This window comes from Nocardia violaceofusca NBRC 14427, from assembly GCF_963869435.1.
In the GTDB taxonomy this organism is placed as follows: domain Bacteria; phylum Actinomycetota; class Actinomycetes; order Mycobacteriales; family Mycobacteriaceae; genus Nocardia; species Nocardia aobensis.
Genome location: NZ_CAWMPM010000030.1, coordinates 56,184 through 158,300, shown reverse-complemented (window position 1 = coordinate 158,300; position 102,117 = coordinate 56,184). Strand labels below are relative to the sequence as shown.

The following is a 102,117-nucleotide window of genomic DNA, read 5'->3' as shown; positions in this document are numbered from 1 at the left end:
CACCGAGCTGCCCGCCGACGGCCGGGTCGGCGACCCGATTCTCGCGGGGGCGCTGCGGGTCGGGCAGGCCCTCGACGGTGACGCGCTGCGCAATCTGGTCGGTGTGTGGCAGCGGGCGCCCCTGCAGGCGCTGGCTCGTCTGCATCTGCTCGCCGCGGCCGATCTGGTCGACGACGAAATCGGTCTCGGCCGCCCGCGACCCGAACCGGGTGTCGCCGAACGGCTCGATCTGCTGGCTCAGACCGTGCTGACCTCGAATGCGCCGGCCCCCGTGCTGGCCGCGGTGGTGCACGGCGAGTTGATGTCGTTGCGCCCCTTCGGTTCCGCCGACGGCGTCGTGGCGCGGGCGGCGTCCCGGCTGGTCGCCGTCGCGAGCGGCCTGGATCCGCACAGCCTCGGCGTGCCCGAGGTCTTCTGGTTGCGGCGCCGTCAGGCTTACGTCGACGCCGCGGCGGGCTTCGCCGAGGGGACGGCCGAGGGTGTGGGCGGTTGGGTGGTGTTCTGCTGCGGCGCGCTGGAGGACGGTGCTCGCGAGGCGCGATCGATCGCCGACGCGGCGGGATGAGCGCGGGGGATGAACGTGGCGGGATGAGTGCTGATCGCAGCGAGGGCGAAAAGGGTCCGCACATCGAAGCGGGCGGCGTAGCCGTCGTCGGCCTCACCGCCCGCTAGCACGGACTACCCGGTTACCAAGCGTGCTTGTCGGGTTGTGTTCTGCGGCCTCGGCGATCATCCGGACTCCGCCGGTTCATCCCCGCAACTTGTGCGAGGCCATTGCCGACGTGAATTCGAATTTCGCAGGCCCACAACGCTTCTGCCCTTGTCGCGGCGCGCTCCGCGTGGGTGCCTGGCGTCCGTGCTGGGAAGTGCGGATGGGAGATCGAACCTTCTCTTCCGTTTCGATCTTGGCCTTCCGCCCCTCCGTGCGTCCATTGTTACTCTGTGAGCCCCCTCACATCAAGGGTCGAGAGGACATTACTCATAATCGGCGTGTGGCCCCCCGAATCGTGGTTACATCGATGGGTTGCGCGTCGTTGACCAGCCTCGATGTGCCAGGAATGCCGCCCTCAGCGGCGCCGGCGCAGCAGCCGGTAACTGAGGGCGCCGGCCAGTACCGCGCTCACCCCGACCACCGCCGTGGCGGCCACCGTCGTGGTCGACGGCGCGGGAATGCGCGACCACAGTGACACCGGATTCGAGAAGGTCAGGATCGGCCATTCCCGGGCTATCGCCTCGCGTCGCAGATTCCGGTCGGGATTGACCGCGGTGGGATGTCCGACCGCCGACAGCATCGGCAGATCGGTGATCGAATCGGAGTAGGCGTAGCAGCGCGAGAGGTCGTAGCGTTCGGTCGCGGCCAGTTTCTCGATCGCCTCGACCTTGCCCTCGCCGTAGCAGTAGAACTCGACTTCGCCTGTGTACTTACCGTTTTCGACCACCATGCGAGTGGCCGCGGTATGGGTGGCGCCCAGCGCGGCGGCGATCGGGGCGACGATCTCCTCGCCCGACGCCGAGACGATCACGACGTCGTGGCCGCGGATCTTGTGGTCGGCGATCAGATCCGAGGCCTCGGCATAGATCAGCGGATCCACCAGTTCGTGCAGTGTTTCGGCGACGATCGAGCGCACCTGCGACACATCCCAGCCGGCCGTCATCTTCGTCAGGTGTTCGCGCATCCGCTCCATCTGGTCGTGGTCGGCGCCGGAGAGCAGGAACAGGAAGTGCGCGTAACTGGACTCCAGCACGGTGCGCCGATCGATCAGCCCCTGGGCGAAGAACGGCCGGCTGAAGACGAACGCACTCGACTTCGCGATGACCGTCTTGTCCAGATCGAAGAAGGCGGCGATCCGGGGTGCGGACGGCGCATCCCTCGTCTCCTGCGCGCGGTTCGCTGCTGCGTCGTTGCGGTGTCGCGGGTGCCCGGTATCCCCGGCGGCCCGATCGTTCGTAGCTGTTTGGTCGCCCTCGGCCGTCACGGCTCCAGGATAGGGAGCTTCCCCGTCGACGGGGCGTTCAGCCCGGCCACACGCCCCGCTCGACGCCCTGGGAGCCGCCCCGCTCCGGGCGAAACTTCGTCATGCGATGGACTTGCATTGCGGCCGGTTTCTGGGTGTAGTATTGCTGGCACCTGGACATGGTCCAGGCGCGTTCAGCCCGACCCCCCGGGGCTGAACCCCGACGGCCCCAGCCTCCTCCCCCCCCGGCTGGGGCCGTCCTCTATTTCCGGACCGTTCAGCTGTTACTCGGCGTGCAGTGTTTATCCACAGCCCGCGAGTTGTCCACATTCGGCGTTCGGACCCTGGTTCGCCGGGCCGAACCGGGTGAGGCTGGCGGACATGAATTCCGTTGCAGCAGTTCCTCCTCCGGCGCTGATGTTGGTGGGCGACCTCCGGTTGCGCGACGAAGTGCGGCGCATCGCGGCCGCTGCCGACCGTGGCCTGGACGAACGCTCGATGCCCGTCGGCAGGCATGCCTGGGCCGCGGCAGCGCTGGTGATCATCGACCTCGCGGCGGCGCGTACCTGCTCCGAGGCCGGATATCCGCGCCGCTCGGGCGTGGTGCTGGTCGGCGCCGGTGAACCGGATCTCGACCATTGGCAGGCCGCCGCGGCGGTCGGCGCCGAGCAGGTCATCGCGCTGCCGGGCAACACCGAGACGCTGATCGAGGCCTTCGCCGCCTATGCCTGGCGCGATCCCGGCGACGGACTCGTCCTGGCCGTCGTCGGCGCAGGGGGTGGTGCCGGGGCCTCGGTCTTCGCCGCGGCACTGGCCTTGACGGCTGCGGCCCGGCGGTTCCGGCCGCAGATCCTGCTCGTCGACGGCGACCCGCTCGGCGGCGGCATCGATCTGCTGCTGGGTATCGAGTCGGTGCCGGGACTGCGCTGGCCCGACCTCTCCGTCGAGGACGGCCGAGTGGCCGCGCAAGCCCTGCACGACGCACTACCCGCCGCCGCACCGGGACTCGGTGTCCTGGCGTGCAGCAGACCGGCCGGTTCCGGACCGGACGACATCGGCACCGGTGCGGCCCGCGCCGTCGTCGAGGCCGGCCGCGGCGCCGGCGATCTGGTGGTGTGCGATATCTCCGGCAGCAGGGGCCCGCATACCGCTCATCTCCTCGATGCCGCCGATCTCGTCATCTTCGTGGCGCCGGCCCGGTTGCGCGCGGTGGCTGCCGCCGGGGCCGTCGTCGCGGATGTTCGTCGTCGAAATCCCAACCAGGCCTTGGTCGTTCGAGGGCCCGCGCCCGGCGGGCTGCGCGGACGAGACATCGCGGAGGCGTTGGGGCTGCCGCTGCTGGCCGCCATGCGCGCTCAACCCGGGCTCGCGGGCACTCTGGAACGCGGCGGCCTGACGCTCGGCCGCGGCCCGCTGTTCGCCGGAGCGGAGTCGGTGCTGTCCGCACTGCCGGACGGTGCTCGATGAGCGGCGTGGTGAGCACCGAACTCCTCGACCGGGTGCGGGAGCGACTGGCCGCCCAGCCCGGTGAACACGATCCGGCACGCCTGGCCGCCGCCATCCGTGCCGAAGCCGGCCGCGTCCTCGGCGATACGGACCTGCTGCGCGCACTGCGTCTGCTGCAGACGGAGATGACCGGCGCCGGCGCGCTGGAACCGCTGCTGCACGATGCCCGGGTCTCCGATGTGCTGGTGACCGCACCCGATGCAGTGTGGATCGACCGCGGGAGCGGTCTGGAACGCACCTCGATCCGCTTCCCGGACGAAGCGGCGGTGCGGCGGCTGGCTCAGCGCCTGGCGCTCGCCGCCGGTCGCAGGCTCGACGATGCGCAGCCATGGGTCGACGGGCGGTTGCCGGAATACGAGCGAGCGCCCGGCGAGAGCTTCGGAGTCCGGTTGCACGCGGTCCTCGCGCCCATCGCACAGGGCGGAACGTGTATCTCGCTGCGCGTCCTGCGTCCGGTCGGGCACAGCCTGCGCGGGCTGACCACCTCCGGCACGCTCACGCCGGATTCGGAACTGCTGCTGGAGAAGATCATTCGCGCGCGGCTCGCGTTTCTGGTGGTCGGCGGCACCGGCGCCGGGAAGACCACGCTGCTGTCGGCTCTGCTGGCGCACGTCGACCCCTCCGAGCGGATCGTGTGCGTCGAGGATGCCGCCGAACTGTCGCCGCCGCATCCGCATGTCGTCCGGCTGGTCGCGCGCATCGCCAATGTGGAGGGCATAGGTGCCATCACGGTTCGGGACCTGGTCCGGCAGGCGTTGCGAATGCGGCCGGATCGGATCGTCATCGGGGAGGTGCGCGGGGCCGAGGTGGTGGACCTGCTCACCGCCCTGAACACCGGACACGACGGGGGCGCCGGAACGGTCCATGCGAACTCGCCCCGCGAGGTGCCCGCCCGGCTGGAAGCCCTTGCGGCACTGGGCGGAATGGGACGTGCGGGGCTGCACAGTCAGCTCGCCGCGGCGGTCCAGGTCGTGCTCGCCATGCGGCGCCGATCCGACGGCCGGCGAGTCCTGCAGGAAATCGGACTGGTGACCCGTGCCGGGGAGGCCGGTGTGCGCATCGAGACCGCCTGGTCGGCGGATGTCGTTGCAACACCGGCGAATACCGCCCTGCATCGGTTGCTGGACGAACGGTCGCGGCAATGACGGTGAGTCTGCTGTGCGGCGCGGGAGCCTTGCTGCTCCTGCCGACCCCGGCCCGGCGGCACCGGCTGGGCGCTCTGTGTGGACGGCCGACTGAGGAGCGAAATATGCGGAGCCGCTGGATCATTCGCGGCGTGACGGCTTCGGCGGTGGTGACGGCGGTCGTCCTCGGTCCCGGGGTCGCGGGTGCGGCCGCGGTGCTCGCCATCACGTTGACCGTGCGCGCGAAGAACCGCCGCGAGGAGCGCCGCCACGACGGCGAATGCCGGAAACTGCTGGACGGGCTGGAAGTGGTGATCGGTGAATTGCGCACAGGAGCGCATCCCAGCGCTGCCGCCGCGGTCGCGGCTGCGGAGATCGGCGGAGCCGTCGGAGCGGCCTTCGCGGTGAGCGCCGCCCGGGCCCGGCTCGGTGGTTCGGCCGCGGACGGATTGCGCGGCCGCCCCTGCGCCGTCACCAGCGAACTCGATCGTGTCGCGGACGCCTGGGAGGTGGCCGAGCGGCACGGCCTGGCATTGGCCGAACTGTTGAGCGCGGCCCGCGACGACCTCGCCGGGCGGATGCGATTCAGCGACCGCACGAACGCCGCGCTGGCGGGTGCGCGTGCCAGCGCCGCGGTGCTGGCCGGACTTCCGCTGCTGGGCATCGCGCTCGGACAGCTGATGGGCGCGCACCCGCTGCACGTGCTGATGAGCCGAGGGGTCGGAACGATCGTCTTTCCCTTGGGCGCCGGACTGATCGGCGTTGGATTGCTGTGGGCGGATGCCATCACGCGGCGGGTATCGGTATGAGCGGCCTTCCGATGGCACTGCTCTGTTCCGGTGCCGCGCTGCTGGCCCTTCCGGGCCGGATCACACCGGTCGCCCGCCTCCGCGCGGCCCGCGGCGCATCACCCACGCCGCGGCAGGACCTGCGCCCGGGCGCAGGTGACCCGCTGGCGGTGGCCTCGGCACTCGACCTGCTCGCCTCGTGTCTGCGGGCAGGTCTGCCGACCGCCACGGCGGCGCGCGCGGTGGCCCCGATCGCCCCGGAACCCTTCGCCTCGGCACTGCGCCGGGCGGCGGATCTGCTGGCGCTGGGCGCGGATCCGGTCACCGCATGGGAGCGAGCGGCCCGGGAAGCGCCCGGGGCGGAGATGTCCGCGCTCGCCCGGCTGGTGCGCCGTTCGGCCCGCTCCGGTGCGGCCCTGACCGGTGCGGTCTCCGAACTCGCCGAGAAGTGCCGCGCCGCGGTCGAGGATGCCGCCGCCGCGCGTGCGGAACGCGCGGGCGTACTCATCAGCGGCCCGCTCGGGCTGTGCTTCCTGCCGGCTTTCGTCTGTCTCGGCATCGTTCCGGTGGTCGCCGGACTGGCCGGTCGAGTACTCGGCGGTGGGTTGTGGTGACCACACGAGAGACTCGGTGCGGATCCGCCGCGCCGACCGTAGAGAAAGGGGAGACCGATGTTGACAGCAACGCAATCGGTTGTGCGAGAACTACGTTCGCGGCTGATCCAGGTAGCGGTCACCGACGACGGGATGAGTACCGCCGAATACGCCATCGGGACGATCGCCGCGGCGGCGTTCGGGGCGGTGCTCTACACCGTGGTGACCGGCGACTCCATCGTCAACGCGCTGACCAAGATCATCGACAGGGCACTGAACACCACCGTATGAGGTCGGCCCGCACGAGCGAGCGGGGTGCGGTCACGGTCGAGGCGGCGATCGCGCTGGCGGCGGTGGTCGTGGTCGTCGTGCTCTGCGTGGAAGCGTTGCTGGCGGCGTCGATGCAGATCCGCTGTATCGACGCCGCTCGGGAAGCGGCTCGTCTCACGGCGCGCGGCGCCGAGGCGGAAGCTCTGCCGGCGGCACAGCGGGTGGCACCGCCCGGCGCCGATATCGAGGTGCGTGCGGAGGGCGACCGGATCGTCGCCGTCGTCCGGGCGCGGGCGCCGCTGCTGCCCATGCTGCGGTTACGGGCCGAGGCGGTCGCCGTGCGTGAACCGGGAGAGCCGCGATGACAGCGGACGGACCGGCGCGGGCCGCGATGGCGCCGGCCGCGTGCCGCTGCCGCGGGTGCGACGGGGGCGCCACGGTCACCGCATGTCTGGCGCTCACCGCACTGTTGGTGGTGACGATCGTGATCGTGCAGTTCGCGGCGGTGGTGTGCGCACGCCACCTGGCGCAGAGTGCCGCCGATTCGGCGGCATTGGCCGCAGCGGGTGCACTGGATTCCGGCGCCGAGGCGGCCTGTGAACAAGCGGATTCGGTAGTGCGGCGAATGCGGATGCGGCTACGTGCGTGTGCGATCCGGGATTGGGATGTGACGGTAACCGTCGATGGTTCGGTGCCGCTCGCTCTTTTGGGCAAGCGATCAGTTGTGGCGGTCGCGCGAGCCGGTCCGGTGAGTGCGGAATAACGATCATGAATACCGGACGGTTGGTGTGAGAAAGAATGGGTGACCCGAGCCACAGTATGGAGCGGTAAGTGTCGTGGATTTCCCATTCGGCCGGCATTCAATTCGGCGGGCACAATTGTGCAAGCATTCGGCGCTGCGGGATTCCGATAAATGCACACATGTGAATGCGCACATGGCCGTTATTCGCTAGGGCAATGCGCCGGTTAACATGATCGACTTCCTCTTTATTCGGGCAGCGGGCAGTCGGCGCCGAATCCGGGGCGCGGCCCGTCGGTCTGGGAGGCGTCCACGTCTACCGGCGGTGTCCGCATCGTCACGAAACGGATTCGAGCAGGTCATGGCCTGCAATGTTGGGCCCCGCCGGTCAGTTCGGCGCCTCGTCGGGCAGATCGGAGAGGACGGCCGTCAGCAGGGCGGCCGCGCCTTGCTTGTCCAACGGGGAATTCCCGTTGCCGCATTTCGGGGATTGGACGCACGAGGGGCAGCCCTGTGGGCACGAACAGGAGGCGATGGCCGCCCGGGTGGCCGCCAACCAGGTCCGCAACCGGGCGAAGCCGCGCTCGGCGAATCCGGCTCCGCCGCGATGGCCGTCGTAGACGAAGACGGTCGGCAGCCCGGTATCGGGGTGCTCGGCGATGGACACGCCGCCCACATCCCACCGGTCACAGCTCGCGACCAGCGGCAACATCCCGATCGCGGCATGTTCGGCGGCGTGCAGGGCGCCGGCCACGCGGCGTGGCTCGATCCCCGCCGCGGCCAGCAGTCGCGGCGTGACGGTGTAGAACACGGCCTGGGTCGGCAGCGTCTGCTCGGGCATGTCGAGTTCGATGAGGTCGAGGACCTCTCCGCTGGGAAGGGTGCGCAGATAACCGACCACCTGGCGGGTTACCCGGACTCTGGCCAGTGCGGCGGTGACGCGGCCGTATACCTGCTCGTGCGTGCGCTCGTCGATCGCGACCGAGGTGACCATCCGGGCGCTGGTGGTCCAACCGGGCTGCTCGGCGTGGACGAACGCGACTCCGGCCTCGAGGTCCAGTTCGTCGACCACGTAGGTCTCGCCCTGATGCAGATGTACGGCACCGGCGTGCAGTGTCGCGGGCGCCCGCCCGGAATCCGCGCTGCCCAGCAGCCTGCCGCTGGTCGCGTCGACGATCGCGATCTGGGAGCCGATTCCGCCCCGGACATCGACGTCGTCGTGCGGATAGGCGCTCGAGGTGGGATACCAGCGGGCCGGTCCACCGCCGTTCTCCCGGCGCTTGATCAGCCCCTGCGCGGCGAGGTCGGCGGCCACGTCCCGGACGCCGAGGTCGTCCAGCTCGGCGTCGGTCAGGGGATGTTCGCAGGCCGCGCACAGCAGATGTGGTCCGGCGACGTAGGGATTGTGCGGATCGGTGATGGTCGCCTCGACCGGCTTGTCCAGCAGAGCGTGCGGGTGATGGACGAGATAGGTGTCGAGCGGATCGTCGCGGGCCACCAGCAGCACCAGCGAGCCCTGGGTACGACGTCCGGCCCGCCCTGCCTGCTGCCAGAACGAGGCGACGGTCCCCGGAAAACCCGCCATCACCACGGCATCCAGCCCGGCGATGTCGACGCCCAGTTCGAGTGCGGTCGTGGTGGCCGCGCCCAGCAGCGACCCGTCCGCCAGGCCGTTCTCCAGTTCGCGCCGGTCCTCGGCCAGGTATCCGGCCCGGTAGGCCGCCACGCGCCCGGCCAGCGACGGATCCACCTCGGCCAGCATGCGCTGTACGTCGATGGCGACTACCTCGGCGGCCCGGCGGGAGCGAACGAAGGTCAACGTCCGCGCACCCTCGACGACCAGGTCGGTCATGATCCGGGCCGCCTCCGTGGTGGCCGCCCGCCGCACCGGGGCGCCGTTCTCACCGCCGAGGTCGCCGAGCAGCGGAGGCTCCCACAGGGCGACCGTCCGCGCGCCCTGCGGCGAACCGTCGTCGGTCACCGCGGTCACCGGCGCACCGATCAGCCGTTCGGCGGCCGCGGCCGGATCCGCGCTGGTCGCCGAGCACAGGACGAAGGTCGGATTCGCGCCGTAATGCGCGGCCAGCCGTCGCAGCCGGCGCAGCACCATCGCGACCTGGGACCCGAATACACCCCGATAGGCGTGGCATTCGTCGACCACCACATAGCGCAGCCGCCGCAGCATCCGAGCCCAGCGCTGGTGGGCCGGCAGGATGCCGATGTGCAACATGTCGGGATTGGTGAACAGCCACCGCGCGTTCGCCCGCACCCACTGCCGGACCTCGGGCGGAGTATCGCCGTCGTAGGTGGCCGGATGGATATCGCGCAGGCTGCCCGCATGGGTGAGCCTCGCGGCCGCGCGGAATTGATCGGCCCCGAGCGCTTTGGTCGGCGATATATACAGAGCGGTCGCTCGCGGATCTCGCCGCAGGTCGGTCAATACCGGCAGCTGATACCCCAGGGATTTGCCCGAGGCCGTCCCGGTGCAGACGACGACGTGGGTGCCCTCCGCGGCCAGTTCCGCGGTGCGGATCTGATGTGCCCACGGTGCTTCGACACCGGATTCCCGCAGCGCGTCGACCACTTCCGGGGCGGCCCACGAAGGCCATCCGCTGGTGCGCGCCGCGCGGGCCGGAAGTTCGGTCACATGGGTGATACGACTTTCCGCATCCGGCACTCCGAAAAGGACACGATTCAGCAACGATCCCCCATAGCTGATCGTCTCGGCGCGGGCGGTGTCCGGTGTCGGGCCTTTCGGATTCATCGGACCGAGACCGTGTGCCGCGAAGAAAGTGTGAACCGTGTGTGCCGTGCTCGCCCGAGCTGCCAATTCACTACCGAGTAGCGACCTGCGTCACAGTCTGTTTGCCTGACGCTCGCTCGGTTATCGCTAAGCAAACCTACTTCAAGTTTGGATTTGGGCATTGTGCCCCTCACCTGCACATTCGCAAGATCATCTTTTTTGCAAATTGTCGGTAACTCGGCTGTCGAATTGCGCGCGGACATGGTTCACTAGTTCTCGGTCGCAAGCTTCTGTGTTCGAGGGAACGGATCAAAGGTCCAAACCATCAGCAGGATCGATGTTGCGAACGGTGTGCTTGAAGCTTCCTGCAGGGGGAACAGAGTACAGCGGTCGGAACGGACCCGGTGGACCAACCTAACTTGTCCGCCGTTCCGGTATGGAAAGAGAAGGAACAGAATGGCACAGGGAACTGTGAAGTGGTTCAACGCGGAGAAGGGGTTCGGCTTCATCGCGCCCGAGGACGGCTCCGCTGACGTCTTCGTCCACTACTCCGAGATTCAGGGTTCGGGCTTCCGCACCCTCGAGGAGAACCAGAAGGTCGAATTCGAGGTCGGCCAGGGCACCAAGGGCCCGCAGGCCACCGGAGTTCGCGCGCTCAGCTGAGCGAGTAACCCAACAAGGTCTGATCTCGTCCCTCACCGCGAGCACGCGGTGAGGGACGAGTCATATGCGGGGGAAGTAGACTCGATCGAAAACCGGGGCTTTTCGATCTGATCGAGTTGCCCACAAGGGGGTTTTTCTGCAGTTCGCAGCCATTTCGGTTCGGACGGTACCCACGGGGATGTGCCGCGCAGAACAGCCGAGACTCCTGGGTCGCGGGTCCGCAGTGCGGACTCCACGACAGCGAAACACGGTATAAACGTCTCTGGCGGGAGACATTCGTCTCTCCCTCTTGCCCCAGCCGCGCGCCGCGCGCCTGCGCCGCGCGGGTCGACAGGAAAGGTGTGTTCGCCGGTGGCAACACGAGACCGCGGTGCATCGCCGACTCCCGATGCGGCCTCCGCCGGGCCCGATGCGGCCGCAGCCGGCCGGGGGCGTCCCCTGCGTCGTCTCGTCATCGTCGAGTCGCCGACCAAGGCCCGCAAGATCGCGCCCTATCTGGGCCGCGGTTATACGGTCGAGGCGTCCGTCGGCCATATCCGCGATCTTCCGCGCGGTGCCGCGGATGTGCCGGCCAAATACAAAGGCCAGTCCTGGGCCCGGCTGGGTGTCGACGTCGACCACGATTTCGAGCCGATCTATGTCGTCAGTCCGGACAAGAAGGCCAAGGTCTCGGAGCTGAAGACGCTGCTGCGCGACGCCGACGAACTCTTTCTGGCCACCGACCCCGACCGCGAGGGCGAGGCCATCGCCTGGCACCTGCTCGAGACGCTGAAGCCCAAGATTCCGGTCCGGCGCATGGTGTTCCACGAAATCACCGAGCCGGCCATTCGCGCCGCCGCGGCCGATACCCGCGAACTCGACAACGACCTGGTCGACGCCCAGGAAACCCGGCGCATCCTCGACCGCCTCTACGGCTACGAGGTCAGCCCCGTGCTGTGGAAGAAGGTCATGCCGCGACTGTCGGCGGGCCGGGTGCAGTCGGTGGCGACCCGGATCGTCGTGCAGCGCGAGCGGGAGCGCATCGCGTTCCGCTCCGCGGAGTACTGGGACATCGCGGCGAAATTCGACGCCGGCGGCCGGGAGAGCGACGAGGCCAACCCGCGGATCTTCGGTGCGCGGCTGGTCACCGTCGACGGTTCCCGCGTCGCGGGCGGCCGGGATTTCGGATCCGACGGTCAGCTCAAGACTCGCAACGGTGTCACCGTCCTCGACGAAGCCGCGGCACGGCGGCTGGCCGCGGGGCTCGAGAATGCGGATTTCCAGGTCACCTCGGTCGAATCCAAGCCGTACACCCGGCGGCCCTATGCCCCCTTCATGACCTCGACGCTGCAGCAGGAGGCCGCGCGCAAACTCCGGTTCGGTTCCGAGCGCACGATGCGCGTGGCGCAGCGGCTGTACGAGAACGGCTACATCACCTATATGCGTACCGACTCCACGACGCTGTCGGAGTCGGCGATCAGCGCGGCGCGCGCGCAGGCGACCCAGCTGTACGGCCCGGAGTTCGTCCATCCGACGCCGCGGCAGTACACCCGCAAGGTCAAGAACGCGCAGGAGGCGCACGAGGCGATCCGGCCCGCCGGTGACACGTTCGCCACGCCGGGCCAGCTGCACGCCCGGCTGGATCAGGACGAATTCCGGCTCTACGAGCTGATCTGGCAGCGCACGGTCGCCTCGCAGATGGCCGACGCGCGCGGCACCACGCTGACGGTCCGGATCACCGGCCGCGCCGGCACCGGCGAGGAATGCGTGTTCTCCGCGTCCGGTCGCACGATCACCTTCGCGGGCTTCCTCAAGGCATATGTGGAAAGTGTCGACGAGGATGCGGGCGGCCAGTCCGACGATGCGGAATCGCGGCTGCCCGCGCTGACCGAGGGCCAGAACGTCAACGCCACCGAGCTGACGCCCGACGGGCACACCACCAATCCGCCCCCGCGCTACAACGAGGCCTCGTTGATCAAGGCGCTCGAGGAGCTGGGTATCGGGCGCCCGTCGACCTATGCCTCGATCATCAAGACCATCCTGGACCGCGGCTACGTCTACAAACGCGGTAGTGCGCTGGTGCCGTCCTGGGTGGCATTCGCGGTGGTCGGGCTGTTGGAGGAGTACTTCGGCCGCTTGGTCGACTTCGACTTCACCGCGGCGATGGAAGACGATCTCGACGCCATCGCCGGCGGTCGCGAGCAGCGCGGAAACTGGCTGACCAGCTTCTACTTCGGTGGTGACCACGGCGCCGAGGGGTCGGTGGCACGCTCCGGCGGTCTGAAGCGGATGGTCGGTGAGCGGCTCGACGATATCGATGCCCGCGAGGTCAACTCGATCAAGATGTTCACCGACGACCAGGACCGCGACATCGTGGTCCGGGTCGGGCGCTTCGGTCCGTATCTGGAGCGCATGGTTCAGAACCCGGACGATCCGGATGGCGATCCGGTTTCCCAGCGCGCGAATCTGCCCGATGATCTGCCGCCGGACGAGTTGACACCCGAGGTCGCGGAGAAGCTGTTCGCGACCCCGCAGGAGGGGCGCTCGCTCGGTGTGGACCCCGAAACCGGGCATCGGATCGTGGCGAAGGAGGGCCGCTTCGGGCCGTATGTCACCGAAATCCTGCCCGAGCCCGAGGCCGACCTCGACGCCAAGAAAGGCGCCAAGAAGGCAGCCGCACCCAAACCGCGGACCGGCTCGCTGCTCAAGTCGATGGATCTGTCGACCATCACCCTCGAGGACGCGCTGAAACTGCTGTCGCTGCCTCGGGTGGTCGGCAAGGATCCCGAATCGGGCGACGAGATCACCGCGCAGAACGGCCGCTACGGCCCGTATCTGAAGAAGGGCACGGACTCTCGCTCCCTGGCCACCGAGGACCAGATCTTCACCGTGACCTTGGACGAGGCATTGAAGATCTACGCCGAACCCAAGCGCCGCGGACGCCAGGCGGCGAGTGCGGCGCCGCTGCGGGAGATGGGCAACGATTCCGCCACCGGCAAGCCGATGGTGATCAAGGACGGGCGGTTCGGTCCGTACGTCACCGACGGCGAAACCAATGCCAGCCTGCGCAAGGGCGACGAGGTGGAGTCGATCACCGATGAGCGGGCCTCTGAACTGCTCGCCGATCGCCGGGCCAAGGGCCCGGTGAAGAAGGCGGCCAAGAAGACCGCGAAGAAGGCGCCCGCCAAGAAGACCGCCGCGAAGTCGACGGCCAAGAAGACCACCGCGGCCGCGAAGAAGACGACCGCGAAGAAGACCGCGGCCAAGAAGGCGCCCGCGAAGAAGGCCGCGGCGAAGTCGACGGCCGAGTCGTAGCGGGCGGCGTCGTAGCGGGCGGCGTCGTAGCGGGAGTGGCGTAGTAGGCGGCTGCTCGGTGCCGGTCGGCTTGTCGGTGCGGCCGATTAGGGTGTAGCGCGTGGCAGGTGTCTTCGATCGGCTCGTGGGCCAGGACTCGGTCGAGTCCGAGTTGACCGCTGCCGCCGTGGCGGCGCGCACCGGGATCGCGTCCTCGGCGATGACGCACTCCTGGCTGTTCACCGGGCCGCCCGGATCCGGCAGATCCGTTGCGGCACTGTGCTTCGCGGCCGCGCTGCAATGTACGGCCGAGGGCACGCCGGGCTGCGGTCACTGCCATGCGTGCACCACCACCATGGCCGGTACCCACGGCGATGTCCGGCGGGTGATTCCGGAGGGGCTGAGCATCGGCACCAAGGAAATGCGGGAGATCGTGCAGGTCGCGGCCCGGCGTCCCAGCACCGGGCGGTGGCAGGTGGTGGTGATCGAGGATGCCGACCGATTGACCGAGGCCGCGGGCAACGTGCTGTTGAAGGTGGTCGAGGAGCCGCCTGAGCGGACCGTATTCCTGCTGTGCGCACCGTCGGTGGACCCGGAGGACATCTCGGTCACGCTGCGATCCCGCTGCCGGCATGTCCACCTGGTGACGCCGTCCGTGGACGCCATCGCGCAGGTGCTGCGCGAGCGCGACGGGCTGAGCCCGGACCAGGCGACGTGGGCGGCCTCGGTGAGCGGCGGTCATGTGGGCCGCGCCCGTCGGCTCGCGACCGATGAGCAGGCCCGCACCCGCCGGACCCGCGCACTGTCGCTGGTCTCGGCGGTCACCCGGCCGGCCGCCGCCTATGCGGCCGGTGACGAACTGGTCAAATCCGCCGAGGAGGAGGCCAAACAGGTCAGCGCGGAACGGGACGAGCGCGAACGCGATGAGTTGGCGACCGCGTTGGGCGCCGGCGGCACCGGGAAGGGCGCCGCCTCGGCGACCCGCGGTTCCGCGGGCGTGCTGAAGGATCTCGAGCGCCGGCAGAAATCCCGCGCCACCCGCACCAGCCGCGACGCCCTCGACCGGGCGCTGATCGATGTCGCGGGCCTGTACCGCGACGCGCTGGCCCTGCGTTTCGGCACCTCCACCACGAATCCGTCCCCGGCGATCACCCTGACCCACCCCGACCTGTCGGATCAGATCCGCGATCTGGCCGACGAGGTGCGACCCGAGGGGCTGCTGCGTTCCATCGAGGCCGTCCTCGCCTGCCGCGAGGCCCTCGATCTGAACGTCAAGCCCCGCTTCGCCATCGCGGCGATGGTCGCGGGCCTCATCGCGGCCCGCTCCGCCTGATCGACCGGCGCGACCGACCTTCCGGCGACCTCATCGAGAAAAGTGCTCAAAAGATGAGCACTTCGACCGGCAGCATGGAGTTCGACGAAAGGACGAACCGTGGTGCGAAAACTCCCTGCCGCCAACCGCTTTCCCGATGCCGCCGCCTGGGCCGACTGGCTCGACGGTCACCACACCGACGACGGCGCCTGGCTGATGATCGCCCGCAAGGGTTCGTCCGAGTCTCTGATCACCATCGACGAGGCCGCCGAGGTGGCCCTGTGTTACGGCTGGATCGACGGTCACCGGCGCGCTCACGACGACCACTCGTTCCTCCAGCGCTACTCACCCCGGCGTCCCGGCAGCACCTGGTCCCAGGTGAACGTCGCGCGAGCCGAGGCCCTGATCGCCGCGGGCCGGATGCGCCCACCCGGCCTCCGCGCGGTCGAGGCCGCCCGCGCCGACGGTCGCTGGGCCGCCGCTTACGCGCCCCAGCGCTCGGCACCCGTTCCGCCCGAGCTTGCCGAGGCCCTGGCCGCCGATACCACGACGGCCGATCGCTTCGCCGCTCTGGACCGAACGGCCCGCTACCTACTCGTCCTACCTCTGCTGAAGGCCCGGACCCCGACCACCAAGGCCCGCCGCCTGGCCGAGATCATGGCGACGCTGCGGCGATGACCTGCCGTTTTCGTGTTCGGTCACCGAAGACGATAGACTCGCACCGCCGAAAGGCACGCCGCCTTAGCTCAGTCGGTAGAGCGCTTCACTCGTAATGAAAAGGTCGGGGGTTCGATTCCCCCAGGCGGCTCCATACTTCCCGGTAGAGCCGGTTTCCGGTTCCCGTGATTCGGACCCTGAGGCCCTGACTCACAAACTAATTCCCAATTCGGCTGACATCGCAGGTCAGCGCGTTCCACTGTGTGCACCGCCGGGGAACATCCGGGCGCGATAGTCGGTGGGGGACCAGGACCAGCGTGAGCCGCTGGTGCTGGGTCGGAAAGCAAGGAAGCCCGCACCATCGGTGCGGGCTTCACTCTCTGTCGGCTCTAGATGGCGCGGACGCTCTGGGCCTGCGGGCCCTTCTGGCCTTGGCCGACCTCGAACTCGACTCGCTGGCCCTCATCCAGGGACTTGAAGCCGGAGCCGGAAATCTCGGAATAGTGGACGAAAACGTCGGGGCCGCCCCCATCCTGGGCGATGAACCCGAAGCCCTTTTCGCCGTTGAACCACTTCACGGTGCCTTGTGACATGTACTTTTCGTAACTTCCTGTAGCGAGCCGGGCGATCACTGCAACAACCCGTACCCGCCTCCACCATGCCACACCTTGGGACCCGGTGTGATGACCCGCCGAGGCCGACCCAAAAAAGCTGTAGTGGCGACAGTAGACATCCATCGCGTGATGGGGGTAACTTCTGTCTCGTCGTAAGGAAAGAAAGTGTCGAGATGGCACGGGAGATGATGAACTGCCCGTGAGAGGGAAGACGGCGGGCGCGGCTGCGGGACCAGCAAGTACGACGGTCTCGCCGCCCGCCGGGCAAGAAATGAAGTGGAACGGAAAGTTGAAGTAACCCGTGAGAAGAAGGGAGGAGTTGCCCGTCGGGTCACTCGGAAGTACATCTGGTCCGTGTGATCGCCGACGCTTCGGTTACATGTCGGAAGACGCAAGTACATTCCCCCTTTCAGCGCCCCGGTGCCGTCTGGCATCGGGGCGCTCCGGCGTATGGAGGCCACAGGATTTCTGAATCACCCACCGCGAACGAGAAGTTCGACGACGACGACTACCCCGCCTACACGATGGGCCGGGCCGCGGACATGCTCGGCACCACCCAGGCGTTTCTGCGCACCCTGGACGAGGCGAAACTGATCACCCCGCAACGCTCGGCCGGCGGGCACCGCCGCTACTCGCGCTACCAGCTGCGTATCGCCGCCCGTGCCCGCGAACTCGTCGACCAGGGCACCCCCCTCGAGGCGGCCTGCCGGATCATCATCCTCGAAGACCAGCTCGCCGAAGCGCGTGAGCTCAACGCCAAACTCACCCAACAAAACTGACACCGGCCGACCCGACTGCATCGTCCAAGGCTGTGGCGGTACCCGAGTACAGCCCAGGCCGACAGCATGGGCTGGCATCCGGTGGAATAGTTCGCCGACCTTCCAAGTTGTATGCGCTGTCGGCGTCCGGACAGCCCCGGGCCGCACCCCATTCGTCGCTTCGAGCGACCACTCGCCGAGAGGCGCATGTTGGACGTCGGCTCACCAACACGAACGCCGCCAGGTATCACCTGGCGGCGTTTCGACTTGTCCCCGTAGGACAGGCGGGCAGGCCGCGGCCCGATCGTCCTCACCGCGTGGCGGGCTTCGGACCCGGTTGGGGGCCGGTGTTCAGCTGTTCGGGTAACACGGTGAAGTGGCGGACGAAACCGGACAGGACGGGCAGGTCCTTCGGTGTGGTCCACTCGCCGAGCAGGTCGTCGGTGACGGTGTCGCTGTACAGATAGTGACCGTGCGTGGGTTCGTCGAGGTCGTAGGCATCCAGGTAGATCCGCCATCGGCCGTCGGGGAGCGGGATCACGCACTGTCCCTCGCGCGGTTCTCCCGGGCCCGGTCCGCCCCAGCGCGCCCAGTTCCCGGTTCGCGCGAACGTGTACGGGCCGACCAGGCGGTCGGCCACCGCGACCTCGACGTTCTTGGTCGATTCGTTCTTGACGAAGGCGTAGTAGCGTCCCTGCGACAACTTGACCGTGGTGTCGATGTAGCCGAGGCCGCCCGGTGCGGGAATGACGCCTGCCAGCGGTATGGGCGTGGTCCAATGCAGCCGGCTCAGCGATGAGGTGGTCGCGGTCATGACGTAGGGCCGGAAGACCGTGCCGTCGTTGATGTTCACCAGGACGCTGACCGTGCCGTCACCGTCGACGAACCATTCCGGCGCCCAGGTATGGGTGACACCGCCGAACGGAATCGTGTACTCGTACAGGAACTCCCAGTGGATCCGGTCGCGGCTGCGAGCGAACCCGATGGTGTCGCCGTCCCATGCGGTCGTGTACGTCACGTAGTACTCGCCGTCGATGTGACGAAAGACGCTGGGGTCGCGGCACAAGCCCTTCTCGGTCGTGGCCGCCGCTGCCGGGGTGCCGGTGGGGTCGGCGTCCGGTGGACGGTAGGCGTCGGCCTGGACGAGCCGGAAATTCGTTGCGTCGGTGGATTCGTAGACCCACATATCGGTCTGGCTGTCGTTGGTGAACGCCGTCATCGTGTATCGGATCGGCGGGGCGGCGGCCCCTGCGCGCCGGGATGCCACAACGCTCAACGGTACGCACGCGGCTAGGGCGAGCATCGCTCTGCGGGGCAGCCCGATCGACGTCATATGCGGATTATTCAGCTCGTGAACGCTGAATGATTGCTGACACACCGCGCGTGGTGAGGAGGTCGATGCTGCTGTTGTGGTGGCAGCACAGGCGCCGACGCCGGCCGTCCCGGTTCCAGTGCCTTGTGGTCGACGTGGAAGACGCGTAGCGCGGTCACGGCTGTGGGAAAAATATGGGATGTATCGGAATTCCGGCGCGATGAATCAATGGGAATATTCAGCTTCGAGATTTTGTTCGGGTTCGATCGAATTGGTATTTCCGAGCTCGTCACGGTGATTTCCGCGGCTGGTTCGGTCGGGTATCGGTGCAGCGGCCGCACTGCCTCGTCAGTGGCTGCCGGGTGGTGGTGGCTCTCCACTCGCCGGTCGTTCTCGCTGGTCAGCGCGGTTCAGGGCCGCGCGAAAATGGAGCAGAGCGGACCCTGCCAGGGAAGTCCCGGTGGCCGGTTTTGCGGCGGCAGGGCGTTTCGAGTCGTATACTCCCGTTATGGCGGATGATCAGTCCTCCACAGAATTTCCCGAGGCGCCCGTTCTTGTGGTGCAGACGCGAGAGCGCGTTTATCGGCTGCACGCGGGAGGTTCATACAATGTCGGCCGAGATCTGGCGGCCGACATCGTGGTGACCGATCCGCGGGTATCTTCCGTGCACGCCGTCTTGGAGCGCGGGTCGGACGGTTGGGAAATCGAGGACGCGCACAGCCTCAACGGCACCTTTTTCGACGGTCAGCGCGTCGATCGGATGCTGATCGATCATGACGAGACGTTCCAGCTCGGTCACGCCGTGAACGGCGAGCAGTTGGCCTGTTCGGTGGAGGGGCGAGAAGGACAGCACGGCCGCGAGTCGTCCGGCGATACCGGCGGCGACACGATGCTCGTCCCCGATCCCGGCTACCAGCTCGACGATGAAGCCACCATGACGACGGTCCATCCGGGGGGCCGCCCCCGCCAGGTCGCGCGGTCGTCGCCTCCGGCGGCTCGCCCCAGCGCGGTCGTCCCGATCGTCTCGGACACACTCCGGATCGGGCGGGCCTCCGACAACGACATCGTCGTGCCCGACCTCATGGTCTCCCGTCATCACGCCGAACTGCGAGTGATCGGCGCAGGCCGGTATCGGGTCGTCGACCTCGACAGCCATAACGGCACCTACGTCAACGGCGCCCGCGTCGATTCGGCGGACCTGTCCGAATCCGACTTGATCGGCATGGGGCATACCACCTACCGGCTGGTCGGCGACGAACTGCGGGAGTACGTCGACACCGGTGACGTGTCGGTCTCGGTGCAGAACCTCATCGTGCGGACATCGGAAGGCAAGGTTCTCCTCGACGAGGTGAGCTTCCCGATTCCGCAGCGCTCGCTCGTCGGGGTCATCGGACCCAGTGGAGCGGGCAAATCGACGTTGCTCGGCGCGGTGACCGGGTTGCGTCCGGCGACAGAGGGGACGGTTCGTTACGACGGACGCGACCTCTACACCGACTACGACGAACTCCGCCACCGCATCGGACTGGTTCCGCAAGAAGACATCCTGCACAGCCAACTTCCGACGCGGCGCGCGCTACTGTACGCGGCCGAACTCCGCTTCCCCGGTGACACGCGCCCCGAGGAGCGCGGGCAGCGGGTCGACGAGGTCCTCGCCGAGCTCGGCTTGGCCCGGCATGCCGACACCCGCATCGATAGGCTCTCCGGTGGCCAGCGCAAACGGGTGAGCGTCGCACTGGAGTTGCTGACCAAACCGTCCCTGCTGTTCCTCGACGAGCCGACCTCCGGCCTCGATCCGGGTCTGGACAAGACGGTCATGGACATGCTGTCCGAACTGGCCCACGACGGGCGCACCGTGATCGTCGTCACCCATAGTGTCGCGAACCTCGATTCCTGCGACCGCCTCCTCGTGCTGGTACCCGGCGGTCGGCTGGCCTATTACGGACCGCCCGCGGAGGGGTTGCAGCAGTTCGGGCAGCGCAGTTGGGCCGAGGTGTTTCAGTCCTTCGACCGCGAGGAGGACCGCGACTGGGCTGCTGAATTCCGGGAATCGCCACGCTTCGAGCAGTACGTGGAGATCGGGCCGACCGACGATGTCGGCCCGGCGGACGTACACGCACCGGCACCCCCGCCCGCGTCGCAGTCCAAGCTCAGCCAGCTCAGTACGGTGTGCCGGCGATACCTGGCGGTCATCGCCTCGGACCGAAGTTACCTGGCGCTGCTCGGCGTGATGCCGCTGATTCTCGGTGGCTTGATCGCCGCGGTGCCGTCGGGCGAGGGTTTCGCCGGGGCGCCCGGAACCAACACCGATGCCCCCACCAAGCTCATGATCTTGATATTCGGTGCCTGTTTCATCGGCACCGGCAACTCGATTCGCGAGATCGTCAAGGAGCAGACGATCTACCGCAGAGAACGCGCGGCCGGACTGTCCGCAGGGGTCTACCTGATGTCGAAGCTCCTGGTCTTGGGCGTGATCACCATCCTGCAGGCGGCGGTGCTGTTCTTGATCGGCACCATCGGGGTGAGCATGCCGGCGAAAGGCGTATTCACCTCGGTCCCGCTGGAGTTGATCCTGGCGATGGCGATGCTCGGCATCGCCTCGCTGGCGTTGGGCTTGCTGGTCTCGGTGTCGGTCAACACCTCGGAGAAGACGCTGCCACTGCTGATTGTGCTGTCCATGGCGCAACTGGTGTTCACCGGCGGTTTGGTACGGCTGCCCGGCACCCCTGTTCTGGAACAGCTGTCCTACCTGTCGCCGTCCCGCTGGGGCTACGCTGCGGCAGCGTCCACCCTCGACCTGGACACCCTGTCGCCGCACAACGGCGCACCCGACCCGCTGTGGCGACATACCCTGGGCACGTGGCTGATCGACATGGGGGTCGTCGCCGGCCTGGGGGCCGTTTTCCTCGCGCTGGCCGGATACCGGCTGTATCAGCTGCGTCCACGGCGGCGCGGCGCCCGCCCCGCGCGGATTTGACGCCGGCAAACCGATTACGGCACGACCTCGAAGACGTCGCCCGGATCGACGTAGTCACAGCGGGCCTCGGCGCCCCGGGGGTCGACCGGATGCGGCCGTGCGATTTCTCCTCGATCGGACCGCCTCTCGGGGATGATGGTGTTGGGTGTGGCGGATCGCATCCATCGCTTCACCGACCGGCCAGTGTGCGGTTCGGATTCGACAGGAGCGGATATGACCGACGGCTCCGGCTCAGACAGCGACTTCGGACGATCAACGGCCGGACTCGAATCCGGCGCGGTGGCCGCCTTCGCAGCCGCGTGGGAATCGGACGCCCCGGCCCCGGCTATCAGCGATTACCTGCCCGACGCAGAGACCTTGCGCTTGGACGCGTTGATCGAACTGATCCGCGTCGACCTGCGCCAGCGCTGGCTGCGCCGGCCCGCGCTCACGCCGTCCGGCGGACCCGAGCCGCCGCCCCGCAAGCGGCTGCGGAACTACTGCGCGGAATTCGCCGAGCTGTCGCCGGACCGCGTTCCGGCCAGCCTGGTCTATGAGGAGTTCGTGATTCGCCGGCACAGCGGCGAGCGGGTCGATCCGAGCGAATATCTGCGCGAATATCCCGCGCAAGCGCCCGAGCTGAGCGAGTTGCTCAATGCCGACGACGAGGATCGGAGCACTCAACGCGCCGGTGCGGACCCGACTGCCATCGCCTCGACCATGGTCGCCCCCGAAGGCACCCGCACCACGGGCGACGTGTTCGCCGAACAGGAGACGACGGGATCGCAGGTCGCTCGGCTGGACAGCATCCAGGTAGGCGATTGCATCGATGATTTCGATCTGCTCACCGGGCTGGGTAGCGGAGCCTTCGCGCGGGTGTTCCTGGCCCGGCAGCGCTCGTTGCAGCGGCTGGTGGCGGTGAAGATCTCCGCCGACCGCGGCACCGAACCGCAGACGCTGGCCCAGCTCGACCACGACTACATCGTCCGGATCTTCGACCAGCGGCTGCTGGGCGAACCGGACCCGCACGGTGATTCCCGCAGCCGCCGACTGCGGCTGCTGTACATGCAGTTTCTGCCCGGTGGCACCCTGCTGGGTGTGTTGCGCCGGGTCCGGTCCACCCCTGCCGACCAGCGCAGCGGTCGGTTGCTGCTGGACGCGGTCGACGCCGCGATGGAGGAGAAGGGTGAGATCCGCCCGACCGATTCCAGCGTGCGCGCCGAGATCGCGGCGCTGTCGTGGCCGGAAACCGTGGCCTGGCTGGGCCGCCGGCTCGCGGAGGCGCTGGCCTACGCCGACGAGCACGGCGTGCTGCATCGCGACGTCAAACCGGCGAACGTGCTGCTCACCGCGGAAGCGGTGCCGAAACTCGCCGATTTCAACATCAGTTTCAGCCGCGAGGTGGCCGGCGCCAATCCGGTGGCGTACTTCGGTGGGTCGCTGTCGTACATGTCGCCGGAACAGTTGGAGGCCTGCCATCCCGGCTACCACCGTTCCGCCGACGATCTGGATACCCGTTCCGACATCTACTCGCTGGGTGTGGTGCTGTGGGAGCTGCTGACCGGTGCCAAGCCGTTCGACGACAGCACCGCGGGTGAGCGCAGCGACTCCACCGCGCTGGGGGCGATGCTCGCACGTCGCCGTGCCGGTGTGGATTCGGCTGCGCTGCAACGCATTCCGCCCGATTGTCCGGCGGCACTGTGCAGGGTGTTGCTGACCTGCCTGGCGCCCACGCGTGACAAGCGGTGGTCCAACGGCAACGAACTGGCCCAGCAGTTCGAACTGTGCCTGGACGCGCGGGCCCGCGAACTGGTGGATCCGGCACCCACCAGCTGGCGTTTCCGGGCGCGGAGGTGGCTGGTGCCGCTGGTGGTGCTGGCCTTCGGCGCCCCGAATGTGATTGCGGCCGTGTACAACACGCTGCACAATCGAACCCTGATCATCGACCGGATGAGTGTGTCCGCCCAGCAGACATGGTGGATTTTCACCAGCACGGTGAACGCGGTCTTCTTCCCGGTGGGCGTCGTGACCGTGCTGTACTTGTCGCGCTATCTACTCGCCGTTCCGCGCGGTATGCGGCGCGGACGCGAATACGACTCCCGGATACTCGCCCGCGCCAGATCCGATGCCCTGCTGTTCGGTGATCGGTGTGTGGTGGTGGCGTTCTCGCTCTGGAGCCTGTCGGCGATTCTGTTCCCGCTCGTGCTGCACTTCGCGACCCACGAGCTCACCGGACAGGAGATGGTGCACTTCGTGGGCGGGCTGCTGGTGTGCGGCGCGATGGCGGTGGCATATCCGTTCTTCCTGGTGACCTTCTACATGGTCCGCTGCGTCTACCCGCTGTTTCTCCGGCACGGCGACATCAGCCGCGAGGATGCGGTGCAGCTGCGCCGGCTCGATCGCCGCTGCAACGGATATCTCGCGGTGGCGGCGTCGGTGCCACTGCTGGCGGTGGCCGGGGTGACATTCCTGCCGCTGAGCGATACTCCGAAGATCATCGTCGCGGTGCGGGTGTTGTGCGTGGGCTCCATCGTCGCCTTCGTGGTCGCCTATGTCCTGTTCCGGGCGCTCGAGGCCGATCTGCGCGCACTGGAGCGAGTGGTGGATCCCGAACATCAGGAGGCTGCCGGTCGGCGGTGAGTTTCCGAAACTCGCCGACTTCTCGAGGCTCCGATCAGCGAATCGTCCCCGCAATGAAGAGAGTTCGTTTCACTCCCGGATATGCGGGTATCGGATGGTTCGAGCCACCGCTGATCGCAGCCGGTCGCCGGATCGGTGCGAGGTGAGCGAAAGTGAGGAGATTGCTGTGATCACTCTCGGGGTTGTCCTTCTGGTTCTCGGTTTCCTGCTCGGGATTCCGATCCTGTGGACGCTGGGCATCATCGCGCTGGTCGTGGGAGCTGCGCTGGCTCTGCTGGGAGCGCTGGGGCGCCCGGTGGCCGGCCGCGCGCACTACTACTGACGCGCGCGGCCGCCGCGGGCTGCGCGCGGCAGCGACGTGAACACGCGACCGCCCCGGAAGCCGATTTCCGGGGCGGTTTCGCATAAGTCGCGGACGTCAGCGCAGCAGGAATTCCATGGTGACCCGCTCGAACGCCTCCTTGGCCTCGATCATCACCCAGTGCCCGCAGTTCGGGAAGATGTGCAGTTCGGCGTCGGGAATCAGGCGCATCGGGATCATCGGCATATCGGGTGGGCACTGGCGGTCGTCGCGACCCCAGGTCAGCAGGGTGGGGCACTGCACCGTACCCAGCATGGACCAGTACGGCGGCACTCCGGAGGTGGCCATCATCTGCTGTTGCGCGGCGAACGCCCGGGAGCCGTACATCGCCGCGAGCGTCTTGTGCGAGTCCGGATCCTTCGCGGTTTCCCAGCGCTCCTCGATGCGTTCTTCGGTGATCAAGCTGCGGTCGTAGACCATGCATTCCAGCCAGCGCACCAGTTTCTCGCGACTCGGGGCGTCGGCGAAGTCCTGCAGCAGTCGCGTGCCCTCGCTCGGGTTCTGGCTGAAGATGTTGGGCCCCAGACCGCCGATGGTGACCAACTTGCGCACGCGCGCAGGGTGTTTCATCGCCACGTTGACGCCGACCACCCCGCCCATCGAGTTGCCGATCATCGCGGCGGACTCGATGCCCAGCGCATCCATGAATCGGACGACCGACGACCCCGCGGTCAGCACGGGATGCCCGTCGACGGGATCGCTCACCCCGAATCCCGGGAACTCCAGCACGTAGCAGTGGAACCGCTCCGCGAACGCGCCGAGGTTGCCCCGGTAGTTCCGCCACCCGCTGACGCCGATCCCGGAGCCGTGCAGCAGCAACAGCGGCGGACCGTTCCCGGCCTCGTGGTATCGCAGCACGCCCTTGTCCGTCGCGATCTCCCGCGCGGTCCCCTCGTAACTCACATCCATGCCGCCACACTAGAACACGTTTCAGTTCGGTGGCGGCGTCCGTCATGCCAGCAGGACGTGCTGGCGGACGTCGATGTAGCCGTCGCGGAAGAGGTCGGCGCAGCCGGTCAGGTAGCGGATGTAGCGGTCGTAGACGGCCGGGGAGGTCAGGGCGACGGCTTCGGGCCGGTGGTCGCGGAGGGCCTGTGCCCAGAGGTCGAGGGTGTGGGCGTAGTGCGGCTGCAGCGATTGGACGTCGTGCAGGGTGAAGCCGGCTTGTTCGGCGTATTCGCCGATCCACTGCGGCTGCGGAAGTTGACCGCCGGGGAAGATCTCGTCGAGGACGAACTTGCTGAACGCCAGATATTCGTGGGTGAGGGGGATGCCCATCTCGCGGAGCTGGTGGCGGTGGAAGCCGATGATGGTGTGCAGCATCATGCGGCCGTCCGGGGGCAGCAGGTGGTGGCAGCGGTCGAAGAACGCGTCGTAGCGTTCGCGCCGGAAATGTTCGAAGGCTCCGATCGAGACGATCCGGTCGACCGGATGGTCGAATTCCTCCCAGCCGCGCAGATGCACCTCCCCGGTGCCGGGCGGCAGCCGGTCCAGCAGCTCCCGCACGTGCTCGTACTGGTTGCGGCTCAGCGTCAGGCCGATCACGCGCACGTCGTATTTCTCGACGGCGCGCAGCATGGTCGAACCCCAGCCGCAGCCGATGTCGAGCAGGGTCATCCCCGGATGCAGATCGCATTTGCCGAGCGACAGGTCGATCTTGGCGAGCTGTGCCTGTTCCAGGGTGAGGTCCGGTTCACGGAAGTACGCGCAACTGTAGGTGCGCGTGGGATCCAGGAAGAGGGCGAAGAAATCGTCGGACAGGTCGTAGTGGGCCTGCACGTCGGCGTAGAACGGTGACAGATCGGTCATGGTGACCTCTGATGGTCGGTTTCGGGAACGTTCTGTCTCTGATACGAGGTACCCCGGCGGTGGGTTCGACCCCGGCCGCCGCACCATGCGCGCTCGATCAGTATGCGCCTCCCGCCACGGCGAAGGGACGCGATCGGCGGATCGGCCGAGGTCCGGGCAGGTGGCCGCCGAAACCGTCAGTTGCTCCCGTGCGTCGGCCCGCTTCCCCACGCGCTGCGCCGGAGCAGGCGCAGACCGTTGAGTCCGACGATGACCGTGGAACCCTCGTGTCCGGCGACGCCCAGCGGTAAGGGAAGGTGGCCGACGAGATCCCAGGTGATCAGGACGGCGATGAAGGTCGCGGCGATGATCAGATTGGCGATCACGGTGCGGCGCGCGCGGCGCGAGAGGGCGATGACCGCGGGCACGGTGGTCAGATCGTCGCGGATGACGACCGCGTCGGCGGTATGCAGGGTGAGGTCGGACCCGTTGCCGCCCATGGCGATTCCGGCGTGCGCGGCGGCGAGCGCGGGTGCGTCGTTGATGCCGTCGCCCACGGCGGTGACCCGGTCGCCCGCCGCTTCCAGTTCTTCGATCGCGGCGACCTTACCTTCCGGCAACAGCTCAGCCCGGACATCGGTGAGTCCGAGCCGGCCGGCGAGCTGCCGGGCGGCGGCGAGGTTGTCGCCGGTGAGCAGAACCGGTGCGGCTCCGGTGATTTCGGTGAGCGCGCCGACGGCATCGGCCGCTTCGGGGCGCGTCTGATCGGTGATGCCGAGAATCGCGAGCGACCGGTGCTCGCGCCGCACGATCACAGCGGTATGCCCCGCGCCCTGTATCTCCGCTACGACGGACGCAGCGTCCTTGTCGGTCGAATCCAGCAGTGCGGCAGGCGATCCCACCTCGATGAGGTGACCGTCCACGGTGGCGGTGACACCGCGCCCGGGTTGCGCGCTGAAATGGTCGACGGGCGGCAGGGCGAGTCCGCGTTCATGACAGGCGCGGACGACCGCGGTGGCCAGCGGGTGCTCGCTGGAGTATTCCGCGCCCGCGGCCCAGCGCAGGACTTCTTCGACCGTGCAGGGGCAATCGGGCAGCACCCGGACATCGGTGAGTTCCGGGACGCCGCGGGTGAGCGTGCCGGTCTTGTCGAAGGCCACCCGGGTGGTGCTGCCCAGCCGTTCCATCACGACCGCGGATTTCACCAGTACGCCGTGCCGGCCGGCGTTGGCGATCGCGGCGAGCAGGGGCGGCATGGTGGACAGCACCACCGCGCACGGTGAGGCGACGATCATGAACGTCATGGCCCGAAGTAGCGAATCGCGCAGCGCCGCACCGAAGATCAACGGCACGGCGAACACCGCGAGCGTCACCGCGACCGTGCCCACCGAATAGCGCTGCTCGATCTTCTCGATGAACAGCTGCGCCCGCGCCTTGGTCCGGCCGGCCTGTTCGACCAGGGCGGCGATCCGGGCCACCACCGAATCCTCGGCCCGGCGCCCGACCCGCACGCGCAGGACCCCGGTGCCGTTCGAGGTTCCGGCGAACACCTCGTCACCGGGTGTTTTGTCCACCGGCATGGGCTCGCCGGTGATGGTTGCCTGGTCGACCTCGCTCGCCCCCGCCACGACCGTGCCGTCGGCCGCGATGCGATCTCCGGGACGGACCAGGACCACATCGCCCACCTCCAGATCCGCTGCCCTGACGGTCGTTTCGACGCCGTCGTCGATCCGGGTGGCGGTATCGGGTGCCAGATCGAGCAGGCCGCGCACCGAATCCTCGGTGCGCGCGGTCGCGAACGCCTCCAGTGCGCCCGAGGTGGCGAAGATGACGATCAGCAGTGCGCCGTCGGTGATCTGCCCGATCGCGGCGGCGCCGATCGCGGCCACCACCATCAGCAGGTCGACATCCAGTGTCCTTTCGCGCAGGGCGCGCACGCCGGCCAGGGCGGGCTCCCAGCCGCCGGTGAGATAGCAGGCCAGATAGAGCGACCACCACACCTCGGGAGGTGTGTGCAGGAGCCGGGCCACCGAGCCGGCCGCGAAGAGCAGGAGAGCCGCTGCGGCCCAACGAATTTCGGGAAGTGCGAACAGCCGCGTCCGCCGCGCGGGTATCGCCGTGAGCGCGGCGGGGCGCGTGGCGGCCGGTGCGGACACGAAAACCTCCGAAGGTCGGGAGCGGACAACCCGAGAATAACAGAACACGTGAAGAGGTCTTCATGTATACCTGGTCGGCTAAACTCCACGGTTATGGGACATGGGGTCGAGGGCCGCGATCGGCCGGTTGCCCGGCTGGACAGTGAGTCCGCCGCGCATGTAGCGACCACCCTGCAGGCCCTGGCCACGCCGAGCCGGCTGCTGATCCTCAGTGAATTGCGCCAGGGGCCGCGGCCGGTCTCCGAACTCGCCGAGGCGGTGGGGATGGAGCAGTCCGCGGTCTCTCATCAGCTCCGTCTGCTGCGCAACCTCGGCCTCGTCATCGGAACTCGCGCCGGTCGCAGCATCGTCTACAGCCTCTACGACACCCATGTCGCGCAATTGCTGGACGAGGCGGTGTATCACAGCGAGCACCTGCGTCTCGGCCTGTCCGATCGACCGCGAACGGCCGGCTGAGGACGTTCCGGGACACTTCACGGGCCTTTCGGTCCTGTGGGGGGCCGGTGTCTCCGTTTTGTCCGCGCCGGCGGGAACCGGCCTGCGGAGGCGTTGACAACACCTCGTCCCTCGCGCACACTGCTCTTATTAGAGAGCGCTGCTCTCCAGAAAACGAGAGGGCAGTCATGCAGGAACTGTGGAAGTGGGCCAACCTGACCGTCGCGTTAGCCGTGGAGCTCGGCGCGCTGGTGGTGCTGGGACTGTGGGGGTGGCGCGCCGGTGACAGCACTGTGATGAAAGTGATTCTGGCGCTGGGCATCCCGCTGGCCGCCGCGGTGGCGTGGGGAATGTTCGCGGCGCCGAAGGCGAGTTTCGATATTCCGCTGCTCGCGGTGATCACCAAGGTCGTCGTGTTCGGTGGCGCCGCGGCCGCGCTGTGGGGACTGGGCCATCGGGTGGCGGCGGTCGTCTTCGCGGGCGTCGTGATCGCGAATCTGCTGGCGATCAAGCTGGGCCACCTGAATTCGTAGCCCTGAATTCGTAGCGCGCCGGCCCGGAGTCCGGGCCGGCGCCCACGCTCACGGCACGACTTCGAAGACGTCACCCGGATTGACGTAGTCGTAGAAGGCCTTGGCCCCCTCGGGGGTCATCCGGATGCAGCCGTGGGACTGCTCCTCGATGGGCCCGATATGGGTGGCGATATCGCCGTTGAAGAAGACCGCCCAACGCATTTCGGCGTTGTGCATGGTGCTCCAGTGGTACGGCTCCTTGAACGCGACGTGGAAGGTGCCGGGCGGTGTCTCGTACCCGGGCCGCCCGTGCGAGATGGGGGTCGGGCCGTAGACCACGCGGCCGTTGTCCATCAGCCAGCCCTCATTGGTCGACAGGCGCAGGCAGGCGCGTGCGGCGGCCGAACACGGAGCCGAGATCTGGCCGGGCGGGGAAGGAACGAGTTGCGGAACGCCGGGGATGTCGGGGCCGCCGGGCCACACCGGATCGGCGCCCGCGGGCACCGTGACGGCGAATCCGGCAGCCGCGATCGCGGTCGCGGCCGCCGCTCGGATCGTCCATCGGGTGATGCTCGTGCAGTTCATATGCGTCCGACCTCTCTACCCGGCCCGCTGTCCGGCCGAGCCGGGCGGCGGGCACATTCGTCGACAAGCTGGGACGGCACCGTCAGCGATCGATGTGTGCTCGATCACGATGCATAGTTGATCATTGTGACCCGCCGCGGGCCCCGATGGTGCGGAAGAATCCGCCTTGTTATCACAAATCGGGCAGGCCGAGTTCCAGGTTGGGCGCGGCGATACCGCCGTCGATCTCGAGAATCTTGCCGGTGAGATAACTGCCCGCGGGGGAGCACAGGTAGACGATGCCCGCCGCGATATCGGTCGGATCGCCCAGCCGATGCAGCGGCGTATCGGCCTCCATCTTCGCCTTGACCTCGGGATTCTGTGCCACGACCTCGAGTGCGGAGGTCAGCACCGAGCCGACCGCGATGCCGTTGACCCGGATCCGCGGCGACAGATCCGCGGCGGCCAGCCGGGTCCAGTGCGCGAGCGCCGCCTTGGCCGTGCCGTAGGCGAGGAAGCCGCGCCCGGGCGCCCGGCCCATCATCGAGGAGATGTTGACCACCGAGCCGCCCTCGCCGGCGAGCATGTGCGGGACCGCCGCGCGGGTGAGGGCGTGCGCGGTGGAGACGTTGAAGCGGAAGGCCTCCTCGAGGAATTCCGGCGAGGTGGTCAGGAAGGTGTTCGGCATGGTGCCGCCGACATTGTTGATCACGATGTCGATGCGGCCGAATTCGGTGGCGGCGGCGTCGGCCAGTGCCGTGACGGCATCGAGATCCGACAGATCGCAGGCCACGGGGAGGGCGCGCCGCCCCGTCGCCCGGATCTGCTCGGCGACCGCGTCCAGTTGCGACTGCGTGCGCGCGGCGATCGCCACATCGGCGCCCGCCTCGGCCAGGGCGAGGGCGGTGGCGGCGCCGATGCCGCGCCCCGCGCCGGTAACGACGGCGGCGCGCCCGTCGAGTCGGAATTTGTCCAGGATCATCGCTAGTCCTCTCGGTTGTTGTCCTCGCAGTGTTAAGAATTAGCTCTTAACTGTCAAGGACTAGTGCTCAATCCGCTGGTAGGACGTATCGTGCTCAGGGTGGAAGCAGTGAGTGCCCGGGAGCGGTTGATGGTGGCGGGGGAGCGGCTGATCGCCGAGCGGGGATATCTGGTGCCGCTGCGCGATATCGCCGCCGCGGCCGGGCAGCGCAACAACTCGGCGATCCCGTATCACTTCGGCTCACGCGACGGACTCGTCGAGGCGGTGGTCCAGCAGCGGCTGGCGACTTTGGAGGTGCGCCGGTTGGAGTTGCTGGCGCAGCGCCCGGCCGCGGCCGCCGACGATGTGCACACTCTGCTCGACGCACTGGTCATCCCCATGTTCGAACTGGGAGCGCGTGACGAAAGTTCCTATTACGCAAGGTTTCTCGAACAGATCCGCACCCATCCCGCAGTGTCGGACGCGGCCAATCTGGACAGCGCCGAACGGACCTCGGTGCGAGTGATCGTGGGCGGGCTCGACCGCGCTCTTTCGGACCTGCCGCCGCGCCTGCGGCATCGCCGGCTGCGCAGCCTCACCACGGTGCTGTTCGCGCTGCTGGCCGACCACGAACGCGCCGTCGAGGCAGGCCGGATCGCCGCCGACGACCGGGAGGCCTGGGACCAGGTGATCGACATGCTCGCCGGCACCCTCACCGCCCCGGTGACGACGCGTACCCGCTGACCGTGTGACCATCGGTTCGAACCGAATTTCCCTGGATGCCCAGGTTTCGCGCTCGGACGCACGACAGCATCCGAGTGAGCATCACGGCGACGGCACCCCCGGATCGGTGGTGTGGAGCCGAGGCTGGCGGCTCACCACGCCCGCCGATTACCGTGAACCCTGTGGATATCGCGCGCGAGCTGCCCGGCGAACGGTCGGTGCCGCGTACCGGATGGCGTAGTCAGGGCGGGCCGCTACTGGCGGCCGGTGCGGTGGTCGCCGCGGCCGCGGTGCTGCACTTCCACGATCCGCACAGCCAGGGGGCATACGGGATATGCCCGTTCTATGCGCTGACGGGATGGTGGTGTCCGGGCTGCGGTGGACTGCGGGCTGTGCACAATCTCACCGAAGGCCGGGTACTCGACGCACTGCACAGCAACGTATTCGTGCTTCCGCTGCTGCTCACCCTAATGCTGTGGTGGGGGCGGTGGGCTCTGAGCCGCTGGCGCGGCCGAGCCGACACCGCCTGCCCGTTCACCCTTCGTGGCCAGGCGCAATGGTGGCTGATCGGGCTGCTCGTGCTGTTCACCATGGTCCGCAATACCCCGTGGGGTACATGGTTGGCCCCGGTCTAGGCGGGCATGCTGGAAATATGACCCAGGAAATCGCTGATTCACTGAAGGCTCGGGTGCGCGAGAAGATGCTGCGCCAATTGAACGAGGACGGCGCGCCCGACGCCGAGCAGGACGATCCGCGCCAGATCGCCATCGAGAAGGATCTCGAGGCCATCGACTCCGTTCCCGACGGCGATCCGCTGATCGAAGAATTGGCCGCCCGCTACCTGGTGCCGTGAATCGGATCGTGCCGGATCAGATCGCGCAGGGTGCCGCGCCCTGCCCCGCCTCCGTCAAGCCGGGCCGGGTCTCCGGCAGCGGGGACCACTGGCCGCCGGCATACGTGTAATTCCACGAAGCGCCGTCTCGAACCAGTCGGCTCAGCGCCTCGAGCAGGCGATCCACATCCGCGACCGACGTGCCCAGACCGACGCTCGCGCGCACCGCGCCGTCGACACCGAGCCGCTGCAGCAGGGGATGTGCGCAGAAACGCCCGTCACGCACGCCGATACCGAATTCGGCCGACAGATACGCCGCGACCCGGCCGGGCTCGAACCCGTCGACGGTGAATGCCACGATGCCCACACTGTCGGCACTGTCGGAAAAGATGCGCAGTTGCCGAACGCCCGCAACGCTTTTCAGGCCGTCGCGCAGGCGGCGGATCAAGTGGTGTTCGTGCTCGACCACGGCCTGTTCGTCGAGGGCATACAACGTTTCGCAGGCCGCCGCGACGGCCGCCGCGCCCAACACGTTCGGTGATCCCGCCTCGTGCCGCTGCGGTGCGGGCGCCCAGTGCGCCTGCTCGGTGGTGACCGCGGTGACCGCCCCGCCGCCGGCCAGATACGGCGGCGCCGCGTCCAGCCAGTCGCGGCGGCCTACCAGCACACCGGCGCCGAAGGGCGCGTACAACTTGTGCCCGGAGAAGGCCAGGTAGTCGATGCCGGTTCCGCCGGATTCCGCGAACGACTGCAGGTCGATTCGGCGATGCGGGGCCAGTTGCGCGGCATCGACCAGGATGCGGGCGCCGTGGCGATGCGCGATCGCGGTCAGTTCCGCCAGCGGCAGCACCTCACCGGTCACATTCGACGCGCCCGTAACCGCAAGCAGTGCAGCGGGTTCGGCGCACAGTTCGGCCTCGAGCCGCCGCAGCGTCTCCGCGATCGTCGCGGCGGCGGGAACCACCCGGCGGCCGCGGCGCGTCCAGGGCAGGAAATTCGCGTGGTGTTCGATATCGAGCACCACGGTGTCGCCGGGAACGCAGCACGCCAGCAGATTCAGCGAGTCGGTGGTGTTGCGGGTGAACACCACCACCTGGTCGTCGGCGCAGTTCACCGCCCGTGCCACCGCGACACGCGCTGCCTCGTAGCGATCGGTGCTGATGCGGGAGGCGTATCCGGCGCCGCGGTGCACGCTGGCGTAGTAGGGGAGCAGTTCGTTCACGCGGTCGGTGACCTGGGCCAGGGCGGGGGCGCTGGCGGCGTAGTCGAAGTTGGCGTAGGTACGGAAACCGCCCTGTACCAACGGAACTCGCAGATCGCAGCCGGAGACGCGCGCGATCGGTTCACCGGTGCGGCAGGAACGGGTGGCATGGCCGGCGCAGTCCGGCGCCGAGCAGGTGCAGGAGGCGCCGGAGCGGGAGGCGTAGCCGCCGTGAGCGCAAACCTGTTCCGGGACAACGGTTTCGGCGGTAGCGGCGGCAATTGTCGAGACAGCAGTACGCATCGGGGCGATCCCTTTGTTCAGGGACTCCGGACGTGGAGGGTGATCGGAGTCCGCGCTTGCCGTGCTCGGTCGAGCATCGGCCAGGTCGTCACCCGGAGCACCCCACCGCGGAGGAGGGTTGCCGACCAGCTAGCCGGGGCTTGACGCTGGTACTCGTGACCTGAGCCGAGAGTGGCAGAACCGGCCCGGCGTTGTCAAGCACCCGACTCGAGCGAGCAGTGGCGCCGCGCCGCCCGCGAAATCGGCGACGCGTGAAAGGAATTGCGGCTCAGTCCAATCCGGCTGGGCGGTGATAGGTGCCGTTGTAGTACAGCAGCGGGTTGCGCATCGGCTCGCCACCGGTGTCGTCGTGCACCCGGGTGACCAATCCGACCACCAGGGTGTGGTCGCCGATGGGAATCAACCGATGCACGGTGGCCCGCACCCAGATCGGGGTGCCGTGCAGCACCGGCTCGCCCGTCTCCAGCGTCGACCACAACTCCGGGTCGGCGAAACGCTCTTCGGCGGCGCGCGAAAACCGTTGTGCCAGATGCTGTTGATGTTCACCGAGGAAGTGCACGACGACCGAATCGGCCTCGCTCATCGCGTCGATGGACGAGGAGGTGTGCGCGATGTTGAACGAGATCAGTGGCGGATCCAGCGACAGCGAGGCGAAGGAGGTGGCGGTGAAGCCCACCGGGCGTTCCGGCCGGCTCAGGGTGACGATCGTCACTCCCGCGGGGTAGTGGCGCATGGCTGCCCGGTACTGCGCTGCGGTGACGCCGTCGTGCTGAGATTCGAGATGCTGAGGGTCGAGATCGGCCAGCTCGGCGTCGGGTCGCTGGGAACTGCTCACGCCTCCAACCTACGTCGTGCCCGCCCTCCCGCAATCCCGACGCCGTCCCGGCGCCGCCGAACTGCCCCGATACGCTGGACGAATGAGTGATTGGAAGGCCTTCGACGTCGAGCGCACCGGTCACGTCGCGCGAGTGACGCTGACCGGACCCGGCAAGGGCAATGCCATGGGCCCGGATTTCTGGAGTGAACTGCCACTGATCTTCGGCGAGCTGGACGCCGACCCGGAGATCCGCGCGATCGTGCTCACCGGCTCCGGTAAGCACTTCTCCTACGGCCTCGATCTGCCCGCGATGAGCCCGACCTTCGGTCCGCTGCTGGGCGAGAAGGCCCTGGCCGCACCGCGCACCGATTTCCTCTACGAGATCCGCCGCATGCAGGCCTCGGTGACCGCGGTCGCCGACTGCCGCAAACCCGTGATCGCCGCGATCTCCGGCTGGTGCGTGGGTGGCGGACTCGATCTCATTGCCGCCGCGGATATCCGCCTGGCCAGCGCGGAGGCCAGCTTCAGCCTGCGCGAGGCCAAGGTCGCCATCGTCGCCGACATCGGATCGTTGCACCGGCTGCCGGGCATCATCGGCGAGGGCCATGTGCGCGAGCTCGCCTATACCGGCAAGGACATCGACGCCGCGCGGGCGGAGAAGATCGGCCTGATCAACGACGTCTATCCGGACCAGGAAGCGGTTCTGGCCGCCGCGTACACGCTGGCGGAGGAGATCGCCGCGAATCCGCCGCTGGTCGTGCAGGGCATCAAGGACGTGCTGGACCAGCCCAAGGCCGGCAAGGTGGCCGACGGGCTGCGGTACGTCTCGGCGTGGAACGCGGCCTTCCTGCCCTCGGAGGATCTGACCGAGGCGATTCAGGCCGTCTTCGAGAAGCGCAAGCCGAACTTCCAGGGCAAGTAGCGCACGTGACTTCCAGGGCAAGTAGCGCACGTGCGACGGCGCTCGGCGGGACGCATACGCCCGCGAGCGCCGTCGACCGGCACTCAGTGCCCGCCCTGCTCCTGCAGCCGCTCGAACGCCTCGGTGGTGAGAGTCTCGGCCTTGGCCCGGCCGTCCCAGCCCTCGACCTTGACCCACTTGCCGGGCTCGAGGTCCTTGTAGTGCTCGAAGAAGTGCTCGATGGCCTTGCGCTCGAATTCCGGGATGTCGTTGACGTCCTGGATGTGATCCCAGCGCTTGTCGCCGGCCGGCACCGCAACGACCTTCTCGTCGCCGCCCGCCTCGTCGCTCATCAGCAACACGCCGACCGGGCGGGCCTCGACGATCACGCCGGGGAACACCGACTCCGGCAACAGCACCAGGCAGTCCAGCGGGTCGCCGTCGGAGCCGAGGGTGTTCTCGATGTAGCCGTAGTCGGCCGGGTAGACCATCGGGGTGTAGAGGTAGCGGTCCAGCCGCACCCGACCCGTCTCGTGGTCGACCTCGTACTTGTTGCGCTGCCCCTTGGGGATCTCGATGGTGACGTCGAACTCCACGTCATCTCCTTCGTCCGATGCGTATGCGTTGATGCGGTACGGCTGCTCGCCGGCGTGTGCCGCGGCCGACTCGCCGACCGGTCCGGTGGGCTGCCGACGCGCCAGCTCGTTCGGTGGAACGCCGGCGAGGTGAGGATAGTGTGGTCGATGCGCGCATGGGTGCGGCAGGGAGCGTCCGCCTCACACGGGTGAATAGGGAGACAGCTGTCACGTGGTAGGTCGAGGTAGGAAGAACATCGGTGGGCTGGCCGCTCGCCGACGCCGCAATATGTGGGTCGCGGTGCTGGTCGCAACCGTTGTCGCCGTCGTCGTGGCCACGGTGGCTCTGGTGACGGTGCGGCCGTGGACCGAGGAGTTCCGGCACGGGGGTCTGACGATAGCCGCACCCCCGGCCCCCGTGAAGCCCTTTCCCCAGCTGAATCCCGCCTCGGCGAGTGCGCCCGAACCCAGCCGCCAGGGTCTGGCCGCTGCCCTGGCCCAGGTGGCTACGAGTCCGGACCTGGGCAATTTCGCCGGATCGATCTCCGATCCCGACACCCGCGCCACGCTCTGGAGCGCCGATCCGGACAAGCCGATGATCCCGGCGTCGACCCTGAAGGTCATGACCGCGGCGGCCGCGCTGCTGGTGTTGCCGCCGGATCGTCGGCTCACCACGCGGGTGGTGGCCGGTTCGGCGCCCGGTGAGGTGGTGCTGGTCGGCGCCGGCGATCCGACTCTGACCGCGCAGGCCGACGGCAAGGGCTACTACCCGAACGGGCCGAAGTTGTCGGATCTGGTGGCTCAGATCCGTGCCGCCGGGCATCCGGTCGACACGGTCGTGGTCGACACCTCGCTGTATTCGGGTCCGACTTCGCCGGCCGGCTGGGATCCGGCCGATATCGCGGGCGGTTCGTGGGCGCCGATCGAACCGGTGATGATCGACGGCGGCCGCCTCGACCCGCTGGTCGAATATTCGCCGCGTTCGGCCACGCCCGCCCTGGACGCGGGTCGCCGGCTGGCGCTGGAACTGGGCGCCGACCCGGCGAAGGTACGGCTGGGCAAGGCCGCCCACGGCGCCGCCGAATTGGCCCACGTGGATTCCGCGGAACTGCGGGACCGCTTGCGGGACATGATGATTCACTCCGACGACGTGCTCGCCGAGACGATCGGCCGGGAGATCGCGGCGGCGACCGGTGGCGAGCAGTCGTTCGCCGGTGCCGCCTCCGCCACCCTGACGGCGTTGAAGGCGGCGGGTTTCGACACCGCGGGCGTCACCCAGATCGACAACAGCGGACTGTCCACCGACGACCGGGTTCCGGCGCGACTGCTCGACCGGATCATCGCCGAATCGGCCGCGTCCGCGCAGCCGGGCGGTGCGGATCCGGGCGGCACCACACCGCCCTCGGTCGTCAACACCGGCGACGCCGCCGCGGTCGCCTCGCCGCTGGCGCCGCTGCTGGACTATCTGCCGGTCGCCGGTGGCACCGGATCGCTGGCGGTGCGGTTCGTCGACGGCGGCCCCGAGCGCGCGGGAGCGGGCTGGGTGCGTGCCAAGACCGGAACTCTGTCGGTGTCGAGCGCGTTGGCTGGATATGTGTTGGATCGCGACGGCCGCGTCATGACCTTCGCGCTGATGTCGAACGACCGGCCCCCTGAGGCCAGCCGCCCGGCATTGGACGCCGTCGCCACCACGCTTCGCAACTGTGGATGCTCCTGACGGGTGGAAATGCGATGACCGGATCCGGTGACCCCGCCGATGGCCGTACCGCCGACGATGCCGTGGTCGCCGGTCGCGAAGCCACGGACGTGGCGAAGAACGCGTCCGCGAAACGCTCGGTGCTGGCCGGCTCGGTCGATTGGCAGCTGGCCGCACGAGCCGGTAGCGCCGTGGTGCCGTCCGGTCCGCGCACCACGCGGTATTCCGCCGAACAGGTCGTCGAGGAACTGTCCGAGGCGTCCGTGCGGGCCGAGGGCCCGGTGCGCGAGGTGAGTCTGCTTCTCGACGACCAGCCCGTTCCGCAGGCCACGATCGTCGATCGCCGCGGCTGGATCCGCGCGGCCGCCGAATCCATGTCCGAACTCACCGGATCCGCCGACGACGGCCGCGGCCGCTTCGCCGGGAAACCGGCCGGCGTCCAGGCCGGGGCGATGCTGGCCTTCCTGTCCACCGCGATCCTCGGCCAATACGATCCGTTCAGCGGGCCGGACGGCACCCTGCTGCTGGTCGCGCCCAACATCATGGCCGTGGAACGCGCACTCGGCGTCTCGCCCAGCGATTTCCGGCTGTGGGTGTGCCTGCACGAGGTGACGCACCGGGTGCAGTTCTCCTCCGCGCCCTGGCTGGCCGACTATATGAAGCAGAACGTCGACACCCTCGGCGCCGTCGGCGACGAATCGGTGAACGAGGTGCTCACCCGGCTGCTGGAGGAAATGCGTCGCCGCCGCGACAACGGGGTGAGCGACGATCCCGCCGATCGCGGCATCCTCGGCCTGCTGCGCGCCACCCAGCCGCCGCCGCAGCGCGACGCGCTGGACCGGTTGCTGATGCTCGGCACGCTGCTGGAGGGCCATGCCGACCACGTGATGGACGCCGTCGGCCCGGCCGTGATCCCCACCGTCGCGCAGATCCGCGAGGCATTCGATCAGCGTCGCCGGCGCCCGGCCAATCCGGTCCAGCGGCTGTTGCGCGCCCTGCTCGGGGTGGACGCGAAGGTCGCGCAGTACGTGCGCGGCAAGGCGTTCGTCGACGAGGTCGTCGGCAAGGTCGGCATGCAGCGGTTCAACACCGTGTGGACCGACGCCGACACCCTGCCCCGGCCCGACGAGATCAGCACCCCGCAACGATGGATCGACCGAGTCCTGGGGTGACCCCGGCGGGCGCCGCCGGGGTCGCGCGCGCCCGGCTTCCGGAGACGGCGGCGGTGCTGGGGATGCGGCACGCCGTACGCGAGTGGCTGCTGCGGTATCGGCCGGAGGGCGCGGTGGCCGTCGCCCTGTCCGGTGGGGCGGATTCGCTGGCCCTCACGGCGGCGGCGCTCGCCGAGGCCGACCAGGTCGACGCGTTGATCATCGATCATGGATTGCAGGACGGCTCGGCGGCGGTCGCGGCGGAGGCCGCCGAGATCGCCCGGCGGCTGGGATGCCGGGCGGTGCGGATGCGCCGCGTGTCGGTGACCGGACCGGGCGGGCCGGAGGCCGCGGCGCGGCAAGCGCGCTACGCGGCACTGGACGAGCTGCGCGACGGCCTGCCGGTGCTGGTCGGGCACACCCTCGACGATCAGGCCGAAACCGTGCTGCTCGGATTGGCGCGCGGTTCGGGCCAGCGCTCGATCCAGGGCATGGCCGACTACGACGAGCCCTGGGGCAGGCCGCTGCTGGGCGTGCGGCGCGCGGTCACTCGGGAGATGTGCCGGGATCTGGGTCTCGACCCGCACGAGGACCCGCACAACGCCGCCCCGGAATTCGCCCGCGTCCGGTTGCGGACCGAGGTGCTGCCGCTGCTGGAGGAGGTCCTCGGCGGGGGTGTGGCACCGGCGCTGGCTCGCACGGCCGCGCAACTGCGTGAGGACGGCGAGGCGCTCGATGCGATTGCCGATCGATTGCTGATCGATGCGCGTGATGGTTCGTCGCTGTCGGTCGAGACACTCGCCACGGTTCCGCCCGCGATCCGTCGGCGTGTCATCCGGGCCTGGCTCCTCGGTGGCGGCGCAAAGGCCTTGACGGACAAGCATTTACGCGCGGTGGAGTCCTTGATCACCGATTGGCACGGGCAGGGCGGCGTCGCGGTCGGCGGAGGAATGCCGGGGATCAGGTTGGTTGCCAGGCGCGAACGTGGCAGGCTGACGTTGGCGTTCGCACGATAACGACCCGAAGGGAACCCAGCACACGTGTACGGGGACGACATAGCGTCGGTGCTGATCACCGAGGAGCAGATCCGAGCCAAGGTCGACGAGTTGGCCGAACTCATCGCGAAGCGATATCCCCCGGACGCGCCCGAAGGTGATCTGCTGCTGGTCGGCGTGCTCAAGGGTGCGATCTTCTTCATGACCGAGCTGGCGCAGGCGCTGCCGATCCCGACGCAGATGGAGTTCATGGCCGTCTCGTCCTACGGGTCGTCCACCTCCTCCTCGGGCGTGGTCCGGATTCTGAAGGATCTGGACAAGGACATCGCCGGGCGCAACGTGCTGATCGTCGAGGACATCATCGACTCCGGTCTCACGCTGTCGTGGCTGATGCGCAACCTCTCCAGCCGCAACCCCGCCTCGCTGGAGGTGGTGACGCTGCTGCGCAAGCCCGATGCGCTGCGCACCCACATCGAGGTCGCGCACGTAGGTTTCGACATCCCGAACGAATTCGTCGTCGGGTACGGACTGGACTACGCCGAGCGTTACCGCGATCTGCCCTACATCGGCACCCTGAACCCGCGGGTCTACAGCGCCTGAACTGGGCACATGACCGAATTGGTGACCGAATTCCGCCGGAGTGTGGCGAAAATCACCGTTTGACGATGTTCCCTGCGCAATCGCTATCGATGGAAGTTGCTGATCGCCCGGGATGACGGGCCGGATCGGCGGCGGAACTCTCCGCTCCGCGCTGAACGTGACATCACCGCTGGTCGACGCCTGCGGTGATGTCGTTTCATCGGCTTCTCGCGACGGCTGTCGCGTTCGCTGAGAATTGACCGAGGCGATTGTGCTGGAGTTATGGCGGAGCCCTATGCTGTCAGTAACAAACCGTTTGGCTGTTTATGACCCTCTATTCAGACTTGAAGGTCTAAAGCGGCTAGATTTCCCTGACCGATTCTGATAGCAAGGTGCTATGGACCCGCATTTGCGCGACCTGCGGTACTTCGTCGCCGTCGCTGAGGAACTGCACTTCACCAATGCCGCGCAGCGGCTGCACATCGCTCAACCCACCCTCTCGCGGCAGATCCGCCAGCTCGAGCGTCAGCTCGACGTGGTCCTGTTCGATCGCAACCAGCGCAGCGTCGCGCTGACCGTCGCCGGTAAAGAACTGCTCGAGGGAGCCCGTCGCATCCTGGAGCTGTGGGAGGTCACCAACGTGGCCCTCCAGGAAGCCGGTGAGGTGTTGCGGGTCGGTATCCAGAGCTCGATCGGACGCGGTCTGATCGCCGAACTGGAAAGCGCCAGCGGACATCGGCTGGCCCTGCATTCGGCATCGTGGACCGATCCCTCCAGCGGCCTCGCGGGCCGGCAGGCCGATCTGGCGTTGATGTGGTTGCCGGTGCCCGATTCCGGGCGCTACCGCTGGCAGGTGCTGCGCACCGAAGCGAGGTGGGTGCTTCTCCCCGAGAACCACCGGCTGGCCGATCACGAGGCCATCGAATTCGCCGATCTGATCGACGAGCCGTTCATCGCGATGCCCGCCGAAGCCGGTGCGGCACGCGACTTCTGGCTCGGCGGCGACGCCCGCGGTGGGCGGCAGGCCAAGATCGGCGGCGAGGCCGCCACCGCAGAGGAGCGGCTCGAGGCCGTCAGCCTCGGACTCGGCGTCTGCCTGCTGGCCGAGAACAACGTGCCGATGTATCGGTGGCCCGGGCTCACCGCCCGCCCGGTCGCCGGCCTCGCGCCGTGTGAACTCGCGATGGTGTGGCGCGCGGACGACGACCGGCCGACCATTCTCGATTTCGCCAATCGCGTTGTCGCCGGAGGGTTTTCCGTCGTCGAAGACGACCGGTGAGCGCTGTCGAAGACGACCGGTGAGCGCCGTCGAAGACGAGCGGTAGCGCTCAGGCGGTGCGCTGCCAGGGCTGAGCGGTCTCCAACTGGGCGGCCAGGCGTAGCAGCGTCGATTCGCTGCCGGGCGGCCCGGCCAGCTGCGCGGCCACCGGCGTTCCGGTGCGCGGGTGCAACCCCATCGGGACGCTCACCGCGGGCCAGCCGACCAGATTCCACAGCGGCGTGAACGGCGAGAAGCGAACGTTGGCAACGACATTGGCCAGCCAGCCCCGGGCGTGCCAATTGCGCGCCGCGAGGGCGGGCGTGGCCAGCGTCGGGGTGATCACCACATCGTGCTGCTCGAAGAAGTCGAGCAGCCGCGCCTCGATCCGGTCGACCTGATTCGGCCGGACCAGACCGGCCTTCAGCACCGCCCGGCCCAGCGCGATATGCACGCGGCTACGGCGTTGCAGCAGTTCCGGATTCGCGACCGCACCCGCCTCGCGCGCCGCATTGGCCAGCCAGCGCCACGCCAGCGCGGTGGTCGCGCCCTGATACGGCAGTGCGGCGGGCACGACGCCGTGACCGGCCTCCTCGGCGAGCCGGGCGGCGGTCTGCGCGGCCGCGGCCCAGTGCTTGTCCACCCGGACCAGCGGGGACGGCGATCCGGGCGCGATCGCGATGCGCAGCGGCGTCGGCGGTTCCAGATCGGCCAGGGCCGGGCGGTCGGCCAGCACCGACAGCATGAGTGCCGCATCGGCGACCGTGGTCGCGAGCACCCCGTTCTCGGTCATGCCGCTCCAGGAGTCGACCCCCACCTGGGCCGGGACCACGCCGCGTCCCGGTTTGATGCCTAAGACGCCGCAGCAGGCGGCGGGTATGCGCACCGACCCGAGCCCGTCGTTACCGTGGGCCACCGGCACGAGTCCGGCACCGACCGCGGCGCCCGATCCACCCGAGGAGCCACCGGCGCTGTAGCGAATATTCCACGGGGAACGAGCAATTCGCTCGGGCGTGTCGGAGGTGCCCCACAGTGCGCCCTCCGGCATCTCGGTCAGGCCGACCACGACCGCGCCCGCGGCCCGCAACCGCCGCACCACCGGGTGATCCGTGGCGGCGGGGACGCCCGACCCCGCGCGCGAACCCGCGTCGGTGATCTCACCGGCCACATCGATGTTGTTCTTCACCGCGACGGGGACGCCGGCCAAGGGGAGGATGTCGAGGTCGGCGCGGTCGGCCAGGGCGCGGCTCTCGGCCCGTGCCCGCTCCGCGCGGACGGTGTGGAAGGCGCCTACCCGCGTATCGCCCCCGGCGATGCGATCCAGCGCGGCGTCGACCACCTGCCCGGCCGTGACCAGACCGTCGCGCACCGCGGTGGCGATCGCGACGGCGGTCGTCAGCTTCGCCGGATCGGGGGCCTTCTCGGCGTCCGCGGCACCGCCGCCGGTGACCGGCTCACTGCTCGCGGCGGGGGGTTGCGGCCGGTCGCCCGGCGGGGTGCTCGACCCGGAACCGGTGCTGGAAACGTGCTGCGGTTCAGCGTTTTCCGCCGGCGGCCCGGAGGTCTGATCCGCTGGTCCCGAACCGGTGGTTTCGTCTGCGTCCACTGCTACCTCCCGGGTGGCGCGCGAGACGGCGTTCGATGTCGCGTCGGCCAGTGCGGTGCCCTCGTTGTGCATATGTCGAAGCCCCCGTCGCGTTGTGGTCGATATGGGCTGTTTTCGATGTTGTCGCGCAAGTTATCACTTTCGGCGACGCACACCGTTGATGATCACGGGGCGTGGCGGATGGTGCCGTGAAACCACGACCGCGATGCCCGAATGCACGGTGGCCGCGGCACCCACTGGACACCGCAGCCGGACAGCACATTTCGCTCCGCGCTATTCGGTGCCGTTGCGGACCCGTTCCTCGTAGGCCTTGCGGGCGGCCGAATCGACGTCGCCGAGGAAGGTCTGCTGCGCGCCCAGAGCACGTCCGATCGCATCGCCCACCGACTCCGGCAGCAATCCGACCACCTGCGAGATGGCGCCGGCCACCTTCGTCACGCGGACCTTCGACTTCGGTGCCACCAGGAGTTTCGCGATGGCCTCGGCAATCTCCTCCGGCTCGGCCGGGCGCATCAGCTTCGGCGCCGAAACACCCGATCCCAGTTCGGTATTGGTCAGCGTCGGCAGCACCGACGAGAACGACACGCCCGTATCGCGATACTCCTCCCGCAGCGTGTCGGTGAAGCCCAAAACCGCGTGCTTGGTGGCGTTGTAGGTCGCCAGACCGGGGATGTGGGTCTCGCCCGCGAGGGAGGCGATATTGATGATGTGGCCGCTGCGCCGCGGCAACATCCGGGCCAGCGCCAGTTTCGAGCCCAGGATGACGCCGTAGACATTGATATCGATGATGCGGCGGGTCAACGCATCCGGTTCGTCGACCACCCTGCCGGTGGGCATGATGCCGGCGTTGTTGATCAGCACATCGACGGGTCCCAGCGCCCGTTCCACCTCGTCGAGGAAACTGCTGAACGACTGCTGGTCGGTGACGTCCACCCGGCCGTAGTGATCGAAATCGTGGTCGGTGCCGGACTGTTTGACGGCCGTCTCGTCCACATCGCCGATGGCGATCTTCGCGCCGAGTTGCTGCAGCCGCGTCGCGGTCGCCAGGCCGATACCGCGGGCGCCGCCCGTGATGACGACGACCTTGCCGCTGATCTTGCCGAAGTCGGTCACTTCTTCCCTCCGACCGTGTCGAGCACGTCCTTGATGCCCAGCCGGCGCATGCCGCGCGCACCCGCGGCGCGCATCGCGGCCAGCGCGAAACCGAGTTTGGTGGTGTTGTACGGGAACCACATGAGTTCTTTTTCCTGCGTGGGCAGGATCGGCACGGTGATGGCCTGTTTGCGGCAGTACTTGCGCACGCCGTCGGCGCCGCCCCAGCGCGCGCCCACACCGGACTGCTGCCAGCCGCCCATCGGCAGCGCGAAACTGAACATGTTGGCGAAGACGTCGTTGATGTTCACCGCGCCCGCATTCAGCCGGCGCGCAACGCGTTCCCCGCGGGCCTTGTCGCCGGTCCACACCGACGCGGACAGGCCGTAGATCGAATCATTGGCCAGCCGAACGGCTTCGGCCTCGTCTGCGACCTTCATCACCGGGATGGTCGGGCCGAAGGTCTCCTCGGTCATACAGCTCATCGAGTGGTCGACGTCGGCCAGCACGGTGGGCTGGTAGAAGGTGCCCACACCGGTGGCCTTGCCGCCGGTCACCGCCCGCGCGCCCTTGGCGATCGCATCCTCGACGTGGTCGGAGACGATGGATTTCTGCGCGTCGTTGGCCAGCGCGCCGACATCGTATCTCGGCTCCCGCCCGTCGGCGCCCTGCCGCAGTTCGCGCACGTGCGCGGCCAGTTTCTCGACGAAGGTGTCGTAGACCGGAGCCTCGACGTAGACCCGCTCGACCGAGATGCACACCTGCCCGGCGTTGAACAGACCGCCGAAGGCGATGCCGTAGGCGGCGCGGTCGATATCGGCGTCGGCCAGCACGATCGCCGGATCCTTGCCGCCGAGTTCCAGGCTGTAGGGGATGAGCCGCTCCACGCAGGCCGCGGCGATCCGCTTACCGGTCTTGGTCGAACCCGTGAACTGCACGTAGTCGACGTTGTCGACGACCGCCGCGCCCGTCTCGCCGGCGCCGGTCACCACGGCCAGCACCGGCGGCGCACCGATTTCGGCCCAGCCGCGCGCCAATTCCAGCGCCGACAGCGGAGTCACCTCGGACGGCTTGAGAACGACGGCCGCACCGGCGGCCAGCGCCGGAATCACGTCGATCACCGGCATCGCCAGCGGGAAGTTCCACGGCGTGATCACGCCGACCACAGGATAGGGCCGGTAGGCGGTGGTCAGCTTCTTGACCCGGGCCAGCGGGCTGTGCGGCGAGGGATGTTCGTCGGAGAGGAACTTGCCGGCGCGCCGGGCGTAATAGCCGGTGAGATCGACCGAGAAGCTCGGATCGATCAGCGCGTCGACACGGGCCTTGCCGGTTTCGGACTGCAGCACATCGGCGAGATGATCGGTGTGATCGATGATCCAGTCCTGCAGCTTCAGCAGCCATTCCTTGCGGCCCTCCGGCCCGATGGCCTCCCATTCGGGCTGGTAGAGCCGCAATTCGCGGACCTTGGCGGCAACCGCGTCGGCCGATTCGGCGGGGACGGTGCCCACCAGCTCGCCGGTCGCCGGATTGCGCACCTCGATGTCGGTGACCAGCGCGGTCGCCGCTGTCGCCTGCCGCGCGGGTGCCGGATCCTTCTTCACGGTTGCCGCCGGAGCCGATTTCGTCGCCGCCGGCGTGCTCGACTTCGCGGCCGGGGCGGACTTCGCCGCCTTCGCGGGCGTCTTCTTGGCCGCGGTCCGGCCCGCGGTCTTACGGGCGGCCGGCTTGTTTGCGCCGGTCGATTTCCCGGCCGTGGATTCGCCGGGTGACGGTTCGGTATTCGGCACGATGCTGTCTCTCCCCACGTGCGCTGCGCTGCGAACGGTTGACATTGTGAATCACTTCACTGATCTATGATCGTGTCACAATGATTCGCGTGCTGCTTGGTCTTTGCGGTCAAGGACTCGGCTGTAATTTGGCACCGGAGCACAAAAACTTCGCGGCCGCCGGCGGGCTGCACAACGAGATCGGGTGAACGAGGGGATCGGTGATGGCGACAGCCCCGTCCGATGTGGCGGTCCGGCAGTGGATGGCCGATTTCGTCGCCGAGACACTGCGCGGCGAGACCCTCGAACAGATGGTGGCCCGGCTCGACGCGCAGATCATCGGCCGCGTGCCGGAACTGACCGATCGCGATCTGCGCCGCGATCTGGAATCCAGCACCCGGGCACACGCCCTGGCCGTCCTCAGCGGTCTCACCCAGGACGCGATGGAGTACGCGGTCCCCGAACAGGCGCACGCCTTCGCCCGCACGCTGGCCCGCCGTGGCTACGACCTGCGGCTCCTGCTCCGCGTTTACCACGCCGGCCAGGAGGCCGCGATCGACTACATGACCGAGGTGATCGATGAGCGCCGGCTGCCCGAGCAGTTCGAACGCTCGGCGCTGATCCGGCTGTTCGAACGCTCCACCCGCTGGGTGAACACCTCCGTCGAGGCGCTGACCGACACCTATATGCAGGAGCGGGAGCGCGGCCTGCGCGCGGCGCTCAACCAGCGCACCGAGATCGTGCGGACCTTGCTGTCGGGAGAGGATGTCGACGCGGACCACGCCTCGGCGCGGCTGGGATTCCGTCTCGGGCAACGCCAGGTCGCGATCGTGCTGTGGACCGATTCCGTTGCGCGCGGTGCCGGTGCGCTCCTGTCCGCCGCGGCGGACGGGTTCGCCCTCCCCGGCGCGGGCGACGGACGGCGGGAAGGCCCGGACGCCGTGACCGGCCCGCAGGGCGACGGCCTCGCCGGCAGCAGTGGCGCCGCGGGGGACATCGGCACGGACGACCGGCTGGCGGCCGGCAGTGATGAACTCGGACGGCTGGAACGAACGGCCACGCGGCTGGCCACCGCGCTCGGCGGGGTCGGCGTCCTCACCGTGCCGGCGGGTTCGGCGGCGCTGTGGGCGTGGCTCGCGGCCGATGCCGAGGCGGTCGCCGCCGTGGCCACCGATATCGTCGCCGCGCCGATACGCCTCACGCTGGGCTCGTCCGCGACGGGTGTGGCCGGATTCCGGCAGAGCCACCGCGATGCGATCGCGGCCAGGCAGGTGGCCGAGCGGGCGGCCGTCGATCTCGGCCGGGTGCTGCCGTACGCGCGGGTCGAACCCGCCTATCTGGCCGGTGCGGACGTCGCGGCGATGCGCGCGCTCATTCGGCGGGAACTCGGAGCGCTGGCCGCACCGGATGCGAATTCGGCGCGGCTGCGCGAGACCCTGCTCGCCTATCTGCGCTGTCACCGCAGCCCGGAGGGCGCGGCGGCGCGCCTGGGCGTGCACAAGAACACGGTCCGCTACCGCATTCAGCGCATCGAGGAAACGCTCGGGCGTCGCATCGAGGAATGCGGCCTACGGCTCGAGCTGGCGCTGGAATGCGTGGCGGTCTACGGGGTGTGAGCGCTCAGACGCGGTCGCCGGTCGCGCGCAGCGGCGGTTCCGCGGCCGCGGTCACCGGATGGTCGGGCAGTTCGGCCAGCAGCGTCGTCGTCGCCGCGGCCACCGCGGCCACCGCCTTGTCGAAGGCCGGTTTCGTGACATACGACAGACCGGTCAGGCCACCCACCTTCCGCACGTATTCCTGTGCGGCAGCGAAGATTTCCTGGTCGGTGGCGCGGGGTTCGAGCCCGCGCAGCACGGTGATGTTGCTACCCATGGCGCCGAGAGTAGCCCTAGGCAGGGCCTTACGGCGCCCGATGAAACGGCAAATGTGAAAAATGTGTGTATCGGACTGTGGCGGTATGTCCAGAAGCGCCGGAATCCGGCCTTCCGGGTCACAGTCGACACGGCATCGGGAGATAACCGAACCCCCGGATGGCCGATGCGACACAATCGGAACCATGGCTGCCCGCGACATGCCGACCCTGACCACATTCCCCTATCCGGAACTGGACGAGCGCGAGGACGACCACTGGTCCGGCGCTCAGGTTTCCGACGACGAATTGCGCGCGCTGTCCCTGGGGGCGTTCTATTCCGCCCGCTGGGACGCCTTCCACGATGCCCTGCTGCTCGGACCCGAACGAGAACATCCGCTCGGCGACCGCCGCGAACTGGCCATCGACACCCTGACCGGGGCCTGGGGCATCACCGACGGGACCGAGGCGATGGCGTCGATGGAACAGCTGCTCGACGGGATGCACGCACCGCTGTACGCGCTGGTCCATCCGCTGGTGAACGCGGCCCTCAATTCGCCCGAACGGGACCGCTTCGGTGAGCGCGCCGATCGGCATCGCGCCTTCCTGCGGCAGGTCGGGGCGTTTCGGGGGATGGACAACCCGGAGGCGCTGGTCCGCGACTACGACATCTGGTCCCAGGCGATCAAACTCGATCTGACCGGCCATCTGGTGCAGCCGCTGCCCGCCGATATCCAGGCCTGGGATCTCGCCCGGGTGGTCGCGGTGGCGCGGATGGCCTTCACCGCCGGCTACCTCGAGGCCGATACGGCCTGGGATTACGTGATGCGCGCGCTGCCGCCGGCGCAGAAGCGCTACCGCAATTGGCGGCAGTTCGGCGACGCCTATCTCACCGGCTGGACCTACTGGCAGGCCTGTGAGGACATGGCCGTGCTCAAGTCCGGCGGCACCGATCGGCGGCTCGAACTGGTCCGACTATGGATGCGGCCGACAAGTCCGTGGCGGCGCATCGCGCTCCAAGGCGAGTAGCGCCTCAGTCGGGGAGCGAGCGCAGGATCCCGCGGCCGTAACGCTGGAACTGCGCATCGTCCACCATCGCCAGCGAATGACGCTCGACCAGTAGTTCCCACTCCGAATACAGCTGGGCCACGCCCGGATCCGGCGGCGCCACGGCGCCGTCGGCGGATTCGCGCTGAATCGCGAAGTTCACCGCGCCGACGATCCGATCGGTATCGGCCCGGTCGGTCCCCAGAAAACTCAGCGTCGTATTGCCGTCGGTGAGGTCGATGCCGTAATCGCTACCCGGTTCGTCGCCCGAACCCTTACCGACCTCGGCCGAAATCAGCGCCGAGACGGGCATCTCGTGCGCATAGCGCGGGGTGGAACCGATCGAGAGCAACAGCACCCGCCCGGTGGTGACGGCCAGCAGCCCGCGCCCGCGTCCGGCCGGTGGGACCGCGGTGACCATCGCCGTCTCCAGCATGAACTCGTCGGCTGTGACCATCGTGTGCAGTGCTCCGGCGGCCGAGCGGGTCTCCCGCCGGGGTGCCATCCGCCGGATCGCGCGGTCGACGTCGGCCCGGGTCGGTCCGGTCTTACCCCAGACCGGTGCGGGAGGCACCAGATCGGGCGCCGACATATCGATGCGCTGGGTTGCCAGGATCTGGGAGTTGATCCGCTCCACGATCACGGTCGCGGCCGGCACGTCGTGTTCGGCGATCAGCACCGGGAGCGGGGTGCGGTCGGCCGGGACGCCGGTGAGGACCGGACTCGGATAACGCAGGTAGATCTCGATCACGACGGCGTCGTCGGCGCGCCGGTTCAGCCGGACCTTCAGCAGGTCCGACACCGGAACGTCGAGCACCCGCTCGCCATCGGTGCCCGGCCGCAGAACCTGGAGTCGCCCGCCGCCGTGGCGCAGTATCGCTGTGGGTGTCCGTAGCTCGACTATGTCCATACCCCCTGCGTTCGTCCTGTGTTGTCGCTCACAATAGGTCGTGCATGCCATGATTGGGACCACTTGGACGGACACCGCGAGGTGATCGCCCGATAGGCCGGGAACCACCAGCGTTCTCCGACCGTTTACCTGTTGAACTGCATCAGCTGCCGAACTGCGCGATGTATCGAGTAGACCGTACGCGGTAACGTGGCTTGTCCGCATCCGTTCTGCCCGACCCGGTCGGTGCCGGTATGGATACGGCCCCGCCCGACGCATAGTAGGCATACACCGGAAACACCGGAAAGGACTGGCCCGCCGGCCGACGCTCTATGAACCGCAAGACAGTGTTTCGCAACCTGGCCATAGTCGCGGGCATCCTGCTCGTGATCTATCTGGTCAGCTACTTCAGCAACGACACGCGCGGCTGGAAGAACGTCGATACCTCGGTGGCGCTCACCCAGCTTGCCGACAAGCAGAACGTCAAGCAGGTCCAGATCGATGACAAATCGCAGCAGCTGCGCATCACGCTGAAAAACGGCAACGACGCCACCGGCGGCCAGACCCAGATCATGGCCAAGTACCCCGGTGGCAGCGAGGTCTCGGCGCAGATCCTGCGGGATGTCCAGGCCTCGGGCGCGCCGTACAACACCGAGGTCAAACAGGACTCCTGGTTCACCCAGGTGCTGCTGTTCGTGCTGCCGATGGTGATTCTGCTGGGCCTGTTCGTCTTCGTGATGGCCCGTATGCAGGGCGGTGGCCGCGGCGGCATGATGGGCTTCGGTAAATCCAAGGCCAAACAGCTGTCGAAGGATATGCCGAAGACCACATTCGCCGATGTGGCCGGCGCCGACGAGGCCGTCGAAGAGCTGTACGAGATCAAGGACTTCCTGCAGAACCCGGCTCGCTATCAGGCGCTGGGCGCCAAGATTCCCAAGGGCGTGCTGCTCTACGGCCCGCCCGGAACCGGTAAGACGCTGCTGGCCCGCGCGGTCGCCGGTGAGGCCGGGGTGCCGTTCTTCACCATCTCCGGTTCCGACTTCGTCGAGATGTTCGTCGGTGTCGGCGCCTCGCGCGTGCGCGACCTGTTCGACCAGGCCAAGCAGAACAGCCCCTGCATCATCTTCGTCGACGAGATCGACGCGGTCGGCCGCCAGCGCGGCGCCGGTCTCGGCGGTGGTCACGACGAGCGCGAGCAGACGCTGAACCAGTTGCTGGTCGAGATGGACGGTTTCGGCGATCGCACCGGCGTCATCATCATCGCGGCCACCAACCGGCCCGACATCCTGGACCCGGCGCTGCTGCGCCCGGGCCGCTTCGACCGCCAGATCCCGGTCGGCAATCCGGACCTCGCCGGTCGGCGCGCGATTCTGCGGGTGCATTCGCAGGGCAAGCCGATCGCGCCCGATGCCGATCTGGACGGCCTCGCCAAACGCACCGTCGGCATGTCGGGTGCCGATCTGGCCAATGTGATCAACGAGGCGGCGCTGCTCACCGCGCGTGAGCACGGCAACGTCATCACCGGACCGGCCCTGGAGGAATCGGTCGACCGGGTGATCGGCGGTCCGCGTCGCAAGAGCCGGATCATCAGCGAACACGAGAAGAAGATCACCGCCTACCACGAGGGGGGTCACACCCTGGCCGCGTGGGCGATGCCCGATATCGAGCCCGTCTACAAGGTCACCATCCTGGCCCGCGGTCGCACCGGCGGCCATGCCATGACCGTGCCCGAGGACGACAAGGGCCTGATGACCCGGTCGGAGATGATCGCCCGCCTGGTGATGGCGATGGGTGGCCGCGCGGCCGAGGAACTGGTCTTCCACGAGCCGACCACCGGCGCCTCGTCCGATATCGACCAGGCGACCAAGATCGCGCGCGCGATGGTCACCGAATACGGCATGAGTGCCCGGTTGGGCGCGGTGCGCTACGGCCAGGAACAGGGCGACCCGTTCCTGGGCCGCACGATGGGCACCGGCTCGGACTACTCGCACGAGGTGGCCCGCGAGATCGACGAGGAGGTGCGCAACCTCATCGAGGCCGCGCACACCGAGGCCTGGGCGATCCTCAACGAATATCGCGACGAACTCGACGCGCTGGCCACCGCGCTGCTGGAGCGCGAGACCCTGCACCGCAAGGATCTCGAACAGGTCCTCGCCACCGTCGACAAGCGGCCGCGCATCACCGCCTTCAACGATTTCGGTGAACGTGTGCCCTCGGACCGGCCGCCGGTGAAGACCCCGCGCGAGCTCGCCGCCGAACGCGGCGAACCGTGGCCGGAGGAGGCCGAGACCCGCAAGCCGAGCCGGCCCGCTCCGCAGCCGGTGCCGGCCAACGGTTATCCGCAGGAGGGGCATCGCAACCCGGCCCCGGCTCCGACCCCCGGCTACGGCTATCCGGCCCCGCAGCCCGGTAACTACCCGCGGCCCGCGAATGGCCCGGGATATCCGCCGCGGCAGGGTACGCACGGCTCCCGCCCGGATTACGGCGCTCCCGCCGGCTGGTCGGCTCCGGGCTGGCCGCCGCAGGAGGATCCGTCCGCGGGCGGTGCGCCGCAGCAGCAGCCGGAGTACGACAGTGGCTACGGCGGATCCCAGGGATACGGCGAACCCCAGCGCTACAGCGGTGGTCATCGCCGGCCCGAGTGGTCCGGAGATCAGGAGGGTTCGACGCAGAACGGCACCCAGGATCACGGCGATTGGGACGGACCGAACAGCCGCCGCTGACCGGCTGCGATTAGGCTCGACGGTCGAACCGCGCTGTCGGCGCGTTGATTTACGTGATTGTGGAGGTGTCCTCGTATGTCGGCCAACAACAGCGCTCCCGCCGGCTCCGATTCGGCGTCGGGCGCGGGTGCCGCCGTGGTTGCGGAGGCACCGGCTCCGATCGCGCTGGGGACCGGTCGGACCTTCGATCAGAAGCGGGCCGAGGCGGCGGTACGGGAACTACTGGTCGCGGTCGGGGAGGATCCCGACCGGCCCGGGCTGATCGATACCCCGGCCCGGGTCGCGCGCGCCTATCTCGAAATGTTCGCGGGTCTGTACGTGGAACCGGATTCGGTGCTGAACACCACCTTCGACGAGGGGCATCAGGAATTGGTGCTGGTGCGCGACATCCCGATGTATTCGACCTGCGAACACCACCTGGTGTCCTTCCACGGGGTCGCGCACGTCGGCTACATCCCGGGTCCCCAGGGGCGGGTCACCGGTCTGTCCAAACTGGCCCGCCTCGTCGACCTGTACGCCAAGCGGCCGCAGGTTCAGGAGCGGCTGACCAGCCAGATCGCCGACGCGGTGATGCGGAAACTGGATCCGCGCGGCGCCATCGTGGTGGTCGAGGCCGAACACCTGTGCATGGCGATGCGCGGCATCCGCAAGCCGGGCGCCAGCACCACCACCTCCGCGGTGCGTGGCCTGCTGCAGACCAACGCCTCCTCGCGCGCCGAGGCCCTCGACCTGATCCTGCGCAAATGAGCGATCGCCCATGAGCGCAGTGATCACTCCCCGGGACGGGCGCTCGTGCGTGGTGATGGGCGTGGTGAACGTCACCAGCGACTCCTTCTCCGACGGTGGCCGCTATCTCGACCCGGCCGTCGCGGTCGCCCACGGGGTGCGGTTGTACGAGGCGGGCGCCGACATCATCGATGTGGGTGGTGAATCCACCCGCCCGGGTGCCGTTCGCATCGATCCCGAGACCGAGGCCCAGCGGGTGGTCCCGGTGATTCGCGGGCTGGTGGAGGCCGGTGTGCCGACCAGCGTGGACACCATGCGGGCGAGCGTCGCGGCCGCCGCGATCGACGCCGGAGTGAGCGTCGTCAACGACGTGTCCGGTGGTCGTGCGGATGCCGAGATGGTGAAAGTTGTCGCCGCCGCGGAGATCCCGTGGATTCTGATGCACTGGCGGGCGAATGCCGACCATCGCCACATCGGCCCGGCCGATCATTACGACGACGTCGTGCGCGAAGTGCTGGCCGAACTCTCGGCGCAGGTGGACCTGGCCATGGCTGCCGGCGTGCATCCGAGCCGGCTCGTCCTGGACCCGGGCCTCGGCTTCGCCAAGAACGCCGAGCACAACTGGGCCCTGCTGGGCGCACTGCCCGAACTGACGGCCCAGGGGTTGCCGATTCTGGTCGGCGCCTCCCGCAAGCGCTTCCTGGGTTCGCTGCTGGCCGACGAGTCCGGACCGCGCCCGCCCGACGGGCGCGAGGTCGCCACCGCCACCATCTCGGCCCTGGCCGCCCAGCACGGCGCGTGGGGCGTGCGAGTGCACGATGTGCGGTCGTCGCTCGACGCCATCGCCGTCGCGGATGCCTGGCGGCGAGCCGCCGAATCCGGGCAGCGGCGAGCCGCCGAATCCGGGCAGCGGCGAGCCGCCGAATCCGCTGGTTCACACCATCAGGGGAGCGAGTGAGTACCGATCGCATCGAGCTGCGCGGCCTGCGCGCCTACGGTCACCACGGCTGCTTCGATTTCGAGCGCCGCGACGGCCAGGAATTCCTGGTCGACATCACCCTGTGGCTGGATTTCGCGAAGGCGGCCGCGACCGATGAGCTGTCGGCCACCGTCGACTACGGCGAGCTGGCGCAGCACGCGGTCGCGATCGTCTCCGGCCCGCCGCGCAATCTGATCGAGACCGTCGCCGCCGAGATCGCCGACGATGTGATGCGCGATGAGCGCGTCGTCGCCGCGGAGGTGGTCGTGCACAAGCCCTCGGCGCCGATTCCGCATGCCTTCGCCGATGTTCGCGTGGTGGCCACCAGGCGGCGAGACGTACCGCCGACCCCGGAGGTGGCCGGATGAGCCGTGCGGTGCTGTCGATCGGGTCGAATCTGGGAGATCGGCTCGCCCATCTCCGCAGCGTGGTGGAGGCGCTGACGCCGCAGCTGGTCGCGGTGTCGCCGGTGTACTCGACCGCGCCGTGGGGTGGAGTGCCGCAGGAGGACTACCTCAATGCCGTTGTGGTGGTGGAGGATTCGGAGCTGGGCCCACGCGATTGGCTCGACCGCGGACAGCAGCTCGAGCAGCGGTCCGGGCGTGTCCGCGAGATCCGCTGGGGCGCACGAACTCTGGATGTCGACGTGATCTGGTGCGCCGAGGGGCTGCGGCCGGTGACCAGTGCGGATCCGGAACTGACACTGCCGCATCCGCAGGCGCACCACCGCGCATTCGTCCTGGTGCCCTGGGCCGAGATCGAACCCGATGCGACGCTGGAGGTCGACGGCCGGACCCGGCCGATCCGGGACCTGCTGTCCGAGCTCGACCCGGACGAGATCGACGGCGTCCGGCTCACCGACCTGTCGCTGTCCGCGGCGCAACGATGATCGGTGGCTGGTCATGAATGTCATGAGGCCGACCAAGATTCTGGATCTGCTCGCGAACGTCCTGATCGCCGCCGCGGTGGCGTGGGTGGCGACTCGCTGGGCCTATTCGAGCTTTCCGCCGATCACGGTGATCGCGGCCGCCTCGCTGTATCCGGTGGCCGCCGTGGAAGCGGTGCTGGCGTTCGTGATTCGCGCCCGCGTCGGCGATCACCGCATCGGTGACGGTCCGAAACAGTTGCATCCGATCACCGCGGCCCGCGCGGTGGCGCTGGCGAAGGCTTCGGCCCAGGTGGGTTCCCTGGCGGCCGGCGTGTGGCTGGGCTTCCTGATCTGGGTGCTGCCGCAGCGGTCGGATATGCGCGCGGCCGCGTCGGACACTCCCGGCGCCATCGTGGGTCTGATCGCCGGTGTGGTGTTGGTCGCCGCCGCGCTGTGGCTGGAGTATTGCTGCCGCGCGCCACATGAGCCACCAGACGAACCAGCTACCTCATAGCTAACACGGTTGAGTCGAGTTCCGGACCGGCTGCGCGCCGAAATCCGCTATTCGAGTTACCCTTGCGGACATGGTTTCACCCTCCCGTAGCAGTGCTTCCCCGCGACAGCGGGACAACGCGGGAAAAATCGTCGTCGGCGTATTAATTCTGCTCGGTCTGATTGCCAGCGTGTTTCTGATTTTCAGCAACAATGTGCAGTTGGTCCGGGTCGGTTTGGTCGCGGCTCTGTGGGCCGCCGCGGTGGCCGCGCTGGCGGCGACCCGCTATCGCCGGGATGCGGCGATCGATCAGGCCAAGGCTCGTGACCTGCAGAAGGTCTACGAGTTGCAGCTCGAACGCGAGATCACCGCCCGGCGTGAATACGAACTCGGCGTCGAATCGCGGGTGCGCCGGGAGATCGGCGCCGACGCCGCCGAACTGGCCGCGCTGCGGAGTGAGCTGACCGTGTTGCGCGAAAGCCTGCAGCGACTGTTCGACGGCGACCTACTGGTCGACCGACCGGCGCTGCGTGCCGAGGCTGTGCGCGTGCAGGAGCTCACCCGCGCCACCGTGGCGAACGGTAGCTCGCAGGAAACCGACACCTGGGACGCGTGGAGCGCGCCGGCCGTGCCGCTGCACGTGGTCTCGCCGGTCTTCGATCCCGACCATCCCGAACCTCCGGCCTTCGCCAGTCCGTACGACGATCCGGTGACGGCGGAGACCGCCGTGGTGTCGGTGGAGGCGTCGGATGAGGAAGGGGAGTCGTCCGTCCGATCGACGGATGATGAAGGGAACGGCGACCGCCGGGACGCGACCGCCGAGTCTGGGCAGCCGGATCCGTCGGGGTCCGGATCTTCGAAGGCCGAGGCTCCCGGATCCACATCCGACCGGACGGCCGCTGACGGGCAGGCCGGCCCCGCGTCGACCTCGGTGAAATCCGGCACCGCGTCGGCGAACGAGAATTCCGAGCCGGCGAAGGCGGGCGCTGCGGAATCCGGCGACTCGCGCCCGAATTCCTCGGTGCCGCGGCTGGCCCCCGTCCAACCGGCGACGACCATGGGTACCGCCGGTTCCCGCCGCCGTCGCCACGCCGATTCCGACGAGAATCAGCCGGGGCGCAAGCTCACCGTCGCGGAAATCATGGCGAATCTGCGATCGGAGCAGAACAGCTCTTCGTGATACCCGCGCCGGCTGCTGTGAAACAGGTTGCATGTGACGCGCAGTATCGGTAACTTTCGCGGGAGGAGTATGCGAAGGAGACACCGAAGATGCTGTCCGCTGCTGTAAAGAACACGTCGGCCGATCCGGATTATCACGAGATCCTGCGTGGTCTGTCCGAGGGGTCGGTCCACAAGAACTTCGACCCCTACGTCGACATCGATTGGGACTCACCGGAATTCGCGGTCGATCCGACCGACACCCGCTGGGTCCTGCCGGACGAGGACCCGCTGGGCCGCCACCCCTGGTACAAGGCGCAGCCGGTGGAACGCCAGATCGCGATGGGTATGTGGCGGCAGGCCGGCATCGCCAAGGTCGGCTTGGATTTCGAACAGCTGCTGATCCGCGGCCTGATGCAGTACCTGGTGTCGGTGCCCAACGGTGATCCGGAATTCCGCTACGTGACGCACGAGGCGGCCGAAGAGTGCAACCACACGATGATGTTCCAGGAGATGATCAACCGCATCGGCGAGGATGTGGTCGGCATGGGCACCATCGACCGCAAGCTCACCATGATCATCTGGCCCGCCGTCAAGTACTTCCCGGAGCTGTTCTTCACGATGATCCTCGGCGGTGAGGAACCGATCGACCACCTGCAGAAGTCGCTGCTGCGCGCCGGCACCGACCTGCATCCGATGGTGCAGCGGGTGATGCAGATCCACGTGGCCGAAGAGGCCCGCCACATCTCGTTCGCGCACGAATATCTGCGCCGCAACGTGCCGGGCATGCATCCGGCCACAAAGTTCGTGCTGTCGCTGCTCTTCCCGACCGCGATGCGGATCATGCTCGACATGATCATGACTCCGCCCAGGGAGTTCGTGGAGAAGTTCGACATCCCCGCGGAGGTGATGCGCGAGGCCTACTGGGGTAGCGCGGAGTCCCAGGTCACCATGCGCAACATCTTCGGTGACGTCCGAGCCCTGGCCACCACCAGCGGCCTGATGAACCCCGTGGCCAAGGTCGCCTGGCGCCTCCTGGGCATCCACGGCCCCACCTCCCGCTACCGGAGCGAACCCGCCCGCAAGGCCGCGTAGGGCCGGTCCCCGCCGCTTGGCAGGTCATCCGTCAGGGTGCACGTCGACATCGATGTGCACCCTGACGGTCTTTCAGCCGTACTGAGGGAAATATCACGCGCGGGTCCTCTGGCAGCGCCCCCGGTCACTACCTATTCTCGACTCGTAACGTCCGGTACCCGCCATGCGGGACTGGAACGCCTTCCGAGAGGACAACGGTGACCTCCGATTTTTCGCGGCCCGACGAGGCCGGTTCATCGCGCCCCGCCGCGCCCGCGGTATCGGGCTCATCCCCTGTTTCCGGCTCCGATCCGGCGCCTGCTCGGCTGACGGTCGGCATCGTGTCGGCGGGCCGGGTGGGCTCGGCGCTGGGTGTCGCGCTGGAGCGCGCCGGCCATGTGGTGTTCGGGGTGTCCGCGATTTCCGATGCGTCGCGGCATCGGGCGCGGACGCGGTTGCCGGAGTCGCAGATCTTGCCGGTGGAGCAGATCGCGGCGCGCAGCGAACTGCTGATTCTGGCCGTGCCGGACAGTGAACTGCCCGGTCTGGTGGCCGGTTTGGCGACCGCGCAGGTGGTCCGCCCGGGAACGATCGTCGCGCATACCTCGGGGGCGAACGGCGTGGCCGTATTGTCCCCGCTGACCGGTGTCCGCCCGCTGGCGATCCATCCGGCGATGACCTTCACCGGCCACGACGAGGACACCGCCCGCTTGGCGAATGCCTGTTTCGGCATCACCGCGGCCGACGAGATCGGTTATGCGATCGCGCAGTCGCTGGTGATCGAGATGGGCGGCGAACCGGTGCGGGTGCCGGAGGAGAACCGGCCGCTCTATCACGCGGCTCTCGCGCACGGCAGTAATCATCTGGTCACTCTGATCGTCGACGCGGTGGCGGCGTTGCGGGCGGCGCTGGACGGCCCGGGTCTGCTGGGGCAGCAGGTGGTCGACGAGCAGCCCAACGGTTTGGCGGAGCGGATGCTGGCCCCGCTGGCGTCGGCGGCGCTGGACAATGCGCTGCGTCGTGGTCTGCCCGCCTTGACCGGTCCGGTGGCGCGTGGTGACGCCCTCGCGGTGTCGGCGCACCTGGAGGCACTGGCCGCGGCCGATCCGGAGCTGGCCGCGGGCTATCGCGCGATGTCGCTGCGGACGGCGCAGCTGGCCCGCACGAGCCCGGATCTGATCGGTCTGCTGGAGGGACACTGATGTCGAATTCGCGAGCGAAGAAGCTGACCCCGGAGCAGTTGCGCACCCTGTATCGCCCGGGCGAGCTGACGGTGGTGCACGAGCCAGCCGGGCTCTCGGCGGTGACCTCCGCGTTGCGCGGGGTGGGTCGCACGGTCGCGCTGGTGCCGACGATGGGTGCCCTGCACGAGGGCCATCTGGAGTTGGTGCGCCGCGCCAAGCGCACGAATCAGGTTGTGGTGGTGTCGATCTTCGTCAATCCGCTGCAGTTCGGCGAGAACGAGGACTTCGACAAGTATCCGCGCACGCTCGACAGCGATGTGGCGCTGCTGCGCGAGGAGGGCGTGGCGCTGGTGTTCGCGCCGAGCGTGGCCCAGATGTATCCGGAAGGCCCGCGCACCTCGGTCCATCCGGGACCGCTCGGCGCCGAGTTGGAGGGCGCCAGCCGACCGACCCACTTCGCCGGAATGTTGACGGTGGTGGCGAAACTGCTGCAGATCGTCCGTCCGCACGAGGCGTTCTTCGGCGAGAAGGACTATCAGCAGCTGACTCTGATCCGGCAGATGGTCCGGGATCTGAACTTCGACGTCGAGATCGTCGCGGTGCCCACGGTGCGCGAATCCGACGGCCTGGCGCTGTCCTCGCGCAACCGCTATCTGGACGCGCAGCAGCGCGAATTGGCGATCACCTTGTCCGCCGCGCTGGCCGCGGGCCGGCATGCGGCGGGGCGGGGTCCCGACGCGGTGGTGGCCGCGGCCCGTTCGGTGCTCGACGGCGCGACCGGTGTCGATGTCGACTACCTGGAGTTGCGCGGCTCGGATCTGGGCCCCATTCCGGGCAGCGGGAACGCTCGTCTGCTGGTGGCCGCGCGAATCGGCGCCACCCGTTTGATCGACAACGTCCCCGTCACCGTCCCCGCCGCGGGCGGCCACAACGCTGTCCCCGATTTCCAGCCTGCCCAGGCCGACGCATAGGAAAGGCGACCACGATGTTGCGCACCATGATGAAGTCGAAGATCCACCGTGCCACGGTGACCCACGCCGATCTGCACTATGTGGGTTCGGTGACCGTGGACCCGGATCTGATGGATGCCGCCGATCTGCTCGAGGGCGAGCAGGTCTGCATCGTCGATATCGACAACGGCGCTCGCCTGGAAACCTATGTGATCGCCGGTGAGCGCGGTTCGGGTGTGATCGGAATCAATGGCGCCGCAGCGCATCTGGTGAATCCGGGTGATCTCGTCATCCTGATCGCCTACGGCATGATGGACGAGGCCGAGCTGCGCGAGTACCAGCCGCGGGTGGTGTTCGTCGACGACCGCAACCGTCCGGTGGAGCTGGGTTCGGACCCGGCGCACGCCCCGGAGGGTTCGGGGTTGACCTCGCCGCGCTCGCTGACCTTCGCCTGAGCCGCGGGCAGCGGGGCGAGGATGCTGCTGACGATCGACGTCCGCAACACCAGTATCGAGATCGGCCTGTTCTCGGGCAGTGGTGCGCATGCGGAACTGGTGCACACCTGGCGCGTGCACACCAATCCGTTGCTGACCGCCGACGAATTCGCCATGCAGGTACGGGGTTTGGTGGGCGAGCGGCTGGATCAGGTGGTCGGGGTGTCGGCCCTGTCGACGGTGCCGCCGGTGCTGCGGGAGCTGCGAACCATGTTGGGCCGCTACTGGTCGCACGTGCCGCACGTGCTGGTGGAACCTGGTGTGCGCACCGGAATTCCGCTGCTGGTCGACAATCCGAAAGAGGTCGGCGCCGACCGGATCGTGAATTGCCTTGCGGCATATCACCGTTTCGAATCGCCGGCGATCGTGGTCGATTTCGGCACCGCCATCTGTGTCGACCTGGTGTCGGCGAAGGGAGAGTTCCTCGGCGGGACCATCGCGCCCGGGGTGGAGATCTCCACCGAGGCGCTGGTGGCCCGCAGTGCGCTGCGACGTGCGGAGCTGACCCGCCCGCGGTCGGTGGTGGGTAAGAACAGCATGGAATGCATGCAGTCCGGTGCGGTGTTCGGCTTCGCCGGGCTGGTCGACGGTTTGATCGACCGGATCCGCGACGAGCTCGACGCCTTCGCCGGTGACGACGTGTCGGTGGTGGCGACGGGCCCGACCGCACCACTGATCGTCCCCGAATCCGAGACCATCGACCACCACGAGCCGCATCTGACCCTGGACGGGCTGCGTCTGGTCTACGAGCGCAACCAGCAGCGCCGCCGCCCGTGAGGGCGCTGCTGTGGGGTGGAACACACCGCTCTTGCACGCGCCGACCACCCTGCTAGACTTCGGCTCGTGACTTTCCGCGTGAGCACCCAGGAGTGTTGTCGAGGCTGATTCGCCTCGGCTGATTGTCGAGGCTGCGTATCCGCCCTCGGCCATCCACTACTCCTGGAGCTTCGCTCATGCGTTCCTCTGTAATCACCTCTGCTGTTACCTCCGCCGCGAGCGGTGACGCCGCGCGCCGCCGGACGGGGCAGTTGCCGCCCGCTCGCCCGGCCAACCGGCTCGCCGCGGAGATCACCGATCGTTCGGTCTCGTCCGCGTTGCCGACCCGGTTGCGGCCGGCGGACCTGTTGCGGCTGACGGACGAGGGTGCCGAGGACGTCCTGGCCGGCCGCTTCGATCATCTGCTGCCGTCGGCCGGCGTGTGGCCCACCGAAAACCGTTGGGCGGTACGCCTTCTCGCCGACGACGAGGTCGACGTCTGGTTGATCAGCTGGGTGCCGGACCGGTCGACGGAATTACACGACCATGCCGGCTCGCTCGGCGCGCTGACCGTGTTGAGCGGCGCGCTCTCGGAATTCCGATGGAACGGTAAGGAATTGCGTCAGCGCACCCTCGCCGCCGGCGATCAGGCCTCTTTCCCGCTCGGCTGGGTGCACGACGTGGTGCGTGCCCCGGACCACGTCGCGGGTGTGCCCGAACCGTCGAATCCGACGCTGTCGGTGCACGCGTATTCACCACCTCTGTCCGCCATGTCGTATTACGAAGTGACCGGCCACGGAACGCTGCGGCGCACCCGTACCGTGCTCACCGACCAGCCCGAAGGCGATGTGAAATGACGCACACGCATCTCACCATCAATGACATGCTGGAGGCGGCGCGTGCGCGATTGACGCGCATGTACGCATTCGAATTACCGGAGGCGATCGCGCGCGGCGCCCTGCTGGTCGATATTCGCCCGCAAGCCCAGCGCGTCAAGGAGGGCACCCTGCCGGGCGCCCTGGTGATCGAGCGCAACGTGCTGGAGTGGCGGCTGGACCCCACCAGCTCCGCGCGGCTCGCACTGGCCACCGATCACGACCGGGAATGGGTGATCGTCTGCTCGGAGGGCTACACGTCGAGTCTGGCGGCCGCGGCACTGCAGCAGTTGGGTCTGCACCGGGCCACCGATCTGGTCGGTGGCTATCAGGCGGTAAAGGCCGCGGGGCTGCTGTCTGTGGCCGCCGGCGCACCGCATCTGGCCGGTGAGATCAACGCACTCGTCTCGCTCTAATCGCCCGGGTGAGCGGGGGTCGGGCGCGCGCGAAACGATTTCCGGCGCACGATAGGGTGGTTCGCTGTGAGCACCCCGAACAGCCCTTCGTCCGGTGGCTCCGCGGGCCGGGTTCCTGCGGGGCAATCCCATCCTGCCGCAGCGGAAGTCGACGTTCCCGAGCAGATGCGGATCCGCCGGGAGAAGCGTGAGCGGCTGATCGACGCGGGCGTCGAGGCGTATCCGGTCGTGGTGCCGCGGACCCACAGCCTCGCCGAGATCCGCGCCGCCTATCCCGACCTCGAGCCCGACACCAGCACCGGAGTGCAGGCCGGTGTGGCCGGCCGCGTCATCTTCATGCGCAATACCGGCAAACTGTGCTTCGCCACGCTGCAGGAGGGTGACGGCACCAAGCTGCAGGCGATGATCAGCCTGAACGGTGTCGGCGCCGACGCGCTGGCGGCGTGGAAGGCCGATGTCGATCTGGGTGATTTCGTCTTCGTGCACGGTGAGGTCATCTCCTCCCGTACCGGGGAACTGAGCGTGATGGCCGATTCCTGGTCGATGGCGGCCAAATCGCTGCGTCCGCTGCCGGTGGCGCACAAGGAACTGAGCGAGGAGTCGCGGGTCCGGCAGCGCTATGTCGACCTCATCGTGCGGCCGGAGGCGCGGGAGAACGCCCGCACCCGGATCGCGGCGGTGCGCGCACTGCGAAATGCGTTGGAGCGCAGGGGTTTCCTCGAGGTCGAGACGCCGATGCTGCAGACCCTGCACGGGGGTGCGGCGGCGCGGCCGTTCGTCACCCATTCCAATGCGCTGGATATGGATCTGTATCTGCGCATCGCGCCGGAGTTGTTCCTGAAGCGCTGCGTGGTGGGCGGGATCGAGAAGGTCTTCGAGATCAACCGCAACTTCCGTAACGAGGGTGCCGACTCGACGCATTCGCCCGAGTTCGCGATGTTGGAAACTTATGAGGCCTACGGCACCTACGACGATTCCGCGCTGATGATGCGGGAATTGATCCAGGAAGTCGCGCAAGAGGTCTTCGGCACTCAGGTCGTCACGCTCGCCGACGGTACGGAATACGATCTGAGTGGTGAGTGGAACACCGTCGAGATGTATCCTTCGCTATCCGATTCGCTGGGTGTCGAGGTAACGCCGGAAACTACTGTTCCGGAATTGCTCGCACTGGCCGATCGGGTCGGTCTGGAAATTCCTCCGGACAAGGGTTACGGCCACGGCAAACTTGTCGAGGAACTGTGGGAACACAGCTATGGCGACAAGCTCTATGCCCCCACTTTCGTGCGTGACTTCCCGGTGGAGACGTCGCCGCTGACACGGCAGCACCGCAGTAAGCCGGGCGTCACCGAGAAGTGGGATCTGTATGTCCGCGGATTCGAGTTGGCCACCGGCTATTCGGAACTCGTGGATCCGGTCGTGCAGCGGGAACGTTTTGTCGACCAGGCCAGACTGGCCGCCGCTGGTGACGACGAGGCCATGCGGCTGGACGAGGACTTCCTCGCCGCCATGGAACACGGTATGCCGCCGACAACGGGTACCGGTATGGGAATCGACCGCTTGCTGATGGCACTGACCGGACTCGGAATCCGGGAAACCATACTCTTCCCAATTGTGCGTCCGTCCGGTCGCTGAGTACCGGGTTTGAATGCCGATTCCCCGTCTTGGAAATTTCGTATCTAGAGGTATTCTCGACTCGGGCATCGGCCTGGTATCCGGGTCGCACGATTTCGAGAGGACGTTCATCTCATGGCAAAGAAGGTCACCGTTAGCCTGATCGACGATGTCGATGGTGAGTCCATTGCGGACGAGACCATCGAGTTCGCGATCGACGGTGTTTCGTACGAGATCGACCTGTCCGCGGCGAATGCGGCGAAGCTGCGGGACGGGCTGGACGTGTGGGTCGCCAATGCCCGTCGGGTGAGCGGTCGCCGGCGCAGCAAGCCGGTCGGTGCGACCACCGGTGCGCCGAAGGGCCGAGTTTCCATGGATCGCGAACAGAGTGCGGCAATTCGGGAATGGGCGCGGCGTAAGGGCCACAAGGTTTCCGCGCGTGGTCGCATCTCCGCCGATGTCGTGGAGAGCTACCACAAGGAAGTCGGCCGCAACAACTAGTGCGGTCGAAAAGACCCGGCTGCGTCTGTGCCGCTGCCGCCCGGAGGAATCGTGCGACGTCCGGGCGGCAGCGGCATTTCGATGCGGCCCCCGGCGTGGTGATCTTGCTCGCCGCCGCGTCGGCGCGGCACCATGGGGCTTATGCAGACCACGTCACTGGCGGTACGAGGGTGGGGGTAGCAACGCGGTGACGGACATTCACGAATCGTTTCTCCGGTTCATCGACGACACCGGCAGCCGGCACGAATTGACGCTGACCCCGGATCATCAGCGCATCACCATCGGGCGTTCGCCGCAGGCGGATCTGTCGCTGGGCTGGGATGCCGAGGTATCGCGATTGCACGCGGCCGTGGAATATCTGGGCGCGCACTGGACCATCGTCGACGACGGACTGTCGCGCAACGGCACCTTCGTCAACGGGGAGCGACTGGCCGGCCGCCGCCGGCTCGAGGCCGGCGACCGCATCCGGGTCGGGACCTCGATGCTGTCGTTCCACGATTACACCGGCAGGGTCGACGATGCGACCCGGACCTCGGTCGGCTCGGTCCCGAGTCCGCGATCGCTCACCGATACCCAGCGCGCGGTACTGATCGCGCTGTGCCGCCCGTATCGCGGCAACACCGAATTCGCCACGCCCGCATCCAATCAGCAGATCGCCGACGAGTTGTACCTGAGCGTGGACGCGATCAAAACCCATCTGCGCGCGCTGTTTTCGAAGTTCGGCGTCGAGGACCTGCCGCAGAATCAGAAGCGGGTGCGACTGGCGGCGCTGGCCATCCAGAACGGCATCATCTCGCACCGCGACCTCTGATACCCGGCCGCCGGATGTGACCGGCGATTCCGGTTACCCGTCGGTATCGATCCGAATGGTCCCCTTTCCCGCTAGCGTGTTGAAACACGTTCTAGTTTTTTTTGGGAGGGGATCCCGATGCCGTCTCATATCGCGCATCTGCCGCGCCGGGCGCTCGGAGCCGCGCTCGTCCTGGCGATCTCGAGCATGCTGTGGGTGACCGCCGCCGCCGCGGCCCACGCCGAATATCCGGTGGACTACAACTTCTTCTCCGGCATTCCGTACGAGCTGCGAAATCCGGGTGGATCCCTGCCCGGCGCCGACGACTGGTCGTGCCGGCCCAGCGACGCCCATCCCGAACCCGTCGTGCTGGTGCACGGCACCGGCGGCGGGGCGCAGACGAACTGGGGCGTGTACGCGCCGCTGCTGGCCAACGAGGGATATTGCGTCTATTCGCTGACCTACGGCGCCTACGATCTGCCGTGGCCGCTCTCGGCGATCGGCGGGATGCGGCCGATCGAGGACAGTTCGGCGCAGCTCGCGGAGTTCGTGGACCGGGTGCTGGCGGCGACCGGCGCCGAGAAGGTCGATCTGATCGCGCACTCGCAGGGCAATCTGGTGGGCAACTACTTCGTGAAGCGACTGGGCGGTGCCGACAAGGTCGACAAGTTCGTGGCGATCGCGGCGCCGTGGCTGGGCACCTTCGGCCCGGTGATCGACCCGGCTCGCGATATCGCGGGGCGGCTGGGCGCGGGGCCGGCCTTCGACGCCGCCCTGGGGGCGAGCCCCTGTGCCGCTTGTGCGCAGATGACGGGTAGCACGGATTTCATCCGCTCCCTGAACGCCGACGGCGTGTACGACCCGGACGTCACCTACACCAATATCGAGACCCGCTACGACGAGCTGGTGGTGCCGTACACCGTCGCCCTGGTACCCGGCCCGAACACGACGAACGTCGTGGTCCAGGACGGCTGCGCGGCGGACTACTCGGAGCACGCGGGCATCGCGGGCAGCGACCGGGCGGCGGCGTTCGCGCTCAACGCCCTGGATCCGGACGATCCGCGGCCGGTGCCCTGCCACTTCATCCCGCCGATCACCGGATAGTTCCGTATCCGGGCCGCGAACCCCGCCGTCGCGAGGCGGAAGCGGAAAATTCAGCTGTGGGCGTAGTTGCTGGGGAAACGTTCCGGGTTGGTGCCGCGTTAGAACGGTATGACTCGCGTTGTCGCCCGTTCGCAATAGGGTGGACGGACGACGGCCGTGACCCCCGCCAACTACAGTAGAGGCGGGGGATGCAACCCCAGGGCTTCATGGCAGGCTGGCGCCACAGGTGTGAAGCACGAAGCACAACAGCAGCGCCGGATGCCGTGGATAGCGGAGCAGGAAGTGAGGGAGCGATGTTCGAGAGGTTCACCGACCGCGCGCGGCGGGTCGTTGTCCTGGCCCAAGAAGAGGCTCGGATGCTCAACCACAACTACATCGGCACCGAGCACATCCTGCTGGGCCTGATCCACGAGGGTGAGGGTGTCGCGGCGAAGTCCCTGGAGTCGCTGGGAATTTCGCTCGAGGGTGTGCGCAGCCAGGTGGAGGAGATCATCGGGCAGGGCCAGCAGGCGCCGTCCGGTCACATCCCCTTCACCCCCCGGGCCAAGAAGGTGCTGGAGCTGAGCCTGCGCGAAGCGCTGCAGCTCGGCCACAACTACATCGGCACCGAGCACATTCTGCTCGGCCTGATTCGTGAGGGCGAAGGCGTCGCGGCCCAGGTGCTGGTGAAGCTGGGCGCCGACCTCAACCGGGTGCGGCAGCAGGTCATCCAGCTGCTGTCCGGCTACCAGGGCGGTAAGGAGGCGGTGGAGTCCGGCGCTCGTGGCGAGTCCGGGACCCCGTCCACCTCGCTGGTCCTCGACCAGTTCGGGCGCAACCTGACCCAGGCCGCACTCGAAGGCAAACTCGACCCCGTCATCGGCCGCTCGAAGGAGATCGAGCGCGTCATGCAGGTGCTGAGCCGCCGCACCAAGAACAACCCGGTCCTGATCGGTGAGCCCGGCGTCGGTAAGACCGCCGTCGTCGAGGGTCTCGCCCAGGCCATCGTCAACGGCGAGGTGCCGGAGACGCTGAAGGACAAGCAGCTCTACACCCTCGACCTGGGTTCCCTGGTCGCGGGCAGCCGCTACCGCGGTGATTTCGAGGAGCGCCTGAAGAAGGTGCTCAAGGAGATCAACACCCGCGGCGACATCATCCTGTTCATCGACGAGCTGCACACGCTCGTGGGTGCGGGTGCCGCCGAGGGCGCCATCGACGCGGCCTCGATCCTGAAGCCGAAGCTGGCCCGCGGTGAGCTGCAGACCATCGGTGCCACCACCCTCGACGAGTACCGCAAGTACATCGAGAAGGACGCCGCCCTGGAGCGCCGGTTCCAGCCGGTCCAGGTGGGCGAGCCGACGGTCGAGCACACCATCAACATCCTCAAGGGTCTGCGCGACCGCTACGAGGCGCACCACCGGGTGTCCATCACCGACGGTGCGCTGGTGGCCGCGGCCACGCTGGCCGACCGGTACATCAACGATCGGTTCCTGCCGGACAAGGCGATCGACCTGATCGACGAGGCCGGTGCGCGGATGCGCATCCGCCGGATGACCGCTCCGCCGGACCTGCGCGAATTCGACGACAAGATCGCCGATGCGCGCCGGGAGAAGGAAAGCGCCATCGACGCGCAGGACTTCGAGAAGGCCGCGCGGTTGCGCGACAAGGAGAAGCAGCTCGTCGCCAAGCGCGCCGAGCGGGAGAAGCAGTGGCGTTCCGGTGATCTGGACGTCGTGGCCGAGGTCGACGACGAGCAGATCGCGGAGGTGCTGGCCAACTGGACCGGTATCCCGGTGTTCAAGCTCACCGAGGAGGAGACCACCCGTCTGCTCCGTATGGAGGACGAGCTGCACAAGCGGATCATCGGCCAGGAGGACGCGGTCAAGGCCGTGTCGAAGGCCATCCGCCGTACTCGCGCCGGCCTGAAGGATCCGAAGCGTCCGTCCGGTTCGTTCATCTTCGCCGGTCCGTCCGGTGTCGGTAAGACCGAGCTGTCCAAGGCGCTGGCGAACTTCCTGTTCGGCGACGACGACGCGCTCATCCAGATCGACATGGGCGAGTTCCACGACCGCTTCACCGCCTCGCGGCTGTTCGGTGCCCCTCCGGGCTACGTCGGCTACGAGGAGGGCGGCCAGCTCACCGAGAAGGTGCGCCGCAAGCCGTTCTCGGTCGTGCTGTTCGACGAGATCGAGAAGGCCCACCAGGAGATCTACAACACCCTGTTGCAGGTGCTGGAGGACGGTCGTCTCACCGACGGTCAGGGTCGTACGGTCGACTTCAAGAACACCGTGCTGATCTTCACCTCGAACCTGGGCACCTCCGACATCTCGAAGGCCGTGGGTCTGGGCTTCGCCCAGTCCAACAACGAGGGCTCGAACTACGAGCGGATGAAGCTGAAGGTCAACGACGAGCTGAAGAAGCACTTCCGTCCGGAGTTCCTCAACCGTATCGACGACGTCATCGTCTTCCACCAGCTCACCAACGAGCAGATCGTGGAGATGGTGGATCTGATGATCAACCGCGTCGCGACCCAGCTGCGGAACAAGGATATGGAGATCGACCTCACCGAGAAGGCCAAGAGCCTGCTCGCCAAGCGCGGATTCGACCCGGTGCTGGGCGCCCGCCCGCTGCGCCGGACCATCCAGCGCGAGATCGAGGATCAGCTCTCGGAGAAGATCCTGTTCGGCGAGATCGGCCCCGGCCAGATCGTCGAGGTCGACGTCGAGAACTGGGACGGCGAGGGTGCCGGCGAGGACGCCAAGTTCACCTTCGCGGGTAAGGCCAAGCCCGCGAAGGCGGAGGCCGAACCGGTCGCGGCGCTGGCCGGCGCCGGTGAGACCACTCCCGAGGCCTCGGCCGAGTAAGTAGTCCGCACAGATCGGTAGATGCCGGTCATCCCGCACGGCGGGGTGGCCGGCATCGTCGTATGCGCACAAAAGTCGTAGCGCACAAAATGAGTGGCGGCCGCGCGGGCGAATGTTCCATTCTGGCGATGTTCGCGAGCGGAAAGAGGGCTGTGTGCTGACCGATGCCGAGGTGGAGTGCTTCGTCGCCGAGGGTTTCGTCCGAGTGGAGGGTGCGTTCTCCGAGTCCACCGCGGCCGAGGCGAGGGAAATCCTGTGGCGCGCAACCGGATGCGATCCGGCGGATTCCGGAACGTGGACCCGGCCGGTGGTCCGCCTGCCCGGATTCGCCGACCCGCCGTTCGCCCGGGCCGCGCGCAGTCCGCTGCTGGCACAAGCGTGTGATCGGCTGGTCGGTGCGGGCCGATGGGTTCCGTACCAGGGGCTGGGGACCTTCCCGATTCGGTTCCCCAGCGAGCAGCCGCCGGGAGACGACGGATGGCATATCGACGCGAGTTTCCCGGGCGAGGATCCGCAGGACTATCTGCGGTGGCGCATCAACGTGCGGTCGAAGGGCCGGGGCCTGCTGATGCTGTTCCTGTTCTCCGACGTCGGCCCCGACGATGCGCCGACGCGGATCCGGGTGGGCTCACATCTGCGGATCGCGAAGGTGCTGGAACCGTACGGTGCGGCCGGGGTCGCGATGTCGGATCTGGTCGAGGACTTCGCCGCCACCGAGGGCCTTCCGGAAGTGGCGGCCACCGGCCGGGCCGGAGATGTGTATCTGTGCCACCCGTTCCTGGTGCATGCCGCCCAGGCGCATCGCGGACGCAACCCGAAATTCATGGCCCAGCCGCCGCTGCGGCTGCGCGAACCGTGCGTGCTGGACCGGCCCGACGGTGCGTATTCACCGGTGGAACAGGCGATTCGGCGGGGACTCGAGCCCGGCGCCACCCGCTGACTACGCGCGGGGACGTACCCGGGATGTGTTCTCCGGACGGATGATTCGCGCCGCCCGGAGGCAGAGGCTGAAGTCATGGACATCGGATTGCATCTCACGAACTTCGCGCTGGACACTCCCTCGAACCGGATCGGATCGGGTCTGGCCGAGGTGGTGCGCACGGCCGAGGACAGCGGGTTCTCGCTCATCGCCGTGGGTGATCACCTCTGGCAGAGCCCATGGCTCGGGCGTGTGGAACAGAATGTGCTGGAGGCGTATTCGGCGCTGTCGTTCATCGCGGCGCATACGTCGCGGGTGGAGCTGACCGCGGTGGTGTCGGGGGTGCACTATCGGCATCCGGCCATGCTCGGGAAGCTCGTCACCACCCTGGATGTGCTGTCCGGCGGCCGGGCCTGGCTGGGGATCGGTTCGGGCACATCCACCGGCGATGTGGAGGGATACGGCCTGCCGTTCCCGCCGCTGCGCGACCGCTACGAGATGTTGGAGGAGACGCTGCGGATCTGCCGGGCCATGTGGACCGGCGAGCGGGGCGGATCGGAACCCGTGCACGGCGAGCACTTTCACGTCGAGCGCCCGCTCAACGCCCCGCAGGCGGTGCGGACCTCGCTCTCGGGTGCGCATCGCCCGCATCCGCCCGTGCTCATCGGCGGGGACGGTGAGCGGCGCACGCTGCAGCTGGTGGCGCGGTACGCGGATGTGGCGAGCCTGCGGCCGGGTCCGGAGCTGGCGAACAAGATCGAACTGCTGGACCGGTTGTGCGTGGAGATCGGCCGCGATCCGCGCGAGATCCGCAAGAGCTGTGTCTTCGCCTTCGATCTCGGACCGGACGGGGGCGGCGTCGGTCAGGTGCTGGGGCAGCTGAAGCGGATGGCGGATGCGGGCATCGACCTGGTGATCGGCCGGGTGGCCGGCGTCGACGAACTGACGTCCCTGGAGGTGATGGGGCGCGAGGTGATTCCGGTGGCCGCGGAATTCGGTCGCTGACACCGGGCCGGCGGCCGGACTACTGCCAGCCGGGCCGGACCAGACCGGATTCGTAGGCCATCACCACGAGTTGCGTCCGGTCCCGAGCGCCGAGTTTCACCAGGATTCGACTCACGTGGGTGCGGGCGGTGGCGGGGCTCATGAAGAGGCGCCGGCCGATTTCGGCGTTGGTCAGCCCTTCGGCGACCAGCGCCATCACCTCGCGCTCGCGGTCGGTGAGTTCGGACAGGGCCGCGGTCGGCGCGGGTTTGGCGTGGGTGGCGAATTCGGCGACCAGGCGGCGGGTGACACTGGGCGAAAGCAGTGCGTCCCCGTCGGCGACCACCCGCACCGCCCGCACCAGATCCGCGGGTTCGGTGTGTTTGACCAGGAAACCCGTGGCGCCCGAACGCATGGCCTCGAAGACGTACTCGTCGAGTTCGAAGGTGGTGAGGACGACCACTCTCACGCCGGTGAGATCGGGATCGGCGGCGATCTCCCGGGTCGCGGCCAGGCCGTCGAGCAGCGGCATCCGGATATCCATCAGAACCACATCCGGGCGCAGTTCCCGGGTCAGCCGCAGCGCGTGCTCACCGTTGTCGGCCTCGCCCACGACCGCGATCCCGTCCTGAGCGTCCAGCAGCGCGGCGAATCCGGCGCGGACGAGGGCTTGGTCGTCGGCGACCAGGACGCGAATGTCGTTCACGAAACCTCCTGTAGCTCAGGGTATTCGGAGCCGATCACCGGGGTCCGGGTGGTTCGGCCGCTGGGGCGGGTGTTCCGGGATCGCCGGCGGCGGTCACCGGGATCGGTAGCCGAGCATCCACCCGGAACCCACCGTCGGCGCGCGGCGTCGCCGACACCTCCCCGCCCAGTGCGTGCGCGCGTTCGACCATGCCGGGAATCCCGTTCCCGCCACCGGTTGTGGACGACTGTGGAGAATTCGGAGGTCGCTCGTTGTCCACAGTGATGCACAGCTCGCTCGGTGAATAATCCACAACCACCGTCGTTTCCGCGCCGGGCGCGTGTCGCAGCACATTGGTCAGCGATTCCTGCACGATGCGGGCGGCGGCCACGTCGACCACCACGGGAAGCCGGCGCGGTGTGCCCGTAATCCGGGTGTGGACCGCCGTCCCGGCGGCGCGGGTCGGAGCCAGCAATGATTCCAGATCGCCGATGCCGACCGCCGGACCGGTCGGCGCCGCAACGGTTTCCGCGCCGGCACGGATCGAGCGCAGCAGACTGTGCACCTCACCGATCGCATCGCGGCTGACCTCTTTGATCGCCGACAGCGCGGTCGCGGCCTGTTCGGGTTTGCGGTCGAGCAGTTCCAGCGCCACCGACGACTGCACATTGATCAGCGACAGGCTGTGCGCGAGCACATCGTGCAGTTCGCGCGCGATGGCCAGCCGCTCCTGGGCCGCGCGCTGTTCGCGCTCGGCGAGTTCGCGGGCGCGTTCGGCCTCCCGGTTGCGCCGCGCCGCCTCGGCGCGCTGACGCCGCGCGATCAGCGCCGAACGCCGCTGCCGGACGCCCTCGGCGATCGCGATCAGCACCACCAGCCAGGCCAGGATCCCGGCGACCGGCCAGCCCCCGGGGCCGTCGCCGCGCAGGGCGGGCACCGGCCACACCATCAGCAGATATCCCAGCGGCACCAGCGGATAGGTGTACCAGCGGGAGCCGCGCGAGGCCGCGGTCAGGAAGGCGATGACCAGCGATACGAAGACCGGTCCGTAACCGTAGCCGACCAGCAGATAGGCGACGGTGACCGCGAGCACGCCCACGAACACCGCCCGGGGATACATCGAGCGCAGCGCCAACAGCAGCGGGCCGGCCACCAGCAACGCGTATCCCAGCGCATCCAGTGGTCGCACGCCGGACTGATGCGCATTCGCCGCATGTCCGACGCCCAGTTGGACAGCGGCCACGACGACGCTCAGCATCACATCCCGGGCACCGGGCCGCCTACTCGACTGCACAGTTCGAACGGTAACCCCGCCGCGCCGCGCCGCGAGCCCCCGCGCCGCGAATTACGTCCAGATACGTACGCCGAGGCGGGCACCGTGACGGATGTGTCGCCGCAGGTCGAAGCGGATGGTCGAGATATGAACAGATCGAATGCCGATCCGGGTGGCGCGCTCCCCGGTACGGCCACGCAGGCTCGGCCGACCGCGGCCGAGGTCGTGGTCACCGACGCGCTCACCAAGAAGTACGGCGACCATACGGCCGTGGACGCGGTGTCCATGTCGGTGCGGCGCGGCGAGATCTACGGATTTCTCGGTCCCAACGGCGCCGGTAAGACGACGACGCTGCGGATGCTCGTCGGGCTGATCGCACCGACCTCCGGTACCGCGACGGTGCTGGGCCGCAGTCCCGGCGAACCGGAGTCGTTGCGGCGCATCGGCGTTCTGATCGAAGGGCCCGGCTTCTATCCGTACCTGTCCGGCCGCGACAACCTGCGGGTACTGGCCCGCTACCACCGGACCGAGCGCACCGCCGGTATCCGGCGTCGCGACCGATTCGCCGAGGTGGACGAGATCCTGGCGCGGGTGGGTCTCGCCGATCGGGCCGACGACCGCTTCCGCACCTATTCGCTCGGCATGAAGCAGCGCCTCGGCGTCGGCGCCGCGCTGCTCGGCAATCCCGACCTGCTCATCCTCGACGAGCCGACCAACGGCCTGGACCCGGCGGGCATGGCCGAAATGCGGGAACTGGTCACCGGTTTGGCCGCCGACGGGCACACCGTCGTGCTCTCCTCGCATCTGCTCGGCGAGGTGCAGGAAATCTGCGATCGGGTCGGCGTGATCTCCGGCGGGACGCTGCTCACCGAATCGACGGTGAACGAATTACGGGGCGCGGCAACGCTTCTGGTGCGCGCCGAGCCGCTGGAGACGGCCTATCCGGCGGTGCGCCGGGTGGTGGGTGAACACCGCGCGCTGCTGGCCGCCGCCGGCATCAGGGTCGATGCCGGTAGGGCACTGGCGCCCGAGGTGGCGCGCGCGGTGATCGCATCCGGCGCGGATCTGCTGGAGCTGCGCACGGACGAGAAGTCGCTGGAGGAAGTGTTTTTCGAGATGACGAAACAGGAGCACCCGTGAACGACGTATTGGCTTGCACCCGAGCCGAATTCGCGCGGCTGCGGAAGTGGCCCGCGTTCTGGATCGTGCTCGGTACCTGGATCGCGCTGAATCTCGTCTTCGCCTATCTGTTCAACTATCTGGCCTACACCTCGGGCAGCAGTTCCCGGATGTCGAACGGGCAACCGCGCGAGGTGCTGTTGCAACTGATGCTGCCCGCGGCCGTGCCGGAGGTGTTCACCCAGGGCATGGCGATGTTCGGCGGTGCGCTCATGCTGGTACTCGGGGCGCTGGTGGTGGGCAGCGGATACGGCTGGGGCAGTTGGAAAACCGTCTTTACACAGGGGCCTTCGCGCCGCGCGGTGGTCGGCGGCACCGTGCTGGCCCTGACGAGCGTGGTGGTGGGCTTGGTCGGTGCGGCGTTCGTGGTGGATACCGGTGTGGCCGCGGTGATCGGGGTCGCCGAGCACCAGACGCTGACGCTGCCGACGGCCGCGCACACCCTGTTCGGCCTCGCGACCGGCGTGGTGATCCTCGGTATGTGGACGCTGGCCGGGGCGCTGATCGCGGCGATCGCGCGCGGTCCGGCGCTGGCGGTCGGGCTGGGGCTGGTGTGGGTGCTGGTGGTGGAGAATCTGCTGCGCGGCGTTGCCTCGATCTTCTCGCCGATCCGGGCCGTCACCGACCATCTGCCGGGGACCGCGGCGGGTTCGGCGGCCGGGGCCATGCGCAGTGTGGGCGGCGCCGCGACACCGGGCGTCGTGGACATCCTGTCGCGACCGGCGTCGTTCCTCGTCCTGGCGGCATATATCGCGCTATTCGCCTGCGGCACAGTGGTATTGATGGTGCGTCGCGATATGGCGTGACCGTCCGCGCGGTGTCGCGCGGGAATCGTGCCGGACAGCGGTGAGTCGAGCGTTCTCGGCGAGTAGGTTCGATCGCGACGGCTCATACAATACTCACTCGACGAAAGGACAGCGATGCCTACACGTAGCGCGCGTACCGCATGGACCGGTGGCTTGCAGGACGGATCCGGACAGGTCGACCTGGCCAGTTCCGGTGTCGGCAAATTCGACGTCTCGTTCCCGAAGCGGACCGCCGATACCGCCGAGGGCACCACCAGCCCCGAGGAATTGATCGCGGCCGCGCATTCGTCCTGCTACGCGATGGCGCTGTCCGGTCAGATCGGCGCCGCCGGCGGCACCATCGAAAGCCTGGACGTGAATGCCGACGTGACACTCGGCCCGGATCCCGCGGGCGGCTTCCGCATCTCGAAGATCGCGCTGACCGTGCGCGGCCGGGTCTCGGGTATCGACGCGAGCGGCTTCGAGCAGGCCGCCCAGACCGCCAAGGCCGGTTGCCCGGTCAGCAAGGCCCTCGCCGGCGTCGAGACGATCGAACTCGACGCCGCACTCGAAAACTGAGCCGGCGCTCGCCGAAGTAATCGCGGGCGTCGGGGACAGCCACCCGGTGGTCGGGCCGACCACCGGGTGCAGGGACCACTACTGGGCCGGTTTGCCCGCGACGTCGAGGACGACTTCGAATTCCAGCAGGGAGGCGCCCGTGGCGACCGGCTGGCGGGCCTGTCCGGCGTGCGCCTCCTTGGCCGGTCCGTCCCGCCACGCGGCGAACGATTCCTCCGAATCCCACTGCGTCACAACGAAATACCGGTTGTCACCGGCCACCGGGCGGAGCAACTGGAAGCCCAGGAAGCCGGGCGAGTTCTCCACCGCGTGCGCGCGATGCGCGAAGCGCTTCTCGAGTTCGGGTCCGGCTCCCTCGGGAACCTCGATCGCATTGATCTTCACAACAGCCATGAGCCCAGGCTAATCCTATGGTTCGCCACGTATCGTCGGTGCCGATGTTGTACGACGAGGGCGGCACCGGGGTGCCGATTCTGCTGCTGCACGGATTGATGGGCAGCGCGCGGACCTGGGCCGGCCAGGTGCCGTGGCTGCGCGAATTCGGTCATGTCCACTCCTTCGACGCCGCCGGCCACGGTCGCCCGGCGCCGCCGGAGCTCACCACGGAGGCGTTCGTCGCCGACCTGGCGGGCGCGACCGCCGCGATATCGGAGCCCATGGTGGTGATCGGGCATTCGATGGGAGGACTGCACGGATGGATGTTCGCGGCCGCGCATCCCGAGCGGGTGCGGGCGCTGGTGGTCGAGGATATGGCGCCCGATTTCCGGGGGCGCACCGCCCAGCACTGGGCGGAGATGATCGAGGCCTGGCCGCAGCCATTTGCCGATGCCGACGCGGTACTCGACTATTTCGGCCCGGTCGCCGGGCGCTACTTCCTCAACTCGTTCACGCCCGCGCCGGACGGCTACCGGTTGCACGGTTCCGTCGCGACCTTCCGCGACATCTCCGAGGAGTGGGGCACTCGCGACTTCTGGGCCGAATGGGCTGCGGTGCGCGTGCCGACACTGCTGATCGAGGGCGAATACACGATCACGCCGCCGGGTCAGATGCGGGAGATGGCGGCGGTGCGGCCGGGCGTGCGCCATGTGGTCGTCGGCGCCGCCGGACATCTCGTCCACGACGATCAACCCGCTGTCTATCGCGCCGAAGTCGAACGGTTTCTGCACGAAAACGTGGGTTGATCGGATCGCGCGCGGGCGGGAGCGGGCCGAAACAGCGGCCTTCGGGGGCTGCGGTCCGACAGCTGCGGGCAATCGCCTTCAGTCTCGGGCCGGAGCCGACGTATGCTCCTCTGAGGCCCCGACCAAAAGGTGAATCATGATTAACTTCTCGATCCCCGCCGACCTCGCCGCCGAACGTGACCGCATCCGCCGGTTCGTCATCGACAAGATCGTCCCGTTCGAGCGCGACCCCCGCCTGACCGCGCACGGGCCCAACGACGAGCTGCGGCAGGAATTGGTCGAAGTGGCGCGGGCCGAGAAGCTGCTCACCATTCAGGCGCCGGAGGCGCTCGGCGGTCGCGGGCTCACCCACGTCGAACAGGCCGTGCTGTACGAGGCGGCCGGATGGTCCACCCTGGGGCCGGTCGCGATGAACTGCGCCGCGCCCGACGAGGGCAATATGTTCCTGCTGTCCAAGGTCGCGAACCCGGAGCAGGTGGACCGCTACCTGATGCCGGTGATCGACGGCCACCAGCGATCGGTCTTCGCGATGACCGAACCCGGGGGCGCCGGATCGGATCCGGCCCAGCTCGCCACCACCGCCACCTTCGACGGCGAGAACTTCACGATCAACGGCCGCAAATGGCTGATCACCGGGGCCGACGGAGCGAAGACCTGGATCGTCATGGCCAAACTCGAGGACAACGACCACCTCCCCGCGGGCCCGACCCTGTTCCTCACCGAGGGAGATACGCCGGGAATCGTCATCGAGCGAACCATGAACACGATGGACCGCAACTACGTCGGCGGCCACGGCGTCGTGCGCTTCGAGAATCTGGTCCTGCCCAAGGAGGCGTTGCTGGGGGAGAGCGGCCAGGCCCTGCGCTACGCCCAGCTGCGACTGGCGCCCGCCCGCCTCACCCACTGCATGCGCTGGCTCGGCGCCGCCGAACGTGCCCAGAGCATCGCCGTCGAACACGCCAAGACCCGCACCGCCTTCGGCAAACCGATCGGCGAACACGAGGGCGTGTCGTTCATGCTGGCCGACAACGAGATCGCCCTGCACCAGTGCCGCCTGACCATCTGGCACGCCTGCTGGCTGATGGATCAGGGCCACAAGGCGCGGCACGAGAGCTCGATGGCGAAATCCTATGTATCCGAGGAACTGTTCAAGGTCGCCGACCGCTGTGTCCAGGTCCTCGGGGGCATCGGCATCAGCGACGAGACCGTGGTCGAGATGATCTTCCGCGACATGCGCGCCTTCCGCCTCTACGACGGCCCCACCGAAGTCCACAAATACGCGATCGGCCGCCAAGTGCTGCGCGGATAGAGGGCCTGCCCGCGCTGCCCCCGTCAAGGCGCACATCTACGAGCCGTTCACTCTGGTGGGTCTCGGCCCGCCTCGATTTTGCAGCGACGGAGCGATGGAGCGCAGCGACTGAGCGGAGGAGTGAAAAATCGAGGCCCAGGGGGCCGAGACCCCGCCGAAGCGAAGCGAAGGCCAATAACACAGCAAGTAAGGTGGGCGGGAAAGATCACCCAAACCTAGGATTGTGTCGCATGAGTTCGGAACTGCAGGTCGATGTGTCCGCCGGTGTCGCCGTACTCACGCTCAATCGTCCCGCGCAGCAGAACGCCATGACGCCCACGATGGCGGCGGAGCTCGGAACCGCGCTGCGGCGCTGCGATACCGAGGACGCTATCCGCGCGGTGGTGATCACCGGGACTCCGCCCGCGTTCTGCGCGGGCGCCGATCTGTCCGCCCGCGTCGGTGACGTGCGCGGCACGATCGATCCGCCGCCGTGGCAGATCCGCAAGCCGGTGATCGCGGCCGTGAACGGGCATGCCGTGGGCATCGGGCTGTCGCTGGCACTGCAGTGCGATCTGCGATACATGGCGACCGACGCCGTATACGGGCTGAACCAGGTGCGTCGCGGCGCGATGGCCGACGGTTACGCGCACTGGACACTGCCGCGTCTGGCGGGGATGGCCAATGCGGCCGACATCATGCTGACCGGTCGCACGTTCGACGGTGAGGAAGCGCGCCAGATGGGCGTGGCCAACAGCAGTCTGCAGGCCGGCGAGGTGTTGCCGACCGCCCTGGCCGTGGCCCACGACCTGGCGGCCGGTTCGGCGCCGCTGCCGACGGCACTGACCAAGCGGCTGCTGTGGGAGGGCCTCGGAATGAGCCCCGAGGCGGTCGGCCGGCTGGAATCCGAACTGCACGGCTTCGTCGGCAAGAGCGTGGACGCGGCCGAGGGGATGGCGGCGTTTCGCGACCGCCGCCAGCCGCAGTGGAAGGGCAGTATCAGCGCCGAATGGCCCGCGGGCGAGTTGTCGTCGCCGGGCGAACGTCCGGGGCTCGACGGCACCACCGAGGAACCGGCCTAGCGGACGGTCAGCGCCCGCCGATGAGCATCATCAGAAAGACGCACGCGTACAGCACCATCAGTACCGTGCCGACGATGCCGACCACATAGCCGACCACCACCTGCGAGCGGCCGCCGATGGTGCCGCCGGACATCTCGATCTGGTCGAGCGCCCGTTTGCCCATCACCCACGCCACCGGACCCAGTGCGCCGCAACACAATAGGCTCAGCACACCCAGGATCAGCACCGTCGTCGCATGGGGGTGTTCGACCGGGTTGCCGGTCGGCGGCTCAGGCAGCGATCCCCAGTAGTCGGGTTGATTCATGGCCACCGTGCGAGTTTACGGCGTGCCGACCCGAAAAGCTTGGTAGACGGGCATCTTGGGAGTTTCCGGCCCTGCTCAGCGACGTTGCCGGGCGATGTCGGAGAGCACGACGCCCGCCGCCACCGAGGCGTTGAGCGACTCCACCGGCCCGGCCATCGGGATGCTGATGATGGTGTCGCAGGTTTCGCGGACCAAGCGCGACAGGCCCTTACCTTCCGAGCCGACGACCACGACGGTCGGTGTGGTGCCGTCGAAGTCGTCGAGGACGGTGTCGCCGCCGGCGTCGAGGCCGACCACCTGCAGACCGGCCTTGGCCCAATCCTTCAGTGTGCGAGTCAGATTGGTCGCGCGCGCCACCGGCAGCCGGGCCGCGGCGCCGGCGCTGGTGCGCCAGGCGACCGCCGTGACACTCGCGCTGCGGCGCTGGGGAATCACCACGCCGTGGCCACCGAACGCGGCGACGGAACGGATCACCGCGCCCAGGTTGCGGGGGTCGGAGATGTTGTCCAGCGCCACCAGCAGCGGCGCGGTCCCGGACGCGCGCGCACTGTCCAGCAGATCCTCCGGATGGGCGTAGCGGTACGGCGGCACCTGCAGGGCCATGCCCTGATGTAAACCGTTGGCGCTCATCCGATCCAGATCGGTGCGCGACACCTCCAGGATGGAGATTCCGGCGTCGGCGGCGCGCTGCACGGATTCGGTCAGGCGGTCGTCGTTCTCGGTACCCAGCGCGACATACAGCGCGGTGGCCGGAACCTCCGCGCGCAGACACTCCACCACCGGGTTGCGGCCCAGCACCAACTCCGGTCCGTCGTCGCCCTTGCGGGTGCCGGGCCGGGCGCGGTTCTGGCCCTGCGTCGCCTTGGCCGCTTTCGCCGCCACCGCAGCGCGTTTCGAGGCCGGGTGGTTCTTGCGCATGGTGGCGGGCGGGGTGGCGCCGCGGCCCTCGAGCCCGCGGCGGCGCTTACCGCCGCTGCCGACGACCGCGCCCTTCTTGGTGCCGCCCTTGCGGATCGCACCTCGTCGCTGCGAATTTCCTGCCATCAGTATGCCTTTCGTGTCGGTCGCGACACCCGCACCCGATCAGCAGGCTTCGCCGGTTGAATCATTTGGCCAGCGACCAATCCGAGCCGCCGGCAGTGTCGACGACTTCGATTCCGGCCGCACCGAGCCGATCGCGCACGGCGTCGGCGGTGGCCCAATCCTTTTCGCTGCGGGCCCGCTGGCGGCGCTCGAGTTCGGCCCGCACCAGGATGTCGAGTGCGGATTCGGCCGCCGAGGTGTCCTTCGGGCCGGCCCAGTGCGGATCCAGCGGATCGACACCCAGGATTCCGAGCATCGCCCGCACCTGTCCGGCGGCCTCGCGCGCCGATTCGCCCGCGCCCGCTTCCAGCGCTCGATTGCCCTCGTGCACCACGCGATGAATTTCGGCCAGTGCCTTCGGGATCGCGAGATTGTCGTCGAGCGCCTCGGCGAAGGCATCGGTCCATTTCCCGACCGCGACCTCACCCACCCGCTCGACGGTGCGCTGTACGAATGCCTCGAGTCGCTGATAGGTCTGCGCGGCATCGCGCAGCGCCTGCTCGGAATATTCGAGCATCGACGCGTAATGCGCACTGCCCAAATAGAACCGCAATTCCACGGGCCGCACCTGGGTGAGAATATTCGGCACCGAGAGCGTGTTGCCGAGCGATTTCGACATCTTCTCGCCGCCGAGCGTCACCCAGCCGTTGTGCAGCCAATACTGTGCGAATCCGTCTCCGGCAGCACGGGATTGGGCGATTTCGTTCTCGTGGTGCGGGAAAACGAGGTCCATACCACCGCAGTGGATATCGAATTCGGGGCCGAGGTAGAACTCGGCCATCGCCGAGCATTCCAGATGCCAGCCCGGGCGCCCGGGACCCCACGGCGACGGCCAGGTCGGCTCGCCCGGTTTGGCGGCCTTCCACAGCGTGAAATCGCGCGGATCGCGTTTACCCTCGCCGGCGCTCTCGCCCTGCTGCACATCCTCGAGTTTGTGCCCGGAGAGCGCACCGTATTCCGGATAACTGCGCACATCGAAATACACGTTGCCGCTCGACGCGTAGGCGTGCCCGCGGTCGATGAGCCGCTGCATCATCTCGACCATCTGGGTGATGTGTCCGGTGGCCCGCGGTTCCACCGACGGCGGCAGTACCCCGAGCGCCTCGTAGGCGCGGTCGAAGGCGCGCTCGTGGGTCGCGGCCCATTCCCACCACGGGCGGCCCGCGGCGGCGGCCTTGGTGAGGATCTTGTCTTCGATGTCGGTGACATTTCGCACGAAGGCCACGTCGTAGCCGTTCGCGGTGAGCCAGCGGCGCAGCACGTCGAAGGCGACGCCGCTGCGGACGTGCCCGATATGAGGTTCGCCCTGCACGGTGGCGCCACACAGGTACACCGACGCACGTCCAGGGACCAGCGGGGTGAAATCCCGCAGGGTCCGCGTCGCGGTGTCGAACAGGCGCAGAGTCACGACCAGCCATCCTAAGGCTTGTTGAACAACGGTATGGGTGGGCCCCTCCTATGGTCCACGGTCCATCGAATGCGATGGCACCGCGGGTCCGGAAAGGATTCGCCGGGGCATGTTTCCGGAGCGAGTTTCGAGCCGAGCGGTGCGGCCGAAGGCGCGAGTGCGAATACGGCGGTCGGCGCCGAGTCCGCTGCGGTCGATCGACGCGAGCAGTAAATCCGCGATGGATCGCCGACTGCGGTTATGCGGTACTACATCGCCCGTCGTGCACGAGTAATGCGGTCGCCACCGCGGCGATGCCCTCACCGCGTCCGGTGAGTCCCAGACCGTCGGAAGTCGTACCCGATACCGAAACCGGTGCGTCGAGCAATTCGCCGAGTATTTTTTGCGCTTCGGCGCGTCGCGGCCCGATCTTGGGGCGATTACCGATGATCTGTACCGTCGCGTTGAGGATCCGATATCCGGATTCGCCGAGCAATCGCCGCACCTCGGTCAGCATCGCGGCGCCGGATACGCCTTCCCATTCGGGCCGTCCGGTGCCGAAGACCGCGCCGACGTCGCCCAGGCAGGCGGCCGAGAGCAGCGCGTCGCACAGAGCGTGGGCGGCCACATCGCCGTCGGAATGTCCGGAGCAGCCGTCGTCGCCCTCGAACAGCAGTCCGGCCATCCAGCAGGGCCGGCCGGGTTCGATGGGATGCACATCGCTGCCGATGCCGGTGCGCAGCGCGGTGAGATCGGTCATCCGGTCACCGCCGCTCCGGTCGTCGCGGGGAGCGCAGCGTCCGCTACCAGCGCGTTCGCGAGTTTCAGATCGAGTGGGCCGGTGATCTTGAAGGCCAGCGGATCGCCCGGGACCACCGAGACGGTCGCGCCCGAGGCCTCCACGAGGCCCGCGTCGTCGGTGGCGGGCAGGTCCAGCGCGTACGCCTCGCGCAGCAGCGCGGTATCGAAGCCCTGGGGAGTTTGAATGGCCCGCAGCCCCGAACGGTCGGGTGTACCGGTGACGTCGCCGACCGCATCGACGGTTTTGATGGTGTCGGCCACCGGTATGCCGGGAACGACGGCGCGGTGACCGGCGTCCAGCGCGTCCACGACCCGCGCGATCAGCGACGGCGGCGTCAGGGCGCGGGCCGCGTCGTGCACGAGGACATGGGTGGCTTCCGGTGCGGCGGCCAGGCCGGCACGGACCGAGTCGGTGCGTTCCACGCCGCCGGCCACCACGTCGACCGGTATCGGGCTGGCCGCGTGGGCACGGGCGGCGAGCAGTTCCCGGGCCGCATCGATCATCTCGATGGGCACCATGATCACGATGCGGTCGACGACCCCGGACGCGATCAGACCGTCTACTGCGTGTACGAGCATGGGACTGCCGCCGACCGGGACGAACGCCTTGGGTGTCGATTCACCCAGGCGAACGCCCCGGCCGGCGGCAGGAACCAATGCCACAACGCGGCGGGAGTTGAGCGTCAAGGCGATGCGGTCAGGAAGCCGCGGCGAGAACCTCGTCGAGCAGGGTCTCGGCCTTGACGTCGTCGGTGCCCTCGGCGAGCGCGAGCTCACCGACCAGGATCTGCCGGGCCTTGGCCAGCATCCGCTTCTCGCCGGCGGACAGGCCGCGGTCCTGCTCCCGACGCCACAGGTCGCGGACGACCTCGGCCACCTTGTTCACATCGCCGGAGGCGAGCTTCTCGAGGTTGGCCTTGTACCGCCGAGACCAGTTCGTCGGCTCCTCCGTGTGCGGAGCGCGTAGCACCTGGAAGACTCGGTCGAGACCTTCCTGGCCGACGACGTCGCGGACGCCGACGTACTCCGCGTTCTCTGCGGGAACCCGAACGGTGAGATCGCCTTGGGCGACCTTCAGGACCAGATACTCTTTCTGAACACCCTTGATGGTGCGAGTCTCGATTGCTTCGATCAGCGCCGCTCCGTGGTGGGGGTAAACGACGGTGTCTCCGACCTTAAAAATCATGTGTCCCGTGCCCCTTTCGATGTTCACAGTTTAACATGCGACTCGATAACGCCGCGATCAACGGCGCAGGTCAGGGGGCACAACAGGCGGACCTTGGGGCTTGACAGATCGCGATGCGTATGCATCTTGTTGCGGCAGAAGGGGATACGCGGCTCGCGGGTCGCCGCGGAACATTACACCGGACCGGTCCACACCGACCACCCCGCGAACTACTACGCTGCCTACTACTACTCTCCATCGTGGAGTGAGCCGGTCGACATGGAGGACAACCCGTGACTGCCCTGAAAGCCACCACAGCGTCGAATGTGACCAAGGTGTCGCGGCGCGCAATCGCTGTTGCCGCGCTGGCCACCGGTGCGGCGCTGGCGTTGTCCGGATGCGGTGCCGGTCAGATCTCGCAGACCGCGGGCCAGGTGCCCGCCGTCAACGGCGCCGCGGCCACCGTCGGCGATGTGGCGCTGCGTGACGTGCGCATCCTGCTGCCGCAGTCGGAGGAGTACACCAATGCCAAGGGCGGCAAGTCCGTCGTCGCGTTCAGTGCGATCAACGAGGGTTCGTCCAAGACCGACCAACTGGTCAGCATCACCACCGACCTCGGCCAGGTGAAGATCACCCCGGCCACGCCGGAGCTGGTCCCGGGGCAGACGGTCGTCGCCGCGAGCCCGGAAGCGGCCAAGGCGGCCCAGGCGGGCGAGAACTCGACGCCGACCTCCGCTCCCGCGCAGCCCACCAGCTCGGCCGCGACCCCCACGCCGGAGCACAGCGCGTCGCCGCGCCAGGAGGGTGCCGGAACGCCCGATCAGCCGGCCGACCCGAACGCGCATCCGATCCTGGTCGAGGTCACCGGGCTGTCCAAGGACATCGTGCCCGGCCTCACCTACGGCGTGACCTTCAACTTCAAGAACGCCGGCACCGTGCAGGTGCAGGTGCCCGTCGACGCCGGCCCGGACACCCCGCGGCACGAGGGCGCGACGGTCGCCGAGCACGGCGGCCACTGAGCCGCGCCTGCGCGCATCCCGCCCCGGTATACCGGCCCGTGTCGGCCCCTCTCTCTAGGCTGCGCACGTGGCCAAGGTGAAATCGGTGTACCGCTGCTCGGCATGCGGGAACGAGGTTGCCAAATGGGTGGGGCGCTGCCCGGGGTGCAACGAATGGGGGACCGTCGACGAGGTGGTGACGGCCGGCGCCGCTGCGGGAACGCATGCCGCCGGGCGCCGGGCGCTGCTGCCCTCGACGGCCGCGGCGCCCATCTCGACCATCGATTCGAAGGTCACCCGCGCCCGGCCCACCGGTGTCGCGGAACTGGACCGCGTCCTCGGCGGCGGGGTGGTGCCGGGATCGGTGGTGCTGCTCTCGGGTGAACCGGGCGTCGGCAAGTCGACGCTGTTGCTCGAGGTCGCCCACCGCTGGGCCCGGCAACGCGACGAGCGCGCGCTCTACGTCACCGCCGAGGAGTCCGCCGGACAGGTCCGGCTGCGCGCCGACCGGACCGGGGCCGTGCACGAAAGGGTCTATCTCGCAGCAGAATCCGATCTCGCCACGATTCTCGGCCATGTCGATCAGGTCCGGCCGACACTGCTGGTGGTCGATTCGGTGCAGACCATGCTGGCCGCCGACGCGGACGGGGTGATCGGCGGTGTCACCCAGGTACGGGCGGTGACCGCGGCCCTGACCTCCCTGGCCAAGGCGAGCGGGATCGCGGTGCTGCTGGTCGGCCACGTCACCAAGGACGGCAATGTCGCCGGGCCGCGCACCCTCGAACACCTGGTGGACGTGGTGTTGCAGTTCGAGGGCGACAAACACTCCACCCTGCGCATGGTGCGCGGTATCAAGAACCGCTTCGGCAGTGCCGACGAGGTGGGCTGTTTCGAACTGCACGACGACGGCATCGTCGGGGTGAGCGATCCGTCCGGGCTGTTCCTGCATCACCGCGCGGATCAGGTTCCCGGGACCGCGATCACCGTCGCGATGGACGGTAAGCGGCCGCTGCTCGGCGAGGTGCAGGGGTTGACCGTATCCACCCAGGTACCCGCGCCGCGGCGGGCGGTCAGCGGTCTGGACTACAACCGTGTGTCGATGGTGCTCGCGGTGCTGCAGAGCCGCTGCGGTGTGTATCTGGGCAAGCACGACGTGTATGCCGCCACGGTCGGCGGGATGCGATTGACCGAACCCGCCGCCGATCTGGCCGTCGCGGTCGCGATCACCGGCGCCGAACGCGATATCCCGCTGCGCGCGGGCATGGTGGTGCTGGGCGAGGTCGGTCTCGCCGGGGAGGTCCGGCGTGTCACGGGGGTCGGGCGCAGATTGCGCGAAGCCGAGCGGCTAGGTTTCACGGAGGCGTTGGTACCGCCGGGGACCGACCTGTCCGGCATCGGAATGAAGGTGCACGAGGTCGCGAGTGTTCGTGCGGCACTCGCCTCGAGTGGTTTGTCGAAGCGACGACGCGAGCGTGTGGAGGCTGTGGAATGATCCCGGGCCGTTGGGTGACCCACCTGCTCGGCCGTCCCGCGCCGCGCGGCAGGTTCATGAGCCCAGCGGATGTGCCGGTCGCGGCGGATGCGGCGGAGGCGATGCCCGCGGCGGAGGCGGTCCGGGCCGACGACGATCCCGGTCTGAGCACCACCATCGCCCGGCTGGTGCCGGGGACCGAACTGCGCGACGGTATCGACCGGATTCTGCGCGCCCGCACCGGCGGGCTGATCGTGCTCGGCTACGACGAGGAGCTGGAACGAATCTGCGACGGCGGATTCGAACTCGATGTCGAATTCTCGCCGACCCGGCTGCGTGAGCTGTCGAAAATGGATGGCGCCGTGGTGCTTTCGACCGACGGTGCACGCATCCGCCGCGCCAATGTCCATCTGGTGCCCGACCCCGGCCTGCCGACCACCGAATCCGGCACCCGGCACAAGGCGGCCGAGCGCACCGCCGCGCAGACCGGCTATCCGGTGGTGTCGGTGAGCCGCTCGACGGGCATCGTCACGGTCTATCTCAACGGGCACCGGCATCCGATCCAGACCTCCGAGACCATCCTGTCGCGAGCCAATCAGGCGATGGCGACGCTGGAGCGCTACCGCTCCCGGCTGGATGAGACCACCCGGCAGCTGTCACTGGTGGAACTGAACGACTGCGCGACGGTGCGCGATGTGCTGTCGGTGGTGCACTGCCTGGAACTGGTCCGCCGCGTCGCGCGCGAAATCAGTTCCGACGTGGCCGAACTCGGCGTCGACGGCCGCCAGCTGGCGCTGCAACTGGCCGAACTCGTCGGCAACACCGAGGCCCTGCGCCGCCTGCTGGTCCGCGACTACATCCGCAGTGAACCGGTCGACGACGCGATGGTCGACCGCACCCTGGCCGCCCTCGACGGGCTGCTCGAGGTGGATCTGCTCGAACTCACCAATCTCGCACCGGCCCTGGGTTTTCCGGCGACGTTCGAAGCTCTCGACACCGCCGTGGGCCCGCGCGGATACCGGGTGCTCGCCGAGATCCCGCGGGTGCCGCTGCGCCGCGCCGAACCCGTGATCGCCGCCTTCGGCTCGCTGTCGGGCCTGGTATCGGCGAGTGCGTCGGAGATCGAGGGCGTCGACGGCATCGATGCGCATCTGGCCCGCCAGATCCGCGAGGGCCTGTCCCGGCTGTCGGAGTCCGGTGCGGTCCGATCGACGGAATCCGGCACCGTCTGAACCGGACGGAATCCGGCACCGTCTGAACCGGTTCGGGCGCGGCCGGATTCGAGCCTCGTGTCAGGCGATGTTGAAGGTCTCCGGTGCGCTGCGCACGGAACCGAACTGCGCCACCACCGCGTATCCGCCGGCCGGCACCGGAACGCGATCGCCCGCACAACCCGGCTGCGAGGTGGTACCCGACCAGGTGAGGGTGAACGCCGCCTGCTGGCCGCCGTTGAGCGTGCGCACATCGGCCGGACCGCCCTGATCGCAGTCGGTGTTCGACCACAGCTTGCGCTGGCCGTCCAGCGACTGCACCCACACCTGCTGCAGCCCCGAACCCATATCCCGGCTGCAGGCCGCGGTCGAGATGTTGGTCAGCACGATGGTGATCACCGGCTGATCACCGGCCTTGTAGGTCGGCTGGCCGACGGTCACCTTCACCGCCAGCGACTGATCCGGACACGGGGCCGGGACGCCGCTGGCCGTCGAATTGACGGTGCCCGAGGCCGGAACCTTCGAACCGCTGGGATCGGCGGTGGTGGACCCGGCCGCCTTGGCGGAGGTGGAGGTCGCCGCCGCGGCCTTGGGGTCCTTGTCGCCCCCGCCGCTGCGCAGCAACATCAACGCCAGCCAGATGACCAGAGCGAGCGCGACGATCAGCGCGCCGATGGCGAGCAGGCGGCGACGCCAGTAGATCTCCGGCGGCAGCGGTCCATTCGGTTCCAGCACGGCAACAACGGTAAGGGCACGATCGTGCCGTTCCGCTCAGGTACGCGGCGTGTCGGCGCCGAAATGGCGGTGACGCCGGGTACATTTTCGCGCCGTCTTCCGCGACGGCGCCGTCACCCGGCGGTCACCGTGTGAGAACCGTTGTGGTTCAGACCGTTTCGCCGATATCGCCGATCACCTTGTGCAGCAGCGCGCGGCCGTCGGCAAGCTTGTAGTTCACACAGGCGATGGCGCACTGCCCGCTCGCGACCCGATCGGACACGATCTTCGAGCGATCGGTGAGCAAGCGCGCGGTCTCCTGCACGTGGCGGGCCTCGAGTTCGTCGACCTCGGTGAGTCCGTCGCGGCGGCCGGTCAGGATGGACGGCGTCACGCGCTCGACCACGCTGCGGATGAATCCGCCGGGCACGTTGCCGTCGTCTAGTGCGTCGATGGTCGCGCGAACCGCGCCGCAACTGTCGTGCCCGAGGACGACGATCAGCGGCACGTTGAGGATTTCGACGCCGTATTCGATCGAACCCAGCACCGACTCGTCGACGACGTGGCCGGCGGTCCGAACCACGAACATATCGCCGAGGCCCTGGTCGAAGATGATCTCGGCGGCGACCCGGGAGTCGCCGCACCCGAACAGGATGGCCCGGGGCTGCTGCCCGCCGACGAGTTTGGCGCGGTCGGCGGCGCCCTGGCTGGGGTGCTGCAGTGTGCCGTTGACGAACCTGTCGTTACCCTCGCGGAGAGACTTCCAGGCACTGATCGGGTTGGTATGAGGCATGCGTCCCATTTTCCATGGCTTGAGGGCTACCGGCGAGTCCGTTCGGCTACACATGGGCAAATTTCGGATCACCGGCGGGCTCGCGCGGCGGTGATGTCGTGAGCTCGAAGACGGCGACCGAGGCCACCCGTGACCCGGCCGCGGGCGTGGACAGCGACGTCCTGATCGACTGGTACGAGCAGTCGGCCCGGGACCTGCCGTGGCGGCGCCCCGGAGTGAGCGCCTGGCAGATCCTGATGAGCGAGATCATGCTGCAGCAGACGCCCGTGGTGCGGGTGGAGCCGATCTGGCGGGAATGGGTGCGGCGCTGGCCGGTGCCCTCGGCCATGGCCGCCGCCTCGCCCGGCGAGGTGCTGCGCGCGTGGGGCAAGCTCGGCTATCCGCGTCGCGCCCTGCGGTTGCACGAATGCGCGCGGGTGCTCGCCGCCGAATACGGCGACGTGGTGCCCGACGATGTCGAGGTGCTGCTCACCCTCCCCGGCATCGGCGCCTATACGGCTCGGGCGGTGGCCTGCTTCGCCTACGGGCAGCGAGTTCCGGTGGTGGACACCAACGTTCGCCGTGTGGTTGCCCGGGCGGTGCACGGCCGGGCCGAGGCCGGGAACCCGCGCACCCGCGATCTGGCCGAAACCGAGGCCCTGCTGCCGGTCCGGATCGACCGGGCGGCGGTCTTCTCCGCGGCGTTGATGGAACTGGGAGCCACCGTCTGCACCGCGCGCAATCCCGACTGCGAGCGCTGTCCGCTGCCGCGCTGCACGTGGGTCACCTCCGGTCGCCCGGCCTCGGACGTGGTGCGTCGCACCCAGAAGTACGACGGCACGGACCGGCAGGCTCGCGGCCGCCTCCTCGACGTGCTGCGCGCGGCGACCGGACCGGTCGAACGAGTGGCTCTCGACCTGGCCTGGACCCGCGATCCGGGCCAGCGCGATCGGGCCCTGGATTCCCTGCTCGTCGACGGCTTGATCGAGCAGACCGCCGACGGGCTGTTCGCGCTCGCCGGTGAGAGCGGCGCGAACTGAGACGCGGGCGGATCGGCCCGAGCGTTCCCAGCATCGGCGGGAACTTACAGTTCGGCCGATGAAACTTCTGCTCGACCGACCCTTCGTCCTCGCCTGGATGTACGCGCTCGCCTCGGCAGTGTTGGGCCCGTTCATCTTTCTGGGCGGCTACTCGTTCTTCACGCAGGGAGTCGGTGATTACTGCGACCCGGTGCACGGTGACGCTGCCGCCCGGGACGCGGCGTTCCGCGCCGCGCAGACGTTCCAGATCACCGGCGCCGCTGTGATGCTGGCCCTCGGAGTTCTCGTGCTGATCCGCCTGTGGTCCCGTCGACACGACATCAACCGCAATCTCGTCGTCGTCGCGAGCGGCCTCGGGGTCGTGCCCATGATGGGCGGCTTCGTCCTGGTCATTCTGCTGTCCGGGCCGGGCGGGCAGTCCTGCTGGCCGAGCTGACCCGAGACGGGCGGCCGATGACGACCGCTGGATCTCACCCGCGGACCGGCAGCTGCACGTCCTCCGCTCGGCCGCGTAGCGAATCCGGGTCGTTCGAGGCGTCGATCCGCGGAGCCGGATCCGACACGCCGCCCACTCGTGACTCGGCAGTGCCCGGCGTCCGCAGGGCCGTGCGCCGGCGGGCCCGCAGGATCGGGCGGCCGATGAACCGGCAGACCAGGTAGATCACGAACGAGATGGTCGTGATGAAGGTCGAGACCGGGACGCCGGGGGCCAGCGACAGCAGAATTCCGCCGACCGCGGCGATTTCGGCGAACAGCACCGACAGCAGTGTCGCCCGTAGCGGGCTCGCGGTGAGCTGAGCGGCGGCCGCGGCGGGGGTGATCAGCAGCGACAACACCAGCAGGGCGCCGACGATCTGCACCCCGAAGGCGGCGGTCACGCCGAGCAGCACCGCGAACACCACCGAGAGCGCGCGCACCGGAACCCCGCGCGCCACGGCCACTTCCGGGTCGGTGCTGGCGAAAAGCAAGGGGCGATAGATGAACGCGAGCACCGCCAGCACGCCGATGGTGCACAGCGCGAGCGAGGTGAGTCCGGTGCCGCCGACACTGACCACCTGTCCGGTGAGCAGGGAGAATTTCGATCCGGCGCGACTGGGCCCCAGCCAGAGGAACAGCACCGACAGGCCGAGCCCGAACGACATCACCACCGCGATCACCGAATCACGTTCGCGCGCCTTGGAACCCAGCAGCCCGAACATGACGGCCGCGATCACCGAACCCGCGATCGCCCCGGCGCCCACGCCGATGCCGACCAGCAGCGCCGCCGCCGCACCGGTGAGCGACAGTTCGCTGGTGCCGTGCACGGCGAACGACATCTGCCGGTTCACGATGAGCGGTCCGATCACGCCGGCGAGCAGTCCCAGCAGGGCGGCCGCGAGCACGGCCTGCTGCACGAAGTCGTAGGACAGCAGGTCGGCGGTGGTGTGCAGATCCAGCATCTTGGTGAGGACATCGGAAAGTTTGTCGTTCATTCGCCGGCTCCCTCGGTGTGGTGCGTGCCCAGCGCATCGATCTCGTCACCGGTGCCGACGACCACCAGCCGGCCGCGCACGCGCAGTACGTCGACCTCGGTGCCGTAGAGCTCCGACAGCACCTCCGAGGTCATCACCTCGTCCGGGGTGCCGATCCGGAACTTGCCCTCCACCAGATACAGCACCCGATCCACCAGCGGCAGAATCGGATTGATCTCGTGCGTCACGAACAGCACCGCGGTGTCGTGGGTGCGGCGGCGGCGATCGATGAGTTCGGACACCAGCCGCTGATTCGCCAGATCCAGGCTCAGCAGCGGTTCATCGCACAGCAGCACGCGCGGATCACCGGCCAGCGCCTGCGCCACCCGCAGCCGCTGCTGTTCCCCGCCGGACAGCGATTCCAGCGGCGCGTTCGCGAAATGTTCGGCACCGACCTGTGCGAGGGCGTCGGCGACGCGGCGGCGGCGTTCGCCCCGGCCGCGCCAGCCCAGGCCCCAGCGATGCCCGTCCACGCCCAGCCCGACGAGATCGACGCCGCGCAACTGCACGCCGGCGTCGATCGTCTTCTGTTGCGGCACATAACCGATCCTCGGATTCCCCAGCCGCGCGGGCGCCCCACTCACCTCGACCGTGCCCGCACTGGGCGCGAGCTGTCCCAGCAGCATCCGCAGCAGCGAGGTCTTACCGGATCCGTTGGGCCCCAGCACCGCGACGAATTCGCCGGGCGCGATATCGAGATCGAGGCCCTGCCAGAGTGTGCGCGGCCCGAACGCCAGGCTCGCTCCCCGCAGCGATACCGCGGGGGCGGCGATATGCGATGCCTTCGCCGGGGCCTGCTCGGGCGCCTCGGTTCGGGTGTGCCCCGTCATCACTGTCTCCCTCAGCCGAGCGCGCCGGCCAGCGCCGTCGCGTTGCCGGTCTGCCACGTCACGAAATCGGTGTTCGCCGGGAGGGTTTCGGTGACCTCGACAATCGGCACGCCCGCGGATTTCGCGGTCGCGGCGACGTCCTTCGTGGTCTTGTCCTCGGTCTGGATGTTGTAGACCAGCGCTCGAACCTGCTTGCCGGTCAACAGGTCTCGTACCGCCGCCAGATCCGCCGGGGACGGATCGGTGCCCTGTTCGATCGCTTCCTCGAAGGGATGCGGGGTGCGGTCGTCGGTATCGGCGGCGGCGAGCAGGTAGTGTGCGAGCGGCTCGGTCTGCAGCACCGGCGACTTCGGATGCGCGGCAGCGATTTTCGCGGTGATCGCGGTGACGCCCGCCAGCTGCCCGCGCAGCGCCGCGGCGCGGTCGGCGAACGCCTGCCGGTGCCCGGGATCGATGCGGCCGAGTTCGTCGGCGATCCGCCCGGCCACCGCGTCGACCGTCTTCATGTCGTACCAGACGTGTTCGTTCTCGTCGTTCGGCGCCGAACGCAGGTCGAAGGCGGCGATGCTGGGTTTGCCACGGCCCGCGGCCGCCTTCTCGGCGAACTCGTCGTAGTGCCCGCCGTTGTAGACGACCAGCGCGGCGTCGCGGATCGCGGCGGCATCGGTCGGACTGGTCTCGTAGGAGTGCGGGTCCACGTTCGGGCTGTCGATGATCGACTTCACCTCGACATCGGGACCGCCGACCGCGGCCGCGACGCTGCCCCACACGTCGGTGGAGGCGACGATCTTCGGCTTCCCCGAATCCGCGGAGGTTCCCGAGCAGGCGGCCAGCGTGACCGCGGTGGTGATTCCCAGCGTGACGACAGCGATTCGAGCGGCGAAACTTCTGATCACGCGGGTACTCCTGCACACGAGCTCTTAACGGAAACGATTTCCATTTAAATGTAGCGTATGTGTCCAGCCCGGACCCCATCGATCGGACCGACCGGGATGTGAACCGCACCACGAACAGGGCCCGCGAGCGCTCGATCCGAGCGACCGCGGGCCCTGGAACGGGTATCCGGCGAGCTGGAGCTACTGCACCATCGCCGCGACCGGCTGGCTCAGCAACTGAGCGCAGCGCAGCAGACCGAGATGGCTGTAGGCCTGCGGGTGGTTGCCCAGGGAGCGTTCGGCGACCGGGTCGTACTCCTCGCTGAGCAGTCCGGTCGGGCCGGCGACATCCACCAGCTGGGCGAACAGCGCCTCGGCGTCCTCACGCTTGCCGATCAGCAGGTAGGCCTCCACCAGCCAGGCGGCACACAGGTGGAAACCGCCCTCGCCGCCGGGCAGGCCGTCGTCGTGGTGGTAGCGGTACACCGTCGAGCCGCTGCGCAGCTCGGCCTCGGTGGCGACGACCGTGGCCGCGAAGCGCGGATCCGACGGCTCGATCAGACCGCTGAGGCCGATGTGCAGGGTCGCGGCGTCCAGATCGGTGCCGTCGTAGGCGGCCGTATAGGACTGCACCTGTTCGTTCCAGCCCTTGGCCTTGACCTCGTCTGCGATGGTCTCGCGCAGTTCGACCCACACCGGATCGATGCCGCGGTCGAACCGCTCGGCCAGTTTCAGCGCCCGGTCGACGGTCAGCCAGCCCATCACCTTCGAATACACGTGGTGACGCGGGTTGCCGCGGATCTCCCAGATGCCGTGGTCGGGTTCGCGCCAGCGTCGCTGCACGGCCGAGACCATGGCCTGCACCAGTTCCCAGTCGCGGTCCGGCAGCGCCTTGGCCGGGTCGAGAATGCCCTTGCCCTCGCGTGCCTCGGCCAGGGCCGCGATCAGATCCACGATCGGGCCGAAGACATCCAGCTGGACCTGCATATTCGCCGCGTTGCCCACGCGCACCGGCCGCGAGCCCGCGTAACCGGGCAGCTGGTCCAGCACGGCCTCCGGAGGCAGCGTCTCGCCGTAGAGCGTGTACAGGGGGTGCAGGCGTTCCGGTCCGGCCAGGGTCTCGAGCACGCGGTGCGTCCAGGCCAGGAAATCCTCGGCCTCCGACAGCGAGCCCAGGGTGACCAGCGCGTGCGCGGTGAGCGAGGCGTCGCGCAGCCAGCAGTAGCGGTAGTCCCAGTTGCGGACGCCGCCGATGTCCTCGGGCAGCGAGGTGGTGGCCGCGGCCAGAATCGACCCGGACGGAGCATGCACCAGTCCGCGCAGCGTCAGTGCCGAACGCTTCATCAGATCGGGCTTGAGCGGCGGCAGGTTCAGATCGGAGGCCCAATCGCGCCAGTACCGCTCGGCCTCGTTGCGCCGGTCCGCCTCGCTGACCATCGCCGGGGCGAGATCGGAGGTGCCGCAGCGCATTTCGAGCACGATCGGTCCCTGCGAGGGATCGACCACCGCGCGGGCGACGTGGTGGATGCCCTCCTCGGAGATCTCCCACTGCACGCCGGGGGAGCGCAGCACGATCGGATCGTTGGTGCCGTGCACGCGCAGGCCCGCCGGTTCGCGGACCAGCGTCACCGGCACCTGCCCGAATTCGGGGCGGGGTGCGAAGGTGACCACCGCACGCGCGTCCCCGGTGATCACACGAGTCAGATCGGTGCGTTCCAGTGCGACGTCGTGCGGCAGGTAGTCGACGATCTTCAAACTGGACCAACGGGTTTCGACGGTCATCGTGCCGTCGACGTAGCGCTGTGACAGCGGCAGACTCTGACGCTCGGGGGCGATGGTGAAATGTCCGGCCGCCGGGCCGCCCAGCAGGTGGGCGAAGACCGCCGCCGAATCCGGTTCGGGATGGCAGAACCAGCTGACGGTCCCGTCCGGGGTGAGCAGCGCCTTGGAGCGCGGGGAAGCCAGCATGGTCAGCCGCTCGATGCGCGGCGCGGACGCCCCCGCCAGCCAGGTGCGGCGTTCCTCGAGCAGGAACGCCAAGGCCTTGGCGACCTCCTCGGTGCTGGGCACCCGGTATTCGGCCAGGCTGTCGCCGTCGCCCACCTTGATGCCGATATCCGGACCCGACAGCCGCGCGAAGGCCTTCTCGTCGGTGACGTCGTCACCGAAGAAGACCGCCGCGGAGGCGCCCTCCTGATGGCGGATGATGTCGAGAGCGGCGCCCTTGTCGGTCTGGATGACGGCCAGTTCGATGACCGCCTTGCCCTCGGTGACCTGGATGCCGACCCAGCTCGCCGGGCCCTGCCGGGCCTGCTGCAGCGCGCGACGGCCCACCTCGGGAGTGGCATTGCGCACATGCAGCGCGATGCTGGCCGGTTTGGCTTCGACGGTGACGCCGGGATTGTCGTCGGCGATGGCGGCCAGGGCGTGGCGCACCTCGGTCAGCAGTTGCTTGGCGTCGTTGTCGATGGCGTGCACGAAGCCGACATCGAATTCCGAGCCGTGGCTTCCGATCAACTGCACCTCGACGGGAAGCCGGGAAAGCGCCGCGAGATCTCGCAGCGCGCGGCCGGAGATGACGGCCGCGGTGGTGGTCGTCAGGCCGGCGAGCGCACGCAATGCGCTCACCGATTCCCGATGGGGATAGGCCTTTGCCGGATCGGAGACTATGGGCGCGATTGTCCCGTCGTAGTCCGAAGCGACCAATAGCCGCGGCACGCGGGCTACGGCCGACAAGGCACGGCGAAGTTCGTGTGGCAGATCCTGTGCGCTCACGCATCCAACCTAGTGATCGGAGGAGATTTTTCAGGGCGCGAGAAACTTTACTGGGTCAGGTTTGCCCGCGTGTTGGCGCAGTGATACGTGCTGTTTACACGAGCTCGCCAGGCAGGTTTCGAACGCCCGGACCTACATTGTCCGGCAATTCGCTTCCTGCCGCGCGCTCAGGACTTCTCGCCCAGCAACAGGTCGACGGTCAGGTCGAGACGCTCGGCCACATCGGTCGCCGAGGCGCGCCGGGTGAGCCACGCCACCAGATTCGACAACCACACGTCGCTGATCACCCGGGCGATGGCCAGATCGCGTTCGGTGGGCTCGCCCTCGTTCACGGCACGCGCGAAGAAGCGGTCCATCACCTTGCCGACCCGGTCGACCTCGGCGGCCGCGGAGGCGTCGGCGAACATGAACGCCCGCGTCATGGCCTCGGTGAGCAGTGGATCGCGCTGCATGGCCCGGGTGACCTGGGTCAGCATCACGTGCATGCGTTCCTGCGGGGTCTGCCCGGCCAGCGGCTTGCGTCTGCTGTCGAACTGCTCGAATTCCCGGGCCAGCGCCGAGACCAGCAGATGCACCTTCGAGGGAAAGTATCGATACAGCGTGCCGACGGCGACGTCGGCGCGTTCGGCGACCGCGCGCATCTGCACCGCGTCGTAACCGCCCTTGGAGGCGAGCGCGAGGGTGGCGTCGAGAATTCGTTTGCGCCGCTCGCGCTGGGCCGCCGAGCTCAGCTCGTCCTCGCTCAGGGTGCTGACCGTCGCGCGATTGCGGGCTCCGTTCTGCGCACCCGAGTCGGCTGCCTGCTCTCGGGAGGGACTGGCCATTCGTGAAAGTCCTTTCCTGCACGCACGTCGGTTCCGGTGGCCGACGAGCGTAGTTCAGCGGCGGCGACGGACGCCCCTTGACTTACGCCCGACCGTCACATTAGAACATGTTCTAGGTGTGGGAGTCACGCCGGAAAGGCGGTATGGAGTGTGACCATCGCCACCACTGACGAGCATAAAGCCGTCCAGGAGTCGATGCGCGGATGGGCCGCAGCGGTGCACCCGATTGCAACAATGCGCACTGGCGCGCCCGGGTACTGGCGTGAATTCTGGCCGGGCCTGGTGGGCCTCGGCGTCTTCCGCGTCGCGGTCCCCGAGGAGGCCGGCGGCGCGGGCGGCTGCGTGAGCGATCTGGCCGTGCTGATCGAGCAGGCGGCGCATGATCTCGTGGGCGGACCGGTGACGGCTACCGCGCTGGCCGGCCTCGTTGCCGGCGACACCCTCGACGAGGATACGCCCTGCGGTATCGCCCTGGGCCAGGCTGTTGTGCTGTCGCACAACGCAACCGACGCGCCGGAGGTGACCGGTACCTGGGAGACCGTGCTCGGCGCCGACGAGCAGACCGCGCTGTTGCTGCCGGTACGCTCCGGCGACCGCGAACTGTGGTGCCTGCTGCCCGCGGGCACCCCGGGCGTGACGGTCGAGGCGCTCGAGCCCCTGGACCCCAGTACTCCGCTGGCCCGCGTGACCTGCGCGAACGTCGCGGTGCCCGCCGACCACGTCTTCGAACCGCCGTACGCGGTCGGCGATCTCGTGGCCGCGCTGATCGCGGCGGAGGCCGCGGGGATCGCGGGCTGGTGCCTGGAGACGGCGGTCGACTACGCCAAGGTCCGGGAGCAGTTCGGGCGCAAGATCGGCGAATTCCAGGCGATCAAGCACATCTGCGCCTGGATGCTGTGCCGCACCGAACAGACCCGCGCCGTGGCCGCAGACGCTGCGGCAGCGGCTGATCCGGCGATAGCCGCGGCGGCTGATGCGAGCGATTCCGGTGGGCGCGAATTGCGATTGGCCGCCGCCGTCGCGATGACGATCGCGCTGGACGCCGCCGTGGAGAACGCCAAGGACTGCATCCAGGTGCTGGGCGGTATCGGCTTCACCTGGGAGCACGACGCGCACCTGTATCTGCGGCGCGCGACCGCGCTGCGGGCGTTGCTGGGCGGTTCGGCGCACTGGCGCGCCGAGGTGGCGAAGCTGACGCAGGCCGGGGTACGCCGCACGGTATCGATCGACCTCGGTGACGCCGAAGGCGGAACCGCCTGGGAGGCAGCCGGTGTGGATGCCGCCGAGGCGACGGTGCTGGCCGCCGACCTGACCCGGATCGCCGCACTGCCCGCCGCGGAGCAGCGTGCCGCATTGGCCGACGCCGGTTTGCTGGCCTGCCACTGGCCGGCCCCCTACGGCCGCGACGCCGGGCCGATTCAGCGCAGCCTGATCGAGGACCAGATCCGCAAGGCCGGAATCGAACTACCCGACCTCGTCATCGCGAACTGGGCGATTCCCACCCTGCTGCAATGGGGTACGCCCGAGCAGATCGAGCGCTTCGCCCCACCGACGCTCACCGGTGAGGTGATCTGGTGCCAGCTGTTCTCGGAGCCGGGCGCGGGCTCCGATCTGGCGGCGCTGCGCACCGTCGCCGAGCGGGTCGAGGGCGGCTGGAAGCTGCGGGGCCAGAAGGTGTGGACCTCGCTCGCCGACCGTGCCACGTGGGGAATCTGTTTGGCGCGCACCGATTCCGCCGCGCCCAAGCACAAGGGCATCAGCTACTTCCTGGTCGACATGAAGAGCCCGGGGCTCGAGATCCGGCCGCTGGTCGAGATCACCGGCGAGGCGCGCTTCAACGAGGTCTTCCTCGATGACGTGTTCGTCCCCGACGACTGTCTGGTGGGTGAGCTCGGCAACGGCTGGCGGATCGCCCGCTCCACGCTTTCGGCCGAGCGAGTGGCCATGGGCGGCAAGGGAATCGGTGAGGAGCTGGAGGCCGTGATCGCGGCCGCTCCCACCGCGGGCCCGGGTGCCGAGGTGGTCGCCGATCGCCTCGGCGCGCTGATCGCCGAATCGGTGGCCGGCACGTTGCTGGAGGCGCGCGCGGCCAAGAAGTTGCTGTCCGGCGGTGACCCCGCCGCGGAGAGCAGCGTCCGCAAACTGGTCGGCGTCCGGCACCGGCAGGCGGTGGCCGAATTCGCGGCCGAGCTGGCCGGAACAGCCGGTGCGCTGGACACCGGCGTGGTGAAGGAATTCCTGCTCACGCGCTGTCTGTCGATCGCCGGCGGCACCGAACAGATCCTGCTGACCGTCGCCGGTGAGCGGATTCTCGGGCTGCCGCGCGAATCGAAGGGCTGATATCGCAGGGCCGGGCCGCCAGAGCAGCCCACATCCGACAGGGAGCAAAAGAATTGGACTTCACCAGAGACGAGAGTCAGGACGCGGTCGCCGAAGTCGTCGTGAGCCTGCTCGAACACGACAGCGCGCGTGATCTCGCGCTGTGGCCCGCGCTGGTCGACAGCGGGCTGCTGGCGCTGCCGCTGCCGGAACAGCACGGCGGCGACGGGATGGGACTGCTCGAGGTCTCGACCCTGCTGACCGAACTCGCGACCGACGCGGTGGCGGTGCCGGCGCTGTCGACCCTCGGGTTCGGCGTGCTGCCGCTGGTCGGCCATGCCGGAGACGACTTGGCGGCCAAGGTTTTTCCCGCCGTCGCCAAGGGCGCGATCCTGACCGCGGCACTGCACGAGCCGGGCGCCCCGTTCGTCGCCGAACCGCGGACGAAGGCGGTGGCCGACGGCGATTCGGTACGGATCACCGGCCGCAAGATCGCGGTGCCGTACGCGGAGCAGGCCCAGTGGATTCTGGTGCCGACCGAGCGCGGAATCGCGGTCGTCGACGGTGACGCGAAGGGCATCACCCGCACCGAGAGCCCGAGTTCCACCGGCGCGCCGGAATTCTCGGTGTCCTTCGAGGACACGGTGATTCCGGCGGCGCAGCTGCTGGATATTCCGCTGGAGGACCTGCACCGCATCGCCCTGGCAACCCTCGGCGCGGTCGCCGACGGCCTGCTCAAAGGTGTGCTGGCGCTGACCTCGGAACATCTGCGGACCCGGCAGCAGTTCGGCCGCCCGCTGGCCGAATTCCAGGCCGTCGCACAGGAAATCGCGGACGTGTACGTGGTCTCGCGCACCCTGCAGGTGGCCGCGACATCCGCGAACTGGTCGCTGGCGCAGTATGTAGGTCGCAGCCCGGCTCGGGCCTGGACTGACGGAGCGGGGGAGCGAAGCGGAGGAGCGGAGAAGGGAAGGACCGAGCCTCCGGGGGCTGCGACCCGCGACGCCGGAGGCGGCGCCAAGGACACTGCACGTGTCGACGACGACCTCGATGTGCTGGCGTTCTGTGTGGCCTCCGAGCTGCCGGCGGCCATGCAGCGGTGCCATCACCTGCACGGCGGTATCGGCGTCGATGTGACTCACCCGCTGCACCGCTACTACTCACAAGCCAAGGACATCGCCCGCTGGCTCGGCGGTGCGTCGTTCCGGCTGGACCGGTTGGGAGCCAGATGTACATCGATCTGACCGCTGAACAGCACAAGCTGCGCGACGAATTACGCGCCTACTTCGCCGATCTCGTCACTCCGGAGGAGGAGGCCGAGATGGCGGTGAACCGCCACGGGGACGCCTACCGGGCGGTGGTCAAGCGAATGGGCCGCGACGGGTGGCTGGGCGTGGGCTGGCCGAAGGAGTACGGCGGCCAGGGCTTCGGCCCGCTGGAACAGCAGATCTTCTACAACGAGGCGGTCCGCGCCGATGTGCCGGTCCCGCTGGTGACGCTGCTGACCGTCGGCCCGGCGCTGCAGTCGTTCGGTACCGAGGAGCAGAAACGCAAGTTCCTGCCCGGAATCCTCACCGGCGACATCCATTTCGCCATCGGCTATTCCGAGCCGGACGCCGGTACCGACCTGGCGGCACTGCGGACCTCGGCGGTGCGGGATGCGAACGGCGACTGGATCGTCAACGGGCAGAAGGTGTTCACCACCGGCGCGCACGAAGCCGATTTCGTCTGGCTGGCGGTGCGCACCGGTTCGGTCGAGTCCCGCCACAAGGGCATTTCGATCCTGATCGTGGACACCACCGATCCGGGCTACTCGTGGACGCCGATCATCACCGCCGACGGCGCGCACCACACCAACGCCACCTACTTCGACAACGTCCGCGTGCCGGCGGAAATGCTGGTCGGGGAGGAGAACGGCGGCTGGAAGCTGATCACCACCCAGCTCAATCACGAGCGGGTCAGCCTGGGCCCGTCGGGCAAGATCGAACAGCTCTACGAGCGGGTGCGCGATTGGTCGCAGCGGCACGGCGTGCTGGAAGAGACCGAAGTGCGGCGCGCACTGGGCCGCCTGCATGCCATGGTGCGAGTCAACGAACTGCTGAACTGGCAGGTCGCCTCGAATATGGAACGCCCCGACGCCGATCAGCGCGATGTGATCGCCGATGCCTCGGCGACCAAGGTGTTCTCCACCGAGGCACTGCAGGAGGCGGGCCGGCTGGCGGAGGAGATCGTGGCTCGCTTCGGCGATCCGGCCGATCCGGACACCGCGGAACTGATGACCTGGCTGGACAAGCGGACCAAGCAGAACCTGGTCGTGACCTTCGGTGGCGGCGTCAACGAGGTCATGCGCGAACTGATCGCGCAGATGGGCCTGCGCCTGCCCCGCGTACCGAGATAGGAGTTTTCGCGTGTCGGAAACCATGACGGCGGAAGAGATCCGCGCCGCCGGCGAGAAGATCCAGCAGCTGGGCGAGTCCGCGCCGCGCCTCGGCCGCGACCCGGTGAACCAGCCGATGATCAACAACTGGGTCGAGGCGCTGGGCGACGCCAACCCGATCTATGTCGACGACGAGGCCGCCC

Annotated in this window: 98 protein-coding genes, 1 tRNA gene and 1 riboswitch (1 of these 100 cut by a window edge); of the genes, 66 read left to right on the top strand and 33 right to left on the bottom strand. The window is 68.3% G+C overall.

Annotation, left to right across the window (positions count from 1 at the left end; translation table 11 throughout):
* The coding region (locus AC5592_RS24470) for a Fic family protein (protein WP_063065505.1) at positions 1–565 on the top strand (565 nt) is incomplete at its 5' end.
* 502 nt (positions 566–1,067) lie between these two features.
* Here AC5592_RS24470 and AC5592_RS24465 read toward each other — a convergent pair.
* The gene (locus AC5592_RS24465) at positions 1,068–1,847 is read right to left on the bottom strand and encodes an HAD-IB family hydrolase (protein WP_036497409.1); all 780 of its coding nucleotides are present in this window, start codon (positions 1,845–1,847) and stop codon (positions 1,068–1,070) included.
* 489 nt (positions 1,848–2,336) lie between these two features.
* Between AC5592_RS24465 and ssd the strand changes: the two genes are divergently transcribed.
* From ssd to AC5592_RS24430, 7 genes are all read left to right on the top strand, one after another.
* Positions 2,337–3,422, top strand: a complete 1,086-nt coding sequence (gene ssd / locus AC5592_RS24460) for a septum site-determining protein Ssd (protein ID WP_036497385.1) — start codon at positions 2,337–2,339, stop codon at positions 3,420–3,422.
* Entirely contained in the window at positions 3,419–4,606 is a 1,188-nt protein-coding gene (locus tag AC5592_RS24455) for a TadA family conjugal transfer-associated ATPase (RefSeq protein ID WP_036497386.1), read from the top strand. The genes ssd and AC5592_RS24455 overlap by 4 nt, the downstream gene beginning before the upstream one ends.
* Before the next feature lie 104 nt (positions 4,607–4,710).
* Positions 4,711–5,394 (top strand): type II secretion system F family protein, encoded by a 684-nt coding sequence (locus AC5592_RS24450; protein WP_306304656.1) that lies wholly within the window; start codon positions 4,711–4,713, stop codon positions 5,392–5,394.
* Complete coding sequence (locus tag AC5592_RS24445) at positions 5,391–5,987, top strand: type II secretion system F family protein (protein WP_036497389.1); 597 nt, start codon at positions 5,391–5,393, stop codon at positions 5,985–5,987. Before AC5592_RS24450 ends, AC5592_RS24445 begins: the two co-directional genes overlap by 4 nt.
* Before the next feature lie 57 nt (positions 5,988–6,044).
* Complete coding sequence (locus AC5592_RS24440; RefSeq protein WP_036497391.1) at positions 6,045–6,257, top strand: DUF4244 domain-containing protein; 213 nt, start codon at positions 6,045–6,047, stop codon at positions 6,255–6,257.
* Positions 6,254–6,601 carry a TadE family type IV pilus minor pilin gene (locus AC5592_RS24435; RefSeq protein ID WP_036497392.1) on the top strand — a complete coding sequence of 116 codons (348 nt, stop codon included), beginning with the start codon at positions 6,254–6,256 and terminating at the stop codon, positions 6,599–6,601. The genes AC5592_RS24440 and AC5592_RS24435 overlap by 4 nt, the downstream gene beginning before the upstream one ends.
* Positions 6,598–6,999, top strand: a complete 402-nt coding sequence (locus AC5592_RS24430) for an Rv3654c family TadE-like protein (protein ID WP_306304657.1) — start codon at positions 6,598–6,600, stop codon at positions 6,997–6,999. The genes AC5592_RS24435 and AC5592_RS24430 overlap by 4 nt, the downstream gene beginning before the upstream one ends.
* A gap of 364 nt (positions 7,000–7,363) precedes the next feature.
* Here the strand turns inward: AC5592_RS24430 and AC5592_RS24425 are convergent, their stop codons facing one another.
* Positions 7,364–9,739: a DEAD/DEAH box helicase gene (locus tag AC5592_RS24425; RefSeq protein ID WP_063065504.1), complete on the bottom strand. Its 2,376-nt coding sequence runs from the start codon at positions 9,737–9,739 to the stop codon at positions 7,364–7,366.
* Positions 9,740–10,174: 435 nt separating this feature from the next.
* On the opposite strand from AC5592_RS24425, the gene AC5592_RS24420 reads away from it, so the two are divergent.
* The 5 genes from AC5592_RS24420 (at position 10,175) to AC5592_RS24400 (ending at position 15,777) form a co-directional block, all read left to right on the top strand.
* On the top strand, positions 10,175–10,381 hold the full coding sequence (locus AC5592_RS24420; RefSeq protein WP_011206895.1) for a cold-shock protein: 207 nt from the start codon (positions 10,175–10,177) through the stop codon (positions 10,379–10,381).
* A 438-nt stretch (positions 10,382–10,819) separates the two neighbouring features.
* Entirely contained in the window at positions 10,820–13,675 is a 2,856-nt protein-coding gene (gene topA, locus AC5592_RS24415) for a type I DNA topoisomerase (protein WP_063065526.1), read from the top strand.
* A 100-nt stretch (positions 13,676–13,775) separates the two neighbouring features.
* Positions 13,776–14,987: a DNA polymerase III subunit delta' gene (locus AC5592_RS24410; RefSeq protein WP_036497393.1), complete on the top strand. Its 1,212-nt coding sequence runs from the start codon at positions 13,776–13,778 to the stop codon at positions 14,985–14,987.
* Between the two features lie 99 nt (positions 14,988–15,086).
* Positions 15,087–15,644, top strand: coding sequence for a YdeI/OmpD-associated family protein (locus AC5592_RS24405; protein ID WP_232329521.1), 558 nt, complete (start codon positions 15,087–15,089; stop codon positions 15,642–15,644).
* A 57-nt stretch (positions 15,645–15,701) separates the two neighbouring features.
* Positions 15,702–15,777: transfer RNA gene (locus AC5592_RS24400), tRNA-Thr, on the top strand.
* Between the two features lie 235 nt (positions 15,778–16,012).
* On the opposite strand, the gene AC5592_RS24395 is transcribed toward AC5592_RS24400, so the two are convergent.
* A complete protein-coding gene (locus tag AC5592_RS24395; RefSeq protein ID WP_036497396.1) occupies positions 16,013–16,216 on the bottom strand; it encodes a cold-shock protein in 204 nt (67 codons plus the stop codon).
* Between the two features lie 545 nt (positions 16,217–16,761).
* Between AC5592_RS24395 and AC5592_RS24390 the strand changes: the two genes are divergently transcribed.
* Positions 16,762–17,016, top strand: a complete 255-nt coding sequence (locus AC5592_RS24390; protein WP_051024138.1) for a MerR family transcriptional regulator — start codon at positions 16,762–16,764, stop codon at positions 17,014–17,016.
* A 289-nt stretch (positions 17,017–17,305) separates the two neighbouring features.
* On the opposite strand, the gene AC5592_RS24385 is transcribed toward AC5592_RS24390, so the two are convergent.
* Positions 17,306–18,262: a glycoside hydrolase family protein gene (locus AC5592_RS24385; protein WP_232329520.1), complete on the bottom strand. Its 957-nt coding sequence runs from the start codon at positions 18,260–18,262 to the stop codon at positions 17,306–17,308.
* Between the two features lie 553 nt (positions 18,263–18,815).
* Between AC5592_RS24385 and AC5592_RS24380 the strand changes: the two genes are divergently transcribed.
* The 3 genes from AC5592_RS24380 to AC5592_RS24370 all read left to right on the top strand — a co-directional run bounded on the left by AC5592_RS24380 (position 18,816) and on the right by AC5592_RS24370 (position 24,222).
* Complete coding sequence (locus tag AC5592_RS24380; protein WP_063065503.1) at positions 18,816–21,281, top strand: FHA domain-containing protein; 2,466 nt, start codon at positions 18,816–18,818, stop codon at positions 21,279–21,281.
* A gap of 213 nt (positions 21,282–21,494) precedes the next feature.
* Positions 21,495–23,900, top strand: a complete 2,406-nt coding sequence (locus AC5592_RS24375) for a serine/threonine-protein kinase (RefSeq protein ID WP_063065502.1) — start codon at positions 21,495–21,497, stop codon at positions 23,898–23,900.
* Between the two features lie 166 nt (positions 23,901–24,066).
* Complete coding sequence (locus tag AC5592_RS24370) at positions 24,067–24,222, top strand: DUF6131 family protein (protein WP_086006819.1); 156 nt, start codon at positions 24,067–24,069, stop codon at positions 24,220–24,222.
* 96 nt (positions 24,223–24,318) lie between these two features.
* Here AC5592_RS24370 and AC5592_RS24365 read toward each other — a convergent pair whose 3' ends face one another.
* The 3 genes from AC5592_RS24365 to AC5592_RS24355 form a co-directional block, all read right to left on the bottom strand.
* A complete protein-coding gene (locus AC5592_RS24365) occupies positions 24,319–25,170 on the bottom strand; it encodes an alpha/beta fold hydrolase (RefSeq protein WP_036497421.1) in 852 nt (283 codons plus the stop codon).
* Between the two features lie 42 nt (positions 25,171–25,212).
* Positions 25,213–26,070 (bottom strand): cyclopropane mycolic acid synthase family methyltransferase, encoded by an 858-nt coding sequence (locus AC5592_RS24360; protein WP_063065501.1) that lies wholly within the window; start codon positions 26,068–26,070, stop codon positions 25,213–25,215.
* 176 nt (positions 26,071–26,246) lie between these two features.
* Positions 26,247–28,205 carry a heavy metal translocating P-type ATPase gene (locus tag AC5592_RS24355; RefSeq protein ID WP_063065500.1) on the bottom strand — a complete coding sequence of 653 codons (1,959 nt, stop codon included), beginning with the start codon at positions 28,203–28,205 and terminating at the stop codon, positions 26,247–26,249.
* A gap of 93 nt (positions 28,206–28,298) precedes the next feature.
* Between AC5592_RS24355 and AC5592_RS24350 the strand changes: the two genes are divergently transcribed.
* Positions 28,299–28,661, top strand: a complete 363-nt coding sequence (locus AC5592_RS24350; RefSeq protein WP_036497426.1) for an ArsR/SmtB family transcription factor — start codon at positions 28,299–28,301, stop codon at positions 28,659–28,661.
* Between the two features lie 167 nt (positions 28,662–28,828).
* A complete protein-coding gene (locus tag AC5592_RS24345; protein WP_063065499.1) occupies positions 28,829–29,173 on the top strand; it encodes a YrdB family protein in 345 nt (114 codons plus the stop codon).
* A gap of 48 nt (positions 29,174–29,221) precedes the next feature.
* Here the strand turns inward: AC5592_RS24345 and AC5592_RS24340 are convergent, their stop codons facing one another.
* Together AC5592_RS24340 and AC5592_RS24335 are read right to left on the bottom strand one after the other, a co-directional pair.
* Complete coding sequence (locus tag AC5592_RS24340) at positions 29,222–29,737, bottom strand: L,D-transpeptidase (protein ID WP_051024145.1); 516 nt, start codon at positions 29,735–29,737, stop codon at positions 29,222–29,224.
* Positions 29,738–29,909: 172 nt separating this feature from the next.
* The gene (locus AC5592_RS24335; protein ID WP_063065498.1) at positions 29,910–30,698 is read right to left on the bottom strand and encodes an SDR family oxidoreductase; all 789 of its coding nucleotides are present in this window, start codon (positions 30,696–30,698) and stop codon (positions 29,910–29,912) included.
* A gap of 99 nt (positions 30,699–30,797) precedes the next feature.
* Between AC5592_RS24335 and AC5592_RS24330 the strand changes: the two genes are divergently transcribed.
* The 3 genes from AC5592_RS24330 (at position 30,798) to AC5592_RS24320 (ending at position 32,253) form a co-directional block, all read left to right on the top strand.
* Positions 30,798–31,421 (top strand): TetR family transcriptional regulator, encoded by a 624-nt coding sequence (locus AC5592_RS24330; RefSeq protein WP_146161177.1) that lies wholly within the window; start codon positions 30,798–30,800, stop codon positions 31,419–31,421.
* Positions 31,422–31,582: 161 nt separating this feature from the next.
* The gene (locus tag AC5592_RS24325) at positions 31,583–32,035 is read left to right on the top strand and encodes a DUF2752 domain-containing protein (RefSeq protein WP_063065497.1); all 453 of its coding nucleotides are present in this window, start codon (positions 31,583–31,585) and stop codon (positions 32,033–32,035) included.
* 29 nt (positions 32,036–32,064) lie between these two features.
* The gene (locus tag AC5592_RS24320; RefSeq protein WP_036497470.1) at positions 32,065–32,253 is read left to right on the top strand and encodes a hypothetical protein; all 189 of its coding nucleotides are present in this window, start codon (positions 32,065–32,067) and stop codon (positions 32,251–32,253) included.
* A 16-nt stretch (positions 32,254–32,269) separates the two neighbouring features.
* Here the strand turns inward: AC5592_RS24320 and AC5592_RS24315 are convergent, their stop codons facing one another.
* Positions 32,270–33,736, bottom strand: coding sequence for an aminotransferase class V-fold PLP-dependent enzyme (locus AC5592_RS24315; protein WP_084507076.1), 1,467 nt, complete (start codon positions 33,734–33,736; stop codon positions 32,270–32,272).
* Between the two features lie 47 nt (positions 33,737–33,783).
* Positions 33,784–33,897, bottom strand: a riboswitch (SAM riboswitch).
* 107 nt (positions 33,898–34,004) lie between these two features.
* Entirely contained in the window at positions 34,005–34,469 is a 465-nt protein-coding gene (locus AC5592_RS24310; RefSeq protein WP_083870549.1) for a flavin reductase family protein, read from the bottom strand.
* 184 nt (positions 34,470–34,653) lie between these two features.
* On the opposite strand from AC5592_RS24310, the gene AC5592_RS24305 reads away from it, so the two are divergent.
* A complete protein-coding gene (locus AC5592_RS24305; protein WP_063065496.1) occupies positions 34,654–35,475 on the top strand; it encodes a crotonase/enoyl-CoA hydratase family protein in 822 nt (273 codons plus the stop codon).
* Between the two features lie 83 nt (positions 35,476–35,558).
* Here the strand turns inward: AC5592_RS24305 and ppa are convergent, their stop codons facing one another.
* Positions 35,559–36,050: an inorganic diphosphatase gene (gene ppa, locus AC5592_RS24300; protein ID WP_063065495.1), complete on the bottom strand. Its 492-nt coding sequence runs from the start codon at positions 36,048–36,050 to the stop codon at positions 35,559–35,561.
* A 268-nt stretch (positions 36,051–36,318) separates the two neighbouring features.
* On the opposite strand from ppa, the gene AC5592_RS24295 reads away from it, so the two are divergent.
* From AC5592_RS24295 to AC5592_RS24275, 5 genes are all read left to right on the top strand, one after another.
* Positions 36,319–37,746 carry a D-alanyl-D-alanine carboxypeptidase/D-alanyl-D-alanine-endopeptidase gene (locus AC5592_RS24295; RefSeq protein WP_084507073.1) on the top strand — a complete coding sequence of 476 codons (1,428 nt, stop codon included), beginning with the start codon at positions 36,319–36,321 and terminating at the stop codon, positions 37,744–37,746.
* A 14-nt stretch (positions 37,747–37,760) separates the two neighbouring features.
* Complete coding sequence (locus tag AC5592_RS24290; RefSeq protein ID WP_084507071.1) at positions 37,761–38,897, top strand: zinc-dependent metalloprotease; 1,137 nt, start codon at positions 37,761–37,763, stop codon at positions 38,895–38,897.
* Positions 38,873–39,892 carry a tRNA lysidine(34) synthetase TilS gene (tilS, locus tag AC5592_RS24285; protein ID WP_063065494.1) on the top strand — a complete coding sequence of 340 codons (1,020 nt, stop codon included), beginning with the start codon at positions 38,873–38,875 and terminating at the stop codon, positions 39,890–39,892. Before AC5592_RS24290 ends, tilS begins: the two co-directional genes overlap by 25 nt.
* Before the next feature lie 24 nt (positions 39,893–39,916).
* The gene (hpt, locus tag AC5592_RS24280; RefSeq protein WP_030517362.1) at positions 39,917–40,471 is read left to right on the top strand and encodes a hypoxanthine phosphoribosyltransferase; all 555 of its coding nucleotides are present in this window, start codon (positions 39,917–39,919) and stop codon (positions 40,469–40,471) included.
* Between the two features lie 376 nt (positions 40,472–40,847).
* A complete protein-coding gene (locus AC5592_RS24275; RefSeq protein WP_036497434.1) occupies positions 40,848–41,729 on the top strand; it encodes a LysR family transcriptional regulator in 882 nt (293 codons plus the stop codon).
* 49 nt (positions 41,730–41,778) lie between these two features.
* Here AC5592_RS24275 and AC5592_RS24270 read toward each other — a convergent pair whose 3' ends face one another.
* The 3 genes from AC5592_RS24270 to AC5592_RS24260 all read right to left on the bottom strand — a co-directional run bounded on the left by AC5592_RS24270 (position 41,779) and on the right by AC5592_RS24260 (position 46,007).
* Positions 41,779–43,107, bottom strand: coding sequence for an amidase (locus tag AC5592_RS24270; RefSeq protein WP_063065520.1), 1,329 nt, complete (start codon positions 43,105–43,107; stop codon positions 41,779–41,781).
* Between the two features lie 480 nt (positions 43,108–43,587).
* Positions 43,588–44,427 (bottom strand): SDR family oxidoreductase, encoded by an 840-nt coding sequence (locus tag AC5592_RS24265; protein WP_036497435.1) that lies wholly within the window; start codon positions 44,425–44,427, stop codon positions 43,588–43,590.
* Positions 44,424–46,007 carry an aldehyde dehydrogenase family protein gene (locus tag AC5592_RS24260; protein ID WP_063065519.1) on the bottom strand — a complete coding sequence of 528 codons (1,584 nt, stop codon included), beginning with the start codon at positions 46,005–46,007 and terminating at the stop codon, positions 44,424–44,426. Before AC5592_RS24260 ends, AC5592_RS24265 begins: the two co-directional genes overlap by 4 nt.
* A gap of 389 nt (positions 46,008–46,396) precedes the next feature.
* Between AC5592_RS24260 and AC5592_RS24255 the strand changes: the two genes are divergently transcribed.
* Positions 46,397–47,788, top strand: coding sequence for a PucR family transcriptional regulator (locus AC5592_RS24255; protein WP_063065493.1), 1,392 nt, complete (start codon positions 46,397–46,399; stop codon positions 47,786–47,788).
* Between the two features lie 4 nt (positions 47,789–47,792).
* Here AC5592_RS24255 and AC5592_RS24250 read toward each other — a convergent pair whose 3' ends face one another.
* Positions 47,793–48,044: a DUF2277 domain-containing protein gene (locus AC5592_RS24250; RefSeq protein ID WP_036497439.1), complete on the bottom strand. Its 252-nt coding sequence runs from the start codon at positions 48,042–48,044 to the stop codon at positions 47,793–47,795.
* A gap of 184 nt (positions 48,045–48,228) precedes the next feature.
* Between AC5592_RS24250 and AC5592_RS24245 the strand changes: the two genes are divergently transcribed.
* Positions 48,229–49,050, top strand: coding sequence for a DUF1266 domain-containing protein (locus tag AC5592_RS24245; protein ID WP_223273473.1), 822 nt, complete (start codon positions 48,229–48,231; stop codon positions 49,048–49,050).
* Positions 49,051–49,054: 4 nt separating this feature from the next.
* Here AC5592_RS24245 and AC5592_RS24240 read toward each other — a convergent pair whose 3' ends face one another.
* Positions 49,055–49,978: a hypothetical protein gene (locus AC5592_RS24240; RefSeq protein ID WP_063065492.1), complete on the bottom strand. Its 924-nt coding sequence runs from the start codon at positions 49,976–49,978 to the stop codon at positions 49,055–49,057.
* 311 nt (positions 49,979–50,289) lie between these two features.
* Here AC5592_RS24240 and ftsH point away from each other — a divergent pair, with 311 nt between their 5' ends.
* The 21 genes from ftsH (at position 50,290) to AC5592_RS24135 (ending at position 71,426) form a co-directional block, all read left to right on the top strand.
* Entirely contained in the window at positions 50,290–52,680 is a 2,391-nt protein-coding gene (gene ftsH / locus AC5592_RS24235) for an ATP-dependent zinc metalloprotease FtsH (RefSeq protein WP_063065491.1), read from the top strand.
* A gap of 75 nt (positions 52,681–52,755) precedes the next feature.
* Positions 52,756–53,427, top strand: coding sequence for a GTP cyclohydrolase I FolE (folE, locus tag AC5592_RS24230; RefSeq protein WP_036497445.1), 672 nt, complete (start codon positions 52,756–52,758; stop codon positions 53,425–53,427).
* Between the two features lie 10 nt (positions 53,428–53,437).
* The gene (gene folP, locus AC5592_RS24225; protein ID WP_084507066.1) at positions 53,438–54,364 is read left to right on the top strand and encodes a dihydropteroate synthase; all 927 of its coding nucleotides are present in this window, start codon (positions 53,438–53,440) and stop codon (positions 54,362–54,364) included.
* Positions 54,361–54,753, top strand: coding sequence for a dihydroneopterin aldolase (folB, locus tag AC5592_RS24220; RefSeq protein ID WP_036497446.1), 393 nt, complete (start codon positions 54,361–54,363; stop codon positions 54,751–54,753). Before folP ends, folB begins: the two co-directional genes overlap by 4 nt.
* Entirely contained in the window at positions 54,750–55,274 is a 525-nt protein-coding gene (folK, locus tag AC5592_RS24215) for a 2-amino-4-hydroxy-6-hydroxymethyldihydropteridine diphosphokinase (protein ID WP_036497448.1), read from the top strand. The genes folB and folK overlap by 4 nt, the downstream gene beginning before the upstream one ends.
* A gap of 22 nt (positions 55,275–55,296) precedes the next feature.
* Positions 55,297–55,767, top strand: coding sequence for a DUF3180 domain-containing protein (locus AC5592_RS24210; protein ID WP_036497449.1), 471 nt, complete (start codon positions 55,297–55,299; stop codon positions 55,765–55,767).
* A gap of 70 nt (positions 55,768–55,837) precedes the next feature.
* Positions 55,838–56,926 (top strand): DUF6779 domain-containing protein, encoded by a 1,089-nt coding sequence (locus tag AC5592_RS24205; protein WP_157122158.1) that lies wholly within the window; start codon positions 55,838–55,840, stop codon positions 56,924–56,926.
* An 89-nt stretch (positions 56,927–57,015) separates the two neighbouring features.
* On the top strand, positions 57,016–57,999 hold the full coding sequence (locus AC5592_RS24200) for an AurF N-oxygenase family protein (RefSeq protein WP_063065490.1): 984 nt from the start codon (positions 57,016–57,018) through the stop codon (positions 57,997–57,999).
* A 197-nt stretch (positions 58,000–58,196) separates the two neighbouring features.
* On the top strand, positions 58,197–59,180 hold the full coding sequence (locus AC5592_RS24195) for a Rossmann-like and DUF2520 domain-containing protein (RefSeq protein ID WP_084507062.1): 984 nt from the start codon (positions 58,197–58,199) through the stop codon (positions 59,178–59,180).
* Positions 59,180–60,133 carry a pantoate--beta-alanine ligase gene (panC, locus tag AC5592_RS24190; RefSeq protein ID WP_063065489.1) on the top strand — a complete coding sequence of 318 codons (954 nt, stop codon included), beginning with the start codon at positions 59,180–59,182 and terminating at the stop codon, positions 60,131–60,133. Before AC5592_RS24195 ends, panC begins: the two co-directional genes overlap by 1 nt.
* Positions 60,134–60,147: 14 nt before the next feature.
* The gene (gene panD / locus AC5592_RS24185; protein ID WP_030517343.1) at positions 60,148–60,567 is read left to right on the top strand and encodes an aspartate 1-decarboxylase; all 420 of its coding nucleotides are present in this window, start codon (positions 60,148–60,150) and stop codon (positions 60,565–60,567) included.
* A 21-nt stretch (positions 60,568–60,588) separates the two neighbouring features.
* The gene (locus AC5592_RS24180; protein WP_036497452.1) at positions 60,589–61,383 is read left to right on the top strand and encodes a type III pantothenate kinase; all 795 of its coding nucleotides are present in this window, start codon (positions 60,589–60,591) and stop codon (positions 61,381–61,383) included.
* Between the two features lie 176 nt (positions 61,384–61,559).
* Positions 61,560–62,219: a cupin domain-containing protein gene (locus AC5592_RS24175; RefSeq protein ID WP_083870547.1), complete on the top strand. Its 660-nt coding sequence runs from the start codon at positions 61,560–61,562 to the stop codon at positions 62,217–62,219.
* Positions 62,216–62,653, top strand: a complete 438-nt coding sequence (locus tag AC5592_RS24170; protein ID WP_036497453.1) for a rhodanese-like domain-containing protein — start codon at positions 62,216–62,218, stop codon at positions 62,651–62,653. Before AC5592_RS24175 ends, AC5592_RS24170 begins: the two co-directional genes overlap by 4 nt.
* 165 nt (positions 62,654–62,818) lie before the next feature.
* Positions 62,819–64,285 carry a lysine--tRNA ligase gene (lysS, locus tag AC5592_RS24165; RefSeq protein ID WP_036497454.1) on the top strand — a complete coding sequence of 489 codons (1,467 nt, stop codon included), beginning with the start codon at positions 62,819–62,821 and terminating at the stop codon, positions 64,283–64,285.
* A 114-nt stretch (positions 64,286–64,399) separates the two neighbouring features.
* Positions 64,400–64,765: a histone-like nucleoid-structuring protein Lsr2 gene (locus AC5592_RS24160; RefSeq protein WP_030517338.1), complete on the top strand. Its 366-nt coding sequence runs from the start codon at positions 64,400–64,402 to the stop codon at positions 64,763–64,765.
* A gap of 187 nt (positions 64,766–64,952) precedes the next feature.
* A complete protein-coding gene (locus tag AC5592_RS24155; RefSeq protein WP_036497456.1) occupies positions 64,953–65,576 on the top strand; it encodes an FHA domain-containing protein in 624 nt (207 codons plus the stop codon).
* A gap of 117 nt (positions 65,577–65,693) precedes the next feature.
* Entirely contained in the window at positions 65,694–66,659 is a 966-nt protein-coding gene (locus tag AC5592_RS24150) for an esterase/lipase family protein (protein WP_036497457.1), read from the top strand.
* A gap of 293 nt (positions 66,660–66,952) precedes the next feature.
* Positions 66,953–69,502, top strand: coding sequence for an ATP-dependent Clp protease ATP-binding subunit (locus AC5592_RS24145; RefSeq protein WP_036497458.1), 2,550 nt, complete (start codon positions 66,953–66,955; stop codon positions 69,500–69,502).
* A gap of 154 nt (positions 69,503–69,656) precedes the next feature.
* Positions 69,657–70,442 (top strand): phytanoyl-CoA dioxygenase family protein, encoded by a 786-nt coding sequence (locus tag AC5592_RS24140; RefSeq protein ID WP_232329519.1) that lies wholly within the window; start codon positions 69,657–69,659, stop codon positions 70,440–70,442.
* A 75-nt stretch (positions 70,443–70,517) separates the two neighbouring features.
* A complete protein-coding gene (locus AC5592_RS24135) occupies positions 70,518–71,426 on the top strand; it encodes an LLM class flavin-dependent oxidoreductase (protein ID WP_063920374.1) in 909 nt (302 codons plus the stop codon).
* A 19-nt stretch (positions 71,427–71,445) separates the two neighbouring features.
* On the opposite strand, the gene AC5592_RS24130 is transcribed toward AC5592_RS24135, so the two are convergent.
* Entirely contained in the window at positions 71,446–72,111 is a 666-nt protein-coding gene (locus tag AC5592_RS24130) for a response regulator transcription factor (RefSeq protein ID WP_036497462.1), read from the bottom strand.
* 34 nt (positions 72,112–72,145) lie between these two features.
* Positions 72,146–73,384, bottom strand: a complete 1,239-nt coding sequence (locus AC5592_RS24125; protein WP_063065487.1) for a sensor histidine kinase — start codon at positions 73,382–73,384, stop codon at positions 72,146–72,148.
* 126 nt (positions 73,385–73,510) lie between these two features.
* Between AC5592_RS24125 and AC5592_RS24120 the strand changes: the two genes are divergently transcribed.
* From AC5592_RS24120 to AC5592_RS24110, 3 genes are all read left to right on the top strand, one after another.
* The gene (locus AC5592_RS24120) at positions 73,511–74,503 is read left to right on the top strand and encodes an ABC transporter ATP-binding protein (protein WP_083870553.1); all 993 of its coding nucleotides are present in this window, start codon (positions 73,511–73,513) and stop codon (positions 74,501–74,503) included.
* Complete coding sequence (locus AC5592_RS24115; protein WP_063065486.1) at positions 74,500–75,348, top strand: ABC transporter permease subunit; 849 nt, start codon at positions 74,500–74,502, stop codon at positions 75,346–75,348. The genes AC5592_RS24120 and AC5592_RS24115 overlap by 4 nt, the downstream gene beginning before the upstream one ends.
* 114 nt (positions 75,349–75,462) lie before the next feature.
* A complete protein-coding gene (locus AC5592_RS24110) occupies positions 75,463–75,906 on the top strand; it encodes an OsmC family peroxiredoxin (protein WP_063065485.1) in 444 nt (147 codons plus the stop codon).
* A 78-nt stretch (positions 75,907–75,984) separates the two neighbouring features.
* Here AC5592_RS24110 and mhuD read toward each other — a convergent pair whose 3' ends face one another.
* Entirely contained in the window at positions 75,985–76,299 is a 315-nt protein-coding gene (gene mhuD / locus AC5592_RS24105) for a mycobilin-forming heme oxygenase MhuD (protein ID WP_036497507.1), read from the bottom strand.
* 44 nt (positions 76,300–76,343) lie between these two features.
* Between mhuD and AC5592_RS24100 the strand changes: the two genes are divergently transcribed.
* The 3 genes from AC5592_RS24100 to AC5592_RS24090 all read left to right on the top strand — a co-directional run bounded on the left by AC5592_RS24100 (position 76,344) and on the right by AC5592_RS24090 (position 79,457).
* Complete coding sequence (locus tag AC5592_RS24100) at positions 76,344–77,087, top strand: alpha/beta fold hydrolase (RefSeq protein WP_063065515.1); 744 nt, start codon at positions 76,344–76,346, stop codon at positions 77,085–77,087.
* Positions 77,088–77,223: 136 nt separating this feature from the next.
* The gene (locus tag AC5592_RS24095; RefSeq protein ID WP_036497505.1) at positions 77,224–78,396 is read left to right on the top strand and encodes an acyl-CoA dehydrogenase family protein; all 1,173 of its coding nucleotides are present in this window, start codon (positions 77,224–77,226) and stop codon (positions 78,394–78,396) included.
* Between the two features lie 230 nt (positions 78,397–78,626).
* Entirely contained in the window at positions 78,627–79,457 is an 831-nt protein-coding gene (locus AC5592_RS24090; protein ID WP_036497503.1) for an enoyl-CoA hydratase/isomerase family protein, read from the top strand.
* A 7-nt stretch (positions 79,458–79,464) separates the two neighbouring features.
* Here the strand turns inward: AC5592_RS24090 and AC5592_RS24085 are convergent, their stop codons facing one another.
* From AC5592_RS24085 to carD, 6 genes are all read right to left on the bottom strand, one after another.
* A complete protein-coding gene (locus AC5592_RS24085) occupies positions 79,465–79,761 on the bottom strand; it encodes a hypothetical protein (protein WP_036497501.1) in 297 nt (98 codons plus the stop codon).
* 75 nt (positions 79,762–79,836) lie between these two features.
* Positions 79,837–80,805, bottom strand: coding sequence for a 23S rRNA (guanosine(2251)-2'-O)-methyltransferase RlmB (gene rlmB, locus AC5592_RS24080; RefSeq protein WP_036497499.1), 969 nt, complete (start codon positions 80,803–80,805; stop codon positions 79,837–79,839).
* A 61-nt stretch (positions 80,806–80,866) separates the two neighbouring features.
* Positions 80,867–82,252, bottom strand: a complete 1,386-nt coding sequence (gene cysS / locus AC5592_RS24075) for a cysteine--tRNA ligase (protein WP_036497498.1) — start codon at positions 82,250–82,252, stop codon at positions 80,867–80,869.
* A 238-nt stretch (positions 82,253–82,490) separates the two neighbouring features.
* Positions 82,491–82,973 (bottom strand): 2-C-methyl-D-erythritol 2,4-cyclodiphosphate synthase, encoded by a 483-nt coding sequence (ispF, locus tag AC5592_RS24070; RefSeq protein WP_063065514.1) that lies wholly within the window; start codon positions 82,971–82,973, stop codon positions 82,491–82,493.
* 14 nt (positions 82,974–82,987) lie between these two features.
* Entirely contained in the window at positions 82,988–83,719 is a 732-nt protein-coding gene (gene ispD / locus AC5592_RS24065; RefSeq protein WP_036497496.1) for a 2-C-methyl-D-erythritol 4-phosphate cytidylyltransferase, read from the bottom strand.
* Positions 83,720–83,729: 10 nt separating this feature from the next.
* Entirely contained in the window at positions 83,730–84,218 is a 489-nt protein-coding gene (gene carD, locus AC5592_RS24060; protein ID WP_019931623.1) for an RNA polymerase-binding transcription factor CarD, read from the bottom strand.
* Between the two features lie 272 nt (positions 84,219–84,490).
* On the opposite strand from carD, the gene AC5592_RS24055 reads away from it, so the two are divergent.
* From AC5592_RS24055 to disA, 3 genes are all read left to right on the top strand, one after another.
* Positions 84,491–85,216, top strand: coding sequence for a copper chaperone PCu(A)C domain-containing protein (locus AC5592_RS24055; RefSeq protein WP_063065484.1), 726 nt, complete (start codon positions 84,491–84,493; stop codon positions 85,214–85,216).
* A 67-nt stretch (positions 85,217–85,283) separates the two neighbouring features.
* Positions 85,284–86,687, top strand: coding sequence for a DNA repair protein RadA (gene radA / locus AC5592_RS24050; protein ID WP_063065483.1), 1,404 nt, complete (start codon positions 85,284–85,286; stop codon positions 86,685–86,687).
* A gap of 101 nt (positions 86,688–86,788) precedes the next feature.
* Positions 86,789–87,898: a DNA integrity scanning diadenylate cyclase DisA gene (gene disA / locus AC5592_RS24045; protein ID WP_063065512.1), complete on the top strand. Its 1,110-nt coding sequence runs from the start codon at positions 86,789–86,791 to the stop codon at positions 87,896–87,898.
* Between the two features lie 60 nt (positions 87,899–87,958).
* On the opposite strand, the gene AC5592_RS24040 is transcribed toward disA, so the two are convergent.
* Both AC5592_RS24040 and AC5592_RS24035 read right to left on the bottom strand, forming a co-directional pair.
* The gene (locus AC5592_RS24040) at positions 87,959–88,612 is read right to left on the bottom strand and encodes a DUF4232 domain-containing protein (protein WP_036497521.1); all 654 of its coding nucleotides are present in this window, start codon (positions 88,610–88,612) and stop codon (positions 87,959–87,961) included.
* Between the two features lie 148 nt (positions 88,613–88,760).
* Positions 88,761–89,384: a carbonic anhydrase gene (locus AC5592_RS24035; protein WP_036497560.1), complete on the bottom strand. Its 624-nt coding sequence runs from the start codon at positions 89,382–89,384 to the stop codon at positions 88,761–88,763.
* 98 nt (positions 89,385–89,482) lie between these two features.
* Between AC5592_RS24035 and AC5592_RS24030 the strand changes: the two genes are divergently transcribed.
* Together AC5592_RS24030 and AC5592_RS24025 are read left to right on the top strand one after the other, a co-directional pair.
* Entirely contained in the window at positions 89,483–90,403 is a 921-nt protein-coding gene (locus AC5592_RS24030; protein WP_051024159.1) for an iron-sulfur binding domain-containing protein, read from the top strand.
* Positions 90,404–90,461: 58 nt separating this feature from the next.
* Positions 90,462–90,839 carry a hypothetical protein gene (locus AC5592_RS24025; protein WP_036497523.1) on the top strand — a complete coding sequence of 126 codons (378 nt, stop codon included), beginning with the start codon at positions 90,462–90,464 and terminating at the stop codon, positions 90,837–90,839.
* A 34-nt stretch (positions 90,840–90,873) separates the two neighbouring features.
* Here the strand turns inward: AC5592_RS24025 and AC5592_RS24020 are convergent, their stop codons facing one another.
* The 5 genes from AC5592_RS24020 to kstR all read right to left on the bottom strand — a co-directional run bounded on the left by AC5592_RS24020 (position 90,874) and on the right by kstR (position 97,218).
* Positions 90,874–91,875: a metal ABC transporter permease gene (locus AC5592_RS24020; RefSeq protein WP_083870554.1), complete on the bottom strand. Its 1,002-nt coding sequence runs from the start codon at positions 91,873–91,875 to the stop codon at positions 90,874–90,876.
* Entirely contained in the window at positions 91,872–92,744 is an 873-nt protein-coding gene (locus AC5592_RS24015; protein WP_083870555.1) for a metal ABC transporter ATP-binding protein, read from the bottom strand. The genes AC5592_RS24020 and AC5592_RS24015 overlap by 4 nt, the downstream gene beginning before the upstream one ends.
* Before the next feature lie 11 nt (positions 92,745–92,755).
* On the bottom strand, positions 92,756–93,640 hold the full coding sequence (locus tag AC5592_RS24010) for a metal ABC transporter solute-binding protein, Zn/Mn family (RefSeq protein WP_063065482.1): 885 nt from the start codon (positions 93,638–93,640) through the stop codon (positions 92,756–92,758).
* Between the two features lie 180 nt (positions 93,641–93,820).
* Positions 93,821–96,394, bottom strand: a complete 2,574-nt coding sequence (gene otsB / locus AC5592_RS24005) for a trehalose-phosphatase (protein WP_036497525.1) — start codon at positions 96,392–96,394, stop codon at positions 93,821–93,823.
* A 167-nt stretch (positions 96,395–96,561) separates the two neighbouring features.
* The gene (gene kstR / locus AC5592_RS24000; protein WP_036497527.1) at positions 96,562–97,218 is read right to left on the bottom strand and encodes a cholesterol catabolism transcriptional regulator KstR; all 657 of its coding nucleotides are present in this window, start codon (positions 97,216–97,218) and stop codon (positions 96,562–96,564) included.
* A gap of 150 nt (positions 97,219–97,368) precedes the next feature.
* Here kstR and AC5592_RS23995 point away from each other — a divergent pair, with 150 nt between their 5' ends.
* The 4 genes in view from AC5592_RS23995 to AC5592_RS23980 are tightly spaced (at most 53 nt apart) and all read left to right on the top strand, a layout consistent with a single transcriptional unit that may run on beyond the window.
* Entirely contained in the window at positions 97,369–99,558 is a 2,190-nt protein-coding gene (locus tag AC5592_RS23995; RefSeq protein WP_063065481.1) for an acyl-CoA dehydrogenase family protein, read from the top strand.
* Between the two features lie 53 nt (positions 99,559–99,611).
* A complete protein-coding gene (locus tag AC5592_RS23990) occupies positions 99,612–100,781 on the top strand; it encodes an acyl-CoA dehydrogenase family protein (protein WP_063065480.1) in 1,170 nt (389 codons plus the stop codon).
* Positions 100,766–101,935, top strand: coding sequence for an acyl-CoA dehydrogenase family protein (locus AC5592_RS23985; RefSeq protein WP_036497532.1), 1,170 nt, complete (start codon positions 100,766–100,768; stop codon positions 101,933–101,935). The genes AC5592_RS23990 and AC5592_RS23985 overlap by 16 nt, the downstream gene beginning before the upstream one ends.
* Before the next feature lie 22 nt (positions 101,936–101,957).
* A protein-coding gene (locus AC5592_RS23980) for a bifunctional MaoC family dehydratase N-terminal/OB-fold nucleic acid binding domain-containing protein (RefSeq protein ID WP_083870558.1) crosses the window boundary here: on the top strand, positions 101,958–102,117 show its start. Its footprint extends 788 nt past the window's final position; the window shows 160 of its 948 coding nt (coding positions 1–160); the start codon lies at positions 101,958–101,960; the stop codon falls past the right edge of the window.

Excerpts from the sequence above, each read along its gene's own strand:
- ssd (WP_036497385.1), top strand. The coding sequence starts at position 2,337 with ATGAATTCCGTTGCAGCAGTTCCTCCTCCGGCGCTGATGTTGGTGGGC.
- AC5592_RS24455 (WP_036497386.1), top strand. The coding sequence starts at position 3,419 with ATGAGCGGCGTGGTGAGCACCGAACTCCTCGACCGGGTGCGGGAGCGA.
- AC5592_RS24450 (WP_306304656.1), top strand. The coding sequence starts at position 4,711 with ATGCGGAGCCGCTGGATCATTCGCGGCGTGACGGCTTCGGCGGTGGTG.
- AC5592_RS24445 (WP_036497389.1), top strand. The coding sequence starts at position 5,391 with ATGAGCGGCCTTCCGATGGCACTGCTCTGTTCCGGTGCCGCGCTGCTG.
- AC5592_RS24440 (WP_036497391.1), top strand. The coding sequence starts at position 6,045 with ATGTTGACAGCAACGCAATCGGTTGTGCGAGAACTACGTTCGCGGCTG.
- AC5592_RS24435 (WP_036497392.1), top strand. The coding sequence starts at position 6,254 with ATGAGGTCGGCCCGCACGAGCGAGCGGGGTGCGGTCACGGTCGAGGCG.
- AC5592_RS24430 (WP_306304657.1), top strand. The coding sequence starts at position 6,598 with ATGACAGCGGACGGACCGGCGCGGGCCGCGATGGCGCCGGCCGCGTGC.
- AC5592_RS24425 (WP_063065504.1), bottom strand. The coding sequence starts at position 9,739 with ATGAATCCGAAAGGCCCGACACCGGACACCGCCCGCGCCGAGACGATC.
- AC5592_RS24420 (WP_011206895.1), top strand. The coding sequence starts at position 10,175 with ATGGCACAGGGAACTGTGAAGTGGTTCAACGCGGAGAAGGGGTTCGGC.
- AC5592_RS24395 (WP_036497396.1), bottom strand. The coding sequence starts at position 16,216 with ATGTCACAAGGCACCGTGAAGTGGTTCAACGGCGAAAAGGGCTTCGGG.
- AC5592_RS24390 (WP_051024138.1), top strand. The coding sequence starts at position 16,762 with ATGGGCCGGGCCGCGGACATGCTCGGCACCACCCAGGCGTTTCTGCGC.
- AC5592_RS24380 (WP_063065503.1), top strand. The coding sequence starts at position 18,816 with ATGGCGGATGATCAGTCCTCCACAGAATTTCCCGAGGCGCCCGTTCTT.
- AC5592_RS24375 (WP_063065502.1), top strand. The coding sequence starts at position 21,495 with ATGACCGACGGCTCCGGCTCAGACAGCGACTTCGGACGATCAACGGCC.
- AC5592_RS24365 (WP_036497421.1), bottom strand. The coding sequence starts at position 25,170 with ATGGATGTGAGTTACGAGGGGACCGCGCGGGAGATCGCGACGGACAAG.
- AC5592_RS24360 (WP_063065501.1), bottom strand. The coding sequence starts at position 26,070 with ATGACCGATCTGTCACCGTTCTACGCCGACGTGCAGGCCCACTACGAC.
- AC5592_RS24350 (WP_036497426.1), top strand. The coding sequence starts at position 28,299 with ATGGGACATGGGGTCGAGGGCCGCGATCGGCCGGTTGCCCGGCTGGAC.
- AC5592_RS24345 (WP_063065499.1), top strand. The coding sequence starts at position 28,829 with ATGCAGGAACTGTGGAAGTGGGCCAACCTGACCGTCGCGTTAGCCGTG.
- AC5592_RS24340 (WP_051024145.1), bottom strand. The coding sequence starts at position 29,737 with ATGAACTGCACGAGCATCACCCGATGGACGATCCGAGCGGCGGCCGCG.
- AC5592_RS24335 (WP_063065498.1), bottom strand. The coding sequence starts at position 30,698 with ATGATCCTGGACAAATTCCGACTCGACGGGCGCGCCGCCGTCGTTACC.
- AC5592_RS24315 (WP_084507076.1), bottom strand. The coding sequence starts at position 33,736 with ATGCGTACTGCTGTCTCGACAATTGCCGCCGCTACCGCCGAAACCGTT.
- AC5592_RS24310 (WP_083870549.1), bottom strand. The coding sequence starts at position 34,469 with ATGCGCCACTACCCCGCGGGAGTGACGATCGTCACCCTGAGCCGGCCG.
- AC5592_RS24305 (WP_063065496.1), top strand. The coding sequence starts at position 34,654 with ATGAGTGATTGGAAGGCCTTCGACGTCGAGCGCACCGGTCACGTCGCG.
- AC5592_RS24295 (WP_084507073.1), top strand. The coding sequence starts at position 36,319 with ATGTGGGTCGCGGTGCTGGTCGCAACCGTTGTCGCCGTCGTCGTGGCC.
- AC5592_RS24290 (WP_084507071.1), top strand. The coding sequence starts at position 37,761 with ATGACCGGATCCGGTGACCCCGCCGATGGCCGTACCGCCGACGATGCC.
- tilS (WP_063065494.1), top strand. The coding sequence starts at position 38,873 with ATGGATCGACCGAGTCCTGGGGTGACCCCGGCGGGCGCCGCCGGGGTC.
- AC5592_RS24275 (WP_036497434.1), top strand. The coding sequence starts at position 40,848 with ATGGACCCGCATTTGCGCGACCTGCGGTACTTCGTCGCCGTCGCTGAG.
- AC5592_RS24255 (WP_063065493.1), top strand. The coding sequence starts at position 46,397 with ATGGCGACAGCCCCGTCCGATGTGGCGGTCCGGCAGTGGATGGCCGAT.
- AC5592_RS24250 (WP_036497439.1), bottom strand. The coding sequence starts at position 48,044 with ATGGGTAGCAACATCACCGTGCTGCGCGGGCTCGAACCCCGCGCCACC.
- AC5592_RS24245 (WP_223273473.1), top strand. The coding sequence starts at position 48,229 with ATGGCTGCCCGCGACATGCCGACCCTGACCACATTCCCCTATCCGGAA.
- AC5592_RS24240 (WP_063065492.1), bottom strand. The coding sequence starts at position 49,978 with ATGGACATAGTCGAGCTACGGACACCCACAGCGATACTGCGCCACGGC.
- ftsH (WP_063065491.1), top strand. The coding sequence starts at position 50,290 with ATGAACCGCAAGACAGTGTTTCGCAACCTGGCCATAGTCGCGGGCATC.
- folE (WP_036497445.1), top strand. The coding sequence starts at position 52,756 with ATGTCGGCCAACAACAGCGCTCCCGCCGGCTCCGATTCGGCGTCGGGC.
- folP (WP_084507066.1), top strand. The coding sequence starts at position 53,438 with ATGAGCGCAGTGATCACTCCCCGGGACGGGCGCTCGTGCGTGGTGATG.
- folK (WP_036497448.1), top strand. The coding sequence starts at position 54,750 with ATGAGCCGTGCGGTGCTGTCGATCGGGTCGAATCTGGGAGATCGGCTC.
- AC5592_RS24210 (WP_036497449.1), top strand. The coding sequence starts at position 55,297 with ATGAGGCCGACCAAGATTCTGGATCTGCTCGCGAACGTCCTGATCGCC.
- AC5592_RS24205 (WP_157122158.1), top strand. The coding sequence starts at position 55,838 with ATGGTTTCACCCTCCCGTAGCAGTGCTTCCCCGCGACAGCGGGACAAC.
- AC5592_RS24200 (WP_063065490.1), top strand. The coding sequence starts at position 57,016 with ATGCTGTCCGCTGCTGTAAAGAACACGTCGGCCGATCCGGATTATCAC.
- panC (WP_063065489.1), top strand. The coding sequence starts at position 59,180 with ATGTCGAATTCGCGAGCGAAGAAGCTGACCCCGGAGCAGTTGCGCACC.
- panD (WP_030517343.1), top strand. The coding sequence starts at position 60,148 with ATGTTGCGCACCATGATGAAGTCGAAGATCCACCGTGCCACGGTGACC.
- AC5592_RS24180 (WP_036497452.1), top strand. The coding sequence starts at position 60,589 with ATGCTGCTGACGATCGACGTCCGCAACACCAGTATCGAGATCGGCCTG.
- AC5592_RS24175 (WP_083870547.1), top strand. The coding sequence starts at position 61,560 with ATGCGTTCCTCTGTAATCACCTCTGCTGTTACCTCCGCCGCGAGCGGT.
- AC5592_RS24170 (WP_036497453.1), top strand. The coding sequence starts at position 62,216 with ATGACGCACACGCATCTCACCATCAATGACATGCTGGAGGCGGCGCGT.
- lysS (WP_036497454.1), top strand. The coding sequence starts at position 62,819 with ATGCGGATCCGCCGGGAGAAGCGTGAGCGGCTGATCGACGCGGGCGTC.
- AC5592_RS24160 (WP_030517338.1), top strand. The coding sequence starts at position 64,400 with ATGGCAAAGAAGGTCACCGTTAGCCTGATCGACGATGTCGATGGTGAG.
- AC5592_RS24150 (WP_036497457.1), top strand. The coding sequence starts at position 65,694 with ATGCCGTCTCATATCGCGCATCTGCCGCGCCGGGCGCTCGGAGCCGCG.
- AC5592_RS24145 (WP_036497458.1), top strand. The coding sequence starts at position 66,953 with ATGTTCGAGAGGTTCACCGACCGCGCGCGGCGGGTCGTTGTCCTGGCC.
- AC5592_RS24135 (WP_063920374.1), top strand. The coding sequence starts at position 70,518 with ATGGACATCGGATTGCATCTCACGAACTTCGCGCTGGACACTCCCTCG.
- AC5592_RS24120 (WP_083870553.1), top strand. The coding sequence starts at position 73,511 with ATGAACAGATCGAATGCCGATCCGGGTGGCGCGCTCCCCGGTACGGCC.
- AC5592_RS24110 (WP_063065485.1), top strand. The coding sequence starts at position 75,463 with ATGCCTACACGTAGCGCGCGTACCGCATGGACCGGTGGCTTGCAGGAC.
- mhuD (WP_036497507.1), bottom strand. The coding sequence starts at position 76,299 with ATGGCTGTTGTGAAGATCAATGCGATCGAGGTTCCCGAGGGAGCCGGA.
- AC5592_RS24100 (WP_063065515.1), top strand. The coding sequence starts at position 76,344 with ATGTTGTACGACGAGGGCGGCACCGGGGTGCCGATTCTGCTGCTGCAC.
- AC5592_RS24095 (WP_036497505.1), top strand. The coding sequence starts at position 77,224 with ATGATTAACTTCTCGATCCCCGCCGACCTCGCCGCCGAACGTGACCGC.
- AC5592_RS24090 (WP_036497503.1), top strand. The coding sequence starts at position 78,627 with ATGAGTTCGGAACTGCAGGTCGATGTGTCCGCCGGTGTCGCCGTACTC.
- AC5592_RS24085 (WP_036497501.1), bottom strand. The coding sequence starts at position 79,761 with ATGAATCAACCCGACTACTGGGGATCGCTGCCTGAGCCGCCGACCGGC.
- rlmB (WP_036497499.1), bottom strand. The coding sequence starts at position 80,805 with ATGGCAGGAAATTCGCAGCGACGAGGTGCGATCCGCAAGGGCGGCACC.
- carD (WP_019931623.1), bottom strand. The coding sequence starts at position 84,218 with ATGATTTTTAAGGTCGGAGACACCGTCGTTTACCCCCACCACGGAGCG.
- disA (WP_063065512.1), top strand. The coding sequence starts at position 86,789 with ATGCCCGCGGCGGAGGCGGTCCGGGCCGACGACGATCCCGGTCTGAGC.
- AC5592_RS24035 (WP_036497560.1), bottom strand. The coding sequence starts at position 89,384 with ATGCCTCATACCAACCCGATCAGTGCCTGGAAGTCTCTCCGCGAGGGT.
- AC5592_RS24025 (WP_036497523.1), top strand. The coding sequence starts at position 90,462 with ATGAAACTTCTGCTCGACCGACCCTTCGTCCTCGCCTGGATGTACGCG.
- AC5592_RS24020 (WP_083870554.1), bottom strand. The coding sequence starts at position 91,875 with ATGAACGACAAACTTTCCGATGTCCTCACCAAGATGCTGGATCTGCAC.
- AC5592_RS24015 (WP_083870555.1), bottom strand. The coding sequence starts at position 92,744 with ATGACGGGGCACACCCGAACCGAGGCGCCCGAGCAGGCCCCGGCGAAG.
- kstR (WP_036497527.1), bottom strand. The coding sequence starts at position 97,218 with ATGGCCAGTCCCTCCCGAGAGCAGGCAGCCGACTCGGGTGCGCAGAAC.
- AC5592_RS23985 (WP_036497532.1), top strand. The coding sequence starts at position 100,766 with ATGTACATCGATCTGACCGCTGAACAGCACAAGCTGCGCGACGAATTA.